Annotated in this window: 103 protein-coding genes and 2 pseudogenes (2 of these 105 cut by a window edge); 47 read left to right on the top strand and 58 right to left on the bottom strand. The window is 67.7% G+C overall.

What is annotated here, in order from left to right:
- The 4 genes from ACYJP6_RS15860 to ACYJP6_RS15875 all read right to left on the bottom strand — a co-directional run.
- Positions 1-106: the 5' portion of a hypothetical protein gene (locus ACYJP6_RS15860; protein WP_459475991.1), read on the bottom strand. It extends 74 nt beyond the left edge of the window; 106 of the gene's 180 nt are visible here — the first part of the coding sequence; it begins with the start codon at positions 104-106; its stop codon lies off the left edge, out of view.
- 214 nt (positions 107-320) lie between these two features.
- Positions 321-1,313 (bottom strand): GTPase, encoded by a 993-nt coding sequence (gene yjiA / locus ACYJP6_RS15865; protein ID WP_459475992.1) that lies wholly within the window; start codon positions 1,311-1,313, stop codon positions 321-323.
- 58 nt (positions 1,314-1,371) lie between these two features.
- Entirely contained in the window at positions 1,372-1,575 is a 204-nt protein-coding gene (locus ACYJP6_RS15870) for a YbdD/YjiX family protein (protein ID WP_007162682.1), read from the bottom strand.
- An 11-nt stretch (positions 1,576-1,586) separates the two neighbouring features.
- On the bottom strand, positions 1,587-3,644 hold the full coding sequence (locus ACYJP6_RS15875) for a carbon starvation CstA family protein (RefSeq protein ID WP_145007751.1): 2,058 nt from the start codon (positions 3,642-3,644) through the stop codon (positions 1,587-1,589).
- A 165-nt stretch (positions 3,645-3,809) separates the two neighbouring features.
- Here ACYJP6_RS15875 and ACYJP6_RS15880 point away from each other — a divergent pair, with 165 nt between their 5' ends.
- The 3 genes from ACYJP6_RS15880 (at position 3,810) to ACYJP6_RS15890 (ending at position 6,329) form a co-directional block, all read left to right on the top strand.
- A complete protein-coding gene (locus ACYJP6_RS15880; protein WP_459475993.1) occupies positions 3,810-5,183 on the top strand; it encodes a cache domain-containing protein in 1,374 nt (457 codons plus the stop codon).
- Entirely contained in the window at positions 5,180-5,818 is a 639-nt protein-coding gene (locus ACYJP6_RS15885) for a response regulator (protein WP_459475994.1), read from the top strand. The genes ACYJP6_RS15880 and ACYJP6_RS15885 overlap by 4 nt, the downstream gene beginning before the upstream one ends.
- Before the next feature lie 145 nt (positions 5,819-5,963).
- Positions 5,964-6,329, top strand: a complete 366-nt coding sequence (locus tag ACYJP6_RS15890) for a PilZ domain-containing protein (protein WP_459475995.1) — start codon at positions 5,964-5,966, stop codon at positions 6,327-6,329.
- A gap of 494 nt (positions 6,330-6,823) precedes the next feature.
- Here the strand turns inward: ACYJP6_RS15890 and ACYJP6_RS15895 are convergent, their stop codons facing one another.
- From ACYJP6_RS15895 to ACYJP6_RS15915, 5 genes are all read right to left on the bottom strand, one after another.
- Complete coding sequence (locus ACYJP6_RS15895) at positions 6,824-7,534, bottom strand: copper resistance protein B (RefSeq protein ID WP_459475996.1); 711 nt, start codon at positions 7,532-7,534, stop codon at positions 6,824-6,826.
- A gap of 85 nt (positions 7,535-7,619) precedes the next feature.
- Complete coding sequence (gene radA, locus ACYJP6_RS15900) at positions 7,620-8,981, bottom strand: DNA repair protein RadA (RefSeq protein WP_058760248.1); 1,362 nt, start codon at positions 8,979-8,981, stop codon at positions 7,620-7,622.
- A gap of 115 nt (positions 8,982-9,096) precedes the next feature.
- On the bottom strand, positions 9,097-9,366 hold the full coding sequence (locus ACYJP6_RS15905; protein ID WP_459475997.1) for a hypothetical protein: 270 nt from the start codon (positions 9,364-9,366) through the stop codon (positions 9,097-9,099).
- Positions 9,367-9,512: 146 nt separating this feature from the next.
- Positions 9,513-9,722 carry a hypothetical protein gene (locus tag ACYJP6_RS15910; RefSeq protein WP_459475998.1) on the bottom strand — a complete coding sequence of 70 codons (210 nt, stop codon included), beginning with the start codon at positions 9,720-9,722 and terminating at the stop codon, positions 9,513-9,515.
- Between the two features lie 95 nt (positions 9,723-9,817).
- Complete coding sequence (locus ACYJP6_RS15915) at positions 9,818-10,057, bottom strand: YdcH family protein (RefSeq protein WP_145007737.1); 240 nt, start codon at positions 10,055-10,057, stop codon at positions 9,818-9,820.
- 225 nt (positions 10,058-10,282) lie between these two features.
- Between ACYJP6_RS15915 and mscL the strand changes: the two genes are divergently transcribed.
- On the top strand, positions 10,283-10,732 hold the full coding sequence (mscL, locus tag ACYJP6_RS15920) for a large-conductance mechanosensitive channel protein MscL (RefSeq protein WP_459475999.1): 450 nt from the start codon (positions 10,283-10,285) through the stop codon (positions 10,730-10,732).
- 212 nt (positions 10,733-10,944) lie between these two features.
- Here the strand turns inward: mscL and ACYJP6_RS15925 are convergent, their stop codons facing one another.
- Together ACYJP6_RS15925 and ACYJP6_RS15930 are read right to left on the bottom strand one after the other, a co-directional pair.
- Positions 10,945-12,501 carry a TerC family protein gene (locus tag ACYJP6_RS15925; protein ID WP_459476000.1) on the bottom strand — a complete coding sequence of 519 codons (1,557 nt, stop codon included), beginning with the start codon at positions 12,499-12,501 and terminating at the stop codon, positions 10,945-10,947.
- A gap of 245 nt (positions 12,502-12,746) precedes the next feature.
- A complete protein-coding gene (locus ACYJP6_RS15930; protein ID WP_459476001.1) occupies positions 12,747-13,523 on the bottom strand; it encodes a ferredoxin--NADP reductase in 777 nt (258 codons plus the stop codon).
- A gap of 72 nt (positions 13,524-13,595) precedes the next feature.
- On the opposite strand from ACYJP6_RS15930, the gene ACYJP6_RS15935 reads away from it, so the two are divergent.
- A complete protein-coding gene (locus tag ACYJP6_RS15935) occupies positions 13,596-14,726 on the top strand; it encodes a methyltransferase (protein WP_459476002.1) in 1,131 nt (376 codons plus the stop codon).
- Between the two features lie 28 nt (positions 14,727-14,754).
- Positions 14,755-16,194, top strand: a complete 1,440-nt coding sequence (gene cls, locus ACYJP6_RS15940; RefSeq protein ID WP_459476003.1) for a cardiolipin synthase — start codon at positions 14,755-14,757, stop codon at positions 16,192-16,194.
- Here the strand turns inward: cls and ACYJP6_RS15945 are convergent.
- Both ACYJP6_RS15945 and ACYJP6_RS15950 read right to left on the bottom strand, forming a co-directional pair.
- Complete coding sequence (locus ACYJP6_RS15945; protein WP_459476004.1) at positions 16,191-17,063, bottom strand: alpha/beta fold hydrolase; 873 nt, start codon at positions 17,061-17,063, stop codon at positions 16,191-16,193. The two genes, cls and ACYJP6_RS15945, sit on opposite strands and share 4 nt — an antisense overlap.
- Positions 17,060-17,950 (bottom strand): alpha/beta fold hydrolase, encoded by an 891-nt coding sequence (locus ACYJP6_RS15950; protein WP_459476005.1) that lies wholly within the window; start codon positions 17,948-17,950, stop codon positions 17,060-17,062. Before ACYJP6_RS15950 ends, ACYJP6_RS15945 begins: the two co-directional genes overlap by 4 nt.
- A 120-nt stretch (positions 17,951-18,070) precedes the next feature.
- Between ACYJP6_RS15950 and ACYJP6_RS15955 the strand changes: the two genes are divergently transcribed.
- Both ACYJP6_RS15955 and ACYJP6_RS15960 read left to right on the top strand, forming a co-directional pair.
- Positions 18,071-18,448 (top strand): MerR family transcriptional regulator, encoded by a 378-nt coding sequence (locus ACYJP6_RS15955; RefSeq protein ID WP_459476006.1) that lies wholly within the window; start codon positions 18,071-18,073, stop codon positions 18,446-18,448.
- Between the two features lie 93 nt (positions 18,449-18,541).
- Positions 18,542-19,423, top strand: coding sequence for a hypothetical protein (locus ACYJP6_RS15960; RefSeq protein WP_459476007.1), 882 nt, complete (start codon positions 18,542-18,544; stop codon positions 19,421-19,423).
- A 101-nt stretch (positions 19,424-19,524) separates the two neighbouring features.
- Here ACYJP6_RS15960 and ACYJP6_RS15965 read toward each other — a convergent pair whose 3' ends face one another.
- The 5 genes and pseudogenes from ACYJP6_RS15965 to ACYJP6_RS15985 form a co-directional block, all read right to left on the bottom strand.
- Positions 19,525-20,619, bottom strand: a complete 1,095-nt coding sequence (locus ACYJP6_RS15965) for a methyl-accepting chemotaxis protein (RefSeq protein ID WP_459476218.1) — start codon at positions 20,617-20,619, stop codon at positions 19,525-19,527.
- Positions 20,599-21,468, bottom strand: a pseudogene (locus ACYJP6_RS15970) (methyl-accepting chemotaxis protein); the annotation flags it as partial. The gene ACYJP6_RS15965 and the pseudogene ACYJP6_RS15970, both read right to left, overlap by 21 nt.
- Before the next feature lie 250 nt (positions 21,469-21,718).
- The gene (gene glsB / locus ACYJP6_RS15975) at positions 21,719-22,633 is read right to left on the bottom strand and encodes a glutaminase B (RefSeq protein WP_459476219.1); all 915 of its coding nucleotides are present in this window, start codon (positions 22,631-22,633) and stop codon (positions 21,719-21,721) included.
- Between the two features lie 341 nt (positions 22,634-22,974).
- Positions 22,975-23,445, bottom strand: coding sequence for a nuclear transport factor 2 family protein (locus ACYJP6_RS15980; RefSeq protein ID WP_459476008.1), 471 nt, complete (start codon positions 23,443-23,445; stop codon positions 22,975-22,977).
- 88 nt (positions 23,446-23,533) lie between these two features.
- Positions 23,534-24,298, bottom strand: a complete 765-nt coding sequence (locus ACYJP6_RS15985) for a LuxR family transcriptional regulator (RefSeq protein ID WP_459476009.1) — start codon at positions 24,296-24,298, stop codon at positions 23,534-23,536.
- Between the two features lie 154 nt (positions 24,299-24,452).
- Between ACYJP6_RS15985 and ACYJP6_RS15990 the strand changes: the two genes are divergently transcribed.
- Positions 24,453-25,835 (top strand): APC family permease, encoded by a 1,383-nt coding sequence (locus ACYJP6_RS15990; protein WP_459476010.1) that lies wholly within the window; start codon positions 24,453-24,455, stop codon positions 25,833-25,835.
- Positions 25,836-25,860: 25 nt separating this feature from the next.
- Complete coding sequence (locus ACYJP6_RS15995; RefSeq protein WP_459476011.1) at positions 25,861-26,793, top strand: acetamidase/formamidase family protein; 933 nt, start codon at positions 25,861-25,863, stop codon at positions 26,791-26,793.
- Here ACYJP6_RS15995 and ACYJP6_RS16000 read toward each other — a convergent pair.
- Entirely contained in the window at positions 26,766-27,662 is an 897-nt protein-coding gene (locus ACYJP6_RS16000; protein WP_459476013.1) for a DMT family transporter, read from the bottom strand. The genes ACYJP6_RS15995 and ACYJP6_RS16000 overlap by 28 nt on opposite strands.
- A 137-nt stretch (positions 27,663-27,799) precedes the next feature.
- Here ACYJP6_RS16000 and ACYJP6_RS16005 point away from each other — a divergent pair, with 137 nt between their 5' ends.
- A complete protein-coding gene (locus ACYJP6_RS16005; protein ID WP_459476014.1) occupies positions 27,800-28,726 on the top strand; it encodes a LysR family transcriptional regulator in 927 nt (308 codons plus the stop codon).
- Here the strand turns inward: ACYJP6_RS16005 and modC are convergent.
- The 4 genes from modC to ACYJP6_RS16025 are packed head-to-tail and all read right to left on the bottom strand — an operon-like array spanning position 28,718 to position 32,064.
- Positions 28,718-29,794: a molybdenum ABC transporter ATP-binding protein gene (modC, locus tag ACYJP6_RS16010; protein WP_459476015.1), complete on the bottom strand. Its 1,077-nt coding sequence runs from the start codon at positions 29,792-29,794 to the stop codon at positions 28,718-28,720. The genes ACYJP6_RS16005 and modC overlap by 9 nt on opposite strands.
- Positions 29,791-30,468 carry a molybdate ABC transporter permease subunit gene (gene modB / locus ACYJP6_RS16015; RefSeq protein WP_459476016.1) on the bottom strand — a complete coding sequence of 226 codons (678 nt, stop codon included), beginning with the start codon at positions 30,466-30,468 and terminating at the stop codon, positions 29,791-29,793. The genes modC and modB overlap by 4 nt, the downstream gene beginning before the upstream one ends.
- Positions 30,469-30,472: 4 nt before the next feature.
- On the bottom strand, positions 30,473-31,228 hold the full coding sequence (gene modA, locus ACYJP6_RS16020; protein ID WP_459476017.1) for a molybdate ABC transporter substrate-binding protein: 756 nt from the start codon (positions 31,226-31,228) through the stop codon (positions 30,473-30,475).
- A 23-nt stretch (positions 31,229-31,251) separates the two neighbouring features.
- Positions 31,252-32,064, bottom strand: a complete 813-nt coding sequence (locus ACYJP6_RS16025) for a TOBE domain-containing protein (protein ID WP_459476018.1) — start codon at positions 32,062-32,064, stop codon at positions 31,252-31,254.
- 95 nt (positions 32,065-32,159) lie between these two features.
- On the opposite strand from ACYJP6_RS16025, the gene ACYJP6_RS16030 reads away from it, so the two are divergent.
- On the top strand, positions 32,160-32,588 hold the full coding sequence (locus ACYJP6_RS16030; RefSeq protein ID WP_459476019.1) for a TOBE domain-containing protein: 429 nt from the start codon (positions 32,160-32,162) through the stop codon (positions 32,586-32,588).
- 107 nt (positions 32,589-32,695) lie between these two features.
- Here ACYJP6_RS16030 and ettA read toward each other — a convergent pair whose 3' ends face one another.
- Positions 32,696-34,360: an energy-dependent translational throttle protein EttA gene (ettA, locus tag ACYJP6_RS16035; RefSeq protein WP_459476020.1), complete on the bottom strand. Its 1,665-nt coding sequence runs from the start codon at positions 34,358-34,360 to the stop codon at positions 32,696-32,698.
- A gap of 211 nt (positions 34,361-34,571) precedes the next feature.
- On the opposite strand from ettA, the gene ACYJP6_RS16040 reads away from it, so the two are divergent.
- Complete coding sequence (locus ACYJP6_RS16040) at positions 34,572-38,765, top strand: sensor domain-containing protein (protein ID WP_459476021.1); 4,194 nt, start codon at positions 34,572-34,574, stop codon at positions 38,763-38,765.
- A gap of 123 nt (positions 38,766-38,888) precedes the next feature.
- Positions 38,889-40,142 (top strand): serine hydroxymethyltransferase, encoded by a 1,254-nt coding sequence (glyA, locus tag ACYJP6_RS16045; RefSeq protein WP_459476022.1) that lies wholly within the window; start codon positions 38,889-38,891, stop codon positions 40,140-40,142.
- A gap of 200 nt (positions 40,143-40,342) precedes the next feature.
- Here the strand turns inward: glyA and trxB are convergent, their stop codons facing one another.
- The gene (gene trxB, locus ACYJP6_RS16050; RefSeq protein ID WP_058760179.1) at positions 40,343-41,317 is read right to left on the bottom strand and encodes a thioredoxin-disulfide reductase; all 975 of its coding nucleotides are present in this window, start codon (positions 41,315-41,317) and stop codon (positions 40,343-40,345) included.
- 301 nt (positions 41,318-41,618) lie between these two features.
- Between trxB and cysZ the strand changes: the two genes are divergently transcribed.
- The gene (gene cysZ, locus ACYJP6_RS16055; RefSeq protein ID WP_459476023.1) at positions 41,619-42,371 is read left to right on the top strand and encodes a sulfate transporter CysZ; all 753 of its coding nucleotides are present in this window, start codon (positions 41,619-41,621) and stop codon (positions 42,369-42,371) included.
- Between the two features lie 365 nt (positions 42,372-42,736).
- Here the strand turns inward: cysZ and ACYJP6_RS16060 are convergent, their stop codons facing one another.
- Entirely contained in the window at positions 42,737-43,222 is a 486-nt protein-coding gene (locus ACYJP6_RS16060; RefSeq protein WP_427655155.1) for an FKBP-type peptidyl-prolyl cis-trans isomerase, read from the bottom strand.
- A 225-nt stretch (positions 43,223-43,447) separates the two neighbouring features.
- Between ACYJP6_RS16060 and ACYJP6_RS16065 the strand changes: the two genes are divergently transcribed.
- Positions 43,448-44,176, top strand: coding sequence for a GNAT family N-acetyltransferase (locus ACYJP6_RS16065; RefSeq protein ID WP_459476024.1), 729 nt, complete (start codon positions 43,448-43,450; stop codon positions 44,174-44,176).
- Positions 44,173-44,973 (top strand): lysophospholipid acyltransferase family protein, encoded by an 801-nt coding sequence (locus ACYJP6_RS16070; RefSeq protein WP_459476025.1) that lies wholly within the window; start codon positions 44,173-44,175, stop codon positions 44,971-44,973. The genes ACYJP6_RS16065 and ACYJP6_RS16070 overlap by 4 nt, the downstream gene beginning before the upstream one ends.
- On the opposite strand, the gene ACYJP6_RS16075 is transcribed toward ACYJP6_RS16070, so the two are convergent.
- Entirely contained in the window at positions 44,913-45,503 is a 591-nt protein-coding gene (locus ACYJP6_RS16075) for an acyl carrier protein phosphodiesterase (protein WP_459476026.1), read from the bottom strand. The two genes, ACYJP6_RS16070 and ACYJP6_RS16075, sit on opposite strands and share 61 nt — an antisense overlap.
- Positions 45,504-45,599: 96 nt before the next feature.
- On the opposite strand from ACYJP6_RS16075, the gene ACYJP6_RS16080 reads away from it, so the two are divergent.
- Both ACYJP6_RS16080 and ACYJP6_RS16085 read left to right on the top strand, forming a co-directional pair.
- Complete coding sequence (locus tag ACYJP6_RS16080) at positions 45,600-46,559, top strand: 2-hydroxyacid dehydrogenase (protein WP_459476027.1); 960 nt, start codon at positions 45,600-45,602, stop codon at positions 46,557-46,559.
- 29 nt (positions 46,560-46,588) lie between these two features.
- Entirely contained in the window at positions 46,589-47,590 is a 1,002-nt protein-coding gene (locus tag ACYJP6_RS16085) for a methyltransferase (RefSeq protein ID WP_459476028.1), read from the top strand.
- A gap of 488 nt (positions 47,591-48,078) precedes the next feature.
- Here the strand turns inward: ACYJP6_RS16085 and ACYJP6_RS16090 are convergent, their stop codons facing one another.
- A complete protein-coding gene (locus ACYJP6_RS16090; RefSeq protein ID WP_459476029.1) occupies positions 48,079-48,900 on the bottom strand; it encodes a M48 family metallopeptidase in 822 nt (273 codons plus the stop codon).
- 1,232 nt (positions 48,901-50,132) lie between these two features.
- On the opposite strand from ACYJP6_RS16090, the pseudogene ACYJP6_RS16095 reads away from it, so the two are divergent.
- Both ACYJP6_RS16095 and ACYJP6_RS16100 read left to right on the top strand, forming a co-directional pair.
- Positions 50,133-50,333 (top strand): annotated as a pseudogene (locus ACYJP6_RS16095) (HAMP domain-containing protein); the annotation flags it as partial.
- Positions 50,307-51,191, top strand: a complete 885-nt coding sequence (locus ACYJP6_RS16100; RefSeq protein WP_459476220.1) for a methyl-accepting chemotaxis protein — start codon at positions 50,307-50,309, stop codon at positions 51,189-51,191. The pseudogene ACYJP6_RS16095 and the gene ACYJP6_RS16100, both read left to right, overlap by 27 nt.
- Positions 51,192-51,245: 54 nt before the next feature.
- On the opposite strand, the gene ACYJP6_RS16105 is transcribed toward ACYJP6_RS16100, so the two are convergent.
- The 3 genes from ACYJP6_RS16105 to ACYJP6_RS16115 are packed head-to-tail and all read right to left on the bottom strand — an operon-like array spanning position 51,246 to position 52,316.
- A complete protein-coding gene (locus ACYJP6_RS16105) occupies positions 51,246-51,863 on the bottom strand; it encodes an SOS response-associated peptidase (RefSeq protein ID WP_459476030.1) in 618 nt (205 codons plus the stop codon).
- 10 nt (positions 51,864-51,873) lie between these two features.
- Positions 51,874-52,134, bottom strand: a complete 261-nt coding sequence (locus ACYJP6_RS16110) for a putative signal transducing protein (protein ID WP_459476031.1) — start codon at positions 52,132-52,134, stop codon at positions 51,874-51,876.
- A complete protein-coding gene (locus ACYJP6_RS16115) occupies positions 52,134-52,316 on the bottom strand; it encodes a CPXCG motif-containing cysteine-rich protein (RefSeq protein ID WP_140221401.1) in 183 nt (60 codons plus the stop codon). Before ACYJP6_RS16115 ends, ACYJP6_RS16110 begins: the two co-directional genes overlap by 1 nt.
- A gap of 107 nt (positions 52,317-52,423) precedes the next feature.
- On the opposite strand from ACYJP6_RS16115, the gene ACYJP6_RS16120 reads away from it, so the two are divergent.
- Positions 52,424-53,584, top strand: a complete 1,161-nt coding sequence (locus tag ACYJP6_RS16120; RefSeq protein ID WP_459476033.1) for a 1-acyl-sn-glycerol-3-phosphate acyltransferase — start codon at positions 52,424-52,426, stop codon at positions 53,582-53,584.
- A gap of 60 nt (positions 53,585-53,644) precedes the next feature.
- Here the strand turns inward: ACYJP6_RS16120 and ACYJP6_RS16125 are convergent, their stop codons facing one another.
- From ACYJP6_RS16125 to ACYJP6_RS16155, 7 genes are all read right to left on the bottom strand, one after another.
- The gene (locus ACYJP6_RS16125) at positions 53,645-54,232 is read right to left on the bottom strand and encodes a YajG family lipoprotein (RefSeq protein WP_459476034.1); all 588 of its coding nucleotides are present in this window, start codon (positions 54,230-54,232) and stop codon (positions 53,645-53,647) included.
- Between the two features lie 118 nt (positions 54,233-54,350).
- Entirely contained in the window at positions 54,351-55,853 is a 1,503-nt protein-coding gene (locus ACYJP6_RS16130) for an efflux transporter outer membrane subunit (protein ID WP_459476035.1), read from the bottom strand.
- A gap of 1 nt (position 55,854) precedes the next feature.
- Positions 55,855-58,989, bottom strand: a complete 3,135-nt coding sequence (locus tag ACYJP6_RS16135) for an efflux RND transporter permease subunit (protein WP_459476036.1) — start codon at positions 58,987-58,989, stop codon at positions 55,855-55,857.
- Positions 58,990-59,001: 12 nt separating this feature from the next.
- Complete coding sequence (locus ACYJP6_RS16140) at positions 59,002-60,195, bottom strand: efflux RND transporter periplasmic adaptor subunit (RefSeq protein ID WP_459476037.1); 1,194 nt, start codon at positions 60,193-60,195, stop codon at positions 59,002-59,004.
- Positions 60,196-60,543: 348 nt separating this feature from the next.
- Entirely contained in the window at positions 60,544-61,122 is a 579-nt protein-coding gene (locus tag ACYJP6_RS16145) for a YceI family protein (protein ID WP_181109469.1), read from the bottom strand.
- A 34-nt stretch (positions 61,123-61,156) separates the two neighbouring features.
- The gene (locus ACYJP6_RS16150; RefSeq protein ID WP_459476038.1) at positions 61,157-61,711 is read right to left on the bottom strand and encodes a cytochrome b; all 555 of its coding nucleotides are present in this window, start codon (positions 61,709-61,711) and stop codon (positions 61,157-61,159) included.
- Positions 61,712-61,882: 171 nt separating this feature from the next.
- Positions 61,883-63,472, bottom strand: a complete 1,590-nt coding sequence (locus tag ACYJP6_RS16155) for a flavin monoamine oxidase family protein (RefSeq protein ID WP_459476039.1) — start codon at positions 63,470-63,472, stop codon at positions 61,883-61,885.
- A gap of 173 nt (positions 63,473-63,645) precedes the next feature.
- Between ACYJP6_RS16155 and ACYJP6_RS16160 the strand changes: the two genes are divergently transcribed.
- The 3 genes from ACYJP6_RS16160 (at position 63,646) to ACYJP6_RS16170 (ending at position 66,517) form a co-directional block, all read left to right on the top strand.
- Positions 63,646-65,046 carry an adenosylmethionine--8-amino-7-oxononanoate transaminase gene (locus ACYJP6_RS16160; RefSeq protein ID WP_459476040.1) on the top strand — a complete coding sequence of 467 codons (1,401 nt, stop codon included), beginning with the start codon at positions 63,646-63,648 and terminating at the stop codon, positions 65,044-65,046.
- Positions 65,047-65,059: 13 nt separating this feature from the next.
- Positions 65,060-65,788 (top strand): 16S rRNA (uracil(1498)-N(3))-methyltransferase, encoded by a 729-nt coding sequence (locus ACYJP6_RS16165; RefSeq protein ID WP_459476041.1) that lies wholly within the window; start codon positions 65,060-65,062, stop codon positions 65,786-65,788.
- Positions 65,789-65,857: 69 nt separating this feature from the next.
- Positions 65,858-66,517: an HAD-IA family hydrolase gene (locus ACYJP6_RS16170; protein ID WP_459476042.1), complete on the top strand. Its 660-nt coding sequence runs from the start codon at positions 65,858-65,860 to the stop codon at positions 66,515-66,517.
- On the opposite strand, the gene ACYJP6_RS16175 is transcribed toward ACYJP6_RS16170, so the two are convergent.
- From ACYJP6_RS16175 to pilG, 8 genes are all read right to left on the bottom strand, one after another.
- Positions 66,514-66,984, bottom strand: a complete 471-nt coding sequence (locus ACYJP6_RS16175) for a chemotaxis protein CheW (RefSeq protein ID WP_145007658.1) — start codon at positions 66,982-66,984, stop codon at positions 66,514-66,516. The genes ACYJP6_RS16170 and ACYJP6_RS16175 overlap by 4 nt on opposite strands.
- Before the next feature lie 5 nt (positions 66,985-66,989).
- Entirely contained in the window at positions 66,990-68,021 is a 1,032-nt protein-coding gene (locus ACYJP6_RS16180; RefSeq protein WP_459476043.1) for a chemotaxis protein CheB, read from the bottom strand.
- Positions 68,014-75,051 (bottom strand): Hpt domain-containing protein, encoded by a 7,038-nt coding sequence (locus ACYJP6_RS16185; RefSeq protein ID WP_459476044.1) that lies wholly within the window; start codon positions 75,049-75,051, stop codon positions 68,014-68,016. The genes ACYJP6_RS16180 and ACYJP6_RS16185 overlap by 8 nt, the downstream gene beginning before the upstream one ends.
- An 11-nt stretch (positions 75,052-75,062) precedes the next feature.
- Positions 75,063-75,911: a CheR family methyltransferase gene (locus ACYJP6_RS16190; protein WP_459476045.1), complete on the bottom strand. Its 849-nt coding sequence runs from the start codon at positions 75,909-75,911 to the stop codon at positions 75,063-75,065.
- Between the two features lie 61 nt (positions 75,912-75,972).
- Positions 75,973-78,003: a methyl-accepting chemotaxis protein gene (locus ACYJP6_RS16195; RefSeq protein WP_459476046.1), complete on the bottom strand. Its 2,031-nt coding sequence runs from the start codon at positions 78,001-78,003 to the stop codon at positions 75,973-75,975.
- Positions 78,004-78,164: 161 nt separating this feature from the next.
- Positions 78,165-78,701, bottom strand: a complete 537-nt coding sequence (locus tag ACYJP6_RS16200; protein WP_459476047.1) for a chemotaxis protein CheW — start codon at positions 78,699-78,701, stop codon at positions 78,165-78,167.
- A gap of 49 nt (positions 78,702-78,750) precedes the next feature.
- Positions 78,751-79,116: a twitching motility response regulator PilH gene (gene pilH / locus ACYJP6_RS16205; RefSeq protein WP_007161680.1), complete on the bottom strand. Its 366-nt coding sequence runs from the start codon at positions 79,114-79,116 to the stop codon at positions 78,751-78,753.
- 40 nt (positions 79,117-79,156) lie between these two features.
- Positions 79,157-79,564: a twitching motility response regulator PilG gene (gene pilG / locus ACYJP6_RS16210; RefSeq protein ID WP_007161679.1), complete on the bottom strand. Its 408-nt coding sequence runs from the start codon at positions 79,562-79,564 to the stop codon at positions 79,157-79,159.
- A 220-nt stretch (positions 79,565-79,784) separates the two neighbouring features.
- Here pilG and gshB point away from each other — a divergent pair, with 220 nt between their 5' ends.
- The 7 genes from gshB to ACYJP6_RS16245 all read left to right on the top strand — a co-directional run bounded on the left by gshB (position 79,785) and on the right by ACYJP6_RS16245 (position 85,591).
- Positions 79,785-80,735 (top strand): glutathione synthase, encoded by a 951-nt coding sequence (gene gshB / locus ACYJP6_RS16215; protein WP_459476048.1) that lies wholly within the window; start codon positions 79,785-79,787, stop codon positions 80,733-80,735.
- A 103-nt stretch (positions 80,736-80,838) separates the two neighbouring features.
- A complete protein-coding gene (locus ACYJP6_RS16220; protein ID WP_459476049.1) occupies positions 80,839-81,717 on the top strand; it encodes an energy transducer TonB in 879 nt (292 codons plus the stop codon).
- 55 nt (positions 81,718-81,772) lie between these two features.
- A complete protein-coding gene (locus ACYJP6_RS16225) occupies positions 81,773-82,342 on the top strand; it encodes a YqgE/AlgH family protein (protein ID WP_459476050.1) in 570 nt (189 codons plus the stop codon).
- Positions 82,339-82,791 (top strand): Holliday junction resolvase RuvX, encoded by a 453-nt coding sequence (gene ruvX, locus ACYJP6_RS16230; protein WP_145007647.1) that lies wholly within the window; start codon positions 82,339-82,341, stop codon positions 82,789-82,791. Before ACYJP6_RS16225 ends, ruvX begins: the two co-directional genes overlap by 4 nt.
- Before the next feature lie 2 nt (positions 82,792-82,793).
- Positions 82,794-83,303 carry a bifunctional pyr operon transcriptional regulator/uracil phosphoribosyltransferase PyrR gene (pyrR, locus tag ACYJP6_RS16235; protein WP_459476051.1) on the top strand — a complete coding sequence of 170 codons (510 nt, stop codon included), beginning with the start codon at positions 82,794-82,796 and terminating at the stop codon, positions 83,301-83,303.
- A 15-nt stretch (positions 83,304-83,318) separates the two neighbouring features.
- On the top strand, positions 83,319-84,317 hold the full coding sequence (locus ACYJP6_RS16240; protein ID WP_459476052.1) for an aspartate carbamoyltransferase catalytic subunit: 999 nt from the start codon (positions 83,319-83,321) through the stop codon (positions 84,315-84,317).
- Positions 84,314-85,591, top strand: a complete 1,278-nt coding sequence (locus ACYJP6_RS16245) for a dihydroorotase (protein WP_459476053.1) — start codon at positions 84,314-84,316, stop codon at positions 85,589-85,591. The genes ACYJP6_RS16240 and ACYJP6_RS16245 overlap by 4 nt, the downstream gene beginning before the upstream one ends.
- Positions 85,592-85,643: 52 nt before the next feature.
- Here the strand turns inward: ACYJP6_RS16245 and ACYJP6_RS16250 are convergent, their stop codons facing one another.
- A complete protein-coding gene (locus ACYJP6_RS16250; RefSeq protein ID WP_459476054.1) occupies positions 85,644-86,048 on the bottom strand; it encodes an NINE protein in 405 nt (134 codons plus the stop codon).
- A gap of 424 nt (positions 86,049-86,472) precedes the next feature.
- Between ACYJP6_RS16250 and ACYJP6_RS16255 the strand changes: the two genes are divergently transcribed.
- The 3 genes from ACYJP6_RS16255 (at position 86,473) to ACYJP6_RS16265 (ending at position 89,832) form a co-directional block, all read left to right on the top strand.
- Positions 86,473-87,039, top strand: coding sequence for a C40 family peptidase (locus ACYJP6_RS16255; RefSeq protein WP_459476055.1), 567 nt, complete (start codon positions 86,473-86,475; stop codon positions 87,037-87,039).
- A 132-nt stretch (positions 87,040-87,171) separates the two neighbouring features.
- Entirely contained in the window at positions 87,172-88,383 is a 1,212-nt protein-coding gene (locus ACYJP6_RS16260) for a putative DNA modification/repair radical SAM protein (RefSeq protein WP_459476056.1), read from the top strand.
- On the top strand, positions 88,384-89,832 hold the full coding sequence (locus ACYJP6_RS16265; RefSeq protein WP_459476057.1) for a UdgX family uracil-DNA binding protein: 1,449 nt from the start codon (positions 88,384-88,386) through the stop codon (positions 89,830-89,832).
- Here ACYJP6_RS16265 and ACYJP6_RS16270 read toward each other — a convergent pair.
- Together ACYJP6_RS16270 and ACYJP6_RS16275 are read right to left on the bottom strand one after the other, a co-directional pair.
- Positions 89,829-90,971, bottom strand: coding sequence for a PilT/PilU family type 4a pilus ATPase (locus ACYJP6_RS16270; protein ID WP_459476058.1), 1,143 nt, complete (start codon positions 90,969-90,971; stop codon positions 89,829-89,831). The two genes, ACYJP6_RS16265 and ACYJP6_RS16270, sit on opposite strands and share 4 nt — an antisense overlap.
- Complete coding sequence (locus ACYJP6_RS16275) at positions 90,971-92,005, bottom strand: type IV pilus twitching motility protein PilT (RefSeq protein WP_459476059.1); 1,035 nt, start codon at positions 92,003-92,005, stop codon at positions 90,971-90,973. The genes ACYJP6_RS16270 and ACYJP6_RS16275 overlap by 1 nt, the downstream gene beginning before the upstream one ends.
- 126 nt (positions 92,006-92,131) lie before the next feature.
- On the opposite strand from ACYJP6_RS16275, the gene ACYJP6_RS16280 reads away from it, so the two are divergent.
- The 9 genes from ACYJP6_RS16280 (at position 92,132) to ACYJP6_RS16320 (ending at position 100,361) form a co-directional block, all read left to right on the top strand.
- Positions 92,132-92,827 (top strand): YggS family pyridoxal phosphate-dependent enzyme, encoded by a 696-nt coding sequence (locus tag ACYJP6_RS16280; protein WP_459476060.1) that lies wholly within the window; start codon positions 92,132-92,134, stop codon positions 92,825-92,827.
- 9 nt (positions 92,828-92,836) lie between these two features.
- A complete protein-coding gene (gene proC, locus ACYJP6_RS16285; RefSeq protein ID WP_459476061.1) occupies positions 92,837-93,655 on the top strand; it encodes a pyrroline-5-carboxylate reductase in 819 nt (272 codons plus the stop codon).
- 9 nt (positions 93,656-93,664) lie between these two features.
- Entirely contained in the window at positions 93,665-94,258 is a 594-nt protein-coding gene (locus tag ACYJP6_RS16290) for a YggT family protein (RefSeq protein ID WP_459476062.1), read from the top strand.
- A 117-nt stretch (positions 94,259-94,375) separates the two neighbouring features.
- Positions 94,376-96,334 carry a dynamin family protein gene (locus ACYJP6_RS16295; protein ID WP_459476063.1) on the top strand — a complete coding sequence of 653 codons (1,959 nt, stop codon included), beginning with the start codon at positions 94,376-94,378 and terminating at the stop codon, positions 96,332-96,334.
- A 96-nt stretch (positions 96,335-96,430) separates the two neighbouring features.
- Positions 96,431-97,570 carry a homoserine O-succinyltransferase MetX gene (gene metX / locus ACYJP6_RS16300; protein ID WP_459476064.1) on the top strand — a complete coding sequence of 380 codons (1,140 nt, stop codon included), beginning with the start codon at positions 96,431-96,433 and terminating at the stop codon, positions 97,568-97,570.
- A 5-nt stretch (positions 97,571-97,575) separates the two neighbouring features.
- Positions 97,576-98,196, top strand: a complete 621-nt coding sequence (gene metW, locus ACYJP6_RS16305) for a methionine biosynthesis protein MetW (protein WP_459476065.1) — start codon at positions 97,576-97,578, stop codon at positions 98,194-98,196.
- An 82-nt stretch (positions 98,197-98,278) separates the two neighbouring features.
- Positions 98,279-98,872 (top strand): RdgB/HAM1 family non-canonical purine NTP pyrophosphatase, encoded by a 594-nt coding sequence (rdgB, locus tag ACYJP6_RS16310; RefSeq protein WP_459476066.1) that lies wholly within the window; start codon positions 98,279-98,281, stop codon positions 98,870-98,872.
- Positions 98,869-100,020, top strand: coding sequence for a radical SAM family heme chaperone HemW (gene hemW, locus ACYJP6_RS16315; protein WP_459476067.1), 1,152 nt, complete (start codon positions 98,869-98,871; stop codon positions 100,018-100,020). Before rdgB ends, hemW begins: the two co-directional genes overlap by 4 nt.
- Before the next feature lie 14 nt (positions 100,021-100,034).
- Entirely contained in the window at positions 100,035-100,361 is a 327-nt protein-coding gene (locus ACYJP6_RS16320) for a DUF3392 family protein (RefSeq protein ID WP_145007624.1), read from the top strand.
- 2 nt (positions 100,362-100,363) lie between these two features.
- Here ACYJP6_RS16320 and ACYJP6_RS16325 read toward each other — a convergent pair whose 3' ends face one another.
- From ACYJP6_RS16325 to ACYJP6_RS16345, 5 genes are all read right to left on the bottom strand, one after another.
- Positions 100,364-102,094: a putative bifunctional diguanylate cyclase/phosphodiesterase gene (locus tag ACYJP6_RS16325; protein ID WP_459476068.1), complete on the bottom strand. Its 1,731-nt coding sequence runs from the start codon at positions 102,092-102,094 to the stop codon at positions 100,364-100,366.
- A gap of 168 nt (positions 102,095-102,262) precedes the next feature.
- Positions 102,263-102,934, bottom strand: coding sequence for a tRNA (guanosine(46)-N7)-methyltransferase TrmB (gene trmB / locus ACYJP6_RS16330; protein WP_459476221.1), 672 nt, complete (start codon positions 102,932-102,934; stop codon positions 102,263-102,265).
- A 248-nt stretch (positions 102,935-103,182) separates the two neighbouring features.
- Positions 103,183-103,965, bottom strand: coding sequence for a thiazole synthase (locus ACYJP6_RS16335; RefSeq protein ID WP_459476069.1), 783 nt, complete (start codon positions 103,963-103,965; stop codon positions 103,183-103,185).
- A 19-nt stretch (positions 103,966-103,984) separates the two neighbouring features.
- A complete protein-coding gene (gene thiS, locus ACYJP6_RS16340; protein WP_058762949.1) occupies positions 103,985-104,185 on the bottom strand; it encodes a sulfur carrier protein ThiS in 201 nt (66 codons plus the stop codon).
- Positions 104,186-104,278: 93 nt separating this feature from the next.
- On the bottom strand, positions 104,279-104,656 hold the full coding sequence (locus ACYJP6_RS16345; protein WP_459476070.1) for a DUF423 domain-containing protein: 378 nt from the start codon (positions 104,654-104,656) through the stop codon (positions 104,279-104,281).
- Between the two features lie 68 nt (positions 104,657-104,724).
- Between ACYJP6_RS16345 and mtgA the strand changes: the two genes are divergently transcribed.
- On the top strand, positions 104,725-105,426 hold the full coding sequence (gene mtgA, locus ACYJP6_RS16350; RefSeq protein WP_459476071.1) for a monofunctional biosynthetic peptidoglycan transglycosylase: 702 nt from the start codon (positions 104,725-104,727) through the stop codon (positions 105,424-105,426).
- Positions 105,427-105,703: 277 nt separating this feature from the next.
- Here the strand turns inward: mtgA and rpoH are convergent, their stop codons facing one another.
- The 4 genes from rpoH to ftsY form a co-directional block, all read right to left on the bottom strand.
- Positions 105,704-106,558: an RNA polymerase sigma factor RpoH gene (gene rpoH, locus ACYJP6_RS16355; protein WP_026083834.1), complete on the bottom strand. Its 855-nt coding sequence runs from the start codon at positions 106,556-106,558 to the stop codon at positions 105,704-105,706.
- A 161-nt stretch (positions 106,559-106,719) separates the two neighbouring features.
- Complete coding sequence (gene ftsX, locus ACYJP6_RS16360; RefSeq protein WP_459476073.1) at positions 106,720-107,730, bottom strand: permease-like cell division protein FtsX; 1,011 nt, start codon at positions 107,728-107,730, stop codon at positions 106,720-106,722.
- Positions 107,727-108,401, bottom strand: coding sequence for a cell division ATP-binding protein FtsE (gene ftsE / locus ACYJP6_RS16365; RefSeq protein ID WP_058762944.1), 675 nt, complete (start codon positions 108,399-108,401; stop codon positions 107,727-107,729). The genes ftsX and ftsE overlap by 4 nt, the downstream gene beginning before the upstream one ends.
- The gene (gene ftsY, locus ACYJP6_RS16370) at positions 108,398-109,852 is read right to left on the bottom strand and encodes a signal recognition particle-docking protein FtsY (protein ID WP_459476074.1); all 1,455 of its coding nucleotides are present in this window, start codon (positions 109,850-109,852) and stop codon (positions 108,398-108,400) included. Before ftsY ends, ftsE begins: the two co-directional genes overlap by 4 nt.
- Positions 109,853-110,054: 202 nt before the next feature.
- Here ftsY and ACYJP6_RS16375 point away from each other — a divergent pair, with 202 nt between their 5' ends.
- Positions 110,055-111,416, top strand: coding sequence for a M16 family metallopeptidase (locus ACYJP6_RS16375; RefSeq protein WP_459476075.1), 1,362 nt, complete (start codon positions 110,055-110,057; stop codon positions 111,414-111,416).
- Positions 111,413-111,768 carry the start of a M16 family metallopeptidase gene (locus tag ACYJP6_RS16380; RefSeq protein WP_459476076.1) on the top strand. It continues 1,084 nt past the right edge of the window, so only the first 356 of its 1,440 coding nucleotides appear in the window; its start codon is at positions 111,413-111,415; its stop codon lies off the right edge, out of view. The genes ACYJP6_RS16375 and ACYJP6_RS16380 overlap by 4 nt, the downstream gene beginning before the upstream one ends.

Raw genomic sequence — 111,768 nt, forward strand, 5'->3', positions numbered from 1 at the left:
ACCAGCGTCGCGCGCGCGTCTCCTGGTGCGGCAACCAGAGCTCGACCAGCAACGAGCCCGGCATCATCAGGCCACCGGTGGCCAAGGCTTGCCATAGCAGCAGCATGCAGAGAGTCCTCGGTGAGGGATACTTCGTTCCGTGGCCTTAAGCCTCGTCAGGCGTTATTAACCCGGTATCCCTTAACACCGCCTTAACAGGGCAGCCACTGCGCTGGGGCGCCGCCTGAAGCCCTTGTCGAAGGCAGCCTGCAGTTTGTCCGCCTGGCCGCCCTGAGTATTCCTGCCCGTCCCGGAATACGTTGCTGGATGTCCAGCCCGCCTCAGGCGCGTGCCACCGCCCGCTCGAAGGCGGCGCGGATGCGCTCTTCCGGCAGGTCCATGCCGATCAGCACGACGCGACTTTCGCGCGCCTCGTCCGGCAGCCAGTCGCGCTCCCAGTCGGCGGCATAGATCTGCTGCACGCCCTGGAACAGCAGGCGGCGATCCTCGCCGGCGATGTTGAGCAGCCCCTTGTAGCGCAGCAGGTCGCAGCCGAGGGTATCGAGCAGCATCTCCATCACGCCGCTGATCTTGGCCTGGTCGAAGGGGCGCGGCTCGCGGATGGCGATGGACTGGATGCGTTCGGTGAGGCTGACGGCCTCCGCGACCGGCCGTAGCGGGCGGAACAGGGTCGGCGCTGCCAGGTCCTCGTCGTGCAGGTTGAAGCCGCGGATATCCAGCAATTCGGCCAGCTCGATGCGCCCATGGTCGACATGACGGATGGGGGCGCGGCGGTTGATGCGTTGCAGGCGATTTTCCAGCGCCTCGACGGCAGCCGGCTCGGCCAGGTCGAGCTTGGTCAGCAGCAGGCGATCGGCGAAGCCGATCTGCGCCTGCAGCAGCGGATCGCTCAACTGCTCGCTGGCATGGACGGCGTCCACGAGGGTCAGCACCCCGTCGAGCAGATAGCGTTCGCGCAGGAGGTCGTCGGTAAAGAAGGTCTGGGCCACCGGACCGGGATCGGCCAGGCCGGTGCACTCCACCACCAGGCGCTCGAAGTCCAGCTCACCGCTGTCCAGGCGCTCCAGCAGCACCGTCAGGGCGTAGGCGAGATCCTTGCTGCCGGTGCAGCAGACGCAGCCATTGGCGACCTTCATCAGCTGCACGGCGCCAGCGTCTTCGAGCAGTTCGCCGTCGACGTCCAGGGCGCTGAATTCGTTTTCGATCACGGCGATCTTCAGGCCGTGCTCGGCCTGCAGGATGTGCTTGAGCAGGGTGGTCTTGCCGGCGCCGAGGAAGCCGGTCAGAACGGTGACGGGAATGGGTTCGTTCATGGAAAACTCCAGACAGAAAGAGGCCGGGCATCGAGCCCGGCCTTGAAGCGATCCTGGGTCAGCAGCAGCGGATGGCGCCCGATTTGCCGCCACCGTAACGCGCTTCCTGGCGCTCACGGAAGAAGGCCTCGTAGCTCATCACCGGTTGATCCGGATGCTTGCCGCGCATGTGCTCGACGTAGGTGTCGTAGTCGGGCATGCCCACCAGCATCTTGGCGGCCTGCCCGAGGTATTTGCCCATGCGTCCCAGGTCATTGAACATGAGGATTCTCCTTAGACGCCCGCCGCCGGCTGGAAGGGGGTCTCGCGATCGCTGCGCTCGGGCTTGGCCAGGGCGGCGCGACCGACCTTGATGGAAAAGAACAGGATACTCATCACCACCACCAGGAACAGCACCGACAGGGTGGCGTTGGTGTAGGCGTTGAAGACGATGTGCTGCATCTGCTCCAGGCTCTTGGCCGGCGCGATCACCTGGCCTTGGGCCAGGGCGGTGTTGTACTTCTTGGCCAGGGCGAGGAAGCCGACCGCCGGATTGCTATCGAACAGCTTGATCAGGCTGGCGGTGGTGGTGCAGATCAGCAGCCACACGGCCGGCACCAGGGTGACCCAGACATAGCGCTGGCGCTTCATCTTGATCAGCACCACCGAGCCCAGCATCAAGGCGATACCAGCGAGCATCTGGTTGGAGATGCCGAACAGCGGCCAGAGGGTGTTGATGCCACCCAGCGGATCGACCACGCCCTGGTAGAGCAGCCAGCCCCAGAGGGCGACGCAACCAGCGGTGCCGATGACGTTGGCGGTCCAGGAGTCGGTTTTCTTGAGCGCCGGGACGAAGCTGCCCAGCAGGTCCTGCAGCATGAAGCGCCCGGCGCGGGTGCCGGCGTCCACCGCGGTGAGGATGAACAGCGCCTCGAACAGGATGGCGAAGTGGTACCAGAAGGCCATGGTGTTCTCGCCCGGCAGCACGTTGTGCATGATCTGGGCGATGCCCACCGCCAGGGTCGGCGCCCCCCCGGCACGGGCCAGGATGGTGTGCTCGCCGATCTCGGTGGCGGTGGCCTGCAGCATCTCGGGCGTCACCACGAAGCCCCAGGTGCTGATCTTGGCGGCCACCGAGACCACGTCGGCACCGACCACGGCGGCCGGGCTGTTCATGGCGAAGTAGACGCCCGGCTCGATCACCGAGGCGGCGACCATGGCCATGATGGCGACGAAGGACTCCATCAGCATGGCGCCATAGCCGATGTAGCGGGCGTGGGTCTCCTTGGCGATCAGCTTGGGCGTGGTGCCCGAACTGATCAGCGCATGGAAGCCGGACACCGCGCCACAGGCGATGGTGATGAACAGGAAGGGGAACAGGGTGCCCTTCCACACCGGCCCGGTGCCGTCGACGAACTGGGTCAGGGCCGGCATCTTCAGCATCGGCATGGTCACCAGGATGCCGATGGCCAGGGCGATGATGGTACCGATCTTGAGGAAGGTGGACAGGTAGTCACGCGGGGCCAGCACCAGCCAGACCGGCAGCACGGCGGCGACGAAGCCGTAGCCGATCAACATCCAGGTGATCTGCACGCCGGTGAAGGTGAAGGCCGGGCCCCACACCGGATCGGCGGCGACCACGCCACCGGCCCAGATGGAAGCCAGCAGCAGCACCACGCCGATCAGCGAGATCTCGCCGATGCGGCCGGGGCGGATGTATCTCATGTAGACGCCCATGAACATGGCGATCGGCAGGGTGGCGATCACCGTGAACATGCCCCAGGGGCTCTCGGCCAGGGCCTTGACCACGATCAGCGCCAGCACGGCGAGGATGATGATCATGATCAGGAAGCAGCCGAACAGGGCGATGGTGCCGGGGATGCGGCCCATCTCCTCGCGCACCATGTCGCCCAGGGAGCGGCCGTTGCGGCGGGTGGAGAGGAACAGCACCATGAAGTCCTGCACCGCGCCGGCGAAGACCACCCCGGCGATCAGCCAGAGGGTGCCGGGCAGGTAGCCCATCTGGGCGGCGAGCACCGGGCCCACCAGCGGACCGGCGCCGGCGATGGCGGCGAAGTGGTGGCCGAAGAGGATGTGCTTGTTGGTGGGCACGTAGTCCAGGCCGTCGTTGTTGAGCACGGCGGGCGTGGCGCGTTTGGCGTCGAGCCCCATCACCTTGGTGGCGATGAACAGGCTGTAGTAGCGGTAGGCAACGAGGTAGATCGCCACGGCGGCGACCACGATCCAGAGGGCATTGATCGCTTCGCCTCGACTCAGCGCCACGGTACCCAGCGCGAAGGCGCCCAGTACGGCAACGGCGAACCAGGCAAGATGGCTGGCCATTCGGGTCATTCTTGTTCTCCTGCCGCGCACCGGTGGCCGCGGCGATACTTGTTATTGTGAGAGCCCACTGCGGAGCCATACTACTATCGGCGGCGCGACGCGACAGCGAAATTCGCAGAACTACCCAAGGCCCGCTACGTAGTTCTACGTAGCGGGCAGCCCGGACAGGTGCCGATGCAGCTCAAATACAAGATGGTCGCCCTCGGACTGCTACCCCTGCTGCTGGCGGTGGCGGCGGTCTGCCTGGTGGTGCTGGAACAGAGCCAGCGCCTCGGCGAGCAGCAGGCGCACCTGCTCGAACACAGCATCCTCGGCAGCAAGAAGACCGAGCTGCGCAACTATGTGGAGATGGGCGTCAGCGCCATCCAGCCGCTGTACGGCAGTGGCCGCGACGACGAGGAGACCAAGGCCAGGGTGCTGGCGCTGCTGGCCAGCCTGAACTTCGGCAGCGACGGCTACTTCTTCGTCTACGACCAGCACGGGCGCAACCTCATGCACCCGCGCCAGCCGGAACTGGTCGGCCAGGACCTCTGGCAACTGACCGACGGCAACGGCCTGCTGGTGATCCAGGCGCTGCTGCACAGCGCCAGCCAGGGCGATGGCTTCCAGCGCTACGGCTGGCAGAAGCCCTCCAGCGGCCAAATGGCGGAAAAGCTCGCCTACGTGACCCAGCTGCGGCGCTGGGGCTGGGTACTGGGCACCGGGCTCTACCTGGACGACGTGGACGCCGCGCTCGCCCAGGTACGCCATGACGTGGGCGCCGGGATCCGCACCACCCTGCTGGCCAGCGCCGGGGTGGCGCTGGTAGCGGTGCTGCTGGTGTTCGCCGGCGGGCTGACGCTCAACGTCAGCGAGCATCGCCTGGCCGACCGCAAGCTCAAGCAACTGACCCAGAGACTCATCACCTCCCAGGAGGAAGAACGCTCGCGGTTGTCGCGGGAACTGCACGACGGCATCAGCCAACTGCTGGTTTCCATCAAGTTCCAGTTCGAACTGGCCAACCGCGAACTGGGCGCGGGCAAGGCCAGCGCTGGCGAGACATTGCGCGAAGGAACCCAGCGCCTAGCCGCCGCCATCGGCGAGATCCGGCGCATCTCCCACGACCTGCACCCCTCGCTGCTGGACACCCTCGGCCTGCCCGCCGCGCTGGGCCAGCTGGTGGAAGAGTTCCGCCAGCGCAGTGGGCTGGCCGTGGACTACCGGCAGGGCCTGGAAGACAGTCCGGCGGGCGGCGAGCTGGACGTCGCCCTGTTTCGCATCGTCCAGGAGGCCCTGACCAACATCGAGCGCCATGCTGCCGCCCAGCACGTGACCCTCGACCTGCAACGGCGCGGCCGCTGGATCTGCCTGGCCGTGCACGATGACGGCCGCGGCTTCGACACCAGCCAGGTGGACCGTCTCAGTGGCGGGATCGGCCTGCGCAATATCCGCGAGCGAGTGGAGTTGTTCGGCGGCCGGTGCGCCATCCAGTCCGGCCCTGGCGGCACGACCCTGGACGTGGTTCTGCTACGCTCCGACCTCCCCGCCGACGAGGAAAGCCCGACATGACGCCGATCCGCATCGTCCTGGTCGACGACCATGCCCTGGTCCGCGCCGGGGTCCGGGCCTTGCTCGGCACCATCGAGCGCTTCGCGGTGGTCGGCGAGGCCAGCAGTGGCGAGGAAGCCCTCGACCTGCTGGAGCCCCTGGATCCGGACATCCTGCTGGTGGATATCGGCCTCAAGGACATGAACGGCCTGGAGCTGACCGCCCAGATCACCGCCCGCGCCCCACGCGCCCGGGTGCTGATCCTGAGCATGTACGACAACCGCGAGTACGTCAGCACCTCGCTGCGGGTTGGCGCAGCCGGCTATGTGCTCAAGGACGCCCCTTCCGAAGAGATCATCGCCGCCGTCGAGGCCCTGGCGGTGGGTGGGCGCTTCTACAGCCAGGCCATCGCGGCCCGCCTGGGTGAAGGCGGCGCCAGTGAGCAGGATCTCACCCCGCGCGAGCGCCAGGTACTGCTGCTCATGGCCCAGGGGCTCAACAACAAGGCCATGGCCCAGCAGCTGCAGCTCAGCGTGCGCACGGTGGAAACCCATCGCCTGAGCATCCGCCGCAAGCTGGACATCCAGAAGCCGGCCGATCTGGTCCGGCACGCGCGGGAATACGGTTGGCGCGCCGAAGACGGGGTCCGCCGCTGACGCCAGGCCATTGCTCGCGTCCAGGTGACCGACGAGCCGTCTCGCTCTGGCCCCCTGGCGCCAGGCCGGCTACCCTCGCGCGGGAAGTCGATACGAGGCGACGGCTGTCGTCTACAGTGATCAGGAAACCTCAGGAAGCCAGTCCATGAACGACACCACCGAGCGTCGCCGCTTTACCCGCTTCACCTTCGATGCACCCGCGCAGTTGCACCAGGGTGAACGCCAGTGGGCCGCCCCAGTGGATGACATCTCGCTCAAGGGCGTGCTGCTGGCCCGCCCCGCCGACTGGACGGCGCAACCGAGCGCGACCTATCAGCTGCACATCCTGCTCAACGACGAGACCCAGGTGGCCATGGACGTGGAGCTGGTACGAGAAACCCCGGCCCAGCTGGCCTTCGCCTGCCGGCAGATCGATCTGGACTCCATCAGTCATCTGCGCCGCCTGGTGGAGTTAAACCTCGGCGACGAGATGCTGCTGGAGCGCGAACTGGCGGCCTTGGGCGCGCGGTAGGCAAGGCATGAGGAGGTTGGGTTGAGCGAAAGCGAAGCCCAACGGTGCCTGGGATTCAAGGTTGCCCTGTTGGGCTTCGACGATGGAGCCGTCTCAACCCAACCTACACCAGGGGCCGGCACCCGTAGGTTGGGTTGAGCGTTAGCGAAGCCCAACGGCGCCTGGGATTCAAGGGTGCCCTGTTGGGCTTCGACGATGGAACCGTCTCGACCCAACCTACACCAGGGGCCGGCACCCGTAGGTTGGATTGAGCGTTAGCGAAGCCCAACGGCGCCCGGGGTTCAAGGTTGCCCTGTTGGGCTTCGACGATGGAGCCGTCTCAACCCAACCTACACCAGGGGCCGGCACCCGTAGGTTGGGTTGAGCGAAAGCGAAGCCCAACGGTACCTGGGATTCAAGGTTGCCCTGTTGGGCTTCGATGATGGAGCCGTCTCAACCCAACCTACGGTGATCGTAAGTCAGGTTGAGCGCAGCTAAGCCCAACGTTCCCGGACTCAGAATTCCAGATGCAGACCTACCACCAGGCGGGCGTCGTGGGTGTCTTCGCCCTCTTCCCGTGCCATGGCGGCCGTGTTGCCGTGGGTGGCGTTCCAGGAAACGCCGACATAGGGCGCGACCTCGGGCGTCACCTGGTACCTCAGCCGTAGGCCGGCTTCGCTCTCGGCGAAGCCGGCACCCTGGCCGCGGGCCTCGTCGTTGCGGCCGTAGAAATTGAGTTCGGTATGCGGCTGGAGGATCAGCCGCTGGGTCAGCGACCAGTCGTATTCGGCCTCGAGACGCAGCGCGGTCTGGTTGTTCTCGCCAAAGAAGGCGGTGATCTCGACGTCGAGGTCCTCGGGATCGTGCTCCTGGATGCCCAGGGCCGCCCAGGTCTGTGGCGAGCCTGGCTTGAAGTCCTGGCGGATACCGGCGACGGTGCCCCAGCCCTTGGTCAGCACATGTCCCCAGAGCGCCTGCGCCTCGGCCTGCTCGGTGTGGCCATTGGTGCGCTCACCCTGGCTGCGGAAATCCAGCCGATTGGCGCCCCCGCCGAAGGCCCAGCCTTCCAGGTCCCAATTGAAGACGCTGCCCTCGTCGGCATGCTGCCATTCCAGCTGGTCCACTTCCAGGCTGGCCGGGGCGGCAGCATTGGGATCGGCCGCCTGGGCGAGAGCACAGGTGGCAAGACCGGCGAACAATAGGGAGAGCGGGAGCAGACGAGACATGGCGGTTATCCGGGATCATGGAAGCGCCCGATAGACCACCCTGCCCCGCCAAGAGTTTTAAAAAATATTACGAAAGCGGGGCAGGCTATTCGAACAGCGCATCCAGGGCCTGCTCCAGACGGGTCACCGCCACCACCTGCAGACCGGGCGGCGGATCCTTGGGCGCATTGCCCTTGGGCACGATGGCACGCTTGAAGCCATGCTTGGCGGCCTCCTTCAGGCGCTCCTGACCGCTCGGCACCGGGCGGATTTCGCCGGACAGGCCGATCTCGCCGAATACCAGCAGGTCGTGCGGCAGGGCGCGGTCCCTCAGGCTGGAGATCACCGCGGACATCAGCGCCAGATCCACCGCCGTCTCCAGCACCTTGACCCCGCCGACCACGTTGATGAAGACGTCCTGGTCGTAGGTGGGAATGCTGCCGTGGCGGTGCAGCACCGCCAGGAGCATGGCCAGGCGATTCTGGTCGAGACCGACGGTGACCCGCCGTGGATTGGCCAGGTGACTGGTGTCGACCAGCGCCTGGACCTCGACCAGCATGGGCCGCGAGCCCTCCCAGGTGGCCATGACCACGCTGCCGGCCACTGCCTCCTGGGCGCGATTGAGAAAGATCGCCGAAGGGTTGGAGACCTCCTTGAGGCCCTTGTCGGTCATGCCGAACACGCCCAGTTCGTTGACCGCGCCAAAGCGGTTCTTCACCGCCCGCAGCATGCGCAGGCGGCCGTCGGATTCGCCCTCGAAATAGAGCACGGTGTCGACCATGTGCTCCAGCACTCGCGGTCCGGCCAAGGCGCCTTCCTTGGTGACATGGCCGACCAGGAAGATGGCGGTGCCGGTCTGCTTGGCGAAGCGCACCAGCAGCGCCGCGCTCTCGCGCACCTGGGCCACGCCGCCGGGGGCGGATTGCAGCTGCTCGGTGAAGATGGTCTGGATGGAGTCGATCACCATGACCCGCGGCTTTTCCTGGCGCGCGGTGGCGACGATGGTCTCGATGCAGGTCTCGGTCATCACCTTGAGCTTGTCTTCCGGCAGGCCCAGGCGGCGCGCGCGCATGGCCACCTGCTGCTGGGATTCCTCACCGGTGACATAGAGCGCCGGCATGCGCGCGGCCAGGTGGCAGAGGGTCTGCAGCAGGATGGTGGACTTGCCGATCCCGGGATCGCCGCCGATCAGCACCACGGAGCCGTCCACCAGGCCACCACCGAGGACGCGATCGAGCTCGGTGGAATCGGTGGTGAAGCGCGGGGTTTCCTCGACGCTGACCTCGGCCAGGGTCTTGATGGTCGCCTGCTGACCGGCCCAGCCGGCCCGCCCGGAGGGCACCGCGGAGGTCTCGACCACCGTTTCCACCAGGGTGTTCCAAGCGCCGCACTCGCCGCACTGGCCTGCCCACTTGGGAAAGGTGGCGCCGCATTCGGTGCAGCCGTAGAGACGCTTGGCCTTGGCCATGGTGGAATTCTCCAGTCGAGAAGGAAAGGCGTTCAGCATACCACGACTGGATGCATAGACAGTAAAAAGGCGCGATCCCTGGGGAGCGCGCCTCTCTGGCCTGCCGGCTGGAGGACTAGTTGCCCTCGCCACCCGGCTGACGCAGCATGGTCAGCGCCTGGTTGGCCTGAGCGATGCACTTCTTCTCGTCACCGGCCTTCTGGGCGGCCATGGCGTTCTTGCGGAATTCGGCGATCTGGTTGGCCTGGGAGCTGCCCGGACCGATCATGTTGGTCTTCATCTTGCTGGCGTCATCCAGCTTCTGCAGCTGGACCGCACAGAGATCCTTGGCGAACACGGGGGCGGCGGCGAACATCATCAGGGCGATCAGGGCGGTACGCTTCATGGGGACATCCTCGTTGGGAGGGCCGGGTAGGCCGGATTAACCTCGCTCACCCCGCGAAACTCGTCTGGGGTAACCCATTGACCGTCTGTCAGCGCCGGACGTTCAGCGTGATGTCACCAAGATTCGCGCGACCTGGCGACGCCGGGTCAGTGCTTGAGCAGCGAGACGTCCGCGAAGCCTCGCTGCAGCCAGCTGGGCAGCAGCTGTTGCCAGCGTTCCTCTTCCAGCTGCTGCAACTCGGCCAGCAACCTGCTGTATTCCGCGAACTCCCGTTGCACGAGACGGCGCTGTTCTTCTACGGCCGCTTCGGTGATCCACAGGTGCCACTGTTGGTACATCGCTACTTCGTTGGTCATCGGCTCCTCTCCAAAGGAAGCCATGATGGCAACGCCAGCGGCCCTTGCCAATCGCGATAAGCGAGGCTCGACGACCGGCGCCGAGCCGACGGTTTCTAGGACGGGTATTTCAGCTGCTGGGCGATTTTGTCCTTGAGCAGCACCCGCTCCCGGCGTAGGCGGCCCAGCTCTTCATCGCCACTGGATTCCTCCACCGCTTCCAGATCGAGGATCTGCTGGTCGAGCTGCTGGTAGTCCTCCAGCAGCTTGGCGAAGGCCGGATCGGACTGCGGACGGCTGTCGAGCTGCTCGGCGTATTCGGGAAAGTCTTTGTGCAGGTCGTGTTTGGCAACCATCGAAGGCTCCTGGGTTCGGAATGTCGGGTTCGCGAGGGCCCTTGCCCTCGTCGTACAAGGGTGGACCCAAGCCCTTCGCCAAAGTGCGACAGCCGCGACCAGCTGCCGACCGCCAGGGGATTTGCCACGTCTGGGGAACCTGGAGACCGTTAGCAAGGTTCCAAAGCCGAACGAAGCGGTCAAAATCGGCTATCGTCTCTTCGAAATCAATCAAAGGAGTGCAGCATGAGTATTCTCGCCGAGTTCAAGAAGTTCGCCATGAGAGGCAACGTGGTCGACCTGGCGGTCGGCATCATCCTGGGCGCCGCCTTCGGCAAGATAGTGTCGTCCTTCGTGGCCGACATCATCACGCCGCCGCTGGGCCTGTTGCTGGGCGGCGTGGACTTCTCGCAGTTGGCGATCACATTGCGGGCAGCCGTGGGCGACCAGCCGGCGGTGGTGATGTCCTATGGCAAGTTCCTGCAGACCATCTTCGACTTCGTGATCATCGCCTTCGCCATCTTCATGGCGATCAAGGTGCTCAATCGCCTGCGCCTGCACCAGGACGCCGCGCCTTCCGGCCCGACCAAGGACCAGGTGCTGCTGACCGAAATCCGCGACCTGCTGAAGGAACAGAACAGCCAGCCGACCGCGGCTCCCGTGGTGAAGCAGGACCCGCCGATCAACCCGCTGTAAGCCTTTCAAAGGCGGCTGCGCGTCAGCCAACCGGCGTTGAACAGCCCCTGGGTCGCCAGCCTCGCCTGGGCGTCCCCGCCGGGATGCTCAGTTACCCGTCTTGAACCAGAGCGCGGATCCGATCTTCTTCCGCAGGGCTTTTCGCAGAGCCACCTAGGCCTTGTTCGGCTCTGGCTCGGCGCCGTTGAATAGGCTTACCGAAAGCACCCGCCTCACTCGGAGGCGGGTCGTTCCAGGCGGATCCAGCCGATCCGCCGATCCTTGACCGACTCGACCGTCAACTGCCAGCCCTGGTATTCCAGGCGATCGCCCGCCACCGGCAGCCGTCCCAGCAGGTCCACCACCAGCCCGCCGAGGGTCTGGTAATCCTCGTTTTCGGCGATCTGGAAACCGGTACGCTGGGCCAGGGGATGCAGGTTCAGGCCCCCGCTGGCGCGATAGCCATTCTCCACCTTTTCCAGTTCCGGAATGCTGTCTTCGCTGGCGTCCGGCAATTCGCCTGCGATGGCCTCGAGGATGTCGGTAAGGGTCAGTAGGCCCTCGAAGCCACCGAATTCGTTGACCACGAAGGCCACGTGGGTCGAGGCCGCGCGCAGTTGCTCCAGGGCGCCCAGCACCGTGGCCTGGGCCGGCAGGTGGATGGGGGTACGCACCCGGTTGCGCAGGTCGGGGGTCTGGCCCTGCAGGATGTCGGCGAACAGTTCCTTCTTGTGCACGTAGCCCAGGGGTTCGTCGATGTTGCCGTTGACCACCAGCGGCAGGCGCGAATGGGCCGAGGCCAGCAGTTGCGCGCGCAGGCGCTCGGGCGCGGCGTCGGCATCGAGGATGTCGACGTCGGCGCGGGCGGTCATCACCGTGCGCACCGGTCGCTCGCCCAGCTGCAGCACGCCACTGATCATCAGCCGCTCACGACGATCGAACACCGGGCCTTCGCCCTTCTCGCCGTCCATCAGCTCGGCGATGTCCTCGTCCACCTCGTCTTCGCGCAGGCGCCCACCCAGCAGCCGCAGCACGGCCTGGGAGGTGCGCTCGCGCATGCCGAGGCGTTCGTGCAACTGCCGCTTGCGCTTCCAGCGCACCACCTGGTTGGCCAGCTCGATGAGGATCGAGAAACCGATGGCGGCGTAGAGGTAACCCTTGGGAATGTGGAAACCCAGGCCCTCGGCGGTCAAGCTCAGGCCGATCATCATCAGGAAGCCCAGGCACAGCATGATCACCGTGGGGTGGGCGTTGACGAAGGCGGTCAGCGGCTTGCTCGCCACCAGCATCAGGCCGATGGAGATGATCACGGCGATCATCATCACGCTCAGGTGCTCGACCATGCCCACCGCGGTGATGACGGCGTCCAGCGAAAACACGGCGTCGAGCACCACGATCTGCGCCACCACCGGCCAGAAGGCGGCGTAGGCGCGGCTGCCACCGGTCTTGTGGGTATGGCCCTCGATGCGTTCGTGCAGCTCGGTGGTGGCCTTGAACAGCAGGAAGATACCGCCGAACAGCATGATGAGGTCGCGGCCGGAGAAGGCCTTGCCGAACACCTCGAACAGCGGTTCGGTGAGGGTCACCATCCAGGAGATGCTGGCCAGCAGGCCCAGGCGCATGATCAACGCCAGCGACAGGCCGATGACCCGCGCCTTGTCACGCTGCGCGGGCGGCAGCTTGTCGGCGAGGATGGCGATGAAGACCAGGTTGTCGATGCCCAGAACGATTTCCAGGACGATCAGGGTGAGCAGTCCCAACCAGGCGGTGGGATCGGCGATCCATTCCATCAGCAGCGGGCCTCCGCAGGAGAGGGCCGGACGGCCGCGGAGGAAAGAAAGCGGGAGGGGGTGTCAGCCGCACCTGGCCAGGGGGCCGGGGGCGGCTCGGATCTGTCACTGCTCATCGGGACTCGGAAGGTAACCTTGGAGCTTCCGATCCTAGAGCAAGGCTGGCGAAAAGCTAAAGGTCCAACCTTTTCCAATTGTGAAGAAAACGTCAAGTTCGCGGGCTGCCAAGGGTTGCAGCGGGCAAGCTACCAATAGTTTTCCACCGCCACCTGTCCCGGCCGGCGACTCAGCGCCAGTTGCAGATCGCGGGTCTTGAGCAACTGGCGGGTGTCGTCGACCATCTCCGGATTGCCGCAGATGAGGATGCGCGAATGCTCGGGGGAAAACGCCACGCCGGCCGCGCGCTCCAGCTCGCCGTTCTCGATCAGGCTGGTGATGCGGCCGCGCAGGGCGCCGGGATGGTCTTCGCGCGTCACCACGGGTACATAGACCAGCCGATCGGTGAGGCCTTCGAGATGCTCCACCTGGCCGTAGCCCTGGATGACTTCCTGATAGGCCAGGTCGCGGACCTCGCGCACGCTGTAGACCAGTACGATGCGCTCGAAGCGCTCCCAGGTGTCGGGCTCCTGCAGCATCGACAGGAAGGGCGCGAGGCCCGTGCCGGTGGCCAGCAGCCAGAGATCGCGACCGCCGCCGAAGCGCTCCAGGGTGAGATAGCCGTAGGGCTGCTTTTCCACCAGCAGTTCGTCACCCTCGCGCAGGCGGCTCAGTTCGCTGGTGAAGGCGCCGCCGGGCACCACGATGGAGAAGAATTCGAGGAATTCATCATGGGGGGCCGAGACCATGGAGTAGGCGCGCCAGACCACGTCGCCATCGGCCTTGCGTACCCCCAGGCGGGCGAACTGGCCGGCGCGGAAGCGAAAGCGCGGGTCGCGGGTGGTCCTCAGGCTGAAGAGGTTGTCGCTCCAGGGCCAGACGGCGGTAATCGTCTCGCGGGTGAACTTGTCTTCGGTGGCGGTCATACTGGCCTCTTTTTCCCGATTGCTTGGCGCCATTGTCCCGCACTGAGCCGCCGATAAACACCGACAGATACCATGCCTTCTCTCGTCTCGCCCTTCGCCACCCTCGAACTCGACCGTCAGCCGCCTCGTCGCGACGACCCCCTGCAGGCCTTCGACGCCGCCGACGAGTACCTCTTGCAGCAGGTCGCCGAAGACGGCCTGGAGCCCGCCGCGCGGGTGCTGGTGCTCAACGACGCCTTCGGCGCCCTGGCGGTCAGCCTGGCCGGCCATGCCCAGGTGACCTCCAGTGGTGACTCGCACCTGGCGGCCCTCGCGCTGCAGGCGAACCTGGCGCGCAACGGCCTGGCCGCAGATGCCGTGACCTTCATCCCGGCCAGCGAGGTGACCAGCGGTCCCTTCGACCTGGTGCTGGTGCGGGTGCCCAAGACCCTGGCCCTGCTGGAAGAACAGCTGATCCGCCTGCACGGCCAGTTGGCGCCCGGGGCCCGGGTGATCGCCGCCGGGATGCTCAAGCACCTGCCGCGGGCCGCGGGGGATCTGCTGGAGCGCCATATCGGCCCGGTACAGGCCTCGCTGGCGGTGAAGAAGGCGCGACTGCTCTTCGCCACCCCCGAAACTCGTCCAGCCGTGGCTTCGCCCTACCCCAGCCGCTATCGCCTGGAGGCACCGGCGTTGACGCTGGTCAACCACGCCAACGTCTTCTGCCGCGAAGGCCTGGACATTGGCACCCGCGCCTTCCTGCAGAACCTGCCCCAGGGCCTGGGCAGCGCCCGGGTCGCCGACCTCGGTTGCGGCAATGGCGTGCTGGCCCTGGCCTGCGCCCTGGCCAACCCCGAGGCGCAGTTCACCTTGGTGGACGAGTCCTACATGGCGGTGCAGTCGGCGCGGGAGAACTGGACGGCGGCCCTTGCCGACCGGCCGGCCGTGATCCGCGCCGGGGACGGCCTGGCCGACCAGCCGCCCGGTTCGCTGGACCTGATCCTGTGCAACCCACCCTTCCACCAGCAGCAGGTGGTGGGCGATTTCCTCGCCTGGCGCATGTTCCAGCAGGCCCGCACGGCGCTGACCGCCCGGGGCGAGCTATGGCTGGTGGGAAACCGCCATCTGGGTTATCACGTCAAACTCAAGCGACTGTTCAAGCGCGTCGAACAGATCGCCGCGACGCCGAAATTCGTGATCCTCAAGGCGGTCCAACCGCTCTGACATCACTCCGGAGAAGAGAGCCGCCCGCGTGCCATCCTTGCCCCTCGATCTCCACTACATCGCCCTCGCCTTCGAACTGGTCGGCATCAGCGCCGCGGTGCATGCCATCATCACGGTGCGCACCGCCCAGGGGGCCATGGCCTGGGCCATGGCACTGGTGTTCATGCCCTTCCTCAGCCTGATCCCCTACCTGGTGTTCGGGCGGCGGCGCTTCGACAGCTACGTGAAGGCGCGGCGCCAGGCGGACGAGGAGATGGCGCGCCAGGCCGCCGAGCTGGACTGGCGGCCCTGGATCGCCGAGGCCATGGCCGCCCAGCAGTGCAGCGCGGCCAACCGCAAGCTCAAGGCCATGACCGCCCTCACCGGCACGCCCTGCGTGGCCAACAACCAGGTGCGGCTGCTGGTCAACGGCGAGGAGACCTTTGCCGCCATCCTCGGCGCCATTCGCGGTGCCGAGAAAGTCGTGCTGGTGCAATTCTTCATCATCCACGATGACGCCCTGGGCCTCGCCCTGCAGAACACCCTGCTCGATCGCGCCCGCGCCGGGGTCAAGGTCTACCTGCTCTACGACGCCATCGGCAGCCACGCCCTGCCACGGGCCTACGTGGAGAAACTGCGCGAAGCCGGCTGCGAGGTGAAGGGCTTCAGCAACCGCCGTGGGCTGATCAACCGTTTCCAGGTCAACTTCCGCAACCACCGCAAGATCGTGGTGGTGGACGGCGAGGTCGGCTTCACCGGCGGACTCAACGTCGGCGACGAATACATGGGCCTAAAGCCGCCCCTGGCCCCCTGGCGCGACACCCACCTGGAATTGCGCGGCCCGGCCCTGGCCACCCTGCAGGAGACCTTCGCCCAGGACTGGTACTGGGTGACACGCAAACTGCCCACCCTGCTGCTGCCGGAGCGCTACGAAGAGGGCGGGGTGCTCTGCCAGGTGGTGCCCAGCGGGCCGGCGGACGACCAGGAGACCTGCTCGCTGTTCTTCGTCGAAGCCATCCATTCGGCGCGTCATCGCATCTGGATCACCACGCCCTACTTCATCCCTGACGAAGCCGTTTCGGCGGCCCTGCGCCTGGCCGCCCTGCGCGGCGTGGACGTGCGCATCCTGCTGCCCTCGCGGCCGGATCACAAGGTGGTTTACGCCGCCTCCTACCTCTATGCCTTCGAGGCGGTGCACGCCGGCATCCGGGTGTTCCGCTACGGCCCGGGTTTCCTGCACCAGAAGGTGGTGCTGATCGACGAAGACGTGGCCGCCGTGGGCAGCGCCAACCTGGACAACCGTTCCTTCCGCCTCAACTTCGAAGTCATGGTGATGGTGATGGACGTCCAGTTCGCCTGGGAGGTGCGCAAGATGCTGGAGCACGATTTCAGCCGCTCGCGCGAACTCACCCCCGAGGACAACGCCGCCCTGCGCCGCTGGCGGCGGGTGGCCATGCGGGTGGCGCGGGTGTTCTCGCCGGTGCTCTAGACGCCACCCAAGAAAGGTAGCAGCGCCGCCAATACCTCTGCCGGTGACTCCTCCGGTTGCAGATGACCGCCCGGTAGCGCGCAGCCGCGCACGTCGCGGGCCCAGCGGCGCCAGATGGCCAGCGGCGTTTCCTCGCCGGCCTGGGCCGCCGACCAGAGCACCAGCAGTGGGCACTGCACCAGATCGCCCCGCGCCTGGTCGGCGAGATCGTCGGCCAGGTCCTCCTCCGCGCCCGCGCGGTAATCCTCGCAGATGGCCCGGCGCACCGCCGGATCGCCGAAGGCTTGACGATAAGCCGCCAGCGCCTCGGGCTCGACCCGCTCCAGGCCACCGGCCATGCGCGCCAGGACCTGATCGAGAAAGGCCGCGGGAGCGGCCGCCAGCAATCGCTCCGGCAGGTCCGCTGGCTGGGCGAGAAAGGTCCAGTGGAAATTCGCCAGGCTGCGCTCGCGGTCGCAGGCCTGCCAGACCTCCGGCGTGGGCACCACGGTGAGCGAGGCATAGCGTTCGACCCGCGCGGGATGATCCAGGGTCAGGCGATAGCCGACCCGCCCCCCGCGATCATGACCGACCACCGCGAAGCGCGGCAGGCCGAGTGCCTCCATCAGCTCGACCAAGGCCGCCGCCACGCGCCGCTTGGTCCAGCGCGAGCGGTGGTCGAGCTGGCGGCTGGCGCCGTAGCCTGGCAGGTCGGGCACCACGACCCGATAGTGCCGGGCCAGCACCGGCGCGATGTGGCGCCAGGCCAGGTGGGTCTGCGGATAGCCGTGCAGCAGCAGGACCGTCGGGCCCTGGCCGCCGATCACGCCCCGGAAGGCGGCCGAGGCCGTGTCCTGGCTGAGCGGGGTGAAACCGGGGAAGGCAGTCATGGCTGGGGGCGCTCCAGGCGATCGACGAAGGCGGCGAGGTCACGATTGAAGCGTGGCGCCTCTTCCAGGAAGGGCGCATGTCCGGAAGCGGCGTACCGCGTGACCGTGATGCGCGGATTCAGCGCCAGGGCGCGGGCGATGGAAGCCTCGGGCCGCACCAGGGCGTCCTGTTCACCATAGAGCAACCAGAGCGGCACGCGCGCTCCGCCGAGTCCCTTGGTGGCCGCGACGTCCTGACCCTGCACGGCGCTCTGCATGTCCCAGGAGGCCATGGCGGCGGTGGCGTACAGCCGCTGGAACAGCCCGGGCGCGGGCGGGTTGGCGAAGCACAGGGCGAGAAAGGTACGGATCGCGTCCAGATGGGTGCGCAGATCGGGGGAGACGAGCTCCCGATAGACCTCGGGATGCGGCACGATCTGCGCCGAGGCCAGCTCGATGACGCCATCCACGTAAACCGCACCGGCGATATCGGCATCGCCCTGCAGGGCCAGGTAGTTGGAGATCACCGTGGCCCCCAGCGACCAGCCCACCAGCACCGGGCGACGGGCCCCGGTGCTGGCGATGACCGTCGCCAGGTCGTCGGCCCAGCGGCGGCCCTCGCGATAGGGCGTGGCGCCGACTGGCTTGCCGGACAGGCCGTGGCCGCGCAGGTCGTAGGTGATCAGACGGAAGCGGCTCAATTCGAGACTGGCGAGCTGGGCCTCCCAGTTCAACCGACTGCCCAGCAGGCCATGGATGAAGATGAGGGGCACGCCCCTGGGATCGCCCTGCTCCTGGACAGCCAGCTCCACGCCGTCGGGGGCGGTCACCCGCCATTCGCGGGCCTGGGCGGCCAGACTGGTCAGACTCAGCAACAGCAGCAACAACGGCAGACGTACAGGACTCATGGCGGCACTCCGGGAAGGAAAGAGCCGCCAGTCTTGAGGCTGACACCAATGTGAGGGTCAAGCACCGCCCGGCATGAGATAGTGGTGCTCTTCCGCTTCCAGACGCCTTGGACCTTCGTCATGACCGCATCCCCGCCGTCGCTCAGCATCGGTCAACTCGCCGCCGCCACCGCGGTCAGCGTGCGCTCGCTACGTCACTACGAGGCCCAGGGCTTGCTGGTGGCGGGCCGGGGTGCCAACGGCTATCGCCACTTCCCGGCCAGCGCCGTGGCCCAGGTCCGCCAGTTGCAGCGCCTGCTCGGCGCCGGCTTCAGCCTGGCGGAGATCCGCCGCTTTCCCGACTGCATGCGGCTGATCGAGGGCGCCCAGGCCTGTCCGGAAACCTCGGTGGCCCAGCGCGAGCGGCTACGGACGCTGGAACGGCAGATCGACGAACTGGAGAGCCGGCGTGCCCGGCTGCTGCAGATGCTGCGCGACAGCGAGGCCTCTTCGGCCTGAGGGCCCTGGCGAGGAACGGCTCCGCCACCGACCGGTCCCAACCTTGGGTCGGCTCGGCCAGCACGGTGCGGGCACCCTGCCGAGGACGTCGCCATGCGCTCCCTTCTGTTCGCCACCGCGCTCGCCAGCGGGTTGCTGTCCTCGGCGGCCACCAGCGCCGCCCCACGCAGCGTGCCCTCCATCGAGAGCGAGGACGCCGCCCTGGGTAGCGTGGAGGTCAGCGAGAACTCCGGGCGCTTCCACCCGCAGCTCGGCCTCGATGCCCGCAACGGCGACTTTTCCCGCGGCAACTACGATGACGACGCGGCCAGCCTCGACCGCATCCCCTTGCACGCCCAGGCGGGCTTCGCCCTGGACCTGCACCAGGGGGCTGACGGCAGTGCCGATGCCTGGCTGGTGTTCAGCAGTAGCAACGGCTTTCACAGCCCGTCCAGCGACGAAAGGGTCAGCCCCAGGCGCTGGTACGAGAGCAACAACCTGCTCGGCCTGGTGGTGTCGCCGGCGGAGGGCCTGAGGCTCGGCTTCGTCTATACGGTCAAGACCAGTCCCAACGATGTCGCCGCCACCACCCAGGAAGCCAGCCTGACCCTGGCCTACCAGGCCGACTCGGGCCTGGGCGCCTGGCGCCCGGGCCTGGCGATAACCACCCGCACCCAGGGTGACAGCGGCCTCTATACCCAGGCCAGCCTGGAACCGGGGCTGGACCTCTCGGCAGGCGGCCTGCGCCTGAGCTTTCCCAGTGCCCTGGGGGTGGGCTGGAACGGCTTCTACGGACCGGATTCCGGCGACCGCCTCTATGCGCGCACCGGCCTGGCGCTGGAGCAGCCGTTCCGCTGGGGCGAGACCCGCTGGAGCGCCCGCGCCGAAGCCCTGGCGCTCTACCGCGACGGCGCCCTGCGCGAATTGAGCGGCCCGGACGGCGAGACCGATAGCGTGGTGCCCCAGGTGACCTTGAGTCTCTCCATGGCCTACTGACTTCGCGGCCCGACGCGGGATCACAACCGGCGGCCGCCGCACGTCGCCTGACAAGGGCGTCGCCACTCATGCCGCAGCCCGGGGTACCAGGCGCGCCCCGATCAGACGTGAAAGTGCTGCAGCTGTGCCTGCAGACCCTGGCCGAGGCGGGCAAGATCGGCTGACGCCTGGTTGGTCTGGACGCTGGAGGTCGCCGCCTGGTCGGCGATTTCGCGCACGTTCAGGACGCTGCGATTGACCTCCTCGGCTACCGAGCTCTGCTCCTCGGCGGCCGTGGCGATCTGTTGCGTCATCGCCTGGACCCCGGCGATGCCCGCGCAGATATGGTCAAGCGCCGCGCCGGTGTCGCGGATCAAGGTGACGCTGTTGGAGGTCAGGTTGCGGCTGGCGCTCATACGCTCGACCACGGTCAGGGTTCCGGTTTGTAGGGCCTCGACCAGTTGCTGGATCTCCTGGGTGGACTGCTGGGTCCGCTGGGCCAGGGCGCGGACCTCGTCGGCGACAACCGCGAAGCCACGCCCGGCCTCGCCGGCCCGGGCAGCCTCGATGGCCGCATTGAGGGCCAGGAGGTTGGTTTGCTCGGCGACGGACTTGATGACTTCCAGGACGTTGCCGATCTTGCCGCTCTCCGCCTCCAGCTGGCTCATCGCCTGGGCGGCCTGTTCCACCTCGGCGGACAACTGGTCGATCTGCTGGACGGTCTGCCGGACCACCTGGCTGCCTTGGCTGGCATGCTGCACCGCGCTGTCCGCCGCTTCCGCGGTCTGGACCGCATTGCGGGCCACCTCCTGCACCGAGGTGGCCATCTGGTGCATGGCGGTGGCGACGCGCTCGATTTCCTGTTTCTGCGCCCGGGTACCACGCAGACTGGTATCGGTGATGGTCGACAATTCCTCGCTGGAGCTGGCGACCTGGGCGGCACCGTCGCCGATGTGGCCAATCAGGACGCGCAGCCCGGCGGTGGTCTGGTTAAGGCTCTGTTGCAGTTGACCGATCTCATCCTGGCGCAAGGCGTATTGCCGCTCGACGAGATTGCCCTGCCCCAGCTGGGCGACATCCTGCACCACCCGGCGCAGGGCGGGGACGATCTGGCGATTGATCGTCCAGGCTGCGGCGATGCCGATGGCCAGGGCGGCGAGCAGGCAACCAATCAGCCACCAAGAGGCCTGCTGAATGTCATGGGCGCGCAGCGTCATCTGGGAAGCGTAGAGTTCGTTGCTCAGCTTGAGCAGACCTTGATCGCTGGTAGTCAGGGCTTCGGTGGCCTGGGCGATCTTGAGCAGGGCCGCCTGGTTGACGTCCAGCGCCGTCCGGTAGCCCTTCAGATAGGTTTCGAGCTGGCCGATAGCGGCGGGGTCGAGGCTGCCGAAGGCCGCGCCGAGGCCGCCCAGGCCGGTGATGGCCAGCTCGACCTGCTCGACGGCCTTCTGGAAGAACTTGGGCTCGCCACTGTAGGTGTAGCCGCGGGTCTCGAAGCGGGCCCGCTGGAATTGCTCCTTGAGCAAGGCGAGGCTCTGGGTGCGCCGGAGTTGCGTCTCGAGGTCGGCCGCGTTGTCCGCCAGCAATTTCTTCTGCAAGCCTTCCAGCACCAGCGTCGCCGCATCGGCATTCTTGCCCAGCAAGGCGCGAGCCCCGTCGCCGCTCTGGCGGCTGCCACTCGCGCGATAGCTGTCTTCGGTGAGCTTGAACTTCTCCCTGTATTCACCCAGTGCCTTGGCGAAGAGTTCGAGAATCTCGCGATTCACCGGCTTGGTCATCACGGCGTCCAGCCCGGCGTAGCCCGCGTCGATCCGCTTGAGCGTGTCCTGTACCACCTGCGCCTTTTCGGGCGCGCCGACGCTACGCAGGTATTCGACGTGGTCCAATCCCAGCGTCGATACCTCCTGCTGCAGGACATTGACCTTGCCCATGATTTCCATGCGCCAGGACAGCTTGCCGATGGCGCTCCAGCCAACTAGGCCCAAGGCCAGGCAGAGCAGCAGGACCGCACTGAAGCCCAACGCCAACTTCCTGCCTACGGAAACATTGCCAAACCAGCTATTCATTGCGGCGTCCTCTGATTCGAGCGCTCAAGGATCCAAGAAGGTGCACGGGTTCCCGCGGGCTATCGGCTGACGTCAGACAATCTTGAGCTTGAAACGCCAAGTTCGAGCGCTGAAAGCAGCGTCCCAGACGCCTTGGCGATGCCGTGGATAGGCATAGTGCGAGGCAAGGAGCCTTAGGCGAGAAGCAGCGAGTGCGCCCTGCTCGACAGGGCGCCCTCGACGAGAGATCACCGATCGCTACGGGGTCCCGCTAGCCCAGGGGCGCGACGCCGAGTCCTTCCACCAGCGTCTCCAGGGCGCGCAGGCCGGCCACCGAGTTGCCGTAGCTGTCCAGCCGCGGCGACCAGACGCAGATGCTCAGCTGCCCCGGCACGATGGCGACGATGCCGCCCCCTACCCCGCTCTTGCCCGGCAGGCCCACGCGCCAGGCGAAGTCGCCGGCGGCGTCGTAGAGGCCGCAGGTCAGCAGCAGGGCATTGAGTTGGCGGGTCTGCTGGGGCGTCACCACCGGCTGGCCGTCCTGGGGATTGATCCCGCCGTTGGCCAGGAAGGCGAAGGCCCGCGCCACGTCGACGCAGCTCATGGCCAGGGCGCAGCCATGGAAATAGACGTCGAGGACGTCATCGACCTCGCTGTGCAGGTTGCCATAGGCCTTCATCAGATAGGCCAGGGCTGCGTTGCGCGCCTTGTGCTCCATCTCCGAGCGGGCCACCCGGTCGTCGAAGTTGAGCACCGGGTTGCCGGCCAGGCGCCGCGCCTGCTCGCGCATCATCCAGTGGATGGACATGATGCGCGACACCAGCAGTTCGCAGACCAGCACGGCGCCGGCATTGATGAAGGGGTTGCGCGGGATGCCCTGCTCGCCCTCCAGCTGCACCATGGAGTTGAAGGCCTGCCCGGAGGGCTCACGGCCGACGCGAGTCCAGATGTCCGCCTCATCCAGGCGCTGCATGGCGATCACCAGGTTGAGCACCTTGGAGATGGACTGGATGGAAAACGGCGTATCGGCCGCTCCCGCCTGCCAGACCTGGCCCTTGACGTCGCATACCGCGATGCCGAACTGATCCGGCGCCACCTCGGCCAGGGCCGGGATGTAGTCGGCCACCTTGCCTTCGCCGAAATGGCGCGGCGCGGCGGCGGCGATGCGGTCGAGCAGGGGTTGCAGCTGCTGGCGGTCGAAGGGCTCTGGCATGGCGAATCCGAAGCGGGCGGGGGCGCCAAGTGTAGGGGGCGGCACTGCCTCAGGCGAGACCCGGCTGCCGCTGGCCTTATCAAAGGCAGCAGCCTATCGAGGGTAGCGGCGCTGGGGCAGGTTGGGCTGAGCGCAGCGAAGCCCAACGGAAGGTGCGCTGATGCGGGCGGCCTGGCCCGCAGACGACAATCCCTCGCCAATACTGGCGTGATCGCCTGCAACACCCACCAGGGCCACCGGAAATCAGAACGGCACGCCGCCGCCGAGCTGGTAACGTTGGGCTTCGCGTGCGCTCAACCCAACCTACACCTTTCTCACAAACCCAATTCGCTCAAGCCCGGATGATCATCCGGTCGCCGGCCCTGGGACCAGAGAAACAGCCGCTCGGCCTGCGTGATCGGCAGGTCGTTGATGCTGGCGTGACGTTCGGCCATCAAGCCCTGGTCGTCGAAATACCAGTTCTCGTTGCCGTAGGAGCGATACCACTGGCCGTTGTCGTCATGCCATTCGTAGGCAAAGCGCACGGCGATGCGCGCTTCGCTGAAGGCCCAGAGCTCCTTGATCAGCCGGTACTCCCCCTCGCGCTGCCACTTGCGGGTCAGAAAGGCCTCGATGGCCGCGCGGCCCTGGAAGAATTCCGCACGGTTGCGCCAGCGGCTGTTGGCGGTATAGGCCTGTGCCACCTTGGCCGGGTCGCGACCGTTCCAGCCGTCTTCGGCGGCGCGGACCTTCTGCCGGGCGGTGTCCAGGGTGAAGGGCGGTACGGGGGGACGGGCAGCGCTCATGGGGCATTCCTTGGGAAGTGAAGCCCCAGTGTCGATGCGACGCGCCCGGGTCGCAAGGTCGATCACCCCACGGATCCGGCCAGGTCGCTCAGACTTCGACCAGCCGGTAGTGCAGCCCCCGCACTACGGCCTCGACGCGATTGCGCGCCCCCAGCTTGCGGGCGGCGGAGTTGAGGTGCAGGTTGACCGTGGCGGTGGATCTGTTGAGCGTGGCGGCGATGCGCTTAGCGGTCAGGCCCTTGGCCGAGTACTGCAGGCATTCGCGCTCGCGCGGCGTCAGGCGGATCTGCCCGCAGCGGCGCTCCGCCGGGGCCAGCAGTTCGTCGGCGCGGGCCTGGAAGGCATGGGCCAGCACCAGGAAGGCACCCAGGCAGGCCTCGCCGGCCGCCTCGGCGTCGCGGGCATCGGCATCGAGGATGCCGGTCAGGGTGGCGAAGGCCCCTCCTGGCAGGTGCAAGGGCACCGTCACCCCGGTGGCGAGGCCGCTGTCACGTACATAGCAGGTGACCGGGCGATGGCTGTCACCGAGGTACTCGCGCAGGGCGCTGCGGGTTTCGCTGCGAAACGACCAGACGAAGGGCGCGGCGCGACGGCTGGCGCACTGCTGCACGGGGTCGATCTGGTAGTAGCCGCGCTCGCACCAGAAGGCCTGCATGTCCGCCGGGGCATTGCGCACCTTGAACACCGAAGGCGTGATGAGCACCCCCTCGTGGCTCAGCGGTACCGGCGCATAGTCGTAGATCAGCGCCTTGCAGCCCAGGCCGTCGGCGGTCTCCTGCACGGCATCCAGGCAGGCGTCGAGGCTGGCCAGTGCGGCGAGTCGGCTGCTGATGGTGACCAGATCGGCATGCATCTTGGAATTCCCCCTGGGGTCGCGATGAGGGAAAGAAAGCAAAGGCTCTGCCAGTCGCCGGCGATCACGCGCAAACCTAGCACTTTTGTGGATGGGGCCGTCGCCCACCCTGGCCTAGAGTCGGGTTCACACCCGCCCCTTCGAGGAAACCGCCATGACCCAGCACGCTCCGTCCGGCGACAGCGCCGAACTCGCCCGCTTCGGCTACACCCAGGAACTCAGGCGCCAGCTCGGGTTGAAGGACCTGCTGATCTACGGCCTGGTATTCATGGTGCCCATCGCACCCTTTTCCATCTTCGGCGGGGTGTTCGACGCCAGTCACGGCATGGTGCCCCTCACCTACCTGATCGGCTTCGTCGCCATGCTGTTCACTGCGGTGAGCTACCAGCAGATGTCCCGCGCCTTCCCGGTGGCCGGCTCGGTCTACGCCTACGTCGGCCGTGGCCTGCACCCGGCCCTGGGCTTTCTCGCCGGCTGGGCGATCCTGCTCGACTACCTGCTGGTGCCCACCCTGCTCTATGTGATCGGTGCCAACGCCATGGCCAACGTCATCCCGGCCATTCCGCAGCCGCTGTGGATCCTCTTCTTCGTCGGCCTCAACACCCTAGTCAACCTGCGCGGCATCGAGACCACCGCCCGCGCCAACCGGCTGTTCCTCTATGGCCAGCTCGCGGTGCTGCTGGTGTTCGTGGTGCTGGCCGCGCTCGCCATCAGCCGCGGCGTCAACGGCGCCGAATGGAGTCTGAAGCCGCTGTACAACCCCCAGGAATTCTCCCTGCCGCTGATCTTCAGCGCCCTCTCGGTAGCAGTGCTGTCCTTTCTCGGCTTCGACGCCATTTCCACCCTTTCCGAGGAAACCCGTGGCGGTAGCCGCGTGGTGGGTCGCGCCACCCTGCTTGCGCTGACCCTGGTGGCGGCGCTGTTCATGGTGCAGACCTGGCTGGCCGCCCTGCTGCAACCCAACCTCATCCAGTACCCCGACGCCGACGCCTCCAACAACGCCTTCTACGAGATCGGTCGGCTGATCGCCGGGCCCTGGCTGCAGGTGGTGATCGCCCTGGCGGTGGCCATCGGCGCGGCCATCGCCAATGCCCTGGTGGCCCAGGCCGCCACCTCGCGCCTGCTGTTCGCCATGGCCCGCGACCGCCAGTTGCCGCAGTTCCTGCGCCAGATCCATCCCGAGACGCGGGTACCCCAGCGGGCCATCCTGCTGGTGGCGGTGCTGAGCCTGGTGCTCGGGCTGTTCTTCGTTGGCCAGATCAATCTGCTGGCCTCCATGTGCAACTTCGGTGCGCTGACCGCCTTCCTGCTCCTGCATGTGGCAGTCGCCTGGCATCACCGGGGCGCCGGGCGGCCGGTGCTGTACGCCCTGGTGCCGCTGGTCGGCTTCATCATCCTCGCCTATGTGCTGTTCAACGCCGACGTCTACGCCAAGGTCGGCGGCAGTTGCTGGATGGTGCTGGGGCTGGCCGTGCTGGCCTTCCTCAAGGCCAGCGGCCGGACCGTGGAATTCAAGGCCAACGACGCCGTCCACTAGGCATCACCCACGCGTGGAGACTGCGATGATCAAGACCCTGCACAGCCAGCACTGCCATTGCGGCTGGGATCACAGCCTGGCGCCGGCGCTGCAGGTGGCGCCGGGGGAGACGGTCAGCTTCGCCTGCCGCGATGCGGCGGACGGCCACTTCCACCCCGGCTCCAGCGCCGCCGACATCGCCTCGCTGCCCTTCGAGCGCGTCAACCCGATCTGCGGCCCGCTGTGGATCGAGGGTGCCGAACCGGGCGACGTGCTCAAGGTGACCCTGGACAGCTTCACCCCCAGCGGCTTCGGCTGGACCGCCAACATCCCGGGGTTCGGCCTGCTCGACGATCAGTTTCCCGCGCCCGTCCTGCAGCTCTGGCAGTACGACAGCAGCGCTCAGGCGCCCGCCGCCTTCGGCGACCTGGCGCGGGTTCCGCTCAAGCCCTTCGCCGGCACCCTGGGCGTGGCCCCCGCCGCACCAGGCCTGCACTCGGTGGTGCCGCCACGGCGGGTGGGCGGCAACCTGGACATCCGCGACCTGGCGGCCGGCACGACCCTCTACCTGCCAGTGGAAGTGGCCGGAGCGCTCTTCTCCATCGGCGATACCCATGCCGCCCAGGGTGATGGCGAGGTCTGCGGCACCGCCATCGAGACCGCCATGGCGGTCACCGCCACCTTCGAGCTGATCAAGCAGCAGCCGCTGGCCATGCCGCGCTTCAGCACGCCCGGACCGGTGACCCGGCACCTGGACGGCGCCGGCTACGAGGTCTTCACCGGCGTCGGACCGGATCTGATGGCCGCGGCCCGCATGGCCGTCAGCGGCGCCATCGACTGGCTCGGGCAGACCCGCAACCTGCCGGCGGAACAGGCCTATCTGCTCTGCTCGGTCTGTGGCGACCTGCGCATCAGCGAGATCGTCGACGTGCCGAATTGGGTGGTCGGCTTCTATTTTCCGCGGATCGTGTTCGACTGATTCACTACCCGTCGCGGCAACGTCCCCCACAGCGAGGCGATGACGATCAGCAGGCCGCCCAGCCAGCCCCAGAGGCCCAGGCGTTCATCCAGCCAGAAGGCGGCGAACAGCGCGCCGAACAACGGCTCGGCGCCCATCAGCAGGGCCACGCGCGTGGCGCTGGTGCGGCCCAGGGCGTAGTTCTGGGCCAGGAAGGCGCCCAGGGTGCAGAACAACACCAGGTAGCCGGTGGCCAGCCAGAAGCCCGGCTGCACCGGCAGTGGCGCCAGGCCCGGCCCCAGGGCGAACAGCAGCAGACAGACCAGGCCCACCACCCCGGTCTGTACCGCGGTCAGCGCCAGGGCCGGTATCGGTGCGCTGGCCCGTTGCAGGCGGCGCCTTACCACGCAGACATTGATCGCCCGCAGCACCGCTGCCAGCAGGATCAGGCCGTCGCCCAGGTTGAAGCTCAGGGTCACGCCACGGGTCAGCAGACCGGCACCTACCACCGCCAGCGCCGCGGCACCCAGGGCGCGGCCTTCCGGTCGCTGGCCGAGCAACCACCATTCGGCGAAGGGCGTCAGGGCCACGCAGAGGCTGATGAGGAAGGCGGCGTTGCTGGCGCTGGTCAGGGCGACGCCAAAGGTCTCGCTGAGAAAGATCGCCAACAGCAGCAGACCGGTCGGCACCCCGGGTCGCCAGGCTCGCCGTCCTTCACCCCTCAGGGTCGGTGCCAGCAGCAGCGCGGTGAGGCAGAAGCGCAGCGCCAGGTAACCCAGCACCGGGTAGAGCACCACGGCATCCTTGACCACGGCGTAGCTGGTACCCCAGACCAGGGCGGTGGCGAGCAGCAGGCCCTCGGCCAGGCCGAAGGTGGAACGTGGCGGCATGGGGGCTTCTCCGCGAATCAGGGCGCCATTGTGCCGGGAGTAAATTCTGCCCATAAGCCCAGCGGCCGGCACAGCTCTTGTTCCGCCAGCGCAGCAATGCCAGCATTCTCCATCCCATTGCTTCCCCGGATTCAGGCATGGATCTCTTGCGCGCCCTCCCCCTGCTGCCCTGCATGGTCGCCTTCGCCAAGGTGGTGGAGACCGGCAGCTTCACCGCCGCAGCCCGGCTGCTCGACGCCACGCCCTCGGCGGTCAGCCGCCAGGTCGCCCGGCTGGAACGGGAGCTGGGGGTACGACTGCTGCAGCGCACCACCCGCCAATTGCGCCTCAGCGAGGCCGGCCGCGAGGTGCTGGAGCACTGTCGCCAGCTGCTGGCAGCCGCCGGCGCGGCGCTGGACAGCGGCCAGCAGCACCGCGAGGCACCCCGCGGCCAGGTGCGCCTGGCGGTGCCCAAGGCGGTCGGCTACCGGCTGATCGCCCCGCTGCTGCCGGAATTCTTCCAGCGCTATCCCGAAGTGGATCTGCAACTGCGCCTGGACGATCGTCCGCTGGATCCCATCGCCGACGACCAGGACCTGCTGGTGCGCATCACCGAGCAGCCGCCGGCCGGCTTCGTCGCCCGGCCGCTGCGGCGAATGGATTTCGTGCTCTGCGCCAGCCCCGCCTATCTAGGGCGCCACGGCGTGCCGCAGCAGCCCCAGGCGCTGGCCGAGCACCAGTGCCTCTACCTCGGCGAAACGCCGGGCGACCAGCGCTGGCAACTGCGCCGCGGCGACCGGGTGGAAAGCGTGACGGTACGTGGCCGGCTGGCCTGCAACCATAGCGGCGTGCGGCTGGAGGCCGCCCTCGCCGACCTGGGCATCGCCTGCCTGCCGGCCTTCGCCGCCGAAGCCGGTCTGGCCGACGGCAGCCTGCGGCGGGTGCTACCCGACTGGCAGTACCTCGGCCCTTACCAGGGCACCGCCTGGCTGCTCTACCCGCCGGATCGCCAGTTGCCGCAGGCGGTGCGGGTGCTGGTGGATTTTCTGCTGGAGCGGCTCAAGCCAGCCCCGGGTTCAGGCTAGAACGGCCACCGACTTGAGCTGCGCCCAGACCCGACTCCCCGGCTGCAGCGCCAGGCGCTCCAGCGAATAGCGGGTGATCCGCGCCAGCAGTGCGCTACCCCCGAGGTCCAGGCGCAGCAGTACCTGGGCCGGCGAGCGGGTCGGGGCGATCTCGGCGACGGTGGCCGGCAGCACGTTTAGGATACTGCTGTGCTGGCGTTCCAGACTCAGGCTGACGTCCCGCGCCAGCACCTTGATGCGCAGCGCCTGGCCGGGGGGTAGCGGGGCATGGGCCAGCAGCACCCGCTGCTCGCCGGCCAGGCCCAGGCTGAGCAGGCCGTAATCCGGATCATGGCCCAGCACCCGCCCTTCCAGTACCACCCCGGCGTCGTCGGCCAGGGCGATGGGCAAGTCGAGGCGCGCCAGTACCTCGGCCGTCGGCCCACTGGCCAGTACCCGCCCCCGCTCCAGCAGCACCAGGTGATCGGCCAGCCGCGCCACCTCGTCGGGGGCATGGCTGACATAGAGGATCGGCAGCGCCAGCTCCCGGGTCAGGCGTTCCAGGTAGGGCAGGATCTCGGCCTTGCGCTCGGCGTCCAGCGCCGCCAGGGGCTCGTCCATCAGCAAGAGGCGCGGGCTGGTCAGCAAGGCCCTGGCAATGCCGACCCGCTGGCGCTCGCCACCGGACAGCCGCGCCGGCATCCGCGAGAGCAGGCCCTCGATGCCCAGCAGTTCGACGACCTGCTCCAGCTCCAGCCGGCGCGCGCTGGGCACTACCCGTTGCCAGCCGAACAGCAGGTTGCGTCTCACGTCCAGGTGCTCGAACAGATTGGCGTCCTGGAAGACATAACCCAGGGCGCGGCGGTGGGGCGGCAGGAACAGCTGGCGGTCACTGTCCTGCCAGGTCTCCCCAGCCACCACCAGGCGGCCTCGGGCCGCGGGTTCGAGACCGGCCACGCACCTCAGGCAGCTGGTCTTGCCCGAGCCCGAGGGGCCGAACAGCGCGGTGACGCCGCTGGCGGGCAATGCCAAGTCCACGTCCAGCGTGAAGCCGAGGTGTGAGAGTGCGAATCTCGCCGCCAGACTCATATCCAGGCCGACCGCCCGCGGCGGCCATAGAGCAGCAGGAGGATCACGAAGGAAAACACCAGCATGCCGCCGGCCAGGAGGTGCGCCTGGGGATATTCCATGGCTTCCACGTGGTTGAATATCTGGGTGGAGATGACCTGGGTGCGCCCGGGTACGTTGCCGCCGATCATCAGGACCACGCCGAATTCACCCACGGTGTGGGCGAAGCCGAGGATGGCGGCGGTGACGAAGCCCGGACGGGCCAGCGGCAGCACCACATGGCAAAAGGTATCCAGCGGACCGGCCCTGAGGGTCGCCGCCGCCTCCAGGGGGCGCGGGCCGATGGCTTCGAAGGCGTTCTGCAGCGGCTGCACCACGAAGGGCAGCGAATAGAACAGCGAGCCCACCACCAGTCCGGCGAAGGTGAAGGGCAGCCGGCCCAGGCCCAGGGCCTCGGTCAACTGGCCCACCCAGCCCTCCGGCCCCATGGCCAGCAGCAGGTAGAAGCCGATCACCGTGGGCGGCAGCACCAGTGGCAGGGCCACCAGGGCCCCGATGGGGCCCTTGAGCCAGGACCGGGTGCGCGCTAGCCACCAGGCGATGGGCGTACCCAGCACCAGCAGCAGCAGGGTGGTCACGCTGGCCAGCTCCAGGGTCAGGCGGATCGCCGCCCAGTCCGCCGCGGTCAGGCTCATGGCGTCACTGCCGGTAGCCGTAGGCCTTGAGCACCGCGGCCGCCTGGGGTCCCTTGAGGTAGGCCAGCAGTGCCTTGGCCGCTGGCTGGTCCTGGCCCGGCGCCAGCAACACGGCGTCCTGCCGAATGGGTTCGTAGAGCTCGGCCGGCACGATCCAGGCCGAGCCCTCCTTGAGCTTGCCGTCCTGGTAGATCTGCGACAGGGCGACGAAGCCCAGGTCGGCATTGCCGGTGGCGACGAACTGATAGGCCTGGGTGATGCTCTGGCCTTCGACCAGCATGGCCTTGACCGCTTCGGTCAGGCCCAGCTTGGCCAGCACCTGGGTCGCGGCCAGGCCGTAGGGCGCGGTCTTGGGATTAGCGATGGCCAGGTGGGCGAAGGCGTTGCGCTTGAGTACCGCGCCCTCCCCGTCGACATAGCCGGTCTTGGGCGACCACAGCGCCAGGGTGCCGATGGCATAGGTGAAGCGCGAGCCCTTGACCGCCACGCCCTCGCTTTCCAGCTTGGCCGGGGTGCTGTCGTCGGCGGCGAGGAAGACCGCGAAGGGCGCGCCATTCTTGATCTGGGTATAGAGCTGACCGGTGGCACCGCTGGCGATCACCAGGTGATGACCGGTGTCCTGCGCGAAGCGCTCGCCGATGGCCTTGAGCGGGGCGCTGAAGTTGGCGGCCACGGCCACCTGGACCTCGTCGGCCAGCACGGGCGTGGCCAGGGTAGCGGCCACCAGGGGCAGTAACAGACGGGAGCGAAGGGACGTCATGGAAGTCTCTCTGAGGTTGGAGTCTAGGAAGCGCTCATCAGCAGCACGCTAGTTGCGCTGAAGCAGGCGCAGGCAACCACCCCGACGGCGAGCCCGAGTTGGCGACTGCTGTTGGCGGTGAGGGTGGCGGTGACCCGGCGGCCGGCGGGCAGCGCCAGGACCACCTCGTGGTTGATCGGCCCTGCGTGGACCCGCTCGACCGTGCCCCACAGCTGGTTCTGCGCCGACAGCCGCAGGCCCGGATCGGTACCGATCAACACGGCGGACGCCTTGACCAGCGCCACCACCGAACGGCCCGGCGCCAGCTGCAGCTGTTCGGCGCTCTCGCGGGTCACCAGGGCGGTGAGCGCCGTGGCATCGTCCAGGCGCAGGGTCACGGCGCTTTCCACATCGCTGTGCTCGAGCGCCTCGACCGCGCCGGAAAACTGGTTGCGGGCGCTGCTGCGCCAGTTGAGATTGAGCAGCAGCTGGCGGAAGTCGGCCACCTCGGTGCGGCTGGCTTCGTCGAGGCTGGCCGCCACCTGGTCCAGGGTGGTCTGGTAGTGCTGTTCCAGCGCCCGGTAGAAGGCCACCACCCGTTGGCCGTAGGCGGTCAGCCGGGTGCCACCGCCACCGCTGCCGCCGGTGCTGCGCGCCACCAGCGGCTGGGCGGAGAGGTTGTTGATCTGGTCCACCGCATCCCAGGCCGCCTTGTAGGACAGCGGCACCCGCTTGGCCGCCTGGCTGATGGAGCCGGTGGCGGCGATGGCCTCCAGCAGGCGGATGCGGGTCTGGGTCAGCTCGGCACCGACGCTGCTTTCCAGGGACAGATGGGCGACGAAGGGCGAGGCGCTCATCTCGGACCCTCCGGCGTTCGGGTTGTATGACTACAACGACACTGCCTAGAGTGACGCCTTCTGTCCCCCACCCCACTGCTCAGGAACAACGTCGAATGAAGGTCAGCGCCCGCAATGTCTTCCAGGGAACCGTCAGCCAGGTGCGCGAAGGCGCGGTGAATGCCGAGGTGACCCTCGCCCTGCCAGGCGGTACCGAACTGGTGGCCGTGGTCACCCTGGACAGCGTGAAGAGCCTGGAGCTGGCGCCGGGCAAGCCGGCCGTGGCCCTGGTCAAGGCGCCCTGGGTGATGGTGATGGCCGCCGACAGCGGGTTGCGCCTGTCGGCGCGCAACTGCCTGGCCGGAACCGTGGAGAGCGTCAGCGACGGCGCGGTCAACGCCGAGATCGTCATCGCCCTGCCCGGTGGCAGCCGCGTGGTGGCCATGGTCACCCGCGACGCGGTGCAGGACCTGCAGCTGGCCCCGGGCGTGGCCGCCACGGCGGTGTTCAAGGCGTCTCATGTGATCCTGGGTGTCCCGGCCTGATCCGTGGGGCAGCGGAGCGGATCCGCCCGCGCGTTATAGCCTCAAGTATATAGCGTGAGACAAAAGAAAACGCCGGCAGGTTTCCCTGCCGGCGTTTCGCTTGGCGCTTAGGCCAGCTTCTTGTACTTCACCCGCTTCGGCTGGGCCGCGGCCTCGCCCAGGCGCTTCTTGCGATCGGCTTCGTACTCGGTGTAGTTGCCTTCGAAGAACACCACGTTGGAGTCATCCTCGTAGGAGAGGATGTGGGTGGCGATGCGGTCGAGGAACCAGCGGTCGTGGGAGATCACGATGGCCGCGCCGGGGAAGTCCAGCAGGGCGTCTTCCAGGGCACGCAGGGTTTCCACGTCCAGGTCGTTGGAGGGTTCGTCCAGCAGCAGCACGTTGCCGCCCTGCTTGAGGGTCAGCGCCAGGTGCAGGCGACCGCGCTCACCGCCGGAGAGGTCCTTGACGAACTTCTGCTGGTCGGCGCCCTTGAAGTTGAAGCGACCCACGTAGCTGCGCGACGGCACCTCATAGTTGCCGATCTTGATCACGTCGGAGCCATCGGACACCTGCTCCCAGACGGTCTTGGTGTCGGACAGGTTCTCGCGGCTCTGGTCGACGCTGGCCAGTTGCACGGTATCGCCGATCTCGATGGTGCCGGAGTCCGGCTGCTCCTTGCCCATGATCATGCGGAACAGGGTCGACTTGCCCGCGCCATTGCCGCCGATGACGCCGACGATGGCGCCCTTGGGCACCACGAAGCTGAGGTCGTCGATCAACAGGCGATCGCCGTAGCCCTTGCTGACGTTCTTGAACTCGATGACCTTGTCGCCCAGGCGCTGGCCGGCGGGGATGTAGATTTCGTTGGTCTCGCTGCGCTTCTGGAATTCCTGGGACTGCATTTCCTCGAAGCGCTGCAGGCGAGCCTTGGACTTCGACTGGCGGGCCTTGGCGCCGGAACGCACCCACTCCAGTTCGGCCTTCATGGCCTTGGCGTGGGCGGCTTCCTGCTTGGCTTCCTGGGTCAGGCGCGCGGCCTTGGATTCCAGCCAGCCGGAGTAGTTGCCCTCGAAGGGGATGCCCTGGCCACGGTCCAGTTCCAGGATCCAGCCGGCGACGTTGTCGAGGAAGTAGCGGTCGTGGGTGATGGCCACCACGGTGCCGGGGAAGTCGTGCAGGAAGTGCTCCAGCCAGGCCACCGAGTCGGCATCCAGGTGGTTGGTGGGTTCGTCCAGCAGCAGCATGTCGGGCGCCGACAGCAGCAGGCGGCACAGCGCCACCCGGCGCTTCTCGCCACCGGAGAGCACGCCGACCTTGGCGTCCCAGGCCGGCAGGCGCAGGGCGTCGGCGGCGACTTCCAGCTGGCGATCCAGGTTGTGGCCGTCGGCGGCCTGGAGGATGGCCTCCAGCTTGGCCTGCTCGGCGGCCAAGGCGTCGAAGTCGGCGTCCGGCTCGGCGTAGGCGGCATAGACCTCGTCCAGGCGCGCCTGGGCCTGCTTGATCTGGCCGACCGCTTCCTCGACTACGTCACGAACCGTCTGCTCGGGATCAAGTTTCGGTTCCTGCGGCAGATAACCCACATTGATACCGGGCATCGGGCGCGCTTCACCTTCGATCTCGGTATCGACGCCGGCCATGATGCGCAGCAGCGTCGACTTGCCCGCCCCGTTCAGGCCGAGCACGCCGATCTTGGCGCCCGGGAAGAAGGACAGGGAGATGTTCTTGAGGATTTCACGCTTGGGCGGCACGACCTTGCCGACCCGATGCATGGTGTAGACGTATTGAGCCATGGTTGGACCTTGGGAGCGGAATGAAAAACAGGGGACACAGTATGGCGTCAGCGACGAACGCTGTCGAAACCCAGAGCGACGAAAGCGCTCGCGCTGAACGCGTGGAAAAAGCAGGCGGCGGTGCTGCCTGGGCCCTTATCATAGGCCATCCCTGCCCCGCGGAATCGGGCGCAGCCGAATGGCCATCGCCTCCGCAGGAATGCAGTCCGTCGTGAACAGCCACTCCTCCACGCTGCCGGAAGAGCCGGTCGCGCCCTCGTCGCGACGCCTCTCCCGCGTATTGCTGATCCTGTCGCTGGTGGCCATGCTGGCGCTGATGTTCTGGCAGGCCTTCGCCGGCGTGGCCGAGCGCGAAGCCCTGCGGCGTGAACAGCTGGAAGGCCTGACCCGGCAACTGGCGAACACCGTCGAGTTCGGCCTGGCGCTCAAGGCCCAGGCGGTGCGCAGCACCCTGCGCTGGTCCCTCGACCCGACCCTGCCGCTGCCCCCCAACCTGCTGCTCAGCCTGCAGGACTTCTTTCCCGGCCTGCAGCAGGTGCGCTGGCTCCCCGCCAACGCCGCGCTGCGCGCTGCGCACCTGAGCGACATGCCGGATGCCGCCTTTCTGCAGCAGCTGATCGAGCGCAGCGGCCAGGCCGACTTCAGCTATGGCTACAACGCCGCCCAGCCCAAGGCGCCGCTCTATGTCCTGCTGGCGGGTGATCCGGACCTGCAGCACGGCTGGTGGGTGCTGACCAGCGCGCCGCTGCTCGAATCCCTGTGGCGCCCGACCCGGGTGCCGCCAGGGCTCGACTGGCGCCTGGAAGATCGCAGCCACGGCACGCTGTTGTTTCGCAGCGGCGCGAACCGGCCGGTCGCCGCCACCGACGAGGTCCGCCAGCCGCTGGGCTACAGCGACTGGCAGGTGGTCGGCGCCTATCCCGCCGACAGCGCCGTCGGCAGCCTGCTGGGGGCCTCCGTCGGCCGGCTGACGCTGTTCAGCCTGTCCGCCCTGGTGGCTGGCATCCTGCTCTACCTGCTGCTGCGGGAAGAGCAGGGGCTGCGCGCCCTGACCCTGGCCTCGCGCCGCAGCCTGCGCCTGGCGGGCACGGCGCTGAACGGCATCGAAGAAATGGTCTGCATGACCCAGGCCGACGGCCGCCTGGTCTATGTCAACGCCACCGCCGCCCGCCTGCTGGGCATCGCGGCGAGCGACGCCCAGCAGTATTTCCTGGCCAGCCTGCTGCCGCAGCTGGTGGCCCTGACGGCGGCCGAGCGTGACAGCGGTGCCCTGGTCAGCCTGACGGTCGAGCAGCAGCCACGCCGCTTCGCCGTCAGCTGCCATGCCCTGGCCGACAGCCCGAACAGCGTACGCGTCCTGCGCGACCGCTCGCAGGTGCAGGATGGCTTCGTCTGGGTGCTGCGCGACGTCACCGACCAGCAGCGCGACCTGGAGACCATCCAGACCACCCGCCAGCGCTACGAGAACATCTTCAACGGCGTCCATACCGGCATCTGCGTGGTCGACCTGAGCGCGCTGCGGCGTTCCATGGCCGCCCTGGGCCTGGAACGCCCCGAGCAGTTGACGACGCTGTTCGAGCGCCAGCCCGAGACCCTGGATACCCTCGGTTGCCAGGTGCGCATCACCGAGATCAACCAGCGCGCCCTGGAAATGCTCGGCATCGACCACCTCGACCAGGCCTGGGGACGGCTGGTGGGCGAGTCCCGCGTCCAGGCCGGGGGCAAGAGATACCGGCTGCTGGCCGGCCTGCTGTCCGGCCAGCAGGTGCTGGAACTGGAGACCAGCATCCGTACCGCCGAAGGCGAGCGGCACCTCTGGCTGACCATGCACCTGCCGGCCGACCCGCGGCACCTCGACGCCACCCTGCTCAGCCTCAACGACATCACCCAGCGCAAGCTCGGCGAATTGCGCCTGCTCGAGCGCGACGCCTTCTGGTCCAACCTGATCAGCGCGACCCCCGACACCCTCTATACCTACGACGTGGCCCGCGGCGAGCTGACCTACGAGAGCCACTCGCTGGCGCTCAAGCTCGGCTATCCGCCCGCGTCCTTCGCCAGCCTCGGCCGCGAGCGCCTGCACCCCGATGACGCCGAGCTGTACGCCCGCGTGGTGAGCATGCGGCCGAGCCTCTCCGACCAGCCCAGCAGCAGTCTCCTGCGCTGGCAGCACCGCAACGGCGGCTGGCGCTGGTTCGACGTGCGCGAGCAGCGCCTGGCCAGCCATCCCGACGGCACCGCCGCGAGCGTGGTCGGGCTGGCGCTGGACGTCACCGACATGGTCCGCGCCAGCGATCGCCTGCGCGACAGCGAGAATCGCTACCGGCAACTGGCGGAGAGCATCAGCGACGTCATCCTCACCACCGATGCCCAGCTGGTGCTCAACTACATCAGTCCCTCGGTCGAGGAATTGCTGGGCTATCCCGTCGCCGACCTGGAACAGCGCACCCTGGCCGACCTGGTGGTGCATTCGCGCCAGCTGCAGGAGGTCCGCCGGACCCTGCAGCGCCTGTTGCGCAGCCTGGACGACCCGCGCGCCCTGGCGGACCTGCGCCGCGAGCGCTTCGCGCCGCTGGTGCTCGATTGCCTGCATGCCCAGGGCCACACCCTGCAGATCGAGATGCGCCTCAAGCCGCTGTGGGACGACCACGAGCGCTTCGCCGGCCTGCTCGGCATCTGCCGCGACATTTCCGCCCAGCGCCGCACGGAAAAGGACATGCGCATGGCGGCCACGGTGTTCGACCACTCGGCCGGCGCCATCCTGGTCACCGACCCGGCCGGCTACATCGTGCGGGTCAACCGCACCTTCACCCGCATCACCGGCTTCGCTCCCGAAGAGGTCTTCGACCAGCAGCCGATGATGCTCTGCGCCGACAGGCAGGAAGCCAACCAGCTGCAGCACGTGATGCAGCAGCTGCGGACCGGCGACAGCTGGGAAGGCGAACTCTGGCAGCGGCGCCAGGACAACGAGCCCTATCCGTCCTGGGTCGGCATCACCGCCATCCGCGATGACGACGGCGACCTGATGAGCTACGTCTGCTTCTTCGTCGACATCAGCGAGCGCAAGGCCAGCGAAAGGCGCATCCACCGCCTCGCCTACTACGATGCCCTGACCCTGCTGCCCAACCGCACCCTGTTCCAGGACCGCCTGCACAACGCCCTGCAGCAGAGCCGCCACAACGCCAGTTGGGTGGTGCTGATGTTTCTCGACCTGGACCGCTTCAAGCCGATCAACGACAGCCTCGGCCACGCCGCCGGCGACCGCCTGCTCAAGGAGGTGGCCATGCGCCTGACCGCCTGCGTCGGTACCGAGGACAGCGTGGCGCGCATGGGCGGCGACGAGTTCACCCTGCTGCTGTCCGGCCTGGAGACCCGCGAGGTGGCGCTCGCCCAAGCGATCCGCGTCGGCGAGCAGATCCTCACCCAGCTGTCTGAGGCCTTCGTGCTCGAAGGTCGCGAATTCTTCGTTTCCGCCAGCATCGGCATCGCCCTCTCGCCCCAGGACGGCCATGAACTCAGCCAGCTGATGAAGAACGCCGACACGGCCATGTACCACGCCAAGGAAATGGGCAAGAACAACTTCCAGTTCTACCAGGCCGAGATGAACGCCCGCGCCCTGGAACGCCTGGAGCTGGAAGCCGACCTGCGCCATGCCCTGCTGCAGGGTGAATTCCGCCTGCACTACCAGCCGCAGTATCGCTGCGATACCCGCCGGCTCACCGGCGTCGAGGCCCTGCTGCGTTGGGAGCACCCGGTACGCGGCCACGTCTCGCCGGCCGAATTCATCCCGGTGCTGGAAGAGATCGGCCTGGTGGTGCAGGTCGGCGACTGGGTGATCCGCGAGGCCTGCCGCCAGATGCGCGAATGGCACGCGGCCAAGGTGCGCATTCCCAAGGTCTCGGTGAACCTGTCCGCCCGCCAGTTCAGCGATGGCCAGCTCGGCCAGCGCATCGCCCAGATCCTCGCCGAGACCGGCCTGGCGCCGGCCTGCCTGGAGCTGGAACTGACCGAGAGCATCCTGATGCGCGACGTCGGCGAGGCCCTGCAACTGCTCGGCGAACTCAAGGGCCTGGGCCTGTGCATCGCGGTGGATGACTTCGGTACCGGTTACTCGTCGCTCAACTACCTCAAGCAGTTCCCCATCGACATCCTCAAGATCGACCGCAGCTTCGTCGACGGCCTGCCCCACGGCGAGCAGGACGCCCAGATCGCCCGGGCCATCATCGCCATGGCCCACAGCCTCAATCTCTCGGTGATCGCCGAGGGCGTCGAGGAGACGGCGCAGCTGGACTTCCTCTGCGCCCATGGCTGCGACGAGGTCCAGGGCTTCCTCTTCGACCGCCCGCTGCCGCCGGACCAATTGCGCCAGCGCCTCGAGCACCAGGGGCTGTTCCCGGTCCTCACATGAGACCCATGGCGCCGCGACATGACCGGCGCTCATACCTCTGAGTTCCCCCGATGGGGTAGAATATCGCCCCTCACGAGCCCGACCGGGCTCGCTCTTCGCCATGCCTCAGGGGACCCTGCCGCCATGTTCAGCCGTGAAACCACCCTCGCCCGCTTCGACGCCGACCTGTATGCCGCCATGCAGCAGGAAGCCCAGCGTCAGGAAGATCACATCGAGCTGATCGCTTCGGAAAACTACACCAGCCCGGCGGTCATGGAAGCCCAGGGCAGCGTGCTGACCAACAAGTACGCCGAAGGCTATCCCCACAAGCGCTACTATGGCGGTTGCGAGTACGTCGACGTGGTCGAGCAACTGGCCATCGACCGTGCCAAGCAGCTGTTCGGTGCCGACTACGCCAACGTCCAGCCGCACTCCGGCTCCCAGGCCAACTCGGCCGTGTACCTGGCGCTGATCGAAGCCGGTGACACCATCCTCGGCATGAGCCTGGCTCACGGCGGTCACCTGACCCACGGCGCCACCGTGTCCTCCTCCGGCAAGCTGTACAACGCCGTGCAGTACGGCATCGACGAGCAGGGTCTGATCGACTACGCCGAGGTCGAGCGCCTGGCCCAGGAGCACAAGCCCAAGGTCATCGTCGCCGGCTACTCCGCCTACTCCCAGGTGCTGGACTTCGCCCGCTTCCGCGCCATCGCCGATGCCGTGGGTGCCTACCTGTTCGTCGACATGGCCCACTTCGCCGGCCTGGTCGCCGCGGGCGTCTACCCGAACCCGGTGCCCTTCGCCGACGTGGTCACCAGCACCACCCACAAGACCCTGCGCGGCCCGCGCGGCGGCCTGATCCTGGCCAAGGCCAACGAGGCCATCGAGAAGAAGCTCAACTCGGCGGTCTTCCCCGGCGCCCAGGGCGGCCCGCTGATGCACGTCATCGCCGGCAAGGCCGTGTGCTTCAAGGAAGCCCTGCAGCCCGAGTTCAAGACCTACCAGCAGCAGGTGATCAAGAACGCCCAGGCCATGGCCAGCGTCTTCATCGAGCGCGGCTTCGACGTGGTCTCCGGCGGCACCGACAACCACCTGTTCCTGCTCAGCCTGATCAAGCAGGAAATCACCGGCAAGGACGCGGATGCCGCCCTGGGTCGCGCCTTCATCACCGTGAACAAGAACTCGGTGCCGAACGACCCGCGCTCGCCCTTCGTCACCTCCGGCCTGCGCATCGGTACCCCGGCCGTCACCACCCGTGGCTTCAAGGAAGCCGAGTGCCAGGAACTGGCCGGCTGGATCTGCGACATCCTCGGCAACATGGGCGACGAGTCGGTGATCGACGCCGTACGTGCCAAGGTCCAGGCCGTCTGCGCCCGCCTGCCGGTGTACGGTCGCTAAGGCTTCACCTTCTTTCCCCCTCTCCCCCTGGGAGAGGGCCGGGGTGAGGGAAGCCCAAAGAGCCCCGACCCATCGGCCGGGGCTCTTTGCATTTCCAGAAGGGTCGTCAAGGCCGCCAAGCCAGATCCTGCCGCACGCCGGAAGACGCCGAAAAAGAAAAACCCCGGCCAGTGCCGGGGTTTTTCGTTTGCAGCTGAGCCCTAGAGGACCTGCAGATCGCCCAGGCCGTCCAGATAGCGCTCGGCGTCCAGGGCAGCCATGCAGCCGGCACCAGCCGAGGTAATGGCCTGGCGGTAGGTATGGTCGGCCACGTCGCCGGCGGCGAACACGCCCGGTACGTTGGTGGCGGTGGCATTGGCCTCGCGACCGCCCTTGACCACCAGGTAGCCGTCGTGGGTCTCCAGCTGGCCTTCGAACAGCCCGGTGTTGGGCGTATGGCCGATGGCGACGAACAGACCGGCCACCTGCAGCTCTTCGGTGCTGCCGTCGTTGTTCTTGATGCGCACCCCGGTGACGCCCATGTTGTCACCCAGCACCTCGTCGACGCTGGCGTTGAGCTTGAGCGCCATCTTGCCTTCGGCGACCCGGGCGCGCAGCTTGTCCTGCAGGATCTTCTCGGCGCGGAAGGTCTCGCGGCGGTGGATCAGGGTCACCTTGCTGGCGATGTTGGCCAGGTACAGGGCTTCCTCGACCGCGGTGTTGCCGCCGCCGACCACCGCCACCTCACGGTTGCGATAGAAGAAGCCGTCGCAGGTGGCGCAGGCGGAGACGCCCTTGCCCATGAAGGCCTCTTCGCTGGCCAGGCCCAGGTAGCGGGCGCTGGCACCGGTGGCGATGATCAGGGCATCGCAGGTGTAGGTGGCGCTGTCACCCTTGAGGGTGTACGGCTTGCCGCCGAAGTCCACGGCATTGATGTGATCGAAGACGATCTCGGTCTCGAAGCGCTCGGCGTGTTCGCGCATGCGCTCCATCAGCGCCGGACCGGTCAGGTCGTGGGGATCGCCCGGCCAGTTGTCGACCTCGGTGGTGGTGGTCAGCTGGCCGCCCATCTGCATGCCGGTGATCAGCAGCGGCTTGAGGTTGGCACGGGCGGCATAGACCGCCGCCGTGTAACCGGCCGGACCGGAACCGAGGATGATGAGGCGCGAATGGCGCGAGGTGCTGGCTTCTGACATGACATTCTCCCTGCCGGGGTCTCCGGCAGACCTAAGAGTGAAATGGCCCGCGCGCCTGTCTGGCGCGCCGGCCGGGGTTCGTGCGGAGCCGTTCCGCAGCGCCCATCGCTCCTGGCGAGGGCGCGACCGGCGCCGAGCTAGGCGGACACCGGGTCCAGGGATGGAGCTCAGCCTAACGGGCGCAGCCTCTCCACAGAAGCGACCATTCTAAATCCAGACCATAGGGCGCGCCTATGTCGACCGCTGCGGCAATGGAGCCCTGAGGTAAGCTGTGCATTCCCGCCACTCGTCAGGAAAGTCCATGGCTGTCGCTCCGCTGTCCGGCTCCGCCTACTTCGCCGAAGGCCTGCGCCTGGTGACCCGCCCCGGCATGCGCCGCTTCGTGGTCATCCCGCTGACCATCAACCTGCTGCTCTACGCCGCCATCCTCACCTTCGCCGTACGCGAATTCGACGGCTGGCTGAACCAGCTGATGCCGAGCCTGCCGGCCTGGGCCGGTTTCATCGAATGGCTGCTCTGGCCGCTGTTCGTGCTGTTGCTGCTGGCGATTATCTTCTTCACCTTCACCATGATCGCCAACCTGGTGGCGGCGCCCTTCAACGGCTTTCTGGCGGAAAAGGTCGAGGTCATGGTGCGTGGGCAGGACGACTTCCCGCCGTTCAACCTCACCGAACTGGTCACCATGGTGCCCCGTACCCTGCAGCGCGAACTGCGCAAGCTGGGCTACTACCTGCCGCGCGCCCTGGGCCTGCTGGTGCTGACCTTCATCCCCGGCCTCAACCTGGTCGCCGCGCCGCTGTGGATCCTGTTTGGCGTCTGGATGATGGCGGTGCAGTACATCGACTTCCCGGCCGACAACCACAAGCTGGACTTCCGCAGCATGCTGGCCTGGCTGCGTACCCGCCGCCTGCGCTGCCTGGGCTTCGGCGGCGTGACCTACCTGGCCCTGCTGGTACCCGGACTGAACGCTCTCTTCATGCCCGCCGCGGTAGCTGGGGCGACGCTGTTCTGGGTGCGCGAGGAAGGCAACCAGGCGCTGGTGGTGCGCTCCTGAATCCCGCCCGTTGAAATTTCTACCGTAGGTTGGGTTGAGCGCAGCTAAGCCCAACGGCACGCGAGTTCGGCCTGGCTGTTGGGCTTCGGCGATGAAGCCGCCTAAACCCAACCTACGACGCGTCCCGTCAACACCACCCATCCAGCCCGGTAGGGTGGAAAACCGCGTAGCGTTTTCCACGCGGCCATCGTGCCTCCGTGGATGAGGCTGCGCCGTCATCCACCCTACGCCGCACCATCCAGCCAGCTCCTTCTCCCCCTGGGAGGGGGTTAGGGTGAGGGCCAGCGCAACCCGGCATCCCTAGAAACGACGACGCCCGTGCCGGCAAGGCCGGACACGGGCGTCGTGGGAGCCTGTCGCCAGGCTTAGTGGTGGTGACCACCCTCGCCATGGATGTGACCATGGGCGATTTCTTCGTCGCTGGCGGCGCGCACGTTGACCACCTTGACGGCGAAGTTCAGGCGCTGGCCGGCCAGGGGATGGTTGCCGTCGACGGTGACCTGGTCGCCGTCGATGTCACGCACGGTGACGATCTGCATGGCGCCGTCCGGACCGGACGCATGGAACTGCATGCCCACTTCCAGCTCGTCCACGCCTTCGAACATTTCCTTGCCCAGGGTAGCGACCAGCTCGGGGCTGTATTCGCCGTAGGCGTCTTCCGGCTCGATGGCCACCTTCAGCTCGTCGCCGGCCTGCTTGCCGGACAGGGCGCGCTCCAGGCCGGGAATGATGTTGCCCGCCCCTTGCAGGTAGACCAGCGGAGCACCACCAGCGGAGCTGTCGATGACTTCGCCGGCGTCGTTGGTCAGGGTGTAATCGATGGATACCGCCGTGTTCGCCGCGATCTGCATGGCCAGAACCTTCATGCTGGGAAAAATTAGGATTGACGCATCAGTCTACGCGTCCAACCTAGCAATTGCGAATGCGTTCGGTCAGCCCCATGGCGCGCGAAGGTATCTGGACGCCGCCTCTGCAACGGTGATCGACCGCTCGTCACGCAATCGCCATCACCGCTTCACGGCGCTGTCATGCCGGCTACCTAGGGTTTGCTACACACCCGCTGCAGGAGCCCTGCCATGCCGAGTCCCGTGTCCGCACCGCCCGCGCTTCGCGCCGAACGCCTGTCGACCACCGCGGACATCCGCGCCGCCCAGCGCCTCAGGGCGACGGTATTCAGCAGCACCTACGGCGTGCATTTTGCCGACGATCTCGATCACGACGCCTTCGATCCGCACTGCCTGCACCTGGGCGTGCGCGACCTGCGCAGCGGCGAGCTGATCGCCACCACCCGCCTGCTCGATGGCCGCCGCCGCGAACAGCTGGGCAGTCTCTACAGCGAAAGCGAATTCCAGCTGGACGGCCTGGAGCGACTGCAGGGGCCACTGCTGGAGATCGGCCGGACCTGCGTGGCGCCTGGCCACCGCACCGGTGCGGCCATCGCCCTGCTGTGGGCGGAACTGGCCGAGATCCTGGCCTGCGGCGGCTATCGCTACCTGATGGGCTGTGCCAGCGTCCCCATGGCCGACGGCGGCCTGCAGGCCGCCGCCCTGCTGCGCCAGGCCGCACGGGACGAGCGTACCCCGTCGATCCGCGCCACCCCGCGCCGGCCGCTGCCCTTCGTCGCCGTGCCGGACAACCTGGAGGTGCAACTGCCGCCGCTGCTCAAGGCCTATCTGCGCCTGGGCGCCCAGGTCTGTGGTGCGCCCTGCTGGGATCCCGAGTTCGGCGTGGCCGATGTGTTCATCCTGCTGCGGCGCGAGGACCTCTGTCCGCGCTATGCCCGTCACTTCAAGGCCGCGGTGTGAGGCGCCTGCGCCTGTCGCTGCGCCTGCTGCCGGTGCTCGCCGCGCTGCTGCTCGGGACGCTGTTCGCCCTGACCGTGGCGTTGGCGACGGCCCTCACCCGCCGCCCCTGCCTGGCGCTGCGCCAGCGCCTGACCCGCTGCTTCTTCCAGGCCCTGACCCGGGCCTTGCGCCTGCGCCTGGACGTGCGCGGCGAGGTGCCGCGGGACACCCACCTCTGGCTGGCCAACCACGTGTCCTGGCTCGACATCGTCGGCCTCGGCAGCCTGCGGCCCCTGAGCTTCCTGTCCAAGGCGGAGGTCGCGGCCTGGCCCTTCGCCGGCTGGCTGACCCGCGCGGCCGGCACCCTGTTCATCCAGCGGGGCGCCGAGCGCGGCGACGCCCTGGGGGAAGTGCTGACGGCGCGCCTGACCCAGGGTCTGTCGCTGATGCTCTTTCCCGAAGGCACCACCACCGACGGTAGCCAGCTCCGGACCTTTCATGGTCGCTTGCTGAGTCCGGCCATCGCCACCGGCACCCCGCTGCAACCCGTGGCCCTGAGCTACTGGCGCGCGGGTCGCCGTGACGAGGCGGCTCCCTTCATCGGCGACGACGACCTGGTCAGCCATCTGCGCCGGCTGCTGGACAACGGCGGTACCACCCTGAGGATCGAATTCCTGCCGCCCGTGCCGTCCCAGGACCAACCGCGCCAGGTGCTGGCCGGTCAGTGCCAGGCGGCCATCGCCGAGCGGCTGGGAATTCAGCCGGTCAGCCGCGCCGCCGCGCGCTCGGCCGCGGCGAAGGCCTGCAGCTGCGGATAGAAGGCGCGGAAGTCCTCCACCAGGCCGTCGTACGCCATGTCCAGCTCGGCGAAGGCACCGGCCAGCAACTCGGGGCGCGACAGTCGCCGCGCCATGCCCTCCACTACCCGCTCCAGCACGGCGAAGTCGACATAGCTGCCCAGCCAGTCCTGGTGCGCCATCAGCGGCGCGATGCGAGCCAGGCGCGGTGGCAGCTCCGGCTCGGCGAGCAGGGTGCGGTAGCAGTCGGCGACGAAGCCCGCCAGGGGCTGGTCGGCATAGTCGTGCCAGAGCCGCGCCAGGCAATGATCGAAGAACACATCCACCAGCAGCCCGGCGACCCGTCGGCGCGCCGCGGGCAGGCGCGCCTTGGCCCGGGCCACCAGGGGATGGTCGTCGGTGTAGACATCGATACGCCGGTGCAGCCGGATACCGGCCGCGATGCCCGCCGGCCAGGCGTCGGCCGAACCCTTGACGAAATCGCCGTAGAGGCTGCCGAGTCGATCCTCTCGACCAGGGCCGCCGAGGTGCAGATGCGCGAGATAATTCATCCCGCCAGCATACTCCAGCCATGGACCGGAGGTTTTCCTGGACGACCCACGGCTGCTAGGCTCGGACTCCCTCTTTTCGTTCACGCTGGAGTCGTCATGCCCGTTCGCGCCGTGTTCCTCGACTATGCCTCCCTCGACCTGGGTGATCTGGATCCGGCGCCCCTGCGCGCGGCGTTCGACGAGCTGGAGTTGCACGCGGCCACGGCGCCGGCGGAGGTGGCCGCCCGGCTGGCCGGGGCCCAGGTAGCCCTGATCAACAAGGTGACGCTGGACGCCGCGGTCTTCGCCGCCTGCCCGGAGTTGAAGCTGGTGCTGATCAGCGCCACCGGCACCAACAATGTCGACCTGGACGCCGCCCGCGCCCAGGGCGTACGCGTCTGCAACTGCCAGGGCTATGGCACCCCCTCGGTCGCCCAGCACACCCTGGCGCTGCTGCTGGCCCTGGCCACGCGGCTACCGGACTACCAGGCGGACGTCCGCGCCGGCCGCTGGCAGAGCGCTAGCCAGTTCTGCCTCCTCGATCACCCCATCGTCGAACTGGAGGGCAAGACCCTCGGCCTGCTCGGCCTGGGCGAGCTGGGCAGCGCCGTGCAACGTCTGGCCGAGGCCTTCGGCATGCGTACCCTGGTGGGCCAGTTGCCCGGGCGGCCGGCGCGCCCCGGAAGCCTGCCGCTGGCCGAGCTGCTGCCGCAGGTGGACGCCCTGACCCTGCACTGCCCACTCACCGAGCAGACCCGCGGGATGCTCGGTGCCGCCGAGCTGGCGGCGATGAAACCCACGGCCTTCCTGGTCAATACCGCCCGGGGCGGCATCGTCGACGAACAGGCCCTGGCCGACTGCCTGCGCCGCGGGCACCTGGCCGGTGCCGCCACCGATGTCCTCAGCGTGGAGCCGCCGCGCGAGGGCAATCCGCTGCTGGCCGGGGACATCCCGCGGCTGATCGTCACCCCGCATAACGCCTGGGGCAGTCGCGAAGCCCGGCAACGTATCATCGGCCAGCTCGCCGAGAACGGACGCGGCCATTTCGCCGGCACGCCGCAGCGGGTGGTCTGCTAAAGTTCGCGCTTTTTTGCCAGGTAGCCTCCATGGATCCGCGCAGCGAAGTCCTTCTCCGTCATCCCGAACGCTTCGGCGGCGCCCTGCTGCTGGCCGGGCTGCCGGCCGACGACCTGCTCGGCGTCCTGCCCGCGGCCAGCGGCTGGAGCTGGCATGCCGGCGAAGCCGACCCGCTGCTGGCGCGCTATCCGGGGCGTTGCAGCTTCGGTATCGAGCCGCCGCCGGGCGATTTCACCGACGCCGTGCTGTTCCTGCCCAAATCCCGGGAGGCCACCGACTTCCTGCTCACCGCGCTGAGCCATCGGCTGCCCGCCAGCGGCCAGCTCTACCTGGTGGGTGAAAAGAAAGCCGGCATCGAGCGCGCCGCACGGCAGCTGGGTGCCTTCGGCACGGCCAGCAAGCTCGACAGCGCCCGCCACTGCCAGCTGTGGGTGGTGCCGGGACCGCGATCCTCGGCCGATCCGCAGCCGGATGCCTGGCTGCAACGCCAGCAGCTGGCCCGGGCCGGCCTGGCGCTGGACATCCTCAGCCTGCCGGGCGTCTTCAGCCACGGCCGGCTGGATGTGGGCACGGCGTTGCTGCTGGAGCACCTCGACGGCCTGCCCGAAGGCGCGGTACTGGACTTCGGGTGCGGTGCGGGCGTGGTCGGCGCGGCCCTGGCCCGGCGCTATCCCGCCAGCACCCTGCACCTGCTGGACGTGGATGCCTTCGCGGTGGCCAGCAGTCGCCAGACCCTGGCGGCCAATGGCCTGGCCGGTACGGTGATCGCCGGCGACGGCATCGCCGCGGCGCCCACAGGGCTCGCCGCCATCGTCAGCAATCCGCCCTTCCACAGCGGCGTGAAGACCGACTACCGCACCACCGAGACCCTGCTCGCCGAAGCCGTACGCCACCTGCGGCCTGGCGGCGAACTGCGCCTGGTGGCCAACAGCTTCCTGCGCTATCCACCGCTGATCGAGGCGGCCTTCGGCAATTGCCGCACCCTCGCCGAGCGCGACGGCTTCAAGGTCTACAGCGCCCGGCGACGCTAGCGCTGTTGGGCTTCGCTACGTTCAGCGCTAACCTACCTAGCTAGCCCCCTCTCCCCTTGGGAGAGGGTCGTGGAGAGGGAAGCCACCGCCAAAGGACGCTGCCTAGGCTTGCACGGCGCTCATCCCAACCACCGAACCAGTCCCCTCTCCCCTGGGAGAGGGTTAGGGTGAGGGAAGCCATCGCCAAAAGGGCTGCCTAGGACTGCACGGCGCTAAATCCAACCCACCGAACCAGCCCCTCTCCCTCCGGGAGAGGGTTGGGGTGAGAGAAGCCATCGCCAAAAGGCGCTGCCTAGGCCTGCACGGCGCTAACCCGACCCACCGAACCAGCCCCCTCTCCCTCCGGGAGAGGGTTGGGGTGAGGGAAGCCACCGCCAAAGGGGGCTACCTAGGCTTGCAAGGCGCTCGTCCCAACTACCGAACCAGTCCCCTCTCCCTCTGGGAGAGGGTTAGGGTGAGGGAAGCCCCACCCCCAGGCCCCAAAGACCTCAGCCCTTCTTCGCCGCCTCGTACAGCGGCATCACCTTGGGGATCGCCGCCTGCAAGGCCTTGGTGCGATTGGCATCCGAGGGGTGGGTGCTGAGGAATTCCGCCGGCTGCTGGCCCTGGCTGGCCTGGGCCATCTTTTGCCAGAGGGTGATGGCGGCATTGGGGTTGTAGCCGGCACGGGCGGCCAGCTCCAGGCCGATGAGGTCGGCTTCGTTCTCGTTGCCGCGGCTGAACGGCAGGGTCAGGGCCACCTGGGACACCTGGTCGGCCAGCTGCATGCCGCCCTGGCCGACCCCCAGCAGGGCACCGCCGAGGTTCTCGCCCATCTGGATGGCATAGGCCCGCGACATCTGCTCGCGGCTGTGCTCGCGCAAGGCATGGGCGATCTCGTGGCCCATCACCGCCGCCAGTTCGTCGTCGGTCAGCTTGAGCTGATCGATGAGGCCGCTGTAGACGAAGATCTTGCCGCCCGGACCGCAATTGGCATTGAGTTCGTCGCTCTGCACCAGGTTGACCTGCCAGTCCCAGCTCACCGCGTCCGGACGGAAGGCCGCGGTCTGCGGGATCAGCCGCTTGGCGATGGCGGCCACGCGCTTGCCGTCGGCGCTGTCGTTGGCCAGCTTGCCCGCCGTCTTGGCCTCGCTGACTGTCTTGGCATAGGACTGGGCGTACATCTGGTTGACCTGCTGCTCGGACAGCATGCTGAACATGTACTGCTTGCGCTGCACCCCGACCGCGCCACCCGAGGTGGTATTGACGGTCTGGCAGGCGACCAGTAGCAGGCTCAAGGACAGGCCCGCGAGGGGAAGGATACGGCGCATAGGAATCTCCAGGTATCGAGGCGGATACAGAATAGAGAGGGTCATCAGGGCCGGCAATGTCCGGTAACGCCCGGCAACGTTCTCCTGCCAGGCGACCGGAGGCCTCAATGGATAGGCGTCAGCGCCGATAGCTCCCGGTATCGAACACCCCGGAGTCCCCCATGAATTCCCGCTCCATCCGCACCTCCATCACCCTGCTGGCCGGCGCCTGCATCCTGGCGGTGGTCGCTGCCCTGATCGCCTACACCCTCTTCGCCGGTCAGCGCACCCGTGCCCTGGTGGACAGCCATACCGAGGCCCTGGCCGCCACTGCCGCCGAGGCCCGGCTCACGGCCGAGGCCGAGGCCGTGGGCAACCAGCTGCAACGCCAACTGGACGTTCCCCTGCAACTGGCCAATCAACTGGCACAACTCAACGTGGCCATGGGCAGTCCGGGCGACCAGCAGGTCGAGCTGGATCGTCAGAGTCTGGTCCGCCTGCTGGGCCAGAGCCTGAAGCGTCAGTCCGGCCTCCTCAGCCTCTATACCGTCTGGGAACCCAATGCCATCGACGGCCAGGACGAGCGCCATCGGGGTGAGGCCGCCACTGGCTACGACGAACAGGGCCGCTTCACCCCCTGGTGGCACAAGACCCTCGACGGCGACGTGACGGTGGAACCGATCGGCCCGACCGTGGAAAGCCAGACCCGGCTGCCGTCGGGCGTTCGCGAAGGCGAGTACTATCTCTGTCCGCGGGAAAATCACACCGCCTGTGTGCTCGATCCCATGCCCGACACGGTCAATGAGCAGCAGGTGCTGATCGCCTCCTTCAATGTACCCATCCTGGTCGGTGGCGCCTTCAAGGGTGTGGTCGGTGCCGACGTGCCGCTGGACTTCATCCAGCGCCAGCTGGTCAAGGCCAACGGCCGCCTGTATGGCGGCGTGGGCCGCATGGCCCTGGTAGCCGGCCGCGGCACCCTGGTCGCCTACACCGCCGACGCCAGCCAACTGGGCCAGCCAGCCGAACCGGTATTGGGCGCGACCCTGGCCGGACTCAAGGACCTGGGCGAAGGCGTCACCCGCCGCTTCGACGCCCAGAGCGAGCGCTACCAAGTCTATTTGCCGTTGCGTTTCGCCGGTGACAATCGCCAGGTCTGGACGCTGATCATCGAGCTGCCCCGCGAGGCCGTGCTGGCAGACCTCTACAGCCTCAAGGACACCCTGGGCAGCCAACGCCACCAGGACGTGATCGGCATGCTGCTGGTAGGCCTGGCGGTGGCTGGCGCCGGTCTGCTGGTGCTCTGGCTGATCAGCCTGCGCATCGCCCGGCCGCTGCGGCAGATGGTGACCATGCTCGACGCCATCGGCCAGGGCGACGGTGACCTCACCCAGCGCCTCGCCACCGGGCGCCGCGACGAGGTTGGCGCCATGGCCGGCGGCTTCAACCGTTTCCTGGCCTCGCTGCAAGGCCTCATCGGCCAGCTGATCCGCTCGGTGGGCGAAGTGGCCTCGGCGGCCGAGCACACTTCCCATATCGCCCAGCGCACCCGCGACGGCGTGCAGCGCCAGCTGCAGGAGATCGACCAGCTGGCTACCGCCATGCAGGAGATGACCGCCACCGCCCAGGACGTGGCCGGCAATGCCGGTCGCGCGGCGCGAGCCGCCACCGAGGCGGACGGCGCGGTCAACGAAGGCCAGCGGCTGGTGCAGCAGAACGTCGCCAGCAGCGCTGCTCTCGCCCAGGAAATCGAGCGCGCGGTGGAGCGGGTCCGCCGAGTCGCCGAGGACAGCGAGAACATCGGCTCCATCCTCACCACCATCAACGGCATCGCCGAGCAGACCAATCTGCTGGCGCTCAACGCCGCCATCGAGGCAGCACGGGCCGGCGAGCAGGGCCGCGGCTTCGCCGTGGTGGCTGACGAGGTGCGCAACCTGGCGCAAAAGACCCAGGTGGCCACCGGCGAGATCCAGAGCATGATCCAGCGCCTGCAGCAGGGCACTCGCGAGGCGGTGACGGTGATGCAGGCCAGCGGCGCCCAGACCAGCACCCAGGTCGCCCAGACCGAGGCCACTCGCCGCGCCCTGGACACCATCCTGGCGGCGGTGAGCGAGATCACCAGCATGAATCTGCAGATCGCCAGCGCCGCGGAAGAACAGAGCGCAGTGGCCGAGGACATCAATCGCAACGTGGTCAACATCGGCCAGAGCGCCCAGGCGGTCCACGGCGAAGCCGATAGCGCCTCCCGCGCCGGCCAGCAGCTGCGCGAACTGGCCGAACAGCAACGCCAACTGGCGGGACGGTTCAGGGTCTAGCCCCCTCCCCTCGTGTGCCAAGCCGCCTCCTCTCTGTCTGGGAAAGGGCCACGTCTACAACGGCGTCAAACACTCCGGCCCGTCCACCTCGGGCCGGTTGACGATGTCGGCCAGCACCCGCTCGCGCAGTGGCATGCCGCCGGCCGTCAATACCTCCTGCAGGGCTTCGGGGGTGCTGTCTGGATCCTGCCAGAGGGCGCGACCCGCTGCGTCGAGCAGGATCGGCCGCCGCAGCGGGCCGGCGGCCTGGGTGACCATGGCCACCGACAGCCAGACCTGGTCCCCGGCCGGATAGGCCTCCCAGAGCGCGGCGAACCAGGCCAGGGGTTCGCCATTGAGCATCCAGTAGGGGCGCTTGCGGTGGTTGCCACGCCATTCGTAGAAGCCGTTGGCCGGCAGCAGGCAGCGCCGCAGGCGAAAGGGCTCGCGAAACATCGGCTGGGTGGCCAGGCTTTCGGCGCGGGCGTGGGTGGGGGTGCGGGAAAGATCGGTGAGCCAGGGCGGGGTCAGCCCCCAGCGACCGCTGTCGACCCGCTCGCCCTCGGCGGTCCGTCGCTGCAGCAATACCTGCTGATGAGGGGAAATGTTCCAGCGCGGTGGATGCTTGTCGGGAAACCCCGCCAGGGCGGCGAATTCGGCGGGCCAGCGGAACAGGGCGTAGCGTCCGGACATGAAAACCTTTCTAGCAGACCAAGATGCCCTGCTCGGGAGAGGGATCCTCTCCGGGTAGGGGCGTGGCGGCATTGTACGCGGCGATCAACGCCTGCGCGCGCGAGGCCTCCTCATCCTCGACCAGCAGGCCGAGCAGGCCCACCGCCGGCAGGTCGCCGATGCCGCCGAGGAGATGACGGCCGGCGAGAAAGCCGCTGATGCCCTCACTGGCGAGCACCGCCAGCAGCAGCTCGGCCTCGTGCAACGAACCCGGCTCATAGATGCGCCGCATCAGTCGTCCTCCCGGCGAACCTCGAGGTTCCAGTCCTCGCCATCGGTGTGCAGGCCGAAACGGATCGGCCGGCAGCAGACGGCGCAGTCCTCGTAGTAGTCCTGGTCACCGCCGCTGAGGTCGAGCACCACCTCGCCCGGTTCGCCGCAATAGGGGCAATCGTATTCCTGGCTTTCCAGCATCTGCCTGCACTCCTTGACCGCCATCCCGCCGCCCATCCAGCCCCTGGCGCTTGCATCTGGCGCCACGCCCACTACTATGGCCGCCGGAATTTCTACAAGAGAACACCATGGGCGAGTTCGAAGCCATTCGACCCTATAACGACGCGGAAGTCCCCGGGGTTCTGGCGCGCCTGATCGACGACGAGCACTTCATCGCCATCCTGGCCGGCTACCGTTTTCCGCGCCTGTCCAAGGGGCTCGGTTGGGTGGTGCGCCCGCTGTTGCGTACCCGCCTGCGCCAGGAGCTGGGCGACATCCAGAGCGTCGCGGCGCTGCAGGACAAGCTCGAACCCTATGTGGATCGCGCCATCGAGAAGGCCTCGGACGGCGTGACCTATTCGGGCATCGAGCAGCTGCGCAGCGGGCGCGCCTACCTGTTCCTGGCCAACCACCGCGACATCGTGATGGACCCGGCCTTCGTCAACTATGCCGTCTACCACGCCGGTCTGCCAACGCCGCGCATCGCCATTGGCGACAACCTGCTGCAGAAGCCCTTCGTCAGCGACCTGATGCGGCTGAACAAGAGCTTCATCGTGCACCGCTCCATCAGCGGCCGGCGCGAAAAGCTGGCGGCGTACCAGCAACTGTCCGCCTACATCAATCACTCGATCCGCCAGGATGGCCAGTCGATCTGGATCGCCCAGGCCGAAGGCCGGGCCAAGGACGGCGATGACCGCACCGATTCGGCGATCCTCAAGATGTTCCACATGAGCTGCAAGGACGAGCCCTTCGCCGAACTGGTCAAGGCGTTGAACATCGTGCCGGTGTCCATCAGCTACGAATTCGATCCCTGCGACCAGGCCAAGGCCCGCGAACTGCACATCCGCGCCACCACCGGCGGCTATACCAAGGCGCCGGGCGAGGACGACGTCAGCATCGCCCTGGGCATCACCGGCTACAAGGGCCGGGTGCACGTGGCCTTCGGCGAGCCGGTCAGCGGGGAGTTCGAGGACGCCAAGGCGCTGGCCCAGGAGATGGATCGGCAGATCCTCGGTCACTACCGACTGTTCCCGGCCAGCTACCTGGCCTATGCCGCCTGGGAAGGCCGCGACCCGGAACTGGCGGTGCCCGCCGCGACTGACCTGTTTCCCGCCGAGGAAATCGAGGTGGCCCGCGGCGAATGGGAAAGACGCCTGGCCGAGTGCCCGGCGGAATACCGCCCCCAGCTGGTGCGCCAGTACGCCCAGCCGGTGCTGAACAAGTACCGTGTCCAGGCTGGCCTCGAATAGCCTGAGCTAAGGCATGAAAAAGCCCGGCACCTGCCGGGCTTTTTTGTCGCTGCCAGGGCCTCAGTGGCCGCTGAGCACCTGCACCACGGTCGGATCCTTGAACACCCGGGTCAGGGCGTCGCTCAGCACATCGCTGACCAGCTTGGTATTGGCCTCGGCGTTGGGCGCCATGCCGAATCTCTGGTTGAGGCTGGCACCATAGCGGCCCTTGTAGCCACGCTGGCTGTTGCGCACGTCCACCTGGAAGGTCGCAGCGACGTCGGAGGCGGTGACGTACAGCTCCTTGGGCGACTGGTAGTTCAGCTCGGCCAGGGTCAGGGTCAGCTGGGGCGCGCCGGGGCCGGCATTCGGCGACGGGGTGAAGCCCATCTGGCGGATCGCCTTCTCGGCTTCGGCCTGCAGCTTGGGAATCACGTCCTGACTCTGCACCACCACCACGCTGGTATCGGGATAGAGACCGCCGCGGGTGCCCAGGGTGAAGGAGGAGCGGCCGTCGACCACCCGGACCGAGACCGGCTGGCCCTGGCCGACCGGGGCGATGGGCGCGGTGATCTGGGGTTGCGGACTCAATTGCTGGGGACTGCTGGCACAGCCGGCCAGGGTCAGACCAGTGGCGGCGAGCAGGCCGAGCAACAGGCGATAGCGCATGCAGAGACTCCGAAGAAAGGGACAGGGGGCAGTATACCCAGCCCCCCACTGGCGTCGATAGACAGGGACTCCGCACAAGAAGACGCCGGCGCGGGGCCGGCGTCTCCTGGTCCAGGTCTCAGGGCTTGGCCGCCAAGGGCGGCCGCGTCTGGCTGTGCTCCAGCCAGCCACCACCGAGGGCCTTGTAGAGGGTGACCTGGGTGTTGAGCTGGTTGAGCCGGTCGGTGATCAGCTGCTGCTGGGCGCTGTACAGCGAGCGCTGGGCGTCGAGCACCGTCAGGTAGTTGTCGATGCCCTGGCGGTAGCGCAGGTTGGCCAGGTCGTAGTACTCCTGGCTGGCCTGCACCAGGTCCTGCTGGGCCTGCAACTGGTCGTCGTAGGTGCCCTTCGCCGCCAGGGCATCGGCCACTTCGCGGAAGGCGGTCTGGATCGACTTCTCGTAGGTGGCGACGTTGATGTCCTTCTGGATCTTGGCCGCATCCAGGCTGGCCTTGAGGCTGCCGGCGGTGAAGATCGGGATGTTGATGCTCGGCGAGAAGGTCCAGTAGCCCGAACCGCCCTTGAACAGACCATCAAGGTCGCGACTGGCGGTACCGCCCTGGGCGGTCAGGCTGATGCGCGGGAAGAAGGCCGCCCGCGCCGCGCCGATGTTGGCGTTAGCCGCACGCAGCTGCAGTTCGGACTGGAGGATGTCCGGACGCTTCTGCAGGAGATCCGACGGCAGGTTGGCCGGCAGCTCGGCGAGCAGGTCCTTGCCGTCCAGCCCCTTGCCCTGGGGCAGGCCCGCCGGCAGCGAGGTACCCAGCAGCAGGGCCAGGGCATTGCGATCCTGGGCCACCTGGCGGGTGTACTGGGCCAGGTTGGCCCGCGCCCCTTCCAGGGCGGTGCGCGACTGGCGAAGATCCAGGCCGCTGGCGACCCCATTCTCCACCGTCTGCCGGGTCAGGTCATAGGAGCGCTGGTAGGCCTCCAGGGTCTCCCGGGTCAGCTGCAACATGCGCTGGTCGGTGAGCCAGGCGTAGTAGGCGTTGGCCACTTCCGAAACCAGCGAGATCTGGGTGCTGCGGCGCCCTTCGCTGGTGGCGAAGTAGTTGAGCAGCGCCTGCTCGCTGAGGCTGCGCAGGCGGCCGAAGAGATCCAGCTCATAGGAGGTGAAGCCCAGGGTGACGCTGTACTGGCTGCTGATGCTGCCACCCCCGCCACCGCCCGCGCCATTGCCGCTGTTGCCGGCCAGCAGTTCGCGGATGGCGGAGACCTGGCTCAGGTCCTCCGGCTGGCGGGTCCGGGTACCGGTACCCGTCACGCCGATGTCGGGGAACAGCTCGGCGCGCTGCACCCGGTATTGCGCCTGGTACAGGCGCACGTTCAGGGCGGCCTGGCGCAGGTCGCGGTTGTTGTCCAGCGACAGCTGGATCAGTCGTTGCAGCGCCGGGTCGCGATAGAACTCGCGCCAGCCGATGTCGGCCGCCTGCTGGTCGCGATTGACCGTGAGGGCATCGTAGGCCTGGCCGTGGGGCCAGGCATTCTCGACCGGGGCATTGGGCCGCTGGTAGTCGGGGATCAGGCTGCAGCCGGACAGCGCCAGCATGCCCACGACCACCGCCAAGACAGACTTCTTCATATCAGTGTCCTTCCTTGCCATGGGCTTCCTGCTCCTGGGTGGCCTTGTCCTTGAACAGGCTGCTGACCACCACGTAGAACATCGGAATCCAGAAGATCGCCAGGATCGTGGCGGTCAGCATGCCGCCGATCACGCCGGTACCGACCGCGTGCTGGCTCCCGGAGCTCGCGCCCGAGGAGATCGCCAGGGGCACCACGCCGAGGATGAAGGCCATGGAGGTCATGATGATGGGCCGCAGGCGCATGCGCGAGGCTTCCACCGCCGCATCGACGATGTTCTTGCCGCCCTCGTGCAGCTCCTTGGCGAATTCCACGATGAGGATGGCGTTCTTCGCCGCCAGACCGATGGTGGTGAGCAGGCCGACCTGGAAGAAGACGTCGTTAGCCAGGCCGCGGAAGTAGGTGGCCAGGAGCGCACCCACTACCCCCAGGGGCACCACCAGGATGACCGCGATGGGGATCGACCAGCTCTCGTACAGGGCCGCCAGGCAGAGGAACACCACCAGCAGCGACAAGGCGTAGAGCGCCGGTGCCTGGGAGCCCGACAGCCGCTCCTCGTAGGACAGGCCGGTCCAGGCGATGCCCACGCCCTGCGGCAGGTCCTGGGCCATGCGCTCGATCTCGGCCATGGCGTCACCGGTGCTGTAGCCGGGCGCGGCGGAACCGAGGATCTCCACCGAGGAGATGCCGTTGTAGCGCTCCAGCTTGGGCGAGCCATAGATCCACTCGCCGCGGGCGAAGGCCGACACCGGCACCATCTCACCCGCGCTGTTGCGCACGTACCACTTGTTGAAGTCCTCGGGATTCATCCGCGCACTGGCTTCGCCCTGCAGGTACACCTTCTTCACCCGACCGCGGTCGATGAAGTCGTTGACGTAGCTGGACGCCCAGCCGATGGACAGCGTCTGGTTGACGTCGCTCTGCGACAGCCCCAGCGCCCGCACCTTCTCGTCATCGACGATGAGCTTGAACTGCGGCTCGTCGTTGAGGCCGTTGGGCCGGGTCTGCATCAGCTTGGAATTCTGCGCGGCCATGCCGAGCAGCTGGTTGCGCGCGGCCATGAGCGCCTCGTGGCCGATGCCGCCCTGGTCCTGCAGGTAGAAGTCGAAGCCGGTGGCGTTACCCAGCTCCAGTACCGCCGGCGGGACGATGGCATAGACGATGGCGTCCTTGATGCCCGACAGATAGCCCATGGCGCGACCGGCGATGGCGCCGGCGCCGTCCTTGGCGTCCGGACGCTCTTCCCAGGTCTTGAGCTGGACGAAGGCCAGGCCCGAACTCTGGCCGCGACCGGCGAAGTTGAAGCCATTGACGGTGAACATGGAGCTGACGCCCGGCTCGTTCTTCATCATCATCTCACGCATGGTGTCGAGCACCTTCTGCGTCCGCTCGGCGCTGGAGCCCGGCGGCGTGGTGACCTGGGCGAAGATCACGCCCTGGTCCTCTTCCGGCAGGAAGGACGACTGGATGCGGGTGAAGAGGAACACCATGACGCCGACGATCAGCACGTAGAGCAGCAGGAAGGGCACCTTGTGGCGGATCACCGCGGCCACGCTGCGCTCGTAGCGATGCTGGCCACGCTCGAAGGTGCGGTTGAACCAGCCGAAGAAACCACGCTTCTCGTGGTGCCCCTGCTTGACCGGCTTGAGCAGGGTGGCGCAGAGCGCCGGGGTCAGGATCAGGGCCACCAGCACCGAGAGCACCATCGAGGACACGATGGTGATGGAGAACTGGCGATAGATCACCCCGGTCGAGCCACCGAAGAAGGCCATGGGCACGAACACCGCCGACAGCACCAGGGCGATACCCACCAGGGCGCCCTGGATCTGGCCCATGGACTTGCGCGTCGCCTCCTTGGGCGACAGCCCCTCCTCCGCCATCACCCGTTCGACGTTCTCCACCACCACGATGGCATCGTCCACCAGCAGGCCGATGGCCAGCACCATGCCGAACATGGTCAGGATGTTGATGGTGAACCCGGCCGCCAGCAGCACCGCGAAGGTGCCCAGCAGGACCACCGGCACAGCGATGGTGGGAATCAGGGTGGCCCGGAAGTTCTGCAGGAACAGGAACATCACCAAGAACACCAGCAGGATCGCCTCACCCAGGGTCTTGACCACCTCGTGGATGGAGGCGGTCACCACCGGGGTGGTGTCATAGGGATAGACCACTTCCATGCCCGCGGGCATGAACGGCTTGAGCCGCTCGATGGTGGCGCGCACCGCCTTGGCGGTATCCAGGGCATTGGCCCCGGTGGCCAGGCGCAGGGCCATGCCGGACGCCGGCTTGCCGTTGAACTGGGCATCGATGGAGTAGTTCTCGCCGCCCAGCTCCACCCGCGCCACATCGCGCAGGCGCACCTGGGCACCGCTCTGGTCGACCTTGAGGAAGATCTTGCCGAATTCCTCGACGCTGGTCAGGCGGGTCTTGCCGATGATTGTGGCATTGAGCTGCTGCCCCGGGACCGCCGGCAGGCCGCCGAGCTGACCGGAGGCGATCTGCACGTTCTGGCTCTGGATGGCGCTGCTGACGTCGACCGGGGTGAGCTGGTACTTCACCAGCTTCTGCGGGTCGAGCCAGATGCGCATGGCGTACTGGGCACCGAACACCTGGAAGTCGCCGACACCGGTGGTCCGCGCGATGGGATCGCGCATGTTGGAGACGATGTAGTTGGACAGGTCTTCGCGGGTCAAGCTGGGGTCGTTGGACACCAGGCCCACCACCATCATGAAGTTACGCTGGTACTTGGCGACGCGCATGCCCTGCTGCTGCACTTCCTGCGGCAGCAGTGGCGTCGCCAGCTGCAGCTTGTTCTGCACCTGGACCTGGGCGATGTCGGGGTTGGTGCCCTGGTTGAAGGTCACGATGATGGTCATGCTGCCGTCGGAGTTGGATTCCGAGGAGATATACCTGAGGTTGTCGATCCCGTTCATCTGCTGCTCGATGACCTGGACCACGGTGTCCTGCACCGTCTGCGCCGAGGCGCCCGGATAGGTCACCTGGATCGAGACCGCCGGGGCGGCGATGTTCGGGTACTGGTTGATGGGTAGATTAAGGATCGACAGGATGCCGGCGAGCATGATCACCAGGGCGATTACCCAGGCGAAGATGGGCCGGTCGATGAAGAACTTGGACATCGGGCGCTCCCCTTACTGACCCTGACCCGCCGGCTTCTGCTCGGCGGAGGCGATGTTGCTCGCCGGCTTGGCGGTGACGGCGGCGCCGGGGCGGATCTTCTGCAGGCCTTCGGTGATGACCTTGTCACCGGCCTTCAGGCCATCGGTCACCAGCCAGTCGGCGCCCACGGTGCGCTCTGTCTTGAGCACCCGCTGTTCGACCTTGCCTTCGCCGTTGACCACCATGGCGGTGGGCTGGCCCTTGATGTCGCGGGTCACGCCCTGTTGCGGCACCAGCAAGGCGTTCTGGCGCACGCCGGCCTGCAGCTGGGCACGCACGAACATGCCGGGCAGCAGCAGCTTGTCGGGGTTGGGGAATTCGGCGCGGATGGTCACCGAGCCGGTGCCCTGATCCACCGACACCTCGGCGAACTTCAGCTTGCCGGGGCGGCTGTAGGCACTGCCGTCTTCCAGCACCAGCTTGACCTCGGCGGCATTCTCGCCCTGGACGCGCTGCAGCTGGCCGCTGTCCAGCTCACGGCGCAGGCGCAGCAGGTCGGTGGCGGACTGGGTGACGTCGACGTAGATGGGATCGAGCTGGGTGATGCTGGTCAGGGCGGTGGTCTGGTCGGCGGTGACCAGGGCGCCTTCGGTCATCATCGAACGACCGATGCGGCCGGCAATGGGCGCGGCGACCTTGGTGTAGGCCAGGTTGATCTCGGCGTTGCGCAGGGCGGCCTTGGCCGATTCCACCTGGGCTTCGTTCTGCCGCTGCACGGACAGCGCATCGTCGGCTTCCTGCTTGCTGATCGCCTGCTCCTTGACCAGGGCGCCGTAGCGCTGGGCCTTGAGCCGGTTCGAGGCCAGGGTCGCCTGGGCCTGGGCCAGCGAAGCCTTGGCCGAATTGACGTTGGCCTCGTAGGTACGCGGATCGATCTGGTAGAGCTGCTGGCCGGCCTTGACGTCGGCGCCTTCGGTGAAATACCGCTTGAGCAGGATGCCGCTGACCTGGGGCCGCACTTCGGCGATGCGGAAGGCGGAGGTGCGCCCGGGTAGTTCGTCGGTCAGGGTCACGGTGCGGGGTTCCATCGTCACCACCCCGACTTCCGCAGGCTTCTGCTGCTGTTGCTGCTGGTCCTTGTTCTCCTGCTTGCCGCAGGCGCCCAGGGCCAAGGCCACGGCCAGCAGGGCGGGAGCGAAAAAGGCATGCGCCGGCTTGATCTGCATATCAAAAGTCCTTGAAAGCTGGGAAATGAGCATGCGCAGCGCGCCTCGTGGATCCGCACCGGCTCGAGCATAGGAATTGTTATCGGACAAATATACTTACGTTCACGACTGTTTGTAAATAACCCAAGCGTCGGGCTCGGGTATGCCGCCGCAGCGATGCGACTGCTCGTGAAACCAGGGAAGCCGATAACGCTCGGGCCTGCGCGACCGACCTGGGTAGCAGACCATGGGGCGGGGAGCGAGTTCTGCCGGCGACACGACGTGGTGACCGGCTGGTCAGCGGGAACCGCCAGCAACGAAAATGCCGGACGAATCCGGCATTTTTGGTTACAAACCGCAGGGTTCGCCTTACTGGCGCACGCCTTCGAAGGACAGCATGAATTCCACTTCCTGGGATTTCGGTCCGAGGTCCTTCTGGATGTTGAAGTCCTTCAGCTTGAGGGTGGTGGTGCCCTCGAAGCCGGCGCGGTAGCCGCCCCACGGATCCTTGCCTTCGCCCATGAAGTGGGCCTTGATGGTGACCGGCTTTGTCACGCCGTTCAGGGTCAGGTTGCCGGTGACGTCGGCGGTGCCTTCGCCAGTGGGGGTGACCTTGGTGGACTCGAAGCTGGCCTGAGGATGGGCGGCGACGTTGAGGAAGTCGGCGCTGCGCAGGTGCTTGTCACGCTCGGCGTGGTTGGTGTCGACGCTGTCGGTGTTGATGGTCACCTTGATCTTGTCAGCGGACGGATCCTTGGCGTCGAAGCTGAAGTTACCATCGAAGTCCTTGAAGGTGCCGTACAGCCAGCTGTAGCCCAGGTGCTGGATACGGAACTGGATGAAGGCGTGCTGGCCCTGCTTGTCGATCTTGTAATCGGCGGCCATGGCCTGGCCAGCGCCCAGCAGAGCGGTACCCAGGGCCAGGGCGGCGACGGTTTTCTTCAGCATTGGATGGAGCTCCATGTGGTGGTAGGAAAGACGATCAGTGCGGCGTATGGACCCGGCCGAGCATGCGGACCAGGGTGCCGTCGCGGTCGACGAAGTGGTGCTTGAGCGCGGCCAGCACGTGCAGGCCGGCCAGGATGATCAGCGTCCAGGCGAACCAGAGATGGATCTTGCCGGCGGTGTCGGCCTGGTCCGGCAGGCCACTCAGGGTCGCCGGCACCTTGAACCAGCCGAAGACATCGATGGCCACGCCATCGGCGGTGGAGATCAGGTAGCCGGCCACCATCACGGTGAGCATCAGCCCATAGAGCAGGAAGTGACCGGCACCCGCGGCGCGGCGCACCAGGGGGCTGCCCTCGACCGGCGGTGGCGGGCTGACCAGGCGCCAGAGCAGGCGCAGCACCAGGGCGATCAGCAGCAGGATGCCGGCGCTCTTATGCAGTTCGGGGGCGGTGTGGTACCAGGTGTCGTAGTAGTCGAGGGTGCGCATCCAGAGGCCGGAGGCGAACATGGCGATGATCGCCAGGGCCATGACCCAATGCAGAACCAGACTTACCAGACCGTAGCGAAGGCCGTCGTTGCGCCAGTGCATCGCTTTTCTCTCCTGAAAAAGCTTTGCCTAAGACTAGCCGCAAACGTATCGAATGAAAGCGGAAAAACTCGCAATCCAATATCGAAAGAATCGATGGATCAGCCACCGCTCACACGCCGTGGCTGATCCATCGACGGCGCCCTGGGACGGGCGTCGTCGGTCAGGCGGGGATCAGAAGGACCAGTGGAACAGCTTCCAGAAGAAGCCGTGCTCGCCACTGTCCTTGGCCGGCGCAGCCTCGGTGGTCTTGGCCGCAGCGACGGGCTGGGCCGCCGCCTTGGCGCTGGCGACCACCGGGACCACGGCCTTGCCGGCCTTGAGGTCGCGGACCTGGCCGGCGGCGCGCTGACCGCTGGCCAGGGCGCCTTCCAGGGTGCCCGGATGCAGCGGATCGGTGTGCTCGCCGGCGAAGATCACCCGGCCGGCCGGCTTTTCCCACAGCCGCCAGTAGCGGGTGATCTGGCCCGGGCCATAGGCCAGGTAGGCGCCGCCCACCCCCGGATCACGGCTGTAGCGACGCACCTCGTAGCCGGAGAAGGCCCCCCGCGCCTTGGGATAGAAGGCGTGGAAGCGGATCAGCACCTGGTCGACCATCTGCTTGTCGCCGAAGGCCTGCACCAGGCGCGCGCTGTCGCCGGCCAGGTTGACCAGCACGTTGGCACCGCCCTTCACGTCCGGCTCCACCCACAGCATGCCCAGGCCCTGGTCGCTGTAGATCTCGCCGCTCATGCGCGACTTGCTGTCCCATACCGGGGTCTTGAACTTGAGCAGGATCTGGTCGCGCCAGCCATAGGTCGTGCCCTTGATCGCCGCCTGCTGGGTGGCGTCCAGCGCCGGGGTCATCTGCACCTGGCCGAGGGCGCGCAGCGGCACTGCCATCACCACGTAGTCGGCCTTGTAGCCGGTAGTGCCGGCCTTGACCGTCACTCCGTCCTTGTCCTGGACGATGCTCGACACCTTGTTGTCGGTCTTGAGCGTCTTGATCTGCTTGACGAAGGCCTGGGCCAGGACCTCGCTGCCACCGGGCAGGCGGGCGGCGCGCAGGTCCTTGTCGTCGACGCCGCGATAGACGCGGGTCTGCTGGGCCAGGTAAAGCAGCGACAGCCGCGAGGGCTCGTCGTAGCGGGTACGGATGCGCTGGTTGATCAGCTGGCGGGCCACCGGCGGCAGGTTCTGCTTGTCCAGCCAGGTGGCGGCGTTGATCTGGTCGAGGGCATGCAGGGTCGGGGTGGCGGTCGGCTGCAGCGGATCGCTGATGGCGGCGGCCAGGTCGTCCAGGGACTTGTCGACGCGCTTCAGGGCATCGGCCACGGCCGGCATCTTCTGCGCCAGGTCGTCCTGAGAGTAGTACTGGCCCTCGATCAGGTAGCCCGGGGTGCGCACGAAGGACGGCGCGTCCACGGTCTTGAGCTTGAAGGTGTCCAGGTAGTGGTTGAGCACCGGCTGGGCCTGGGTATCGCCGATCCATTCGCTGGAGGCGAGCCCGGAGCGACCACCGACGCGGGGGCCGGCTTCCAGCAGCGTCACGTTCCAGCCGGCCTGCTGCAGTTCATAGGCCGAGGCCAGACCGGCCATGCCGGCGCCGACCACGATCACCGAGGGACCGCTGGGCGCCGCAGGGGCGGCAGCCGCCTTTTCCGGGGCCTTGTGCACCTCTTTGTGGGCGTCCTTGTGCACCTTCTCGGCGGCGCCTGCGCTCAGGCTGGTAGCGAATACGCCGGCTGCCAAGCAGACGGTAAAACCTGTCCAACGCGACGACATCTTTTCTAGACTCCTGGGACCGGAAATGGCGGTGGCGCAGCATACGCCAGCGGCCCCGGGGCAGCCAGACGGCGCCGCGACCGGCAATCGGCCCGCGCCTTGCTCCCGTCGCGCGCCCTGGCTTAGGCTTGCGCCCCCCTTTTGCAGCCGGGCCCGTCGCCAGGAGACCGCCAATGACCAATCACGACTGGATGCGCCGTGACCTGGAGGTGCTCTGGCACCCCTGCACCCAGATGAAGGATCACGAGCAGCTGCCGGTGATCCCGATCCGCCGCGGCGAGGGCGTCTGGCTGGAGGATTTCGACGGCAAGCGCTACCTGGACGCGGTCAGCTCCTGGTGGGTCAATGTCTTCGGCCACGCCAATCCGCGCATCAACGACCGGATCAAGGCCCAGGTCGACCAGCTGGAGCACGTCATCCTCGCCGGCTTCAGCCACCAGCCGGTGATCGAGCTGTCCGAGCGCCTGGTCGCCCTGACCCCGGCCGGCCTGGACCGGGTGTTCTATGCCGACAACGGCTCCTCGTGCATCGAGGTGGCGCTGAAGATGAGCTACCACTACTGGCGCAACGTGGGGCAGCCGGAGAAACGCCGTTTCGTCACCCTGACCAACAGCTACCACGGCGAGACGGTGGCGGCCATGTCGGTGGGTGACGTGGCGCTGTTCACCGAGACCTACCAGGGCCTGTTGCTGGACACCCTCAAGGTGCCGAGCCCCGACTGCTATCTGCGGCCCGACGGCATGGGCTGGGAAGAACACTCGCGGCAGATGTTCGCGCACATGGAGCGCACCCTGGCCGAGCACCACCGGAGCGTCGCCGCGGTCATCGTCGAGCCGCTGATCCAGGGCGCCACCGGCATGCGCATGTACCACCCGGTCTACCTGCGTCTGCTGCGCGAGGCCTGCGACCGCTATGGCGTGCACCTGATCCACGACGAGATCGCCGTGGGCTTCGGCCGCACCGGGACGATGTTCGCCTGCGAACAGGCCGGTATCCGCCCGGATTTCCTCTGCCTGTCCAAGGCCCTCACCGGTGGCTACCTGCCGCTGGCCGCCTGCCTGACCACCGACGAGGTCTACCAGGCCTTCTACGCCGACTACGACACCCTGCGCGCCTTCCTGCACTCCCACAGCTACACCGGCAATCCGCTGGCCTGCGCCGCCGCCCTGGCGACCCTGGACATCTTCGCCGAGGACGACGTCATCGCCGCCAACCAGCCGCTGGCCCGGCGCATGGCCGAGGCCACCGCGCACCTGGTCGACCACCCCCAGGTCGGCGAGGTGCGCCAGACCGGCATGGCCCTGGCCATCGAGATGACCGCCGACAAGGCCCGCCGCACCCCCTATCCCTGGCAGGAAAGACGCGGCCTGGCCGTCTACCAGCACGCCCTCTCCCGCGGCGCCCTGTTGCGCCCCCTGGGCAACGTGGTCTACTTCCTGCCGCCCTATGTCATCACCCCCGAGCAGATCGACTTCCTCGCCGAGGTGGCGAGCGAAGGCATCGACCTCGCCACCCGCACCTCGGTCAGCGTCGCCCTCAGCGACCTGCACCCCAACCACCGCGATCCCGGCTGATCTGGAGCCTGCCATGCGTCTCACCCGCTGCCATCTCGACCTGCCCCTGGCCCTCGGCCGCCTGGACCTGCCCGAGGCCCAGGCCCACTACCTGGGCCGCGTGCTGCGCCTGGCGCCGGGGGATGCCGTGCAGCTGTTCGACGGCAGTGGCCGGGAATATCTCGGCCAGGTCGCCGAGGTGGGCAAGAAGACCCTGAGCGTGGAACTCACCGAGGAGCTGTCCGGCCAGCCCGACTCGCCGCTGCGGATCCACCTCGGCCAGGGGCTGTCCCGTGGCGAGCGTATGGACTGGGCGATCCAGAAGGCCACCGAACTGGGCGTGAGCGAGATCACCCCGCTGGTCAGCGAGCGCTGTGAGGTCCGCCTCAAGGACGAGCGCGCCGACAAGCGCCTGCAGCACTGGCGCCAGGTGGCCATCAGCGCCTGCGAGCAGTGCGGCCGCTCCAGCGTGCCGCTGATCCATCCGCCGCAACTGCTGGGCGACTGGCAGGCCAGCGTGGCCGCCGACCTCAAGCTGGTGCTGCATCCGGTCGCCGAGCCCCTGGAAAGCCATGCCCGCCCCTCCCGCCTGGCGCTGCTGATCGGCCCGGAAGGCGGCCTGAGCGAGGCCGAGGTCGCCGCGGCGCGTACCGCCGGCTTCCAACCTGCGCGCCTCGGCCCGCGGGTGCTGCGCACCGAGACCGCCCCGGTCGTGGCGCTGAGCGTGGCCCAGCAACTCTGGGGTGATTTCCACACCCCCTGACCCCGATGCCGGACCTCTGCCGCAAGCGGCGGTCCAACCCTTTTCCCACGGATATTCCCGGAGCCCTGGATGACCCTGCCCTCTCGCCCCTACGCCGCCTTCCTGTTCGACATGGATGGCACCCTGCTCACCAGCGTGGCCTCCGCCGAGCGCGCCTGGAGCACCTGGGCACTCGGCCATGGCCTCGACCCGGCGGCCGTCCTCGCCGTCATGCACGGGGTGCGGGCGGTGGAGACGGTGAAACGCTTCGCGCCCGCAGGGGCCGATATCGCCGCCGAGGTCCAAGCCATCACCGAGCTGGAGATCGCCGATGTCGCCGACATCCAGGAGATTCCCGGCGCCGCGGCCTTCCTGGCCAGCCTGCCGGCCGGCAGCTGGGCACTGGTGACCTCCGCCTCGCGCCGCCTGGCCGAGGTTCGCCTGGCCGCGGCCGGCATGGCCCTGCCGCCGGTGATGATCTGCGCCGAAGACGTCACCCAGGGCAAGCCCGCCCCGGATTGCTTCCTGTTGGGTGCGCGCAAGCTGGGCGTGGCTATCGCCGATTGCCTGGTGTTCGAGGATGCCCACGCCGGCTTCGCCGCAGCCAAGGCGGCCGGTGCCGATGCGGTGGCCATCACCGCGACCCATCGCGAGCCGCTGGACCTGGGTCTACCGACCCTGGCCAGCTATCGCGGCGTCGGCGTTACCCCTGCTGAAAACGGTGGGCTGCGCCTTACCCGGCAGGACTAAAAAACCCCCGCGGCGGCGAGGCGCTCTTCCACCCCGATCAGATCGGGAATGCGCGCCGTGCCACCGTCGTAGGCGACGGCGCCCAGCTCCAGGGGGGCCAGCGGCACCTCGGCGGCGATCAGTTCCGGGGTGATGCGCAGCGAGCGCGGGATGCTGCGGATCAGCAGGGCGAGGAAGCGCACCCGCTCCCGCCCACCGAGGGCGTTGAGGATGGCCACCCGCGCATGGCGGTCGCCGTCGAATTGCGCGGTACTGCCGCCGGACAGCGCCTCGAAGCTGATCAGCGGCAGACGCAGGTCGCGCCAGGCCACCTGCCCCAGGCACCACTCGGGCTGTACCGGCAGTGGACGGATCTCGCGACAGGGCACCAGCTCGGCGACCGCCGCGTTGGGCAGCAGCAGGGTGCGATCGGCCAGGGTCAGCAGCAGGCCGGTCAGGTGTTCAGCGGCAGGGGTGACGGTCGACATGGCAGTCATCTCGGTTGCTCGCCGTGCTGCGCGGCCAGTCGCGCTACCAGCGCTTCGGCCAGGCCGCGAGGATCGGCGGTAAGGGTCGCGAGACCCGATTCACGCAGGCTTTCCGGCATGCTCGAGGCGATGCAGGTGCTCGCCGACTGGGTCCAGAGGGTGCCGCCACGGCGCTGCACATAGGCCGCCGAGGCGGTGCCGTCGTTGCCCATGCCGCTGAAGACGATGACGCCGCAGCGCGCCCCGAAGTGCTGCGCCAGGTTGAGCATCATCTGGCTGATCGACGGCGTATAGGGTTCCGGCCAGGCCCGCTCGACCACGTCGAGGGCGCCATTGGCGCGGAAGGTCAGTTCCTGTTGCGTCGGCACCAGCACCACCTCGCCACAGCGCACCGGCTCGCCCGGGCGAACGCCCTGGATGTGCCACTGGCTGTGGCGACCGACCGCGCGCAGCAGGTTGGCGGCGAAGCCATCGCCGATGTGCTGGGCATAGAGAAAGCCGACCGGCAGGCCGCCCGGCAGCGCATCGAGGAAGGCCTTCACCGCTGCCGGACCGCCTATGGAGGCGGCCAGCAACCAGACCTCGGGCGCCGGATCGCCGGCGGGCAGCGGCAGGTTGGCCAGCGGCTCGGGCAAGGCCAGCCGCGGCGGCCGTGGCTGGTCCTGCAACAGGGTTTCCAGCGCCGGGCCGACCGCGGCCACCGGATCGCCGATCAGGCGCTTGAGCTTGCCGATCAGGCGCTTCTCCCACTGGGTGAAGGGATCGGTGAAGCGCTCCGGCGCCTGGCCTTCGCCGAACAGGATGGGCACCTCGGCCCCCTCCAGCAGCGCATCCACCAGCGGCGATTCTTCCGTCTGGCTCAGGTCGATCAACCACAGGTCGGTCGCCAGCGCCGGCCAGTCGGCCTCGGCGAAGCGTTCCGGGTCACTGTTGAGGACCACGTGATAGCCATTGTCGGCCAGCACCTGCTGCAGCACATGGCGCTGCAGCGGGCTGTCGGCGAGGATGGCGACGCGGGCGTTGGGCATCTCAGTCATGTTCCCTGACCAGTCGATGGATGTGGGCCAGGAGTTCGCTCTCCTGGTAAGGCTTGCCCAGGTACTCGTCGACGCCCAGGCTGAGGGCGCGCTCGCGATGCTTCTCCCCGGTCCGGGAGGTGATCATCACGATGGGCAGGTCCTTGAGGCGGGCGTCGTGGCGCACCAGGGTCGCCACCTCGAAGCCGTCCATGCGGGGCATTTCGATGTCGAGCAGGAGGATGTCCGGCTGCCGCTCCTGCAACTGGGCGATGGCGTCCACCCCGTCCTTGGCGGTGAAGACCTCCATGCCATGGCGTTCCAGCAGGCGGCTGGTGACCTTGCGCACGGTCACCGAATCGTCCACCACCATGACCAGCGCCGGCCGGCTGGTCTCCGCCGTCGCCACCGGGCTCTGCGCCAGGCGCAGCGCCTCGGTACCGCTGGCGCGCTGGCTCCGGATCATGGCCAGCAGGTCGAGGATCACCACCACGCGCCCGTCACCCAGCAGGGTGGCGCCGGACAGGCCCGGTACCCCGGCGAACTGCGGTCCCAGGCTCTTCACCACGATCTCGCGCGAGCCGGCCACCGCATCCACCTGCACCGCCACGGCGTACTCGGCCGAGCGCACCAGTACCACCGGCAGCGGCAGGCTCTGGCCGCTCAGCTTGGGCTGCTGGCCATTGTTGAGCAGATGCCCGAGATAGCGCAGGTCGTAGTGCTGGCCGCCGTATTCGTAGGTCGTCGCGCCCGGCCGGTAGTAGCGTTCGAGGTCGGCGGCGGTCACCCGCACGATGCCCTCGATGGTATTGAGCGGCACGGCGTAGAGGTCGTCACCGGCATGCACCATGAGCGCCCGGTTCACCGACACGGTGAACGGCAGGCGGATGGTGAAGCGCGTCCCCTCGCCCGACACGCTGTGGATGTCCATGGTGCCGCCGAGCTGCTTGACCTCCTGGTGCACCACGTCCATGCCCACGCCCCGCCCGGAAATCTGGGTCACGGTGGGCGCCGTGGAGAAGCCGGACTCGAGGATGAACTGCAGCACCTCGTGATCGGGCAGATCGATGCCTTCCGCCATCAGGCCGCGCTCGACGGCCTTGCGGCGGACGGCCGCCAGATCGATGCCCCGGCCGTCGTCGGCCAGGGTCAGGATGATGTCGCCACCCTCGCGCCGCAGATCCAGGCTGATGACACCCTCGGCCGGCTTGCCGGCGCGCTGGCGCCCGGCGGCGTCCTCGACGCCGTGGTCGATGGCGTTGCGCAGCATGTGCTCCAGCGGCGGAATGATCCGTTCCAGCACGGTACGGTCCAGCTCGCCTTCGGCGTTGCCGACGCGCAGCTCGACCGGCTTGTCCAGTTCGCCGCTCACCTGGCGCACCACCCGGTGTAGGCGCGGCAGCATGCGCTCGAAAGGCACCATGCGCGTCTGCATCAGGCTTTCCTGCAGCTCGGTGTTGACCCGCGCCTGTTGCAGCAGCAGGGTCTCGGCGTCGCGGTTGCGCTGGCCCAGGGTGTTCTTCAGGTCCAGCAGGTCGGAAGCCGATTCGAACAGTGCCCGGGACAGCTGCTGCAGCTGGGAATAGCGATCCAGCTCCAGTGGATCGAAATCCTCGTAGCCCGCGCGATCGACGTCTTCGTGATGGCGGCTGATGATCTGCGCCTGGGTCTCGGTGTCCAGGCGCCGCAACTGATCGCGGACCCGCTCGATGGTGGCTTCCATCTCGCCCAGGGTGGTGCCTATGTCGTTGACCTGCTGCTCGATGCGCCCCCGGAAGATCGAGGTCTCGCCGGCCAGGTTGACCAGTTGTTCCAGCAGCGTGGCGGGTACCCGTACCAGTTCCTGGGACGAGCGCCGCTGCACCGCCTGCTGGCGGATCTGTTGCAGGCGCTGGACGAACGGCAGCGGCGCGACGGGCGCGGCAGGCGTCGTCGGTGCCTCCATGACCGGGACAGGCGCGGCGATGGCGGGCGCGGCCGGAGGCTCGTCGACCGGCTGTTCGGACTCGGCCTCCGCACCGACGGCCGCTGCCGCCGGGCCTTCGACTACCTCTGGCTCAGGCGCGGGTGCCACGACCTCGACCGGCGCGACCGGCTGGGCGGGCGTCGGCAGCGACAGCTGGGCCACGGCCAGCTGCAGGGCGTCGACCCCCTTGGTCGCCAGGTCGCGGACCCTTTCGCGGTCGCCCTCGCCCAGCCCGACCGCGAGCGAGCGCAACTCGGCGAGTTGCTGCTCCAGCGCATGGGCCTGCTCGCCCAGGCCGTGCAGCCCGGCCAGGCGGGCGCCGCCCTTGAGGGTGTGCAGGCAGCGCAGCAATTCATCCACCGCCACGTCGGGCGCGGCGGGCCAGCGCGTCAGCGCCTCGTCCATGCTGGCCAGCAGATCCTGGGCCTCCTCGATGAGGATCTCGAGGATTTCCGCATCCGTGTCTTCGTCGAAGACCGGCCCGGCGGGGGCGGCGGCGGGTGCCGGCTCGCTCGCCGCCACGGGCCGCCCGCGGTAGTCGCGCAGCGCCGCGATCAGCTCGCTGGCCGGCGCCGGGGACTCGCCGCCGGCCAGGGCTTCGAGTTGCTCGTGCAGCCGATCATGGCCCAGATGCAGCAGTTCGCTCAGCTCCGCAGCAGGCTTGAGGCGGCCCCGCGCCAGGGCCTCGTAGCAGGCTTCCAGGGCATGGGCGAGGTCACCGATGGCCTCCACCTCGGCCAGGCGGGCGCCGCCCTTGAGGGTATGCAGGTCGCGTAGCAGGGATTCCAGCTCCAGGCTGTTGCCCGGTTCGGCTTCCCAGGCCCGCAGCGCGGTCGCCATGCTGTCGAGCAGGTCGCGGCTTTCTTCGATGTAGATGGCCAGCAGCTCGGCGTCGGGCCCTTCGGCCGTATCGACGAGGGCGGCTTCGGGCAGAGCTTCGGCAACCTGGGGCTCCGCGGAGGCCGAGGTCTCAGCGGCTGCCGCGGCGCTATCCGGCGCGGCCGAGGTGACCGTGGAGGCGTCCTCGGCATGAGCGTCGAGCTGCCCGGTACGGATACGCTGGAGCCGCTCGACCTCTTCGGCATGGTCACTGATCGGCTCGCCGGCCGCCAGCTCCTCCAGTTGCGCGGCCAGGCAGGCGTGGGCATCGCGCAGGGGCGCGGCCAGCTCGGCCCCGCCGGCGAGACGTCCATCGAGCAGGCCCTCGTAGATGGCATCCAGCTCCGTGGCGAGCCGGGCGACCGGGGCGACCTCGGCGAGGTGGGCGCCCCCCTTCAGGGTGTGCAGGTCCCGCTGCAGGGTGCCGAGATGGAAGCGCTGCTGCGGCTCGGCCAACCAGCGCTCCAGCGCCCGGTCGGCGCTGTCCAGCAGATCCTGGGCTTCCTCGAGGAAGATCAGCTGCATCTCCGCATCGACGCCTGCGGCGGCGACAGGCTCGACCGCTTCGTCCAGGGTAGCGTCCGCCGGCTCGGCCGCCAGGGCCTCCGGCAGCGACGGCCGCTCTTCCTGCGCCGGTTCCGGATCCTCGAGTTCGGCTTCGGCTTCGGCTTCGGCTTCGGCTTCGGCTTCCAGATCGATGTCCAGCGCCTGCTCCGGTGCCACCGGCGTGGCCGTTTCGAGCGCGAAAGCCGCCTCGGGTTCGGCCTCGGCCAGCAGGGTGGTCGCCTCCATCGGCAACCCGGCGAGGATGCCCGCCAGCAGGGCACGCAGGCCCTGGATCCGCTCTTCGTTCGGGATCGCCCGCATGCCGCCAGCCAGCTGGTTGAGCATGCTGATCAGGGCTTCCTGGGCTTCTTCCGCCTCGCGGAAGAAGGCCTCGTCGGCTGGTAGCGAACCACTGGCCACCGCCGCATAGACCACCTGCAGCGCCTCGGCGAGCGGCTCGACGTCGGCCAGGCCGACCCGGGCGGCGCCGTCGGCGAAGGTATTCAGGCGCTCGGCCAGCAGGTCCGGGCAGGCGGCCTGGTCACCTTCGCGGTGCCAGGCATTCAGCCGCTCGTCGGCTTCCAGCAGCAGGTCCATGGCCGGCATCAGGAAATCGGCCAGGCGCAAGACGTCGCGATGCTCCGGCAGCGGCGCTTCCGGTATCGGCAGCGCCTGGTGCAGCGGCTCCAGCAGGGCGTCACAGTGCTCGATCACCGCCGCGGCGCCAACCAGCGGAGTGGCCAGCGAAGCCTCGTCCAGACTGGCCAGGCGCTCTTCCAGGAGATCCACTCCCTGGGCCAGCAGGGCGCACTCCGGCTCGGCGAAGGCGATGTGGGCGAGCTTGTATTCCTTGGCCAGCCGCTCCAGCGCCGAGGCCAATTCGGCCATCGGCGAGCTGCCCGCCATGTGGGCACTGCCCTTGAGGGTGTGCAGGGCGCGCAGGAGATTGTCGGAGACCGGCAGGGCATTGCCCGTCCCGGCCTGTTCCAGGTAGCGGCGAACGGTATGGAGATGGGCCTGGGCCTCGGTACGGAAGATATCCAGCAACTGGGTATCGGCTTCGGCTGCGGCGGGTGCAAGGACTTCGGATTCGAGGACCTCTGCCACGGGCAACGCCGCTGGCGCGGACGGGGCCGCGCTGCCTGCCTGAACTCGCTCGGGCAGCGCCTCGTTGCGCGCCAGTGCATGGGCGGCGTGGGCCAGCCAGTCGACGTCGTCACGTTGCCTTTGACGATCCTCGGCGTATTCCTCGACCAGCTCCGGCAGCAGCGCGCAGGTCTGCTCGACCACCGCCTGCAAGGCGGCGCTGTGAGCGACGCTGTGATCCAGACGGCGATTGAAAAGATTCTCCAGCGCCCAGGCCAGTTCGCCGATGACCAGCGCCTGGACCATGCGGCCACTGCCCTTGAGGGTGTGGAAATTACGCCGCAATTCGCTCAGCGCGGTGCGCTGCTCGGGATCGGCCTGCCAGGTCGGCAGCCAACGTTCCAGCTCCGCCTGGACCTCGCCGGCCTCCTCGATGAAGACCTCGCGGAGTTCTTCCTCGACGGGTTCGGCATCGGCCGGCGGCGGCAACAGGGCCTGAGGCACCTGCGCCGCCGGAGGGTTGATGGCCTCGACCGGTGCGGCCAGCACCTTGGCGACGGCGTCCGCATCGGCGACCAGGGGCTCGGGAGCGGCCAACGGCGGCTCGGCCGCTTCATCTTCGGCCACCGCCAGCGGCTGGTCGTCGGCTTCCTCGCTGGCCGCCGCGACCGGCAAGGTGAACGCCAGCGGCTCGTCCACCGCAGCGGGTGCGGCGACCGGCGCTTCCGTCGGCAGGAGGTCTGCCGGCAGGCCCGCTGGCTCCTCCTCCGGCAAGGCGGTCGGCGCCCAAGACGCCTGGGCTGCCTCGGGGTCCTCCGGCGGCTCCGCCGGCGCCTCGTCAACCTGGGGCTCCGCCGCGGCTTCCGCCAGCTCGGCTTCGCCCGGCTTGGCCTTCGGCGGATAGCCAAGGGCGACCAGACTCTCGTCGGCGATGTCGAGAATCATGTCATGGGGCGTGGAGGGGTCTTCCGCCAGGCGCTCCAGGTAGTACTCGACGCTGGTGATGGCATCGGCCAGGGTATCCAGGCTCTGCCAGTTGGGTACCGCCTGCTTGCCCAGCAACTGCTCGCAGATGTAGTCATTCGCCGCCTGCACCTGGGACGCCGCCCGCTCCAGCGGGATCATCGCCAGGCCGCCGCGGACCTGGGTCAGCAACAGCGGCACCGGCTCCAGGTGGACGTGGTTCCACTGGGAGGCGATGAATTCGATGATGGCGTCCTTGGACTGCTCCAGCCCGTTGCGCGCCTCGCGCACCACCACCCGGTGCAACTGGTCGATATCGGTGGTGGGCAGCCGGCTCTCCTCGGCATCGCCCACCTCGTTGCCACTGACCATGCCGGCCAGGGTGGCTTCCACGTAGAGCAATGCGCCGGCGATGTCCATCAGCGCGGCATCGCTGGCCTCGCGCCCGCCCTCGGCCAGTTCGGCGACGGCGTCGTGCTGTTCCAGCACCACCTTGCGCGGCTGGCCGAAGCCCAGCACCGCCAGGGTATCGGCGATCTGCTTGAGTGGCGCCAGCAGGCTGCGCAGGCCGGCGACCTGCTGGCGATCACTGCGCACGAAGAGGTCGAGGCTGTCCTTGATCTGCACCAGCTCCTCGCAGAGCGCGGTGACGACCGAACGCATGGCCTCGCGATCCGGGCCAACGATGCGCGAGCGCTCGAAGCCCACCAGCTCGGCGTCCGGCAGCGCCTCGTCGAGGCGGTAGTGGGCCTTGAGCGCGGCGATGCGCGGGCTCTGCACCGGTGCCTTGGCCAGGTAGAACAACAGATTCTTCAGCAGGTCGGCCGGCGCCGGCTGGTTGAGCGTCACCACGCCATCACTGATGAGTCGCTTCAACTCACGATCGAGTTGCCGCAGCAGACCGCGGATCGAACTGCTGTTGTCCAGCTCGCCGGCCTGCAGCAGTTCGGTCAAGCCCGCCGCCACCGGCCAGAGGGCCCCGAAGGGCGATCCGGCGCAGAGCTGGTCCAGGCGCTCGAAGACGCGCAGCAGGTAATCCAGGTGCAACTGGACGTCGCGGTCGCGGAACAGCCCGACCTGGGCGCCCTGCAGGGCTTGGCGCAGCTTGCGCAACCGCGGCAGCCAGTCCGGCGCGGCGCGGTCGGCCAGCTCGGCGTCGGTCAGGGACAGCGGCGTGGCGGACAGATCCGGGGAGAACAGGCTGGTTTCCGACAGCAGCTTTTCCCCACGCGCCGAGCGCAGGTCGTTGAGCAGCGGCAGGATCGCCAGCGGCAGGTCGCGCCGGGCCTCCAGGACCCGGTCGAGATAGGGCGGTACCTGCAGGATGGCCTGCATCAGTACTTCCAGTGCCTCGTCCGAACTGTTCACCCGCTCCTCGTGGAGCGCCTGCAGCAGCAGCTCCATCTCCTCGGCGAGCAGCGCCGCGCCGTAGAACTCCACCATCTGCAGGGTGCCGTAGACCTGGTGCACATAGGTCCGGCAAAAGCCCAGGCGGCTACGGTCCTGGGGGTTGTCGACGAACGCCTCGAGCGCCTTGCGGGCCTGCTGCAAGGTTTCGGCGATCTCTCCCTTGACCCACTCGAGGGCTACGTAGTCGTGTCGATCGATCATCTCGGCTCCTGTCATGCCGGGGGGTGCACCTGGCGGGTAAACGCCAGGACTTCGGGATGATCGACGGGTATCAGTTGCGGGTGGCTCCATTGGCTCACCTCCCCGACACCCAGGACCAACAACCCACCCGGTGCAAGCCGCTGGACCAGCTGGTTGAGCAGGTCTCGACGCAGCCAGCGGCGGAAATAAATCAGCAAGTTCTGACAAAAAATGACGTTGAGCCCGTGCAAGGGCGCCTGGCCCAGCTCCAGCACGTTAAGCCGGGCGAAGCACAGCCGTTCGGCCAACCAGGCGGCGACCTCGAAGCAGCCGTCCTCACGGGCACGAAAGTAGCGTTCCCGCCGTTCGGGCGACACCCCGGCCAACCGCTGCGGGCCATAGGTGCCCTGCCGCGCCTGGCGCAAGGCTTCGCTGCTGATGTCCGTGCCGGTCAGGGCGAAGGTCATGGGGTGCCCTTGCCGGGAAAGCACGTCGGCGGTGCTGATGGCCATCGAAAACGCTTCCTCTCCACTGGCACAACCCAGACTCCACAGCGTTAGGCTGTTGCCCTTGGCGGCCTGGACGAATTCACTCACGAAGGCTTCCAGCAGGGCGAACGACGGCGGATGGCGGAAGAAGCGGGTGGCCTGGATGGTCAGGCGGTCGAGCAGCCGGACCCATTCGACCCGTCCGCTGATGCCCGCGCCGACGACCCGGTAATAGTCGTCGTAGGCGGCGATCCCCAGCTCGCGCATGCGCGCCGCCAACTGGACCTGCAGAAAGCTGCGCTGACGCTCGTCCAGCACCATCCCGGCCCGGGTTTCGAGCAACTGTCGCCAGCGCTCGAAGTCCGCATCCGGCAGCGCGGGAGCACGGCACAACGCCCAACTCGACTCCCCCACCGCGTTTCCCCCTCGCCACGCCACTGTGTGGCTGCTGCGTTCAGCCCAGCGGCTGCTCGTTCGGCAGATTGAAGCCCGATACCGAACGCCGCATCTCGCTGGCCAGCTTGGCCAGTTCGCCGATGCTGCGCGCGGTGGCGGTGGTCCCGGCGGAGGTCTGCGAGGTGATCTCCTGAATCACGTTCATGGTGCTGGAGATGTGGCTGGCGGACGACGACTGCTGCCGTGCGGCGTTGGAAATGTTCTGGATCAGCCCGGCCAGGCTCTGGGACACCTTTTCGATCTCCTCCAGGGCCACCCCGGCGTCCTGGGCCAGGGCGGCGCCGCGGACCACTTCCGAGGTGGTCTGCTCCATGGAAATCACCGCCTCGTTGGTGTCGGTCTGGATCGCCTTGACCAGCGCCTCGATCTGCTTGGTGGCGCCGGAGGAGCGCTCGGCGAGGCGCTGGACCTCGTCGGCGACCACGGCGAAACCGCGACCGGCGTCGCCGGCCATGGAGGCCTGGATGGCGGCGTTCAGGGCCAGGATGTTGGTCTGGTCGGCGATGTCGTTGATCAGGCCGACGATATCGCCGATCTCCTGGGACGATTCACCCAGGCGCTTGATCCGCTTGGCGGTGTCCTGGATCTGCTCGCGAATGCTGTCCATGCCGATGATGGTGTTGTGCACCACCTGGTTGCCCTTGTTGGCGATGGCCACGGAGCGCTCCGCCACCGCGGTGGATTCGGAGGCGTTGGTGGATACCTGGTCGATGGACACGGCCATCTCGTTGATCGCCGCGGACGCCCCGGCGATCTCCTGGGCCTGGTGCTCCGAGGCCTCGGCCAGCACGGTCGCGGTGTCCTGGGATTCCTGGGCGGCGGCGGCCACCTGCAAGGCGGTCTGGTTGATGGTCTCCACCAGTTCGCGCAGCTGGTCGATGGAGTAGTTGATGGAGTCGGCGATGGCGCCGGTGAAGTCCTCGGTCACCGTGGCCTGCACGGTAAGGTCACCGTCGGCCAGGTCGGCGATCTCGTCCAGCAGCCGCAGGATGGCGGTCTGGTTGCGCTGGTTCTTTTCGTCGGTCTCGGCCAGGCGCCGGCGGGTGTCGCGCACCAGGATGTAGCCGATGCAGAGAATGGCGCCGAGGGCGATGAACACCAGCAGATAGCTGCCCACGGTGTTAATCTTGCGACTCTGGGCCAGGGCGGCGTAACCAGCGCTGAGCTCCGAGGCGGACCCGAGCAGCGCCTGGGAGCCGCTGTAGATCTGGCCTACGGCGGAGCGGATCTGCAGCAGTTCGGGCGAGGTGGCGAGGATCTCGTCGACGTTGCCGGAGACGAACTCGAACAGCTTGTTGGCCTCGTTCAGGCGGCCGACCGCTTCCGGATCGGTGATCTTGGCGATGCCCATGGAGGCATTGCCTTCGCGCATGGCCTTGAGCACCCGGCCGAACAGGCTGGCGTCGCGGCCGAAGCTGTCGGCGGCCTGCACCGCGGCTTCGTCGCCGGTGAGGATCTTGTTGATGGCGCTGAGGATCCGCTCGGCGAGCAGGGCCTGGCGCTGGGCCACCACCACCTGGCTGGCGGGCGCGCCGCGCTCGATCAGGATGTCGACGATTTCCTCGTTCTCGACCTGCAGCTGGGGAATGGTATCGGCCAGGGCGCCGGCCAGCTGGTGCAGCGACAGCACGGTCTGCTCGCTACCCAGCATGGTGTCGACCTGCTTGCGCAGGTTGGCCCACTGCCCCTGCACGGTGTCCAGGCGCGCGGCGAGGATCGCTGGCGAGGCCGGCAGGCCGGTCTGGGGATCGCCATTGCGCAGGATGTTCCAGCGGCGCTCGAACTCGGCGCGGGCCACGCGCAGGTCCTTGAAGGCCTCGGCCTTGCCGGTAGCGGCCTCACTGGCGCTCTTGGCGAGCTGCTGCGACAGGATGCGCAGCTCGGTGGCCTGCCCCTGGTACTGGTTGTCGTAGTTGGTCTGGGTGCCCAGGTACGCGAAGTTGGCGAACAGCAGCACGATCGCGACGATCAGCACCACGAACATGCCCGCGACCCACGCGTTGAGTTTCCCGGTATTGAGTTTGTTCATCAGCGGCCCCCGCCTGGACCTTGGATCCTTCAGTTCTATCCTTGTCGGCCGACCCGCCGGTTCGCTTGAAACCGGCATTCGTCGCCCTACCCCCACCCGTCGGCGATAGCTCCTGCCATCCCGACCCCGCGCCGGCACGCGGCGCCCTGGCGTCTAGCGACTCAGGCCGCGACGTCCATGAATTCGGGATGCTCGACCAAGGCGCGCGGGCTGCAGACCAGCCACGGCACGTCGCGTTGGAAGACGCCCTCCAGAAAGAAGTGCAGGCCCGCGGGCACGCTGTCGGCGTGCTCGCGATAGGCCTCGATGTCGAAATGTTGCATGCCCAGGACTTCGTCAACCGCCAATCCGACGAAGAGGTCGCCATGGTCGACGATCAGGATGCGGCGCTGTTTGCGCAGCGCCTGGATCTTCACGCCGAGGAACTGCCCGAGGTCGGCGATCGGCAGCAGCCGGCCGCGTACGTTGGCCACGCCCTTGAGCCAGGGCTTGACGCCGGGCAAGGCGGTGAAGCGCGGCTCCGGCAGGATCTCGCTGACCTCGCCCATGGGAATCACGAAGCGCAATTCACCGAGGCGAAAGCCGATGCCGCTCCAGGTCCGCTGGTTTTCCTGCTGCGCCGGCAGACCGGCCGCCCGTTCCCGGCAGCGCAGGTCGATCAGCCGCAAGAGTTCGTAGGGCGTAGTGGCGTCGCTCATAGGATTCCCTGCCCATCGGGGCGCTGCCGCGAGAAACGGACGTGAGCCCCTAGCCTTGCAGGACACCCGCCAGGGTGCGCAGCAGGGTGTCCTCGTCGATGGGCTTGGTCAGGTAGTCCTTGGCGCCCTGGCGCTTGCCCCAGACCTTGTCGGTCTCCTGGTCCTTGGTGGTGACGATGACGACCGGAATGTGGCTGGTCTCGGCATCCTTGGTCAGCTGCCGGGTGGCCTGGAAGCCGTTGAGGCCGGGCATGACGATGTCCATCAGGACCGCATCCGGCTTCTCCTGGCGGGCCAGGGCCACGCCGTCGGCACCGTTCTCGGCCTTGAGCACCTGATGCCCATGCTTTTCCAGCATGGCGGTGAGCTTGTACATCTCGGTGGGAGAGTCGTCGACGATCAGAATTCGAGCCATGAAAATTTCCTACTAGATTGAATCGCCCGCCTCAGGACACTCAGGACGCTTGTTCGAGCGGAGTGAAACTGGGGACGTGGGTCTTGATCGCACCGATCAGCTCTTCTTTGCTGAAGGGTTTGGTGAGGTACTGGTCCGAGCCGACGATGCGGCCCTTGGCCTTGTCGAAGAGCCCGTCACGGGAGGAGAGCATGATGACGGGCGTCGCGCGGAACGCGCTGTTGTTCTTGATCAGCGCACAGGTCTGATAGCCATCCAGTCGCGGCATCATGATGTCCACGAAGATGATGTGGGGATGACTATCGGCGATCTTGGCGAGCGCATCGAATCCATCGATGGCGGTAATGACCTCGCAGCCAACTTTCTTGAGCAGGGTCTCCGCGGTGCGACGAATCGTCTTCGAATCGTCGATCACCATGACCTTCAGCCCTTCCGAATACTGTTCCATGTTCAAGCTACCAGCTCATCGTCGAGGAAACGTGAATGATGTCGATCCGGGCACTTTGGCGGCGCCTCTTTGTAGCACACAATACCGTGACGTACCACGCAGATCCCCTGACGACAGACCACCGGCCCGCCCGCCACGACGACCGCGCAAGCATTGGCACTCAAGGGGATGCAAGGGCTATCCTGATGCCTTGCCCACGTACAACCGAGGTCTAGCGTCAATGAGTATCCGCCTGGGGATCGTCATGGATCCCATCGAACGCATCTCCTATAAGAAGGATAGCTCCATGGCCATGCTGTGGGCGGCCAAGGCCCGCGGCTGGAGCCTGCACTACTTCGAGATGCAGGACCTGTACCAGGTCGATGGCGAAGCCCGCGGCCGCGGTCGTCAGTTGGACGTCTTCCAGGATCCGGAACGCTGGTTCGCCTTCGGCGAGGACGTCGACCTGCCCCTGCGCGAGCTGGACGTGATCCTGATGCGCAAGGACCCGCCCTTCGACAACGAATTCGTCTATGCCACCTACCTGCTGGAGCAGGCCGAGCGTGGCGGCACCCTGGTGGTGAACCGGCCCGCCAGCCTACGCGACTGCAACGAGAAGTTCTTCGCCACCCTGTTCCCCGAGCTGGCCCCACCGACGCTGGTGAGCCGCCGCGCCGACATCATCCGTGAATTCGCCCGCACCCACGGCGACGTCATCCTCAAGCCACTGGACGGCATGGGCGGCAGCTCGGTGTTCCGCCACCGCGAAGGCGACCCCAACCTCTCGGTAATCCTGGAGACCCTGACCGCCCATGGCACCCAGCAGATCATCGCCCAGCGCTACCTGCCGGGCATCAAGGACGGCGACAAGCGCATCCTGATGATCGACGGCGAGCCGGTGGACTACTGCCTGGCGCGCATCCCGGCCCAGGGCGAGACCCGCGGCAACCTGGCCGCTGGGGGTCGTGGCGTGGCCCAGCCCCTGTCGGCGCGCGACCGCGAGATCGCCGCCACGGTGGGCCCGGAGCTGCGCAAGCGCGGCCTGCTGTTCGTCGGCCTGGACGTGATCGGCGAGCACCTCACCGAGATCAACGTCACCAGCCCGACCTGCATCCGCGAGATCGACGCGGCCTACGACACCCGTATCGCCGAGCGCCTCATGGACGTCATCGCGCAGCAACGCGCGGGCTGAGGCGAGCGTCCATGCCGCCCGCGGCGGCATGGACAAGCGCGGACACAATCCGCAGACTGGCGCCAGCCCTGCCGCGCGCCCTCTGCCCTTGCCGACCCAGTCAATGCCCAGCACCGCATCCTCCCCCGCCGTCCAGGTGCGTCCCGCCGACCGCCTGGGCTTCACGCTGCTCATCGCGACCCTGCTGCACGTCGTGCTGATCCTCGGCGTCGGCTTCGCGCTGCCCGAGCCCAGCCAGATCAGCCGCACCCTGGAGGTGACGCTGGCCAGCTTCAAGAGCGACGAGGCGCCCAAGCAGGCGGATTTCCTCGCCCAGGAAAACCAGCAGGGCAGCGGCACCCTGGACAAGGCGGCGGCGCCGAGCACGCCGGTACAGGCGCCCTTCCACGACAGCGAGATCCGCGAGGCGGCACCGCCCGCGCGGACCCCGGCGGCGGATCGCGCCCAGGCGCCCAAGGCGGCGGTCACCACCCGCGCCGCGCGCCCGACCAAGGCCGAGCCCAGCCGCGAGACGCCCGAACGGGAGCAGCGCGACGCCCCGAGCCCCGAGGCCGACAGCCAGGCCGCCGAACTCGCCAGCCTCGAAGCCCAGCTCGCCGAAGAGCGCCAGCAGTACGCCAAGCGCCCGAAGATCTGGCGGATCAACGCCGCCTCGACGCAGAAGGACAAGGGCGCCCGCTACAAGGAAGAATGGCGGCGCAAGATCGAGCGGATCGGCAACCTCAACTACCCGGAGCAGGCCAAGCGCGATCGGCTCTATGGCAGCCTGCGGCTGCTGGTGGCCATCAACAAGGACGGCTCGCTCTACGAGGTGCAGGTGCTGGAATCCTCGGGACGCCAGGTGCTCGACCAGGCCGCCCTGCGCATCGTCCGGCTGGCGGCGCCCTTTGCGCCCTTCAGTGGCGACCTCGCCGACATCGACCGGCTGGAGATCATCCGTACCTGGCGCTTCGAACGCGGTGACCGCCTGTCCAGTCAATAGCCGCGCACGTCGTTGTACTTGAAGCCGGACCGCGCAACCGGGAAACTTGCCGGTCATGAAGCCGACCTCCAGCACCACCCTACAGCACCAACTCCTGATCGCCATGCCGCAGATGGACGATCCCAATTTCGCCGAAACGGTGATCTACCTCGTCGACCACGGTCCGGACGGCGCCATGGGCCTGGTGATCAACCGACCCAACGGCCTGCACCTGGACGATCTGCTCGAACAGCTGCGCCCCGACGTGCCGCCCACGCCGCAGGACCACCAGCTCGCCCTCTACTCCGGCGGCCCGGTGCAGAACGACCGCGGTTTCGTGCTGCACGAGTCCGGCCCGACCTTCCAGAACACCCTGGAACTCGAGGAACTGAGCCTGACCACCTCGCCGGACGTGCTGTTCGCCCTCTCCGACGGCAGCGGCCCCGCCCGGCACCTGATCACCCTGGGCTACAGCGGCTGGGGCCCCGGCCAGCTGGAAGAGGAGCTGGCCGCCAATCTCTGGCTCACCACCCCGGCCACCACCACCCTGCTGTTCGAGACGCCAAGCGAACAGCGCCTCGGCGCCGCCGCCGCCCTGCTGGGCATCGACCTGCGCCTGCTCTCGCGCCAGGCGGGCCACGCATGAGTGCGCCCGCGGGCCTCTACCTGGGTTTCGACTACGGTACCCGGCAGATCGGCGTGGCCGTGGGCCAGGCCGTCACCGGCCAGGCCCGGGAGCTGCTCACGCTCAAGGCGCAGAACGGCGTGCCGGACTGGCAGCAGATCCAGCGCCTGCTGGACGAGTGGCGCCCCAGTGCCCTGGTGGTCGGCCTGCCGCTGAACATGGACGGCACCCCCAGCGAGATGAGCGAGCGCGCCGAGCGCTTCGCCCGGCGCCTGCACGGCCGATACGGCCTGCCCGTGCACACCCATGACGAGCGCCTAACCACCTATGCCGCCAAGGGCGAGCGCCTGCAGGGCGGTCAGCGCGACGGTTATCGTGAACGCCCGGTGGACGCCCTCGCCGCCGCCCTCCTGCTGGAAGGCTGGCTGACCCAACAACTGGAACGGGCCGCGCGCCCGCAATCGGAGTAGCCATGCACCTGCCCACCCCCGCCGAGCTCCTGCCGCGGCTGGCCGCGGACCTGCGCCTGTCGCTGGATCGTCGCGGCATCACCGATCCCAGCTTCATCGGCATCCATACCGGCGGCCTGTGGGTCGCCGAGGCGCTCCTGGCCGAACTCGGGCTGGATACCCCGCTGGGTAGCCTGGACGTGTCCTTCTACCGCGATGACTTCACCCAGAAGGGCCTGCACCCCCTGGTACGCCCCTCGGCCCTGCCCTTCGAGATCGACGGCCGGCACCTGGTGCTGGTGGACGATGTGCTGATGAGCGGCCGCACCGTGCGCGCGGCGCTCAACGAACTCTTCGACTACGGCCGTCCCGCCAGTGTGACCCTGGTCTGCCTGCTGGACGTCAATGCCCGCGAATTGCCGATCCAGCCCGACGTGGTGGGTGCCACCCTGAGCCTCGCCCCCACCCAGCGCGTCAAGTTGACCGGCCCCGCTCCGCTCGCCCTCGAATACCGCGACGTCCCCGCCGCCTGACCTGGATTCGCTGCCATGACCGACGCTACGCGCTCGCTGCAACTCAACGCCCAGGGCCAATTGCGCCATTTCCTGTCACTCGATGACCTCCCCGCCGAACTCCTCACCGAACTGCTCGATACCGCCGACTCCTTCCTCGAGGTCGGGGCCCGGGCGGTGAAGAAGGTACCGCTGCTGCGCGGCAAGACGGTGTGCAACGTCTTCTTCGAGAACTCCACCCGTACCCGTACCACCTTCGAGCTGGCCGCCAAGCGGCTGTCGGCGGACGTCATCACCCTCAACGTCTCCACCTCCTCCACCAGCAAGGGCGAGACGCTGTTCGACACCCTGCGCAACCTGGAGGCCATGGCCGCCGACATGTTCGTGGTGCGCCACGCCGATTCCGGCGCCGCCCACTTCATCGCCGAGCACGTCTGCCCCGACGTCGCCATCATCAACGGTGGCGACGGTCGCCATGCCCACCCCACCCAGGGCATGCTCGACATGCTGACCATCCGCCGGCACAAGGGCGACTTCGCCAACCTGTCGGTGGCCATCGTCGGCGACATCCTGCACTCGCGGGTCGCCCGCTCCGACATGCTGGCGCTGCGCACCCTGGGCTGCCGCGACATCCGCGTGATCGCCCCGCGCACCCTGCTGCCGGTCGGCCTCGAAGAGCTCTATGGCGTCCGTGCCTACACCGACCTGGCCGAGGGCCTGGACGGCGTGGACGTGGTGATCATGCTGCGCCTGCAGCGCGAGCGCATGCAGGGGGGCCTGCTGCCCAGCGAGGGCGAGTACTACCGGCTGTTCGGCCTGACCCGCCAGCGCCTGGCGCGGGCCAAGCCCGATGCCATCGTCATGCATCCCGGGCCGATCAACCGCGGCGTGGAGATCGAATCCGCGGTCGCCGACGGTGAACAGTCGGTCATCCTGAACCAGGTCACCTACGGCATCGCGGTCCGCATGGCGGTGCTGTCGATGGCCATGAGCGGGCAGACCGCCCAGCGTCAGCTACAGGAGAATGTGCAGTGAGCCTGAGCATCCGCAATGCCCGGGTAGTCGACCCGGCCTCCGGCCTCGACCAGGTCAGCGACGTCCATATCGATGAAGGCCGCATCCTGGCCATCGGCGAAGCGCCCCAGGGCTTCCAGGCCGCCGAGCAGCTGGACGCCAGCGGCCTGATCCTCGCTCCCGGCCTGGTCGACCTGGATGTCGCCCTGTGCGAACCGGGCCTGACCCGCAAGGGCAACGTCGACAGCGAGACCCGCGCCGCCGCCGCCGGGGGTGTCACCAGCCTGTGCTGCCCGCCGACCACCCGCCCGGTGCTGGACACCACGGCGGTGGCCGAACTCATCCTCGACCGCGCCCGTACCGCCGATCACGCCCGCGTCCATCCCATCGGCGCCCTGACCAAGGGGCTGGCCGGCGAGCAGCTGTCCGAACTGATGGCGCTGCGTGACGCCGGTTGCGTCGCCTTCACCAATGGCCTGCAGCCGTTCGAGAACCTGCGGGTGCAGCGGCGAGCGCTGGAATACGCGGCCACCTTCGACCTGACCGTGGTCTTCACCGCCCTGGACGCCGACCTCGCCGAAGGCGGTCTCGCCCACGAGGGCCCCACCGCCAGCTTCCTCGGCCTCACCGGCATCCCGGAGACCGCCGAGACCATCGCCCTGTCCCGCGACCTGCTGCTGGTGGAGCAGAGCGGCGTGCGGGCTCACTTCGGTCAGCTGACCAGCGCCCGCGCCGTGGAGATGATCGCCGCCGCCCAGGCCCGGGGCCTGCCGGTGACCGCCGACGTGGCGCTCTACCAGCTGCTGCTCACCGACGAGGCGCTGCAGGGCTTTTCCAGCCTCTATCACGTCAAGCCGCCGCTGCGCACCGCCCGCGATCGCGACGCCCTGCGCGCCGGGGTCCGTGACGGGGTGATCAGCGCCATCTCCAGCCATCACCAGCCGCAGGAGGCGGATGCCAAGCTGGCGCCCTTCGCCGCCACCGAGCCGGGCATCAGCAGTGTCGAACTGCTGCTGCCGCTGGCCCTGACCCTGGTGGCGGACGGCCTGCTGGACCTGCCCACCTTGCTGGCACGCCTGACCAGTGGCCCGGCCCAGGCCTTGCGCCTCGACGCGGGCCGCCTGGCCAAGGGCCGGGCGGCGGACCTGGTGCTGTTCGCCCAGGCCGCCACGGCCCAGGCGGACACTCCCTGGCTCTCGCGCGGACGCAATTGCCCCTTCCTGGGCCTCACCCTGCCGGGGCGCGTCGAACGCACCCTGGTGGGTGGGCGCGCGACCTACCGCCGCCAGGCCTGAATGCAAGAAGGGGCTCCACGGAGCCCCTTCTTGCTATCCCAGCGGCCGCGACTCAGCGCACCAGCCGCCGGCGGTTCTCTTCGGAGATCTGCGAGTTGAGCGTCCAGAAATCGTAGAGCACGCCCAGCAGGAAGAAACCCGCCGTAAAGAAATAGAGGATGGCGGTGATCCACTTGCCCAGGTAGAGGCGATGGACGCCGAAGACGCCGAGGAAGGTCAGCAGGATCCAGCCCAGGCTGTAGTTGAGCGAGCCGGACTGGAAGCGCAGGTCGGCCTCGCGATCCATGGCCGGGATCAGGAAGAGGTCGATCAGCCAGCCAATGCCCAGCAGGCCGAGGGTGCAGAACCAGAGGGTACCGGTGACCGGCTTGCCATAGTAGAAGCGATGGGCGCCGAGGAAACCGAAGATCCACAGCAGATAGCCCATGACCTTGCTGTGGGTGTCCTGATACTGCATGCCTGAGACCTCGTCGGGAATGGAAAAAGACGCCTTACCTACACCCTTACCTTCACCGTGAGTTTATGTCGAAAACTGGATGAATGCCCAGGGAGTCTCACTGGTTGGCGCTTTAGGGACCTCACTTTCCTCTAAAAATTACATAATTTCTTGATGAGAGGTGCACAAAATATCCACAGGGTTGGTATAGAATCCCTCGCTTCGATCTTCAGACACCCCTACGACAATGCGTCTATTTCTTCTGACATGGCTCTCCGCCTGTCTTGTACTGCCAGCGGCAGTGCAAGCGAAAGAGAACTCTGCAGCGCGCACTGCCGCTCCGGTCCACAAGGTCGCAGCCCGGCATGTCACCGCCGCCTCAGCTCCCAAGACCGCCGCCCGGCACGCAGCCGCCGCTCCCGCGCCCAAGGTCGCCGCTCGCCACGTGGCCAGCGTCGACCATGCCCAGGCAGCCTCTGCGGCCCGTGCCAAGCGCGCCGCCCGGGCGACCAGCGCCCTGCACCGCAAGCAGGCCACCGCCCAGGCTGCCACCCGCAACGTGGGTGCCCAGGTCGCGACCCGCGCCATGGACCTGGTTGGCACCCCCTATCGCTTCGGTGGTACCAATCCGCAGAACGGCCTGGATTGCAGCGGCCTGGTGAACTACGTCTATCGCGACGTGCACAACGTCAAGCTGCCGCGTACTTCCCGGGAACTGGCCCAGCTCAAGGGACCCAAGGTCGCCCGTGGCGATCTCAAGGCCGGCGACCTGGTGTTCTTCAAGACCGGTCAGCGCAGCGGCATCGATCACGTCGCCATCTACCTGGGCAACGATAGATTCGTCCATGCCCCGCGCAGTGGCGAGAGCGTCCGCGTCGATCACCTGAGCAAGCCCTACTGGACCAAGAGGTTCGCCTCGGCCAAGCGCGTGCTGCAACAGCCCACCACCCTGGCGGCGGAAACCGAGCCCGTCGCGGACAAGCCGCGTACCAAGCGTACCCGCAAGTCCTGATCCCTCCCCCTCGCTCCGCCGGGCCCTACCGCCCGGCGGAGTGTCGCTCCACTCGGCGCCGCCCGGCGCAAAGCCATTGAACGACGCTCCGCTTCCCGGATACTGTATGCAATCACAGTCCAGGAGGTCTCGATGGAGCTCGCCGACAAGCTGATCATTCTCGCCGATGCCGCCAAGTACGACGTGTCCTGCGCCAGCAGCGGCGCGCCCAAGCGCAGCTCGAAGGGCAAGGACGGCCTGGGCTCGACCGATGGCATGGGCATCTGCCACAGCTTCACCCCCGATGGGCGCTGCGTGGCGCTGTTAAAGGTGCTGCTGACCAACTTCTGCCAGTACGACTGCCAGTACTGCGTCAATCGCCGCAGCAGCAACGTGCCGCGGGCGCGCTTCACGCCCGAGGAAGTGGTGCAGCTGACCCTCGACTTCTACCGGCGCAACGTCATCAGCGGGCTGTTTCTCAGCTCCGGCATCATCCGCTCCTCCAACTACACCATGGAGCAGATGACCCGGGTGGCCCAGCTGCTGCGCGAACAGCACCAGTTCCGCGGCTACATCCACCTCAAGACCATTCCCGACGCCGACCCCGAGATCATCGCCCAGGCCGGTCTCTATGCCGATCGCCTGTCGGTGAACATCGAGCTGCCCACCGAGAGCAGCCTGGTCAAGCTGGCGCCGGAAAAGAACGGCAGCAGCATCCGCAAGACCATGGGCAACATCCGTCTCGGCCTGGAGGAAGCCGAGGCCGAAGCCAAGGCGCCGCGCTTCGCGCCGGCGGGCCAGAGCACCCAGATGATCGTCGGTGCCGATGCCACCAACGACCGTACCATCCTCGATACCGCCCAGACGCTCTATGGCGCCTACCGCCTCAAGCGCGTCTACTACTCGGCCTTCAGCCCCATCCCGGAAAGCCCGGGTACCGTGCCGCTGCAGCCGCCACCGCTGCTGCGCGAGCACCGGCTGTACCAGGCCGACTTCCTCATGCGTGGCTATGGCTTCCAGGCGGAGGAGCTGCCCACCGAAGACGGCCAGTTGCCGCTGGACGTGGATCCCAAGCTGGCCTGGGCGCTGCACAATCGCGCCATCTTCCCGCTGGATCTCAATCGCGCCGACCAGGCGCTGATCGCCCGGGTCCCCGGCATCGGCGTGCTCTCGGCCAAGCGCCTGGTGGAGCTGCGGCGCGAGCGGCGCATCCGCTACGCCGACCTGATCCGCCTGAAATGCAGCGTGGAGAAGGCGCGGCCCTTCATCATCACCCAGGACTACCGCCCGCAGCCGCGTCTGGCGGAATCCCTCGACCTGCGCCGGCAGCTCGCCGAACCACCCGCCCAGCTCGCCCTGCTCTAGATGCAGAGAGTCGATTTCGACGGCACCTTCGCCGGCTGGCGCAAGGAGGCGCGCCGCCTGCTCCAGGCGGGCATCGCCCCGGCGCAGGTGAGCTGGCAGGAGAGTCGCGGCCTGGGCGATCTGTTCGATGAGCCGGCCGAGGCCGTGGCGACCCCACCCAGCGGCGCCGTGCGTATCCCGCCGCAACTGGCCGAAGCCCTGACCTACGCCGCCTGCTTTCGCAGCGATGACCGCTGGGCCCTGCTCTACCAGGTACTCTGGAGGGTCGCCCGCGGCGAGCGCGCGGCCATGCTGGCGGGTGACGAAGACGGCAGCGAACTGCAGCGCCGGGTCAAGGCGATCCGCCGCGAGATCCACCACGTGCATGCCTTCCTCAGGTTTCGCCCGCGCGCGGAAAGCGCCGGCCCGCCGGCCTGGGTGGCCTGGCACCAGCCGGCCCACGATGTGCTGGCCCTGGCAGCGCCGCACTTCTGCGACCGCATGGGCAACAGCAGCTGGCTGATCGCCACGCCGGAAGCCGCCGCCCTCTGGGATGGCCAGGCACTGCAGTTGGTGCAGCCCTGCCCCACCGATCTGCAGCAGCTGGCCCGCCAGACGCCGGAAGACGACGACCGCAACGCTGGCGACGAACTCTGGCGCGCCTATTACCGCAGCACCTTCAATCCGGCGCGGGCCAATCCGCGGACCCTGAGGGGCAACATGCCGGCGCGCTTCTGGAAGGACCTGCCGGAAGGCCCGCTGATCCCGGCGCTGCTCAGCGAGGCGCGCGCCGGTGCCCAGCGCCTGGCCCAGGCCGAAGCCGTGGGCCGCCAGGCCGGGCGCGAGGTGCTGATCGCCGCCGAACGCGCCCAGCCGGAGCGACCGCTGCCGACGACCCTCGACGAGTGCCGCCGCTGCGAGCTCTGGGAAAAGGCCACCCAGCCGGTGGCTGGCGAAGGCCCGCGCACGGCGCGCATCCTGCTGCTCGGCGAGCAGCCCGGCGATCAGGAAGACCTGGCGGGTCGGCCCTTCGTCGGTCCGGCCGGGCAGGTGCTGATGGCAGCCCTGGCCGAAGCCGGCCTGACGCGCGACGAGGTGTTCCTGACCAACGCGGTCAAGCACTTCAAGTGGATTCCCCAGGGCATGAGGCGCAAGCACGTCACCCCGGGACCGGAGATCGCGCCCTGCCGCTACTGGCTGGAGCAGGAACTGCGTGACATCCAGCCGACGGTGGTGGTCGCGCTCGGCGCGACCGCCCTGGAAGCCCTGCTCAGGCGCAAGCCGCGCGGCCTGGCACAGTTCATGGGCCGGCCGCTACGGCTGGACGACCGCTGGATCATCGCCACCTACCACCCCTCCTACATCCTGCGCACCCCGGAGGCCCGGCAGCAGGAGCAGGCGCGCCAGGCCCTGGTCGCCGCCCTGCGCGAAGCCAGGGCCCTGGCCGGCGACAGCGCGAGCGACGGCTAGCGAAAGCGCTTGGGCGCGTCATCGCCCATGTCCACCGAGAGATTCTGGGTGATCTGATTGAGGTGATCAGCATCCGTCTCCGACCCCAGCTTGATCATCAGCCGCAGGTCGTTGGCGGAGTCGGCATGGGCCAGCGCCGCTTCGTAGCTAATCTCGCCCTCGCGATAGAGGCCATAGAGCGACTGGTCGAAGGTCTGCATGCCCAACTCGCTGGACTTCTTCATCAGCGCCTTGAGCTCGTGGACCTCGCCCTTGCGGATCAGGTCGGCGGCCAGCGGGGTGTTGAGCAGCACCTCGATCACCGCGCGCCGGCCCTGGCCATCGGTGGTCGGCACCAGTTGCTGGGCGACGATGCCCTTGAGGTTCAGCGACAGGTCCATCCAGATCTGGCTGTGCCGATCCGCCGGGAAGAAGTGGATGATGCGGTCCAGCGCCTGGTTGGCATTGTTGGCGTGCAGGGTGGCCAGGCACAGGTGGCCGGTCTCGGCGAAGGCCAGGGCGTGCTCCATGGTGTCGCGGCTGCGGATCTCGCCGATCATGATGACGTCCGGCGCCTGACGCAGGGTGTTCTTCAGCGCCACCTCGAAGGACTCGGTGTCGATGCCCACCTCGCGCTGGGTGACGATGCACCCCTGGTGCTGGTGGATGTACTCGATGGGGTCCTCGATGGAGATGATGTGGCCGGCCGAATTCTTGTTGCGATGGCCGATCATGGCCGCCAGCGAGGTCGACTTGCCGGTGCCGGTGGCGCCGACGAAGATCACCAGGCCGCGCTTGGTCATGGCCAGCTTCTTGATGATCTCCGGCAGGCGCAGCTGGTCGACCGTGGGAATGTTCACCTCGATGCGCCGCAGCACCATGCCCACCAGGTTGCGCTGGTAGAAGGCGCTGACCCGGAAGCGGCCGATGCCGCGGGCGCTGATGGCGAAGTTGCATTCGCGCTTCTGCTGGAATTCCTGCCGCTGCTCCTCGTTCATCACGCCCAGCACGATGGCCCGGCATTGATCGGGGGACAGCGAGTCCTTGGTGACGGGCGTCATGCGGCCGTTGATCTTCATCGAAGGGGGCACGCCGGTGGTGATGAAGAGGTCGGACGCCCCCTTGTCCACCATCAGCTGCAGGAACCTGTCGAAATCCATCAGAAATTCTCCGGCGTCTTGGCCTTCTCGCGGGCCGCGTCGCGGCTGATCAGACCCTTGGCCAGCAAGGCCTTAAGGCACATGTCCAGGGTCTGCATACCCAGGCCGCCGCCGGTCTGGATCGAGGAATACATCTGCGCCACCTTGTCCTCGCGGATCAGGTTACGGATGGCCGGGGTACCGATCATGATCTCGTGGGCCGCCACCCGGCCGCCGCCGACCTTCTTCAGCAGGGTCTGGGACACCACTGCCTGCAGGGACTCGGACAGCATGGAACGCACCATGGACTTCTCTTCCGCCGGGAAGACGTCCACCACCCGATCGATGGTCTTGGCCGCCGAGGTGGTGTGCAAGGTGCCGAACACCAGGTGCCCGGTCTCGGCTGCGGTCAGCGCCAGGCGGATGGTCTCCAGGTCGCGCAGCTCGCCCACCAGGATGATGTCCGGGTCTTCGCGCAGCGCCGAGCGCAGGGCCTCGGAAAAACCCAAGGTGTCGCGGTGCACCTCGCGCTGGTTGACCAGGCACTTCTTGGATTCATGGACGAATTCGATGGGATCCTCGATGGTGAGGATGTGGTGATACTTGGTGTTGTTGAGGTAGTCGAGCATGGCCGCCAGGGTGGTGGATTTACCCGAGCCGGTCGGCCCGGTCACCAGCACCAGGCCACGCGGCACGTCGGTGATCTTGCGGAACACCTCGCCCATGCCCAGTTCCTCCATGCTCAGCACCTTGGAGGGAATGGTGCGGAACACTGCGCCGGCGCCGCGATTCTGGTTGAAGGCGTTGACCCGGAAGCGCGCCACGCCCGGCACCTCGAAGGAGAAGTCGGTCTCCAGGAATTCCTCGAAGTCCTTGCGCTGCTTGTCGTTCATGATGTCGTAGATCAGCGCGTGCACCTGCTTGTGCTCGAAGGCCGGCAGGTTGATGCGGCGCACGTCGCCGTCGACGCGGATCATCGGCGGCAGGCCGGCGGAGAGGTGCAGGTCGGAGGCGCCTTGCCGCGCGGAAAAGGCCAGCAATTCGGTGATATCCATGGGACTCCCAGATGTCGAGCAAGCAGGTAGAATGCCGCGCAGCACTGGCGGTCTGACCTGGTCACCGCCACTCATTCATCCGGTACGCCAAGGCCTGCCGGATGCGCCGACGCAAGCAGGGGCTGAATGTCCACGATAGCCGAGAATAGCGCAACCGTACTCGAACGCATCGCCGCCGCCAGCCGGACGGCAGGCCGCGATCCCGCGACTGTCGGCCTCCTGGCGGTGAGCAAGACCAAGCCCGCCGCCGCCCTGCGCGAGGCCGCCGTCGCCGGCCTGCGCGACTTCGGCGAGAACTATCTGCAGGAGGCACTGGACAAGCAGCAGGCGCTGGCCGACCTGCCGTTGGTGTGGCATTTCATCGGCCCCATCCAGTCCAACAAGACCCGCGCCATCGCCAGCCATTTCGACTGGGTGCACTCGGTGGATCGACTGAAGATCGCCCAGCGCCTGGCCGAGCAGCGCCCCGCCGAGCGGGGGCCGCTGAACATCTGCCTGCAGGTCAACGTCAGCGGCGAGGCCAGTAAGTCCGGCTGCCATCCCGACGAACTGCCGGCACTGGCCGCTGCGGTGAGCCGGTTGCCCAACCTGCGCCTGCGTGGCCTGATGGCCATCCCAGAGCCGACCGACGACCCGGCAGAGCAGCGCGCTGCCTTCGCCCGCTTGCGGACCTTGAGCGAGGCGCTGAACCTGGGCCTGGACACCCTGTCCATGGGCATGAGCCAGGACCTGGAAGCCGCCATCGCCGAGGGCGCCACCTGGGTCCGCATCGGTACCGCCCTCTTCGGCGCCCGCGACTATGGCGCCGCCTCTTCAATCTAGGAAGTCTCGATGAACGACACCCGCATCGCCTTCATCGGCGCCGGCAACATGGCCGGTGCCATCATCGGCGGGCTGCTCGCCCAGGGCGTGCCGGCCCACCGCCTCAGCGCCAGCAATCGCAATCCGGCCAAGCGCGAGGCGCTGGCCCGGGACCTCGGCATCCGCGTCGAGGCCAGCAACGCCGCCGTCCTCGCCGACGCCGACGTGGTGGTGCTGGGCGTGAAGCCCCAGGTGATGGGCGAGGTCTGCCAGGAGCTGGCGCCGCACCTGCGCCCGGAGCAACTGATCGTCTCGGTGGCCGCCGGCATCACCTGTGCCAGCCTGACACGCTGGCTGGGCGCGCGGCCGCTGGTGCGCTGCATGCCCAACGTGCCCTCGCAGCTGCGCCTTGGCGCCTGCGGCCTGTTCGCCAATGACCAGGTCAGCCCGGAGCAGCGCGCCCGCGCCCAGGAAATCCTCGCCGCGGTCGGCCTGGCCCTCTGGGTCGAGGAAGAACAGCAGCTGGACGCGGTCACCGCCGTCTCCGGCAGCGGCCCGGCCTACTTCTTCCTGCTGATGGAAGCCATGACCCAGGCCGGCACCAAGCTCGGCCTGCCGCAGGCGGTCGCCGAGCAGCTGACCCTGCACACCGCCCGCGGCGCCGCCGCCATGGCCTGCCAGGGCGACCGCAGCCCCGAACAATTGCGTCGTTCGGTGATGTCCCCCAAGGGCACCACCGAGCGCGCCATCGAAACCTTCCAAGCCGGGGCCTTCGGGGACCTAGTGGAAGAAGCCCTCACCGCCGCGGCCGACCGGGCTGCGGAACTGGCCCAGTTGCCGGATCGATAAGGAGTATCCATGTCCGCCCTCGCGCAAGCCCTCGTCTACGTCATCCAGACCCTCGGCAGTCTCTACCTGCTGATCATCCTGCTGCGCTTCATCCTGCAGCTGGTCCGCGCCGACTTCTACAATCCGCTGTCGCAATTCACCGTGCGCGCCACCCAGCCGCTGCTCAAGCCGGTACGGCGCATCATTCCCGGCTTCGGCGGCGTCGATCTGGCGGCTCTGGTACTGGCCGTCCTGGTCCAGCTGGCGCTGATGATGGTGGTGGTGGTCCTGCTCGGCGCCAGCATCGCCGGCCTGTTCCCCGCGCTGCTGATCTGGGCCCTGCTGGGCGTGGCCTCGCTGTTCCTCAAGGTGTTCTTCTTCGCCCTGATCGTCAGCGTCATCCTCTCCTGGGTCGCGCCCCAGACCCACAACCCCGCCGCCGAATTGGTCAACCAGATCTGCGAGCCGCTGCTGGCACCCTTCCGCCGCATCCTGCCGAACCTGGGTGGCCTGGACCTGTCGCCGATCTTCGCCTTCATCGTGATCAATCTGCTGGATCGCTTCGTCATCGGCCAGCTGGCCGCCGCCACCGGCATGCCGCAGATCCTCGCGCCCTTCCTCTGACGCACCACTCGCGCCTCCGCCACGACCGCCCGCCGCGTCGTGGCGGAGGCGGCATTGACGTCCTCCGGACGCTGGGGCACCGTCCTGCCTTTGCTGTCCAGGTCAAGGAAGTCCCCTATGGAACGCCTGTTCCGCCACGTCGATGCCTATGCCGCGTGGAAAGCCGAACTCGATACCCAACTGGGCCGCTACCGTGACTGGTTGCAGCGTAATCGTCTCGCCTCCCCGGCCCTGGACGCCGCCCTGGCCAGCTGCCAGAGCGAATTGCAGGCCGATGGCATCACCCTGGCCTTCGCCGGCGAGTTCTCCCGCGGCAAGACCGAGCTGATCAACGCCCTCTTCTTCGCCGACTACGGCCAGCGCATGCTGCCGTCCCAGGCCGGGCGCACCACCATGTGCCCCACCGAGATCTTCTTCGACGCCGCGGCCGACGGCCCCTATCTGCAGCTGCTGCCCATCGACAGCCGCCTGGACGAACGCAGCCTGGGCGCCTGGCGCAAGGCCCCCGACGCCTGGCAGCGCTTCGCCCTGGACGACCGCCACCCGGACGCCATGGCCGCCCTGCTGGCCAAGGTCACCGAGACCCGCGAGGTGGAAACCGCTGCCGCCGTTGAGCTGGGTTTCGACCCCGAGCAACTGGAACAGCTCGACAGCGCTGGCCTGGTCAGCATCCCGGCCTGGCGCCATGCGCTGATCAGCATCGATCATCCGCTGCTGCGCCAGGGCCTGCGCATCCTCGACACCCCCGGTCTCAACGCCCTCGGCGCCGAACCCGAACTGACCCTGTCGCTGCTGCCCCACGCCCAGGCCGTGCTCTTTCTCATCGGTGCCGACACCGGCGTGACCGCCTCGGACCTCGCGCTCTGGGAGCAATGCGTAAAGCCGTCCCTGGGCGACGCCCCGGAGCGGCTGTTCGCGGTGATGAACAAGATCGACAGCCTCTGGGACGACCTCGGCGGCGTCGCCCATGTCGCCCAGTCGCTGGAAAACGTCCGCCAGGCTAGCGCCCGGCAACTGGCGCTGCCAGCCGAGCACATCCTGCCGCTGTCGGCCAAGCAGGCGCTCCTGGGCAAGGTGCGCGGGGATCTGGAACTGCTCGCGCGCAGCCAGCTCGACAGCCTCGAACAACTGCTCGCCGAGCGCATCGTCGGTGCCCGCGAGCGCCTGCTGCAGCAGCGCATCGTGCAGCAGGCCAGTGGTCTGTTGGGTGCCAGCCGCACCCTCATCGAGCAGCGCCTGGAAGCCATTCGCGCCCAGTACGCGCAACTGGCCGACGAGGAGCTGCCCGGTGCCGGCCTGGAATTGCAGACCGCTCGCACGCGCCAGGAATACGACCTCTACCACCGCCGCCTGCTGGACCTGCGCACCACCCAGAACATGCTGGCCGGGCAGCGTAAGCTGCTGACCGACCTGGTCGCCCCGGAGCGCCTGGACGCCCACCTGGAAACGGCGCGCCGCGAATTCCGCACCAGCCTGACCACCGTCGGCATCAACCAGTCCATCGCCCGTTTCTTCCGCATGGTCGAGCATGACCTGCTGGCCCTGGACAACGAAGCCGACCGGGCCAACAAGGTGCTCGGCGCGGTCTACCAGCGGCACAATGCCGAGAATCCCCTGCACCCGCTGGAAGCACCGCGACTGCGCATTCGCCCCTATGTGCGCGAGTTGCGCCAGCTGCAACTCAAGACCGAGGAGGTGCAGCGCCAGGTCAAGACTCTGCTCACCGAGCAGAGCGCCCTGGCCCGGCGTTTCTTCGCCACCGTGGCCCAGGAGGTCCAGGCGCTGCAGGAAGGTGCCCATGCCCAGGTGCTGCGCTGGAACGACGGCGCCCTGACCCCGCTGGTCCAGCACACCCGCGAGCAGAAGCAGCTGCTGGAAACCAGCATGCTGGCGCTCAAGCAACTCACCCAGCAGAACCTCAACAGCCAGGAGCAGGTGCGCCGGCTGCAGGTGCACGAGGACGTCCTGCATCGGCAACTCACCGAGGTCAGCGACATGCTCAAGCAGATCAGCCGCCCGGCCCCCTCCCAGCGCCACGACAACGTGGTACCCCTGCCCTTGGCGCGGGTCGGCTGAGCCACCCGCCACCCCGGGGCCGCCGCGCCGCGGCTGCCCTTGCCGCTCCCGGCGGTGCTCTTTAGACTGGCGAGCCCCGCCCCGGACGAGCCGTCAATGCCCAGCGTCATTCCCGAAGATTCCGTCGGCCTGGTCACCCCCGAGCTGCTGCATTTCAGCGAGCCCCTGGCCCTGGCCTGTGGCCGTACCCTGCCGGCCTACGACCTCATGGTCGAGACCTATGGCGAACTCAACGCCAGTCGCAGCAACGCCGTGCTGATCTGCCACGCGCTCTCCGGCCATCATCACGCGGCCGGCTACCACAGCCTCGACGACCGCAAGCCCGGCTGGTGGGACAGCTGCATCGGCCCCGGCAAGCCGATAGATACCACCAAGTTCTTCGTCGTCGCCCTCAACAACCTGGGCGGCTGCAATGGCTCCACCGGCCCCAGCAGTCCCAATCCCGCGACCGGCCGCCCCTATGGCGCGGATTTCCCGGTGCTGACCGTGGAAGACTGGGTGCACAGCCAGGCCCGGCTGGCCGATCGCCTCGGCATCACGCAGTGGGCGGCGGTGATCGGCGGCAGCCTGGGCGGCATGCAGGCGCTGCAGTGGACCATCAGCTATCCCGAGCGCATCCGTCACTGCCTGGCCATCGCCTCGGCGCCCAAGCTGTCGGCGGAGAACATCGCCTTCAACGAGGTGGCGCGCCAGGCCATCCTCTCGGACCCGGATTTCCACGCCGGCCACTTCCAGGAAAAGGGGGTGATCCCCAAGCGTGGCCTGATGCTGGCGCGCATGGTCGGCCACATCACCTACCTCTCGGACGAGGCCATGGGCGAGAAATTCGGCCGCGAACTCAAGACCGACCAGCTCAACTACGACTTCCACAGCGTCGAATTCCAGGTGGAGAGCTACCTGCGCTACCAGGGCGAGGAATTCTCCGGCCGCTTCGACGCCAACACCTACCTGCTGATGACCAAGGCGCTGGACTACTTCGATCCGGCCCACGCCCACGGCGGCGACCTGGCCAAGACCCTGGCCGGGGTGCAGGCGCGCTTCCTGATCGTCTCCTTCACCACCGACTGGCGCTTCTCACCGGCGCGCTCCAAGGAGATCGTCAACGCCCTGATGGCCGCGCGCAAGGACGTCAGCTACCTGGAGGTCGATGCGCCCCAGGGCCATGACGCCTTCCTCATCCCCATCCCGCGCTACCTGCAGGCCTTCTCCCACTACATGACCCGTATCGAGGTATAGCTGCCGTGCGCGCCGATCTGGACATCATTCAGGAATGGATCCCCGCGGGCAGCCGGGTGCTCGACCTCGGTTGCGGCACCGGCGAGTTGCTCGCCTGGCTGCGCGACCACAAGCAGGTCACCGGCTACGGCCTGGAGATCGACCCGGACAAGATCGCCGAGTGCCTGCTCAAGGACGTCAACGTCATCGAGCAGGACCTCGACGGCGGCCTGGCCAACTTCGCCAGCGACAGCTTCGACGTGGTGGTCATGACCCAGTCGCTGCAGGCCCTGCAGTATCCCGACCGCATCCTTCAGGAGATGCTCAGGGTCGGCCGCCAGTGCATCATCACCTTCCCCAATTTCGGTCACTGGCGCTGCCGGCTGTACCTGGGCGGCAAGGGGCGGATGCCGGTCTCGGACTTCCTGCCCTACACCTGGTACAACACGCCGAACATCCACTTCTGCACCTTCGAGGACTTCGAGCGCCTCTGCCGCGAGCAGCGCGCCCAGGTGCTGGATCGCCTCGCCGTGGACCGGCTGCACCGCCACGGCTGGGCCAGCAAGCTGTGGCCCAACCTGCTCGGCGAGATCGGCATCTACCGGGTCAGCGCCCCGCGCCTGCAGGAGCATCACGTCGCGATATGACGTAAGGCATGGGTGGCGCGGCCAGCCGCGGCCCGGCTTCGCGTACAATACGCCGCCATCCTCCAAGAGACGCGGTGTCCTCATGTCCGACCTTACCGAACTGGTCCTCGCCAGCCACAACGCCGGCAAGCTCAAGGAACTCCAGGCCATGCTCGGCGGCCAGGTGCGGATACGCTCGGTAGGCGAGTTCAGCCAGGTGGAACCCGAGGAAACCGGCCTGTCCTTCGTCGAGAACGCCATCCTCAAGGCGCGCAATGCCGCGCGCCTGTCTGGTCTGCCGGCGCTGGCCGACGACTCCGGCCTGGCGGTGGACGCCCTCGGCGGCGCCCCCGGCATCTATTCCGCACGCTACGCCGACGGCCAGGGCGATGCGGCCAACAACGCCAAGCTGCTCGACGCCCTGCGCGACGTCCCCGACGCCGAACGCACCGCCCAGTTCGTCTGCGTGCTGGCGCTGGTGCGCCACGCCGACGATCCGCTGCCGATCCTTTGCGAAGGCCTCTGGCCGGGGCGTATCCTACATGTCGCCCAGGGCGAGCATGGCTTCGGCTACGATCCGCTGTTCCAGCCCGATGGCGAGGCGGTCTCCGCGGCCGAACTGGCGCCGGCGGAAAAGAACCAGCGCAGCCATCGCGCCCGCGCCATGGTCCTGCTCAAGCAACGGCTCGGCCTGTGACCCACGCCTTCGCCCTGCCGCCGCTGGCGCTCTATATCCATATCCCCTGGTGCGTGCGCAAGTGTCCCTATTGCGACTTCAACTCCCACGCCGCCGGCCCGAACCTGCCGGAAGCGGAGTATGTCGACGCCTTGCTGGCCGATCTCGATAACGACCTGGTCCACGTCCATGGTCGGCCGCTGACCTCGATCTTCTTGGGTGGCGGCACCCCCAGCCTGTTCTCGGCCGCGGCCCTGGGTCGGCTGCTGGAAGGCGTGGCCAAGCGCCTGGACTTCGCGCCCGACATCGAGATCACCCTGGAAGCCAATCCGGGCACCTTCGAGCAGGCCAAGTTCGTCGCCTATCGCGGGCTCGGCATCAATCGGCTGTCCATCGGTATCCAGAGCTTCCAGGACGAGAAACTCAAGGCCCTAGGGCGCATCCATGGGAGCGACGAAGCCATCCGCGCCGCCGACCGGGCGCGCGCCGCCGGCTTCGACAACTTCAACCTGGACCTCATGCACGGCCTGCCCGAGCAGAGCCTGGCCGATGCCCTGGGTGATCTGGAGCAGGCCATCGCCCTGGCGCCGACGCACCTGTCCTGGTACCAGCTGACCATGGAGCCCAATACGGTGTTCTGGAGCCAGCCGCCGGAACTGCCCGAGGACGAGGTGCTCTGGGACATCCAGGAAGCCGGCCAGGCCCGCCTGGCCGCCGCTGGTTATCAGCAGTACGAGACCTCCGCCTACGCCCAGCCCGGGCGCCAGGCGCGGCACAATCTCAACTACTGGAGCTTCGGCGACTTCCTCGGCATCGGCGCCGGTGCCCACGCCAAGCTCAGCGCGCCGGACGGCCGCTTGTTGCGCAGCTGGAAGACCCGCCTGCCCAAGGATTACCTCGACCCGGCCAAGGCCTTCCAGGCCGGCGAGAAATGGCTGGAAGCGGCCGACCTGCCCTTCGAGTTCATGATGAACGCCCTGCGCCTGGTGGACGGGGTACCGACCACCTGGTATCCGCAGCGGACCGGTCAATCGCTGGACGAATTGGCGCCCGCCCTGGCCGCGGCGCGGCGCGACGGCCTGCTGGCGGACGACCCGAAACGCCTGCGACCCACCGCCCGCGGCCAGCTGTTCCTGAACGACCTGTTGCAATCCTTTCTGCCTGACTGACGAGGAGCTCTGCCTTGGACTTCGTGCTCAACCATATCGCCGACCTCTCCCGCTGGAGCCGCAGCCATCTCGACGAAGTGGCGCTGGCGGTCACCGCGACCCTGCTGGTGCTGTTCGGCAGCCAGGTCAACGCCTTCATCCAGGCACGGCTGGGCAGTCTGCCCACCGCCGTCCGGGTACCGGCCTTCGCCCTGGCGTGCCTGGCGATCTACGGCGCCGCCATGACCTTCCTCACGCCCTGGGTGGTGAAGGGCCTGGCGCAGTTCAACAACTATGCCCTGGCGCCGGTGTTGCTGATCGGCGTCTGCCTGCTGGGTGTCCTGGCCGAACGCCGCGGCTGAAGCTAGTCGCGGGCGCGCAGGCCGTCGAGCAGGCTTTCCAGGGGCTGCGGGCGACCGAGCAGGAAGCCCTGGAAGGTGTCCACGCCGAGGTCCTTGAGCAATTCGAATTGCGCCTGGGTTTCCACCCCTTCGGCGACGATCTGCATGTTCAAGGCGCGGCACAGACTGACGATGCCGGCCAGCAGTTGCCGGGAGCGGTCGTCGGCGTCCACCGCCAGCAGGAAGCTGCGGTCGATCTTGATGGTGTCGAAGGGCAGCCGGTGCAGGTAGCCCAGCGAGGAATAGCCGGTACCGAAATCGTCCATCGCCACGCGAAAACCCTGCTCCCGTAGCGCCGCCAGGCGGCGTTCGGGGGCGCCCTTCTGCAGGAACACCGACTCGGTGACCTCCAGCTCCAGCGCGCCGGGGGCGATGCCATAGTCGGCGCAGGCCCTGGCCAGCACCTCGGCCAGTTCGTCGTCGGCCACCTGCAGCGGCGAGACGTTCACCGCCACCGGAATCTGCAGCCCGGCGTCCTGCAAGGCCCGGGCATGACTGGCCGCACGGCGGATCGCCAGGCGCCCGAGGGCCGAGGCCATGCCGTTCTGCTCGGCGAGCGGCACGAAGACGTTGGGTGGCACCACGCCCACCCCGGGGCAGTTCCAGCGCGCCAGCAACTCGGCACTGACCATGACTTGCTGCGCATCGAACTTGGGCTGCAGGACGAAGGTGATGAGCTCCCCTTCGATGGCACCGTGCAGGTGCGCCAGCAGAGTCACCTTGTTCCGCGCCGCACTGGTGAGTTGCGGATCGTAGCAGCGCACCCGGCTCTTGCCCGCCGCCTTGGCGGCATACATGGCCGCATCGGCGTTACGCAGCAGGGTCTCGACGTCCAGCCCCTCCTCGGGAGCCAGGCTCAGGCCGATGCTGGCCGACACCCGGATATCATGGCCACCGATGCGCTGCTGGCGCCCCACCGCCTGCACCAGTTGCTCGGCCACCTGCAGGGCATGGGCGGGGTCTTCCACGTCCAGCAGGGCGACGAATTCGTCGCCACCCCAGCGCGCCAGCACCTCGCCCTCGCCCAGTACCTGGCGCAACTCCCGGACCAGGGCGCAGAGCAGCTCGTCACCGGCGGCGTGGCCCAGGGAATCGTTGACCTCCTTGAAGCCGTCGACATCGATGAACAGCACCGCCAGCTTGCTCGTCTCCTCCAGCCCTTGCAGGCGCGCAGTGAAGGCCTGGTAGAAAGAGGTACGGTTGGGCAGCTGGGTCAGGGCATCGCTCAGGGCCATGCGCTCCAGGGCCTGCTCCGCCCGCTTGCGCTCGGTGATGTCCCTCAGGCTGGCGATGACGTAGCCTTCGCGATCCGCCTCGCCGGCGAAGCGACTCAGGCTGATCTCAACCGGCGTGACGCGCTTGGCGGAGACATGGAACTGGGCTTCGGACAGCGCATAGCCGTCACGTTCGAAGGTGCGGATGGCCGCTTCGGGCAACTTGATGTAGTGGGACAGGTATTGACCGGCGACACTGCGCTCGGCACTGAGCATCAGGGCCCGCAGGGCCGCGTTGGCCTCGATGATCTGGCCGCTCTCGGTCAGGACCGCCATGGCGTCGCGACAGAGGGTGAAGGCCGAGGCCATCAGGTGCAGCGAGCGCTCGGTGCGCTGCCGGGCACTGCGCTCGACCTCGAGCCGCCGGCGCACGGCATGCAACTCGGCGGTGGGCGAATCAGGACGTACCAGATCCGTCATCGTACTGGTCGCCAGCCAGGAGTGGCGCTACGCCGTTTATCGTTCTTGTGGGAGGCTGGCATCCAGGTGTCTCTGTGAATTCGACTGCAACCGCTATCACAGCAGGGCAATTGGCCATCATGCCAACTGCCCGGTGGCAGCTCAAGTCGATTCGTCAGAGACGTACGGTCAGTCGCGGCGCTCGAACTTGAGATCCCAGACGCCGTGGCCCAGCCGCTCGCCACGGCGCTCGAACTTGGTGATGGGTCTTTCCTCGGGACGCGGCACGAAGCCCGAGGCGTCGCCCAGGTTACGGTAACCGGGGGCGGCTTTCATGATCTCGAGCATGTGTTCGGCATAGGCCTGCCAATCGGTGGCCATGTGCAGCACCCCGCCGACCTTGAGCTTCTGCCGGACCAGTTCGGCGAAGGCCGGCTGGACGATACGGCGCTTGTGATGGCGGCTCTTGTGCCAGGGATCGGGGAAGAACAGCAGCACCCGGTCCAGGCTGGCATCGGCGACGCTCTGGCGCAGCACTTCCAGGGCATCGCAGCTGTAGACGCGCAGGTTGGTCAGGCCCTGGGTCATGGCGCCGTTGAGCAGCGCGCCCACGCCCGGACGATGCACCTCGACGCCGATGAAATCCTGCTCCGGCGCGGCGGCCGCCATCTCCAGGGTGGAGTGCCCCATGCCGAAGCCGATCTCGAAGGTGCGCGGCGCCTGGCGCCCGAACACCTGGTCGAAATCCCGGGGGCCGTCGGACAATTCCAGACCGAAGCGCGGCCAGCCTTGGTCGAGACCGCGCTGCTGGCCCTCGGTCATGCGGCCGGCACGCATCACGAAGCTCTTGATGGTGCGCAGGGGACGGTCGGGGGTCTGGTCGTCTTGATGATCGGTCATGGCGTTATCGATAGTGGGAAAAAGAGACGCCCGGCAGAGGCCGGGCGCGTGACAGAGGGCGCCGGTGTAGAGGCTGTTCTCGATCTCGCGAGCTAGAGCGAAACAAGGCGAAAATGCCTGAGGAAGCGGAGTTTACAAAGAGTAAATGAGCATTCCGAAGGCATTTTCAACGCCGTTTAGCCGACGCGCAGCAGATCGAGAGTAGCCTCCTAGTTGACCAGGCCGTCCAGCGGCGAAGACGCCGTGGCATAGAGCTTGCGCGGCATGCGGCCGGCCAGGTAGGCCAGGCGGCCGGCGACGATGGCGTGCTTCATGGCCTCGGCCATCAGCACCGGCTCGCGGGCATGGGCGATGGCGCTGTTCATCAGCACCGCCTCGCACCCCAGCTCCATGGCGATGGTGGCGTCCGATGCGGTACCCACGCCGGCATCCACCAGCACCGGTACTTTGGCCTCTTCGAGGATGATGCGCAGGTTGTAGGGGTTGCAGATGCCCAGGCCCGAGCCGATCAGACCGGCCAGCGGCATCACGGCGATGCAACCGATGGCTTCCAGCTGGCGGGCGACGATGGGATCGTCGCTGGTGTAGACCATGACGTCGAAGCCGTCGGCCACCAGGGTCTCGGCCGCCTTGAGCGTCTCGATGACGTTGGGGAACAGGGTCTTCTGGTCAGCCAGGACTTCCAGCTTGACCAGGTTGTGGCCGTCGAGCAGCTCGCGCGCCAGGCGGCAGGTACGCACCGCCTCCATCGCGTCGTAGCAGCCGGCGGTATTGGGCAGGATGGTGTAGCGCTCGGGCGAGATCACGTCGAGCAGGTTGGGCTCGCCGGGATTCTGGCCGATGTTGGTACGGCGCACCGCCACGGTGACGATCTCGGCACCCGAGGCTTCGATGGCCACGCGGGTCTCTTCGAGATCCCGGTACTTGCCGGTACCCACCAGCAGGCGCGATTCATAGGTGCGCCCGGCGAGGGTGAAGGGAGTGTCTTTCATCTGGATTCCTCTTTCGCGGCTAGCCGCCGCCGATGGCGTGGACCACTTCCAACCGGTCGCCGTCCGCCAGGGCGGTGGTGGCGTGCTGGCTGCGCGGCACGATGTCGAGGTTGCGCTCCACCGCCACCCGCCGTCCGGTCAATTCGAGACGCACGAGCAGGTCGGCGACGGTGGCACCGTCCGGCAATTCAAGGGATTCGCCGTTCAACAGGATCTGCATGGCAAAAGCATCGTCGCGGGGTGAGCGGTCATTCTACGCCGGTCGGGCGCGCATTGCAGCGGCGCCGGGCCGGGAACGACGGCCAGCGCGCGGTCAGAGGCTGCTCAGGCGCCAGGCCAGGATGGCCAGGCAGGCCCAGCCGGCGAGAAAGCACAGGCCACCGAAGGGCGTGACGATGCCCAGCCGCGAGAAGCCGGTCAGCGTCAGCAGATAGAGGCTGCCGGAAAACAGCAGGATGCCGGCGATGAAGAAGCCACCGGCCCAGGCCACCAGGCGGCCCTGGAAATGCAGCGACAGCAGGGCGACACCGAACAATGCCAGGGCATGGATGAGCTGGTAGAGCACGCCGGTCTGGAACACGGCCAGATACTCGGCGGACAGCCGCCCCTTGAGACCGTGGGCGGCGAAGGCGCCGAGACCGACACCGGTGAAGCCGGCCAAGGCCGCGAACAGCAGGAAGAGACGCAACATAGGTTTTACCGGGCGATGGAAGAGCAGCGCTGGTTATAATGGCCCGCTAATCGCCAAAGACCAAGCCGATGCTGCTCACCCTTCTCCGCCGTCTCCTGCGTATCGCCCTCTGGTTCGCCGCCCTCAGCGCCGCCGTGGTGCTGATCCTGCGCTGGGTGCCGCCGCCGGGCAGCATGCTGATGGTGGAACGCAAGGTCGAGTCCTGGATCGCTGGCAAGCCCATCGACCTGCAGCGCGACTGGCGACCCTGGAAGGAGCTGCCGGACGATCTCAAGATGGCGGTGATCGCCGGCGAGGACCAGCATTTCGCCGAGCACTGGGGCTTCGACATGGCGGCGATCCGCCAGGCCTTCAGCCACAACGAAGCCGGCGGCTCCCTGCGCGGCGCCAGCACCATCAGCCAGCAGACCGCCAAGAACCTCTTTCTCTGGAGCGGCCGCAGCTACCTGCGCAAGGCCTTCGAAGCCTGGTTCACCGTGCTGCTGGAGACCTTCTGGTCCAAGCAGCGCATCCTCGAGGTCTACCTCAACAGCGTGGAATGGGACGACGGTGTCTTCGGCGCCGAAGCCGCGGCCCGGCACCATTTCGGCATAGGCGCGCCCTACCTGTCCGACCGCCAGGCCAGCCTGCTGGCCGCCGTCCTGCCCAATCCGCGCGAATGGAGTCCGAGCCGCCCGAGCGCCTACGTCGCCGAACGCGCCGCCTGGATCCGCCAGCAGGAACGGCAACTGGGCGGCAGCGACTATCTGCGACGGATGACCGGGCAGTAGGTTGAAAGGTGGACACTCACGCTAAAACGTTCACGGATAGCCTGAACCGCGCCGCGTCAGCGGACCGCCATGGCCGCGATCAGACGTAGCGTGGAAAACGGCGCAGCCTTTTCCACTGAAGGCACAGGCTGCCCCCAGTATTGCTCACGCGTGGAAAACGCTGCGCGGTTTTCCACCCTACCGATGTGCGTCTGCTGGACCGCATGGCCGCGCCGCTCCTTTTTCGCGGGCATAAAAAAACCGCGCCAGAGGCGCGGTTTCTCGATAAACGCTCGGATCAGGCGGCGATGTTGCCCTTGAGCTTGTTCATCGCGTTCTTTTCCAGCTGGCGGATACGTTCCGCCGAGACATTGTACTTGGCCGCCAGCTCGTGCAGCGTGGCCTTTTCCTCGGCCAGCCAGCGCTGGTAGAGAATGTCGCGGCTGCGATCGTCCAGGCGTTCCAGGGCCTCGTGCAGATTGGCCGTGGAGCTGTCGGTCCAGTCGGCTTCCTCCAGCTGGCGGGCCGGGTCGTAGCGGCTGTCTTCCAGGTACTGGGCCGGCGACTGGTAAGCGGCATCGTCATCGGCATCGCTGGCCGGATCGAAGGCCATGTCCTGACCGGTCAGGCGGCTTTCCATCTCGCGTACTTCCCGCGGCTCGACGCCCAGGGTCTCGGCCACGCGATGGACCTCGTCGTTGTTCAGCCAGGCCAGCCGCTTCTTCTGGCTGCGCAGGTTGAAGAACAGCTTGCGCTGGGCCTTGGTGGTGGCCACCTTGACGATGCGCCAGTTGCGCAGGATGAATTCATGGATCTCGGCCTTGATCCAATGCACGGCAAAGGACACCAGGCGTACGCCCATCTCGGGGTTGAAGCGCTTGACGGCCTTCATCAGGCCGACATTGCCTTCCTGGATCAGGTCGGCCTGGGCCAGGCCATAGCCGGAATAGCTCTTGGCGATATGCACCACGAAGCGCAGGTGGGCGAGCACCAACTGCCGGGCGGCCTCCACGTCTTCCTTGTAGAAGAGGCGCTCGGCCAGTTCACGCTCCCGCTCCGGAGTGAGCAGCGGAATGCTGTTCACCGAGTGCACATAGGCTTCCAGGCTAGCGCCGGGAACCAATGTAGGAACAGGTTGCAACGAAGTGGTCATGCGAATCCTCCGATTCACTAAGCACTGGACAGTCTAACACTGATTTTTTGGACAGCGCCAGACTAGCCGAGGTTCCCTTAACCCCAGCTGAAAATGCCCGCGAAAGCCTTATTTCATCAGGGGTTTGGACCGTTTCCAAAGCTGTCGGAAACGGCCGTTCGTCAGCGCGGGGCGAGTTCGCGCAGATGACGGGCGACCGCCAGCCAGGCGCCGATGTAGCCGAGCAGCACGGCGCCGATCAGCAGCTGGAGGCCATCGTCCACGGCCACGCTGCCCAGGGCGAAGTCACTGCCGTAGAGGCCGGCCAGGTCGATCACAGCCGCGTTGAGCCAGTTCAGGCCGAACACCAGCAGCGCCCAGGCGGCGATGCCGGCGCCAAGGCCGAACAGCGCGCCCATGTAGAGGAAGGGCCGGCGCACATAGCCGTCGGTACCGCCCACCAGCTTGACCACCTCGATCTCGGTCCGGCGGTTCTCGATCGCCAGGCGAATGGTGTTGCCGATCACCAGCAGCAGGGCGATCACCAGCACCACGGTCAGGCCGAAGACGAATCGCTCGCCCAGCTTGAGGATGGCGGTGAGGCGCTCGACCCACTGCATGTCCAGTTGTACCTGCTGCACGCCGTTCATCTCGGCCAGTTGGCTGCGCAGCATGTCGAGGCGACTCTTGTCGATCTCCTTGGGCGTCACGGCGATGACGCCGGGCAGCGGATTCTGCGGCAATTCGCGCAGCGCCTCGCCGAGGCCGGCGTCCTGCTGCAATTCCTTCAGGGCGTCGTCCGGGCTGATCCAGCGCGCCTCGGCCACGTCCGGCAGCACCTTGATCTGGCTCATCAGCACCTCGGCCTGATCCTGGCCGGTGCGCAGGTCGAGGAAAACCGAGATCTGCGCGGCGCGCTGCCAGGAGCCGCCGAGGCGCTCGACGTTCTTCAGCAGCAGGGACACGCCCATCGGCAGGGCCAGGGCGATGCCCATCACCAGGCAGGTGAGGAAGGTGCCTATGGGCTGCTGCACCATGCGTCTGAGGCTGTCCCTGAGGCCGGTGCGGTGGGCTTCGAGGTAGGCATGCAGCGGGCTGCGCCAGTCGCTCTTGGGTTTCTTCGGCGCCTGGCGCTGCGGACGCTGGGGCTTGCCGCCCTGTTCCTGGCCACGGGGCAGTTCGGTGGCGCTCATGGCTGGCTCTCCTCTTCGTCACCGATCAGACGGCCGCGCTGCAGGGTGAGCATGCGATGGCGCAGCCGGGCGATGAGGGCGTGGTCGTGGCTGGCGATCAGCACCGTGGTGCCGAGGCTGTTGATGTCTTCGAAGACACCCATGATCTCCGAGGCCAGCCGGGGGTCGAGGTTACCGGTGGGTTCATCGGCCAGCAGCAGGGCCGGGCGATGCACCACCGCGCGGGCGATACCGACCCGCTGCTGCTGGCCGGTGGACAGCTCGGCCGGATAGTCGTCGAGCTTGTCCTTGAGGCTGACGCGCTCCAGCGCCGCGGCCACCCGCTTGGCGATCTCCGGCTTGGACAGGCCGAGGATCTGCAGCGGCAGGGCGACGTTGTCGAACACGGTGCGGTCATAGAGCAGCTGGTGGTTCTGGAAGACCACGCCGATCTGCCGGCGCAGGAAGGGAATCTGCGCATTGGTGATGCGCGAGATGTCCTGGCCGGCCAGGGTCAGCTTGCCGCCGGTGGGCCTTTCCATGGCCAGGATCAGCCGCATCAGGGTGCTCTTGCCGGCGCCGGAGTGCCCGGTGACGAAGAGGATCTCGCCGCGTTCGGCACGGAAGCTCAGTTCCTGCAGGCCGACGTGACCGTTGGGATAGCGCTTGGAGACGCGGTCAAACTGGATCATGAGACGCCCCGCTCCGCGAACAGGGCCTGGACGAAGGGCCGCGCCTCGAAGGGCCGCAGGTCGTCGATGCCTTCGCCGACGCCAACGTAGCGGATCGGCAGGGCGCTCTGCTTGGCCAGGGCGAAGATCACCCCACCCTTGGCGGTACCGTCGAGCTTGGTCAGCGCCAGGCCGGTCAGGGGCACCGCGTTGTGGAACTGCTTGGCCTGGTTGAGGGCGTTCTGGCCGGTACCGGCATCCAGGACCAGCAGGGTCTCGTGGGGCGCCGCCTCGTCCAGCTTGCCGATCACCCGGCGCACCTTGCGCAGCTCCTCCATGAGGTTGTCCTTGGTGTGCAGGCGGCCGGCGGTGTCGGCGATCAGCACATCGATACCGCGGGCCTTGGCCGCCTGGACAGCATCGAAGATCACCGAAGCGGAATCGGCGCCGGTGTGCTGGGCGATCACCGGGATGCGGTTGCGCTCGCCCCAGACCTGCAGCTGCTCCACGGCGGCGGCGCGGAAGGTGTCACCCGCGGCCAGCATGACCTTCTTGCCTTCGTTCTGCAGCCGCTTGGCCAGCTTGCCGATGGTGGTGGTCTTGCCGGCACCGTTCACACCGACCACCAGGATGACGTATGGCCTGTGCGAGGTATCGATCACCAGCGGCTGCTCCACTGGCAGCAGCATCTCGGTGAGTTCCTGCTGCAGGGCCTGGTACAGCGCCTCGCTGTCGGCCAGCTGCTTGCGCGCCACCTTCTGGGTGAGGTTGCGCATGATGACACCCGTCGCCTCGACGCCGACGTCGGCGGTCAGCAGGCGGGTCTCCAGCTCTTCGAGCAGGTCGTCGTCGATGGCCTTCTTGCCGAGGAACAGGCTGGCCATGCCCTCGCCGAGACTGGCGCTGGTCTTGGACAGGCCCTGGCGCAGGCGAGCGAAGAAGCCCAGCTTGGCCGGTTCGGCGGGAGCGGCGACGACGGCGGGTGGAGCGGGCTTGGGCTCGGGCGCAACCACTACGGGCTCAGGACGGACCGGGGCGACCGGCGCCACGGGTACGACCGGCGCGAGAGCGGGCTCAGGCTCAGGCGCTGGCACGGCCGGAGGCAGCGGCGCGACTGGCACAGCTACCGGTTCGGGCTCCACTTCGGGCGCCCTCACCGGCTCGACTTCGACCGGCGGCACGATGGGGTCTATCACCACGGGCTCGACCAGCGCCGTGAGGGCCACCGGCGACGGCGCCTCCTCTTCGGCAACCGGCACCGGATTCAGCGAGGGGATCGCCTCCGGCGGCTCGGGTACCGGCTCCGGATGCTGCACCGGCTCGCTGGCCAGCGGCTCGGGCAGGCGCTCTTCCGGCGCAGGCGCTGGGGCTTCGGCAGGCGTCTCTACGGGTTCGGCGGTCTTCTTGCGGAACCAGCCGAACAGGCCTTTCTTCTCCGTGGGGGGAGACTTCTTGTCGTCGGATCCAAACATGCGGGGCTCTGTATCGAACGGACGACCGGGCTGCGGGAGCTCCGCCAGGCGGCGCTCGACCGTCAGGCATGGCCGTCGGGAAAAGGGATGCGTATCCTAGCAGCCTGCCGGGCGGAAGACCTCCCCGTCGGCGAAAAACGCGCGACCGTCCCCAGGACGCAGCCGCTTCGTCCCCCACCGCGCTACAAGGCCTGCTCTCGCGATGCCCGCCTCCCGCTCTCGTCGGACCGCCCTGGTCGCCCTGCTCAGCCTGCTCCCCACCTTCGCCCTGGCCGCTGCCAGCCGGCAGAACACCGAGGAGTTCGTCCTCGACAATGGCCTGAAGCTGGTGGTCCGCGAAGACCATCGGGCCCCGGTCGCGGTGATGCAGCTCTGGTACCGCGTGGGCTCAAGCCTGGAGGCGCCGGGTGCCACCGGGCTCTCCCATGCCCTGGAGCACCTGATGTTCAAGGGCAGCCGCAAGCTCGGCGCCGGCGAGGCCTCGCATCTCCTGCGCGACCTGGGCGCCGAGGAAAACGCCTTCACCACCGACGACTACACCGTCTACTACCAGTTGCTCGCCCGCGACCGCCTGCCGGTCGCCCTGGAGCTGGAAGCCGATCGCATGGCCCATCTGCGCCTGGCGCCCGACGAGGTCACCCGCGAACTCGAGGTGATCAAGGAAGAACGCCGACTGCGGACCGACGACCGTCCGGAAGCGCTGTCCTTCGAGCGCTTCAAGGCGGCGGCCTATCCCGCCAGCGGCTATCGCAACCCCACCATCGGCTGGCCCCAGGACCTGCAACGCCTGAACACGACCGAACTCCAGCGCTGGTACCAGACCTGGTACGCCCCCAACAACGCCACCCTGGTGGTGGTGGGCGATGTCGAACCCCAGGCGCTCAAGGCCGAGGTGCAGCGCTGGTTCGGCGCCATCCCGCGCAGCGAGCTGCCGGCGCCGCGGCGGCCGCTGGAACTGCCGGCGCCGGGTGAGCGGCGGCTGGCGCTGCAGGCGCGCGAGGTGCCCAGCCTGCTGATGGGCTTCAACGTACCCAGCCTGGCCACCGCCGCCAATCCCCGGGACGCCTATGCCCTGCAACTGCTGGCAGCCCTGCTCAGCGGCGGCTCGGGGGCGCGCCTGCCCAGCCGCCTCGAACGCGGCGAGGAACTGGCCAGTAGCGTCCGCGCCGCCTACGGCGCCTATACCAATGGCGACAGCCTCTTCCTGCTCAGCGGCACCCCCAACACCCAGCGTGGCAAGACCCTCGAACAGCTGGAAGCGGCCTTCTGGGCACAACTGGAGCTGCTCAAGCGCGAGCCGCCCAGCGTGGAGGAAGTGGCCCGGGTCCGCGCCCTGCTGGTGGCCGGCCTGGTCTACGGCCGCGACTCCATCACCGCCCAGGCCAGCAGCATCGGCCAGCTGGAAAGCGTCGGCCTCGGCTGGCGCCAGGGCGACCTGCTGCTCGACGAGCTGGGCAAGGTCACCCCGGACGACCTGCGCCGCGTGGCCCGCACCTACTTCACCCGCGAGCGCCTGACCCTGGCCCAGCTGCGGCCCGAACCCGCCGCGGAGACTCGTCCATGAAGCGCCTGCTCTGTCTCTCGCTGTGCCTGCTCGCCGGCTGCCAGTCCCCGTCACCGGTCAATGAGCTGGCGCGGACCTATCCCGCCGTGGACAGCCTGAAGACGCTCAAGGATGCAACGCCCCTGGGCCGCCAGCTGGACATCCAGCGCTGGCGTACCGCCGAGGGTGCCCAGGTGCTGTTCGTGCCTGCGCCGGAATTGCCGATGTTCGACGTGCGCCTGATCTTCGCCGCCGGCAGCAGCCAGGACGGCGCCACCCCGGGTCTGGCCATGCTGACCAATGGCCTGCTCAATGAAGGCACCCCGGGGCGCGATGCCAGCGCCATCGCCGATGGCTTCGAGCGCCTGGGCGC

Source organism: Pseudomonas sp. No.117 (assembly GCF_054558395.1).

Excerpts from the sequence above, each read along its gene's own strand:
- yjiA (WP_459475992.1), bottom strand. The coding sequence starts at position 1,313 with ATGAACGAACCCATTCCCGTCACCGTTCTGACCGGCTTCCTCGGCGCC.
- ACYJP6_RS15870 (WP_007162682.1), bottom strand. The coding sequence starts at position 1,575 with ATGTTCAATGACCTGGGACGCATGGGCAAATACCTCGGGCAGGCCGCC.
- ACYJP6_RS15875 (WP_145007751.1), bottom strand. The coding sequence starts at position 3,644 with ATGACCCGAATGGCCAGCCATCTTGCCTGGTTCGCCGTTGCCGTACTG.
- ACYJP6_RS15880 (WP_459475993.1), top strand. The coding sequence starts at position 3,810 with ATGCAGCTCAAATACAAGATGGTCGCCCTCGGACTGCTACCCCTGCTG.
- ACYJP6_RS15885 (WP_459475994.1), top strand. The coding sequence starts at position 5,180 with ATGACGCCGATCCGCATCGTCCTGGTCGACGACCATGCCCTGGTCCGC.
- ACYJP6_RS15890 (WP_459475995.1), top strand. The coding sequence starts at position 5,964 with ATGAACGACACCACCGAGCGTCGCCGCTTTACCCGCTTCACCTTCGAT.
- ACYJP6_RS15895 (WP_459475996.1), bottom strand. The coding sequence starts at position 7,534 with ATGTCTCGTCTGCTCCCGCTCTCCCTATTGTTCGCCGGTCTTGCCACC.
- radA (WP_058760248.1), bottom strand. The coding sequence starts at position 8,981 with ATGGCCAAGGCCAAGCGTCTCTACGGCTGCACCGAATGCGGCGCCACC.
- ACYJP6_RS15905 (WP_459475997.1), bottom strand. The coding sequence starts at position 9,366 with ATGAAGCGTACCGCCCTGATCGCCCTGATGATGTTCGCCGCCGCCCCC.
- ACYJP6_RS15910 (WP_459475998.1), bottom strand. The coding sequence starts at position 9,722 with ATGACCAACGAAGTAGCGATGTACCAACAGTGGCACCTGTGGATCACC.
- ACYJP6_RS15915 (WP_145007737.1), bottom strand. The coding sequence starts at position 10,057 with ATGGTTGCCAAACACGACCTGCACAAAGACTTTCCCGAATACGCCGAG.
- mscL (WP_459475999.1), top strand. The coding sequence starts at position 10,283 with ATGAGTATTCTCGCCGAGTTCAAGAAGTTCGCCATGAGAGGCAACGTG.
- ACYJP6_RS15925 (WP_459476000.1), bottom strand. The coding sequence starts at position 12,501 with ATGGAATGGATCGCCGATCCCACCGCCTGGTTGGGACTGCTCACCCTG.
- ACYJP6_RS15930 (WP_459476001.1), bottom strand. The coding sequence starts at position 13,523 with ATGACCGCCACCGAAGACAAGTTCACCCGCGAGACGATTACCGCCGTC.
- ACYJP6_RS15935 (WP_459476002.1), top strand. The coding sequence starts at position 13,596 with ATGCCTTCTCTCGTCTCGCCCTTCGCCACCCTCGAACTCGACCGTCAG.
- ACYJP6_RS15945 (WP_459476004.1), bottom strand. The coding sequence starts at position 17,063 with ATGACTGCCTTCCCCGGTTTCACCCCGCTCAGCCAGGACACGGCCTCG.
- ACYJP6_RS15950 (WP_459476005.1), bottom strand. The coding sequence starts at position 17,950 with ATGAGTCCTGTACGTCTGCCGTTGTTGCTGCTGTTGCTGAGTCTGACC.
- ACYJP6_RS15955 (WP_459476006.1), top strand. The coding sequence starts at position 18,071 with ATGACCGCATCCCCGCCGTCGCTCAGCATCGGTCAACTCGCCGCCGCC.
- ACYJP6_RS15960 (WP_459476007.1), top strand. The coding sequence starts at position 18,542 with ATGCGCTCCCTTCTGTTCGCCACCGCGCTCGCCAGCGGGTTGCTGTCC.
- ACYJP6_RS15965 (WP_459476218.1), bottom strand. The coding sequence starts at position 20,619 with ATGACGCTGCGCGCCCATGACATTCAGCAGGCCTCTTGGTGGCTGATT.
- ACYJP6_RS15980 (WP_459476008.1), bottom strand. The coding sequence starts at position 23,445 with ATGAGCGCTGCCCGTCCCCCCGTACCGCCCTTCACCCTGGACACCGCC.
- ACYJP6_RS15985 (WP_459476009.1), bottom strand. The coding sequence starts at position 24,298 with ATGCATGCCGATCTGGTCACCATCAGCAGCCGACTCGCCGCACTGGCC.
- ACYJP6_RS15990 (WP_459476010.1), top strand. The coding sequence starts at position 24,453 with ATGACCCAGCACGCTCCGTCCGGCGACAGCGCCGAACTCGCCCGCTTC.
- ACYJP6_RS15995 (WP_459476011.1), top strand. The coding sequence starts at position 25,861 with ATGATCAAGACCCTGCACAGCCAGCACTGCCATTGCGGCTGGGATCAC.
- ACYJP6_RS16000 (WP_459476013.1), bottom strand. The coding sequence starts at position 27,662 with ATGCCGCCACGTTCCACCTTCGGCCTGGCCGAGGGCCTGCTGCTCGCC.
- ACYJP6_RS16005 (WP_459476014.1), top strand. The coding sequence starts at position 27,800 with ATGGATCTCTTGCGCGCCCTCCCCCTGCTGCCCTGCATGGTCGCCTTC.
- modC (WP_459476015.1), bottom strand. The coding sequence starts at position 29,794 with ATGAGTCTGGCGGCGAGATTCGCACTCTCACACCTCGGCTTCACGCTG.
- modB (WP_459476016.1), bottom strand. The coding sequence starts at position 30,468 with ATGAGCCTGACCGCGGCGGACTGGGCGGCGATCCGCCTGACCCTGGAG.
- modA (WP_459476017.1), bottom strand. The coding sequence starts at position 31,228 with ATGACGTCCCTTCGCTCCCGTCTGTTACTGCCCCTGGTGGCCGCTACC.
- ACYJP6_RS16025 (WP_459476018.1), bottom strand. The coding sequence starts at position 32,064 with ATGAGCGCCTCGCCCTTCGTCGCCCATCTGTCCCTGGAAAGCAGCGTC.
- ACYJP6_RS16030 (WP_459476019.1), top strand. The coding sequence starts at position 32,160 with ATGAAGGTCAGCGCCCGCAATGTCTTCCAGGGAACCGTCAGCCAGGTG.
- ettA (WP_459476020.1), bottom strand. The coding sequence starts at position 34,360 with ATGGCTCAATACGTCTACACCATGCATCGGGTCGGCAAGGTCGTGCCG.
- glyA (WP_459476022.1), top strand. The coding sequence starts at position 38,889 with ATGTTCAGCCGTGAAACCACCCTCGCCCGCTTCGACGCCGACCTGTAT.
- trxB (WP_058760179.1), bottom strand. The coding sequence starts at position 41,317 with ATGTCAGAAGCCAGCACCTCGCGCCATTCGCGCCTCATCATCCTCGGT.
- cysZ (WP_459476023.1), top strand. The coding sequence starts at position 41,619 with ATGGCTGTCGCTCCGCTGTCCGGCTCCGCCTACTTCGCCGAAGGCCTG.
- ACYJP6_RS16060 (WP_427655155.1), bottom strand. The coding sequence starts at position 43,222 with ATGCAGATCGCGGCGAACACGGCGGTATCCATCGATTACACCCTGACC.
- ACYJP6_RS16065 (WP_459476024.1), top strand. The coding sequence starts at position 43,448 with ATGCCGAGTCCCGTGTCCGCACCGCCCGCGCTTCGCGCCGAACGCCTG.
- ACYJP6_RS16075 (WP_459476026.1), bottom strand. The coding sequence starts at position 45,503 with ATGAATTATCTCGCGCATCTGCACCTCGGCGGCCCTGGTCGAGAGGAT.
- ACYJP6_RS16080 (WP_459476027.1), top strand. The coding sequence starts at position 45,600 with ATGCCCGTTCGCGCCGTGTTCCTCGACTATGCCTCCCTCGACCTGGGT.
- ACYJP6_RS16085 (WP_459476028.1), top strand. The coding sequence starts at position 46,589 with ATGGATCCGCGCAGCGAAGTCCTTCTCCGTCATCCCGAACGCTTCGGC.
- ACYJP6_RS16090 (WP_459476029.1), bottom strand. The coding sequence starts at position 48,900 with ATGCGCCGTATCCTTCCCCTCGCGGGCCTGTCCTTGAGCCTGCTACTG.
- ACYJP6_RS16100 (WP_459476220.1), top strand. The coding sequence starts at position 50,307 with ATGGCCGGCGGCTTCAACCGTTTCCTGGCCTCGCTGCAAGGCCTCATC.
- ACYJP6_RS16105 (WP_459476030.1), bottom strand. The coding sequence starts at position 51,863 with ATGTCCGGACGCTACGCCCTGTTCCGCTGGCCCGCCGAATTCGCCGCC.
- ACYJP6_RS16110 (WP_459476031.1), bottom strand. The coding sequence starts at position 52,134 with ATGCGGCGCATCTATGAGCCGGGTTCGTTGCACGAGGCCGAGCTGCTG.
- ACYJP6_RS16115 (WP_140221401.1), bottom strand. The coding sequence starts at position 52,316 with ATGCTGGAAAGCCAGGAATACGATTGCCCCTATTGCGGCGAACCGGGC.
- ACYJP6_RS16120 (WP_459476033.1), top strand. The coding sequence starts at position 52,424 with ATGGGCGAGTTCGAAGCCATTCGACCCTATAACGACGCGGAAGTCCCC.
- ACYJP6_RS16125 (WP_459476034.1), bottom strand. The coding sequence starts at position 54,232 with ATGCGCTATCGCCTGTTGCTCGGCCTGCTCGCCGCCACTGGTCTGACC.
- ACYJP6_RS16130 (WP_459476035.1), bottom strand. The coding sequence starts at position 55,853 with ATGAAGAAGTCTGTCTTGGCGGTGGTCGTGGGCATGCTGGCGCTGTCC.
- ACYJP6_RS16135 (WP_459476036.1), bottom strand. The coding sequence starts at position 58,989 with ATGTCCAAGTTCTTCATCGACCGGCCCATCTTCGCCTGGGTAATCGCC.
- ACYJP6_RS16140 (WP_459476037.1), bottom strand. The coding sequence starts at position 60,195 with ATGCAGATCAAGCCGGCGCATGCCTTTTTCGCTCCCGCCCTGCTGGCC.
- ACYJP6_RS16145 (WP_181109469.1), bottom strand. The coding sequence starts at position 61,122 with ATGCTGAAGAAAACCGTCGCCGCCCTGGCCCTGGGTACCGCTCTGCTG.
- ACYJP6_RS16150 (WP_459476038.1), bottom strand. The coding sequence starts at position 61,711 with ATGCACTGGCGCAACGACGGCCTTCGCTACGGTCTGGTAAGTCTGGTT.
- ACYJP6_RS16155 (WP_459476039.1), bottom strand. The coding sequence starts at position 63,472 with ATGTCGTCGCGTTGGACAGGTTTTACCGTCTGCTTGGCAGCCGGCGTA.
- ACYJP6_RS16160 (WP_459476040.1), top strand. The coding sequence starts at position 63,646 with ATGACCAATCACGACTGGATGCGCCGTGACCTGGAGGTGCTCTGGCAC.
- ACYJP6_RS16165 (WP_459476041.1), top strand. The coding sequence starts at position 65,060 with ATGCGTCTCACCCGCTGCCATCTCGACCTGCCCCTGGCCCTCGGCCGC.
- ACYJP6_RS16170 (WP_459476042.1), top strand. The coding sequence starts at position 65,858 with ATGACCCTGCCCTCTCGCCCCTACGCCGCCTTCCTGTTCGACATGGAT.
- ACYJP6_RS16175 (WP_145007658.1), bottom strand. The coding sequence starts at position 66,984 with ATGTCGACCGTCACCCCTGCCGCTGAACACCTGACCGGCCTGCTGCTG.
- ACYJP6_RS16180 (WP_459476043.1), bottom strand. The coding sequence starts at position 68,021 with ATGACTGAGATGCCCAACGCCCGCGTCGCCATCCTCGCCGACAGCCCG.
- ACYJP6_RS16185 (WP_459476044.1), bottom strand. The coding sequence starts at position 75,051 with ATGATCGATCGACACGACTACGTAGCCCTCGAGTGGGTCAAGGGAGAG.
- ACYJP6_RS16195 (WP_459476046.1), bottom strand. The coding sequence starts at position 78,003 with ATGAACAAACTCAATACCGGGAAACTCAACGCGTGGGTCGCGGGCATG.
- ACYJP6_RS16200 (WP_459476047.1), bottom strand. The coding sequence starts at position 78,701 with ATGAGCGACGCCACTACGCCCTACGAACTCTTGCGGCTGATCGACCTG.
- pilH (WP_007161680.1), bottom strand. The coding sequence starts at position 79,116 with ATGGCTCGAATTCTGATCGTCGACGACTCTCCCACCGAGATGTACAAG.
- pilG (WP_007161679.1), bottom strand. The coding sequence starts at position 79,564 with ATGGAACAGTATTCGGAAGGGCTGAAGGTCATGGTGATCGACGATTCG.
- gshB (WP_459476048.1), top strand. The coding sequence starts at position 79,785 with ATGAGTATCCGCCTGGGGATCGTCATGGATCCCATCGAACGCATCTCC.
- ACYJP6_RS16220 (WP_459476049.1), top strand. The coding sequence starts at position 80,839 with ATGCCCAGCACCGCATCCTCCCCCGCCGTCCAGGTGCGTCCCGCCGAC.
- ACYJP6_RS16225 (WP_459476050.1), top strand. The coding sequence starts at position 81,773 with ATGAAGCCGACCTCCAGCACCACCCTACAGCACCAACTCCTGATCGCC.
- ruvX (WP_145007647.1), top strand. The coding sequence starts at position 82,339 with ATGAGTGCGCCCGCGGGCCTCTACCTGGGTTTCGACTACGGTACCCGG.
- pyrR (WP_459476051.1), top strand. The coding sequence starts at position 82,794 with ATGCACCTGCCCACCCCCGCCGAGCTCCTGCCGCGGCTGGCCGCGGAC.
- ACYJP6_RS16240 (WP_459476052.1), top strand. The coding sequence starts at position 83,319 with ATGACCGACGCTACGCGCTCGCTGCAACTCAACGCCCAGGGCCAATTG.
- ACYJP6_RS16250 (WP_459476054.1), bottom strand. The coding sequence starts at position 86,048 with ATGCAGTATCAGGACACCCACAGCAAGGTCATGGGCTATCTGCTGTGG.
- ACYJP6_RS16260 (WP_459476056.1), top strand. The coding sequence starts at position 87,172 with ATGGAGCTCGCCGACAAGCTGATCATTCTCGCCGATGCCGCCAAGTAC.
- ACYJP6_RS16265 (WP_459476057.1), top strand. The coding sequence starts at position 88,384 with ATGCAGAGAGTCGATTTCGACGGCACCTTCGCCGGCTGGCGCAAGGAG.
- ACYJP6_RS16270 (WP_459476058.1), bottom strand. The coding sequence starts at position 90,971 with ATGGATTTCGACAGGTTCCTGCAGCTGATGGTGGACAAGGGGGCGTCC.
- ACYJP6_RS16275 (WP_459476059.1), bottom strand. The coding sequence starts at position 92,005 with ATGGATATCACCGAATTGCTGGCCTTTTCCGCGCGGCAAGGCGCCTCC.
- ACYJP6_RS16280 (WP_459476060.1), top strand. The coding sequence starts at position 92,132 with ATGTCCACGATAGCCGAGAATAGCGCAACCGTACTCGAACGCATCGCC.
- proC (WP_459476061.1), top strand. The coding sequence starts at position 92,837 with ATGAACGACACCCGCATCGCCTTCATCGGCGCCGGCAACATGGCCGGT.
- ACYJP6_RS16290 (WP_459476062.1), top strand. The coding sequence starts at position 93,665 with ATGTCCGCCCTCGCGCAAGCCCTCGTCTACGTCATCCAGACCCTCGGC.
- ACYJP6_RS16295 (WP_459476063.1), top strand. The coding sequence starts at position 94,376 with ATGGAACGCCTGTTCCGCCACGTCGATGCCTATGCCGCGTGGAAAGCC.
- metX (WP_459476064.1), top strand. The coding sequence starts at position 96,431 with ATGCCCAGCGTCATTCCCGAAGATTCCGTCGGCCTGGTCACCCCCGAG.
- rdgB (WP_459476066.1), top strand. The coding sequence starts at position 98,279 with ATGTCCGACCTTACCGAACTGGTCCTCGCCAGCCACAACGCCGGCAAG.
- ACYJP6_RS16325 (WP_459476068.1), bottom strand. The coding sequence starts at position 102,094 with ATGACGGATCTGGTACGTCCTGATTCGCCCACCGCCGAGTTGCATGCC.
- ACYJP6_RS16335 (WP_459476069.1), bottom strand. The coding sequence starts at position 103,965 with ATGAAAGACACTCCCTTCACCCTCGCCGGGCGCACCTATGAATCGCGC.
- thiS (WP_058762949.1), bottom strand. The coding sequence starts at position 104,185 with ATGCAGATCCTGTTGAACGGCGAATCCCTTGAATTGCCGGACGGTGCC.
- ACYJP6_RS16345 (WP_459476070.1), bottom strand. The coding sequence starts at position 104,656 with ATGTTGCGTCTCTTCCTGCTGTTCGCGGCCTTGGCCGGCTTCACCGGT.
- mtgA (WP_459476071.1), top strand. The coding sequence starts at position 104,725 with ATGCTGCTCACCCTTCTCCGCCGTCTCCTGCGTATCGCCCTCTGGTTC.
- rpoH (WP_026083834.1), bottom strand. The coding sequence starts at position 106,558 with ATGACCACTTCGTTGCAACCTGTTCCTACATTGGTTCCCGGCGCTAGC.
- ftsX (WP_459476073.1), bottom strand. The coding sequence starts at position 107,730 with ATGAGCGCCACCGAACTGCCCCGTGGCCAGGAACAGGGCGGCAAGCCC.
- ftsE (WP_058762944.1), bottom strand. The coding sequence starts at position 108,401 with ATGATCCAGTTTGACCGCGTCTCCAAGCGCTATCCCAACGGTCACGTC.
- ftsY (WP_459476074.1), bottom strand. The coding sequence starts at position 109,852 with ATGTTTGGATCCGACGACAAGAAGTCTCCCCCCACGGAGAAGAAAGGC.
- ACYJP6_RS16375 (WP_459476075.1), top strand. The coding sequence starts at position 110,055 with ATGCCCGCCTCCCGCTCTCGTCGGACCGCCCTGGTCGCCCTGCTCAGC.